At 70.3% G+C, this 113465-nt stretch carries 100 protein-coding genes, 1 tRNA gene and 12 pseudogenes (2 of these 113 running past the window's edge); 48 read left to right on the forward strand and 65 right to left on the reverse strand.

Annotated elements, in window-relative coordinates:
* Nucleotides 1-1246: the 3' portion of a DEAD/DEAH box helicase gene (locus tag NAMU_RS29190; RefSeq protein ID WP_015747253.1), read on the forward strand. Its footprint begins 4097 nt before the window's first position; the window shows 1246 of its 5343 coding nt (coding positions 4098-5343); its start codon lies beyond the left edge, outside the window; it ends in the stop codon at nucleotides 1244-1246.
* A 24-nt stretch (nucleotides 1247-1270) separates the two neighbouring features.
* Here the strand turns inward: NAMU_RS29190 and NAMU_RS28170 are convergent, their stop codons facing one another.
* The 4 genes and pseudogenes from NAMU_RS28170 to NAMU_RS29845 form a co-directional block, all read right to left on the reverse strand.
* A complete protein-coding gene (locus tag NAMU_RS28170) occupies nucleotides 1271-1597 on the reverse strand; it encodes an NUDIX hydrolase (protein ID WP_217180802.1) in 327 nt (108 codons plus the stop codon).
* Between the two features lie 75 nt (nucleotides 1598-1672).
* Nucleotides 1673-3054 (reverse strand): annotated as a pseudogene (locus NAMU_RS09805) (ISL3 family transposase).
* A 203-nt stretch (nucleotides 3055-3257) separates the two neighbouring features.
* Nucleotides 3258-4022 (reverse strand): protein phosphatase 2C domain-containing protein, encoded by a 765-nt coding sequence (locus tag NAMU_RS28175; RefSeq protein ID WP_015747254.1) that lies wholly within the window; start codon nucleotides 4020-4022, stop codon nucleotides 3258-3260.
* On the reverse strand, nucleotides 4015-4164 hold the full coding sequence (locus tag NAMU_RS29845) for a hypothetical protein (RefSeq protein WP_015747255.1): 150 nt from the start codon (nucleotides 4162-4164) through the stop codon (nucleotides 4015-4017). The genes NAMU_RS28175 and NAMU_RS29845 overlap by 8 nt, the downstream gene beginning before the upstream one ends.
* A gap of 67 nt (nucleotides 4165-4231) precedes the next feature.
* Here NAMU_RS29845 and NAMU_RS30410 point away from each other — a divergent pair, with 67 nt between their 5' ends.
* Nucleotides 4232-4498, forward strand: a complete 267-nt coding sequence (locus NAMU_RS30410) for a tyrosine-type recombinase/integrase (RefSeq protein ID WP_245544877.1) — start codon at nucleotides 4232-4234, stop codon at nucleotides 4496-4498.
* A 206-nt stretch (nucleotides 4499-4704) separates the two neighbouring features.
* Here NAMU_RS30410 and NAMU_RS09815 read toward each other — a convergent pair whose 3' ends face one another.
* From NAMU_RS09815 to NAMU_RS27230, 5 genes and pseudogenes are all read right to left on the reverse strand, one after another.
* The gene (locus tag NAMU_RS09815) at nucleotides 4705-4938 is read right to left on the reverse strand and encodes a hypothetical protein (RefSeq protein ID WP_015747256.1); all 234 of its coding nucleotides are present in this window, start codon (nucleotides 4936-4938) and stop codon (nucleotides 4705-4707) included.
* A 53-nt stretch (nucleotides 4939-4991) separates the two neighbouring features.
* Nucleotides 4992-6782 carry a GmrSD restriction endonuclease domain-containing protein gene (locus tag NAMU_RS09820; RefSeq protein ID WP_015747257.1) on the reverse strand — a complete coding sequence of 597 codons (1791 nt, stop codon included), beginning with the start codon at nucleotides 6780-6782 and terminating at the stop codon, nucleotides 4992-4994.
* A 4-nt stretch (nucleotides 6783-6786) separates the two neighbouring features.
* A complete protein-coding gene (locus tag NAMU_RS31730; RefSeq protein WP_407669232.1) occupies nucleotides 6787-7122 on the reverse strand; it encodes a 3'-5' exonuclease in 336 nt (111 codons plus the stop codon).
* Between the two features lie 102 nt (nucleotides 7123-7224).
* Nucleotides 7225-8768: pseudogene (locus NAMU_RS31735) on the reverse strand (SNF2-related protein); the annotation flags it as partial.
* A gap of 706 nt (nucleotides 8769-9474) precedes the next feature.
* The gene (locus NAMU_RS27230; RefSeq protein ID WP_052307882.1) at nucleotides 9475-10803 is read right to left on the reverse strand and encodes a tyrosine-type recombinase/integrase; all 1329 of its coding nucleotides are present in this window, start codon (nucleotides 10801-10803) and stop codon (nucleotides 9475-9477) included.
* A 382-nt stretch (nucleotides 10804-11185) separates the two neighbouring features.
* Between NAMU_RS27230 and NAMU_RS09835 the strand changes: the two genes are divergently transcribed.
* The 3 genes from NAMU_RS09835 (at nucleotide 11186) to NAMU_RS27235 (ending at nucleotide 13250) form a co-directional block, all read left to right on the forward strand.
* Nucleotides 11186-12208: a lactonase family protein gene (locus NAMU_RS09835; RefSeq protein WP_015747259.1), complete on the forward strand. Its 1023-nt coding sequence runs from the start codon at nucleotides 11186-11188 to the stop codon at nucleotides 12206-12208.
* A 101-nt stretch (nucleotides 12209-12309) separates the two neighbouring features.
* Complete coding sequence (locus tag NAMU_RS29860; RefSeq protein ID WP_015747260.1) at nucleotides 12310-12486, forward strand: hypothetical protein; 177 nt, start codon at nucleotides 12310-12312, stop codon at nucleotides 12484-12486.
* Between the two features lie 89 nt (nucleotides 12487-12575).
* Nucleotides 12576-13250, forward strand: a complete 675-nt coding sequence (locus NAMU_RS27235) for an alpha/beta hydrolase (protein ID WP_015747261.1) — start codon at nucleotides 12576-12578, stop codon at nucleotides 13248-13250.
* A gap of 13 nt (nucleotides 13251-13263) precedes the next feature.
* Here NAMU_RS27235 and NAMU_RS28875 read toward each other — a convergent pair whose 3' ends face one another.
* Nucleotides 13264-13767, reverse strand: coding sequence for a hypothetical protein (locus NAMU_RS28875; RefSeq protein WP_015747262.1), 504 nt, complete (start codon nucleotides 13765-13767; stop codon nucleotides 13264-13266).
* A 303-nt stretch (nucleotides 13768-14070) separates the two neighbouring features.
* Complete coding sequence (locus tag NAMU_RS09850; protein WP_015747263.1) at nucleotides 14071-15180, reverse strand: protein kinase family protein; 1110 nt, start codon at nucleotides 15178-15180, stop codon at nucleotides 14071-14073.
* A 130-nt stretch (nucleotides 15181-15310) separates the two neighbouring features.
* On the opposite strand from NAMU_RS09850, the gene NAMU_RS09855 reads away from it, so the two are divergent.
* From NAMU_RS09855 to NAMU_RS09865, 3 genes are all read left to right on the forward strand, one after another.
* Nucleotides 15311-16240 carry a hypothetical protein gene (locus tag NAMU_RS09855; RefSeq protein WP_015747264.1) on the forward strand — a complete coding sequence of 310 codons (930 nt, stop codon included), beginning with the start codon at nucleotides 15311-15313 and terminating at the stop codon, nucleotides 16238-16240.
* Nucleotides 16241-16344: 104 nt separating this feature from the next.
* Nucleotides 16345-17898 (forward strand): IS1182-like element ISNml3 family transposase, encoded by a 1554-nt coding sequence (locus tag NAMU_RS09860; RefSeq protein ID WP_012814020.1) that lies wholly within the window; start codon nucleotides 16345-16347, stop codon nucleotides 17896-17898.
* Nucleotides 17899-18452: 554 nt separating this feature from the next.
* Entirely contained in the window at nucleotides 18453-19568 is a 1116-nt protein-coding gene (locus tag NAMU_RS09865) for a YihY/virulence factor BrkB family protein (RefSeq protein WP_015747265.1), read from the forward strand.
* A 12-nt stretch (nucleotides 19569-19580) separates the two neighbouring features.
* Here the strand turns inward: NAMU_RS09865 and NAMU_RS09870 are convergent, their stop codons facing one another.
* Nucleotides 19581-21371 carry a thiamine pyrophosphate-requiring protein gene (locus NAMU_RS09870; protein WP_015747266.1) on the reverse strand — a complete coding sequence of 597 codons (1791 nt, stop codon included), beginning with the start codon at nucleotides 21369-21371 and terminating at the stop codon, nucleotides 19581-19583.
* A gap of 265 nt (nucleotides 21372-21636) precedes the next feature.
* Here NAMU_RS09870 and NAMU_RS09875 point away from each other — a divergent pair, with 265 nt between their 5' ends.
* Nucleotides 21637-22320 (forward strand): CPBP family intramembrane glutamic endopeptidase, encoded by a 684-nt coding sequence (locus tag NAMU_RS09875; protein WP_015747267.1) that lies wholly within the window; start codon nucleotides 21637-21639, stop codon nucleotides 22318-22320.
* Nucleotides 22321-22327: 7 nt separating this feature from the next.
* Here NAMU_RS09875 and NAMU_RS09880 read toward each other — a convergent pair whose 3' ends face one another.
* The gene (locus tag NAMU_RS09880; protein WP_015747268.1) at nucleotides 22328-23341 is read right to left on the reverse strand and encodes an extracellular catalytic domain type 1 short-chain-length polyhydroxyalkanoate depolymerase; all 1014 of its coding nucleotides are present in this window, start codon (nucleotides 23339-23341) and stop codon (nucleotides 22328-22330) included.
* 832 nt (nucleotides 23342-24173) lie between these two features.
* Here NAMU_RS09880 and NAMU_RS09885 point away from each other — a divergent pair.
* Nucleotides 24174-24746, forward strand: coding sequence for an SAP domain-containing protein (locus NAMU_RS09885; protein ID WP_015747270.1), 573 nt, complete (start codon nucleotides 24174-24176; stop codon nucleotides 24744-24746).
* Between the two features lie 30 nt (nucleotides 24747-24776).
* Here the strand turns inward: NAMU_RS09885 and NAMU_RS31390 are convergent, their stop codons facing one another.
* On the reverse strand, nucleotides 24777-25286 hold the full coding sequence (locus NAMU_RS31390; RefSeq protein WP_217180807.1) for an ANTAR domain-containing protein: 510 nt from the start codon (nucleotides 25284-25286) through the stop codon (nucleotides 24777-24779).
* A gap of 262 nt (nucleotides 25287-25548) precedes the next feature.
* Between NAMU_RS31390 and NAMU_RS09895 the strand changes: the two genes are divergently transcribed.
* Both NAMU_RS09895 and NAMU_RS09900 read left to right on the forward strand, forming a co-directional pair.
* Nucleotides 25549-26355 carry a GAF and ANTAR domain-containing protein gene (locus tag NAMU_RS09895; protein WP_015747272.1) on the forward strand — a complete coding sequence of 269 codons (807 nt, stop codon included), beginning with the start codon at nucleotides 25549-25551 and terminating at the stop codon, nucleotides 26353-26355.
* 302 nt (nucleotides 26356-26657) lie between these two features.
* Nucleotides 26658-27134: a hypothetical protein gene (locus NAMU_RS09900; protein WP_138180065.1), complete on the forward strand. Its 477-nt coding sequence runs from the start codon at nucleotides 26658-26660 to the stop codon at nucleotides 27132-27134.
* 301 nt (nucleotides 27135-27435) lie between these two features.
* On the opposite strand, the gene NAMU_RS09905 is transcribed toward NAMU_RS09900, so the two are convergent.
* Nucleotides 27436-28656, reverse strand: a complete 1221-nt coding sequence (locus tag NAMU_RS09905; RefSeq protein WP_015747274.1) for an extracellular catalytic domain type 1 short-chain-length polyhydroxyalkanoate depolymerase — start codon at nucleotides 28654-28656, stop codon at nucleotides 27436-27438.
* Nucleotides 28657-28749: 93 nt separating this feature from the next.
* Entirely contained in the window at nucleotides 28750-29145 is a 396-nt protein-coding gene (locus tag NAMU_RS09910; protein WP_015747275.1) for a CopG family transcriptional regulator, read from the reverse strand.
* Nucleotides 29146-29673: 528 nt separating this feature from the next.
* Here NAMU_RS09910 and NAMU_RS09915 point away from each other — a divergent pair.
* Nucleotides 29674-30042 (forward strand): annotated as a pseudogene (locus tag NAMU_RS09915) (response regulator); the annotation flags it as partial.
* A 36-nt stretch (nucleotides 30043-30078) separates the two neighbouring features.
* On the opposite strand, the gene NAMU_RS09920 reads toward NAMU_RS09915, so the two are convergent.
* Complete coding sequence (locus tag NAMU_RS09920) at nucleotides 30079-30687, reverse strand: TetR/AcrR family transcriptional regulator (protein WP_015747277.1); 609 nt, start codon at nucleotides 30685-30687, stop codon at nucleotides 30079-30081.
* Nucleotides 30688-30803: 116 nt separating this feature from the next.
* Between NAMU_RS09920 and NAMU_RS09925 the strand changes: the two genes are divergently transcribed.
* Nucleotides 30804-31853, forward strand: coding sequence for an aldo/keto reductase (locus NAMU_RS09925; RefSeq protein WP_015747278.1), 1050 nt, complete (start codon nucleotides 30804-30806; stop codon nucleotides 31851-31853).
* Between the two features lie 21 nt (nucleotides 31854-31874).
* On the opposite strand, the gene NAMU_RS09930 is transcribed toward NAMU_RS09925, so the two are convergent.
* The gene (locus NAMU_RS09930; protein ID WP_015747279.1) at nucleotides 31875-32816 is read right to left on the reverse strand and encodes a helix-turn-helix transcriptional regulator; all 942 of its coding nucleotides are present in this window, start codon (nucleotides 32814-32816) and stop codon (nucleotides 31875-31877) included.
* A gap of 165 nt (nucleotides 32817-32981) precedes the next feature.
* Here NAMU_RS09930 and NAMU_RS09935 point away from each other — a divergent pair, with 165 nt between their 5' ends.
* Complete coding sequence (locus NAMU_RS09935) at nucleotides 32982-33821, forward strand: oxidoreductase (protein WP_015747280.1); 840 nt, start codon at nucleotides 32982-32984, stop codon at nucleotides 33819-33821.
* A 51-nt stretch (nucleotides 33822-33872) separates the two neighbouring features.
* Here the strand turns inward: NAMU_RS09935 and NAMU_RS27240 are convergent, their stop codons facing one another.
* The 4 genes from NAMU_RS27240 to NAMU_RS09955 form a co-directional block, all read right to left on the reverse strand.
* Nucleotides 33873-34475 (reverse strand): Rv1733c family protein, encoded by a 603-nt coding sequence (locus NAMU_RS27240; RefSeq protein ID WP_015747281.1) that lies wholly within the window; start codon nucleotides 34473-34475, stop codon nucleotides 33873-33875.
* Nucleotides 34476-34608: 133 nt separating this feature from the next.
* Nucleotides 34609-35298, reverse strand: coding sequence for a hypothetical protein (locus NAMU_RS09945; RefSeq protein WP_138180067.1), 690 nt, complete (start codon nucleotides 35296-35298; stop codon nucleotides 34609-34611).
* 142 nt (nucleotides 35299-35440) lie between these two features.
* Nucleotides 35441-36715, reverse strand: coding sequence for an alpha/beta hydrolase (locus NAMU_RS27245; RefSeq protein WP_015747283.1), 1275 nt, complete (start codon nucleotides 36713-36715; stop codon nucleotides 35441-35443).
* 22 nt (nucleotides 36716-36737) lie between these two features.
* Nucleotides 36738-37646, reverse strand: coding sequence for a universal stress protein (locus tag NAMU_RS09955; protein WP_015747284.1), 909 nt, complete (start codon nucleotides 37644-37646; stop codon nucleotides 36738-36740).
* 353 nt (nucleotides 37647-37999) lie between these two features.
* On the opposite strand from NAMU_RS09955, the gene NAMU_RS27250 reads away from it, so the two are divergent.
* From NAMU_RS27250 to NAMU_RS09970, 3 genes are all read left to right on the forward strand, one after another.
* Complete coding sequence (locus tag NAMU_RS27250) at nucleotides 38000-39256, forward strand: ATP-binding cassette domain-containing protein (protein WP_015747285.1); 1257 nt, start codon at nucleotides 38000-38002, stop codon at nucleotides 39254-39256.
* The gene (locus tag NAMU_RS09965; RefSeq protein WP_015747286.1) at nucleotides 39243-40034 is read left to right on the forward strand and encodes a hypothetical protein; all 792 of its coding nucleotides are present in this window, start codon (nucleotides 39243-39245) and stop codon (nucleotides 40032-40034) included. Before NAMU_RS27250 ends, NAMU_RS09965 begins: the two co-directional genes overlap by 14 nt.
* Before the next feature lie 105 nt (nucleotides 40035-40139).
* Complete coding sequence (locus NAMU_RS09970; protein WP_015747287.1) at nucleotides 40140-40799, forward strand: response regulator; 660 nt, start codon at nucleotides 40140-40142, stop codon at nucleotides 40797-40799.
* A 49-nt stretch (nucleotides 40800-40848) separates the two neighbouring features.
* Here the strand turns inward: NAMU_RS09970 and NAMU_RS09975 are convergent, their stop codons facing one another.
* The gene (locus tag NAMU_RS09975) at nucleotides 40849-41580 is read right to left on the reverse strand and encodes a hypothetical protein (RefSeq protein ID WP_015747288.1); all 732 of its coding nucleotides are present in this window, start codon (nucleotides 41578-41580) and stop codon (nucleotides 40849-40851) included.
* Nucleotides 41581-41718: 138 nt separating this feature from the next.
* Here NAMU_RS09975 and NAMU_RS09980 point away from each other — a divergent pair, with 138 nt between their 5' ends.
* From NAMU_RS09980 to NAMU_RS09995, 4 genes are all read left to right on the forward strand, one after another.
* Entirely contained in the window at nucleotides 41719-43506 is a 1788-nt protein-coding gene (locus NAMU_RS09980; protein WP_015747289.1) for a GAF domain-containing sensor histidine kinase, read from the forward strand.
* Between the two features lie 234 nt (nucleotides 43507-43740).
* Nucleotides 43741-44835 carry an IS110 family RNA-guided transposase gene (locus NAMU_RS09985; protein WP_052307725.1) on the forward strand — a complete coding sequence of 365 codons (1095 nt, stop codon included), beginning with the start codon at nucleotides 43741-43743 and terminating at the stop codon, nucleotides 44833-44835.
* A 147-nt stretch (nucleotides 44836-44982) separates the two neighbouring features.
* Nucleotides 44983-45423 (forward strand): hypothetical protein, encoded by a 441-nt coding sequence (locus tag NAMU_RS29205; protein ID WP_015747290.1) that lies wholly within the window; start codon nucleotides 44983-44985, stop codon nucleotides 45421-45423.
* On the forward strand, nucleotides 45420-46382 hold the full coding sequence (locus NAMU_RS09995) for an alpha/beta hydrolase (RefSeq protein ID WP_015747291.1): 963 nt from the start codon (nucleotides 45420-45422) through the stop codon (nucleotides 46380-46382). Before NAMU_RS29205 ends, NAMU_RS09995 begins: the two co-directional genes overlap by 4 nt.
* A gap of 20 nt (nucleotides 46383-46402) precedes the next feature.
* Here the strand turns inward: NAMU_RS09995 and NAMU_RS10000 are convergent, their stop codons facing one another.
* Nucleotides 46403-47083 carry a hypothetical protein gene (locus NAMU_RS10000; RefSeq protein WP_015747292.1) on the reverse strand — a complete coding sequence of 227 codons (681 nt, stop codon included), beginning with the start codon at nucleotides 47081-47083 and terminating at the stop codon, nucleotides 46403-46405.
* 160 nt (nucleotides 47084-47243) lie between these two features.
* On the opposite strand from NAMU_RS10000, the gene NAMU_RS10005 reads away from it, so the two are divergent.
* From NAMU_RS10005 to NAMU_RS10015, 4 genes are all read left to right on the forward strand, one after another.
* Complete coding sequence (locus tag NAMU_RS10005) at nucleotides 47244-47810, forward strand: NAD(P)-dependent oxidoreductase (protein ID WP_052307883.1); 567 nt, start codon at nucleotides 47244-47246, stop codon at nucleotides 47808-47810.
* Entirely contained in the window at nucleotides 47773-47973 is a 201-nt protein-coding gene (locus tag NAMU_RS29210; protein ID WP_407669233.1) for a hypothetical protein, read from the forward strand. Before NAMU_RS10005 ends, NAMU_RS29210 begins: the two co-directional genes overlap by 38 nt.
* A complete protein-coding gene (locus tag NAMU_RS10010) occupies nucleotides 47966-50809 on the forward strand; it encodes an FAD-binding and (Fe-S)-binding domain-containing protein (protein ID WP_015747293.1) in 2844 nt (947 codons plus the stop codon). The genes NAMU_RS29210 and NAMU_RS10010 overlap by 8 nt, the downstream gene beginning before the upstream one ends.
* Nucleotides 50810-50932: 123 nt before the next feature.
* Entirely contained in the window at nucleotides 50933-51958 is a 1026-nt protein-coding gene (locus NAMU_RS10015; RefSeq protein WP_083786017.1) for a ribokinase, read from the forward strand.
* 79 nt (nucleotides 51959-52037) lie between these two features.
* Here NAMU_RS10015 and NAMU_RS10020 read toward each other — a convergent pair whose 3' ends face one another.
* Together NAMU_RS10020 and NAMU_RS10025 are read right to left on the reverse strand one after the other, a co-directional pair.
* A complete protein-coding gene (locus tag NAMU_RS10020) occupies nucleotides 52038-52271 on the reverse strand; it encodes a hypothetical protein (protein ID WP_052307884.1) in 234 nt (77 codons plus the stop codon).
* 132 nt (nucleotides 52272-52403) lie between these two features.
* Nucleotides 52404-53084 (reverse strand): response regulator, encoded by a 681-nt coding sequence (locus NAMU_RS10025; RefSeq protein WP_083785783.1) that lies wholly within the window; start codon nucleotides 53082-53084, stop codon nucleotides 52404-52406.
* Nucleotides 53085-53144: 60 nt separating this feature from the next.
* Between NAMU_RS10025 and NAMU_RS27255 the strand changes: the two genes are divergently transcribed.
* Complete coding sequence (locus NAMU_RS27255; RefSeq protein ID WP_015747296.1) at nucleotides 53145-55769, forward strand: ATP-binding protein; 2625 nt, start codon at nucleotides 53145-53147, stop codon at nucleotides 55767-55769.
* On the opposite strand, the gene NAMU_RS10035 is transcribed toward NAMU_RS27255, so the two are convergent.
* Entirely contained in the window at nucleotides 55732-56124 is a 393-nt protein-coding gene (locus NAMU_RS10035; protein WP_015747297.1) for a response regulator, read from the reverse strand. The two genes, NAMU_RS27255 and NAMU_RS10035, sit on opposite strands and share 38 nt — an antisense overlap.
* 192 nt (nucleotides 56125-56316) lie before the next feature.
* Here NAMU_RS10035 and NAMU_RS10040 point away from each other — a divergent pair, with 192 nt between their 5' ends.
* Nucleotides 56317-57309: an LLM class flavin-dependent oxidoreductase gene (locus NAMU_RS10040; RefSeq protein ID WP_015747298.1), complete on the forward strand. Its 993-nt coding sequence runs from the start codon at nucleotides 56317-56319 to the stop codon at nucleotides 57307-57309.
* Here the strand turns inward: NAMU_RS10040 and NAMU_RS10045 are convergent.
* On the reverse strand, nucleotides 57306-57755 hold the full coding sequence (locus NAMU_RS10045) for a TIGR03668 family PPOX class F420-dependent oxidoreductase (protein ID WP_015747299.1): 450 nt from the start codon (nucleotides 57753-57755) through the stop codon (nucleotides 57306-57308). The genes NAMU_RS10040 and NAMU_RS10045 overlap by 4 nt on opposite strands.
* A 66-nt stretch (nucleotides 57756-57821) precedes the next feature.
* Between NAMU_RS10045 and NAMU_RS10050 the strand changes: the two genes are divergently transcribed.
* On the forward strand, nucleotides 57822-59816 hold the full coding sequence (locus tag NAMU_RS10050; protein WP_041368690.1) for an acetoacetate--CoA ligase: 1995 nt from the start codon (nucleotides 57822-57824) through the stop codon (nucleotides 59814-59816).
* Nucleotides 59817-59821: 5 nt separating this feature from the next.
* Complete coding sequence (locus NAMU_RS10055) at nucleotides 59822-60583, forward strand: LLM class flavin-dependent oxidoreductase (RefSeq protein WP_041370250.1); 762 nt, start codon at nucleotides 59822-59824, stop codon at nucleotides 60581-60583.
* Between the two features lie 16 nt (nucleotides 60584-60599).
* Here NAMU_RS10055 and NAMU_RS10060 read toward each other — a convergent pair whose 3' ends face one another.
* The 4 genes from NAMU_RS10060 to NAMU_RS10075 form a co-directional block, all read right to left on the reverse strand.
* Nucleotides 60600-62120: a carboxylesterase/lipase family protein gene (locus tag NAMU_RS10060; RefSeq protein WP_015747302.1), complete on the reverse strand. Its 1521-nt coding sequence runs from the start codon at nucleotides 62118-62120 to the stop codon at nucleotides 60600-60602.
* 337 nt (nucleotides 62121-62457) lie between these two features.
* On the reverse strand, nucleotides 62458-62754 hold the full coding sequence (locus NAMU_RS10065; protein WP_015747303.1) for a hypothetical protein: 297 nt from the start codon (nucleotides 62752-62754) through the stop codon (nucleotides 62458-62460).
* A 462-nt stretch (nucleotides 62755-63216) separates the two neighbouring features.
* Nucleotides 63217-63990: an anti-sigma factor gene (locus NAMU_RS10070; protein WP_015747304.1), complete on the reverse strand. Its 774-nt coding sequence runs from the start codon at nucleotides 63988-63990 to the stop codon at nucleotides 63217-63219.
* Nucleotides 63991-64069: 79 nt separating this feature from the next.
* Nucleotides 64070-64618: an RNA polymerase sigma factor gene (locus tag NAMU_RS10075; protein ID WP_138180072.1), complete on the reverse strand. Its 549-nt coding sequence runs from the start codon at nucleotides 64616-64618 to the stop codon at nucleotides 64070-64072.
* A 252-nt stretch (nucleotides 64619-64870) separates the two neighbouring features.
* On the opposite strand from NAMU_RS10075, the gene NAMU_RS10080 reads away from it, so the two are divergent.
* From NAMU_RS10080 to idi, 5 genes are all read left to right on the forward strand, one after another.
* A complete protein-coding gene (locus NAMU_RS10080; protein ID WP_015747306.1) occupies nucleotides 64871-65569 on the forward strand; it encodes a GntR family transcriptional regulator in 699 nt (232 codons plus the stop codon).
* A gap of 97 nt (nucleotides 65570-65666) precedes the next feature.
* Nucleotides 65667-67451 (forward strand): allophanate hydrolase, encoded by a 1785-nt coding sequence (atzF, locus tag NAMU_RS10085; protein WP_041368693.1) that lies wholly within the window; start codon nucleotides 65667-65669, stop codon nucleotides 67449-67451.
* Nucleotides 67452-67531: 80 nt separating this feature from the next.
* The gene (locus NAMU_RS10090) at nucleotides 67532-68254 is read left to right on the forward strand and encodes a cysteine hydrolase family protein (RefSeq protein ID WP_015747308.1); all 723 of its coding nucleotides are present in this window, start codon (nucleotides 67532-67534) and stop codon (nucleotides 68252-68254) included.
* Nucleotides 68255-68289: 35 nt separating this feature from the next.
* A complete protein-coding gene (locus tag NAMU_RS10095) occupies nucleotides 68290-69876 on the forward strand; it encodes a SulP family inorganic anion transporter (protein WP_015747309.1) in 1587 nt (528 codons plus the stop codon).
* A 106-nt stretch (nucleotides 69877-69982) separates the two neighbouring features.
* Nucleotides 69983-70615, forward strand: a complete 633-nt coding sequence (gene idi, locus NAMU_RS10100; RefSeq protein WP_015747310.1) for an isopentenyl-diphosphate Delta-isomerase — start codon at nucleotides 69983-69985, stop codon at nucleotides 70613-70615.
* On the opposite strand, the gene NAMU_RS10105 is transcribed toward idi, so the two are convergent.
* Entirely contained in the window at nucleotides 70612-71160 is a 549-nt protein-coding gene (locus NAMU_RS10105) for a DUF1697 domain-containing protein (RefSeq protein WP_015747311.1), read from the reverse strand. The two genes, idi and NAMU_RS10105, sit on opposite strands and share 4 nt — an antisense overlap.
* A gap of 1 nt (nucleotide 71161) precedes the next feature.
* Nucleotides 71162-72145 (reverse strand): LysR family transcriptional regulator, encoded by a 984-nt coding sequence (locus NAMU_RS10110; protein WP_083786018.1) that lies wholly within the window; start codon nucleotides 72143-72145, stop codon nucleotides 71162-71164.
* 72 nt (nucleotides 72146-72217) lie between these two features.
* Between NAMU_RS10110 and NAMU_RS29865 the strand changes: the two genes are divergently transcribed.
* From NAMU_RS29865 to NAMU_RS10125, 4 genes are all read left to right on the forward strand, one after another.
* Nucleotides 72218-72370: a hypothetical protein gene (locus NAMU_RS29865; RefSeq protein WP_169312480.1), complete on the forward strand. Its 153-nt coding sequence runs from the start codon at nucleotides 72218-72220 to the stop codon at nucleotides 72368-72370.
* Between the two features lie 154 nt (nucleotides 72371-72524).
* The gene (locus NAMU_RS10115) at nucleotides 72525-73013 is read left to right on the forward strand and encodes a DUF3145 domain-containing protein (protein WP_015747314.1); all 489 of its coding nucleotides are present in this window, start codon (nucleotides 72525-72527) and stop codon (nucleotides 73011-73013) included.
* Between the two features lie 108 nt (nucleotides 73014-73121).
* A complete protein-coding gene (locus NAMU_RS27260; RefSeq protein ID WP_015747315.1) occupies nucleotides 73122-73688 on the forward strand; it encodes a hypothetical protein in 567 nt (188 codons plus the stop codon).
* Nucleotides 73689-73699: 11 nt separating this feature from the next.
* A complete protein-coding gene (locus NAMU_RS10125; protein ID WP_015747316.1) occupies nucleotides 73700-75172 on the forward strand; it encodes a glycoside hydrolase family 3 N-terminal domain-containing protein in 1473 nt (490 codons plus the stop codon).
* 58 nt (nucleotides 75173-75230) lie between these two features.
* Here the strand turns inward: NAMU_RS10125 and NAMU_RS10130 are convergent, their stop codons facing one another.
* The 8 genes and pseudogenes from NAMU_RS10130 to NAMU_RS10165 form a co-directional block, all read right to left on the reverse strand.
* Nucleotides 75231-75992 carry a type 1 glutamine amidotransferase family protein gene (locus tag NAMU_RS10130; protein ID WP_015747317.1) on the reverse strand — a complete coding sequence of 254 codons (762 nt, stop codon included), beginning with the start codon at nucleotides 75990-75992 and terminating at the stop codon, nucleotides 75231-75233.
* Nucleotides 75993-76026: 34 nt separating this feature from the next.
* Nucleotides 76027-77508 carry an acyl-CoA carboxylase subunit beta gene (locus NAMU_RS10135; protein WP_015747318.1) on the reverse strand — a complete coding sequence of 494 codons (1482 nt, stop codon included), beginning with the start codon at nucleotides 77506-77508 and terminating at the stop codon, nucleotides 76027-76029.
* A gap of 187 nt (nucleotides 77509-77695) precedes the next feature.
* Nucleotides 77696-78919, reverse strand: coding sequence for a beta-ketoacyl-[acyl-carrier-protein] synthase family protein (locus NAMU_RS10140; protein ID WP_015747319.1), 1224 nt, complete (start codon nucleotides 78917-78919; stop codon nucleotides 77696-77698).
* Nucleotides 78920-79007: 88 nt separating this feature from the next.
* Entirely contained in the window at nucleotides 79008-79250 is a 243-nt protein-coding gene (locus NAMU_RS10145) for an acyl carrier protein (RefSeq protein ID WP_015747320.1), read from the reverse strand.
* Between the two features lie 91 nt (nucleotides 79251-79341).
* Nucleotides 79342-80322, reverse strand: coding sequence for a beta-ketoacyl-ACP synthase III (locus NAMU_RS10150; protein ID WP_015747321.1), 981 nt, complete (start codon nucleotides 80320-80322; stop codon nucleotides 79342-79344).
* The gene (locus NAMU_RS10155; protein ID WP_015747322.1) at nucleotides 80319-81242 is read right to left on the reverse strand and encodes an ACP S-malonyltransferase; all 924 of its coding nucleotides are present in this window, start codon (nucleotides 81240-81242) and stop codon (nucleotides 80319-80321) included. The genes NAMU_RS10150 and NAMU_RS10155 overlap by 4 nt, the downstream gene beginning before the upstream one ends.
* Nucleotides 81243-81711: 469 nt before the next feature.
* Entirely contained in the window at nucleotides 81712-83109 is a 1398-nt protein-coding gene (locus NAMU_RS10160; protein ID WP_041368276.1) for an IS110 family RNA-guided transposase, read from the reverse strand.
* A gap of 513 nt (nucleotides 83110-83622) precedes the next feature.
* Nucleotides 83623-84093 (reverse strand): annotated as a pseudogene (locus tag NAMU_RS10165) (DDE-type integrase/transposase/recombinase); the annotation flags it as partial.
* A gap of 72 nt (nucleotides 84094-84165) precedes the next feature.
* Between NAMU_RS10165 and NAMU_RS10170 the strand changes: the two are divergent.
* Nucleotides 84166-85545 (forward strand): IS256 family transposase, encoded by a 1380-nt coding sequence (locus NAMU_RS10170; protein ID WP_015747323.1) that lies wholly within the window; start codon nucleotides 84166-84168, stop codon nucleotides 85543-85545.
* Between the two features lie 58 nt (nucleotides 85546-85603).
* Here the strand turns inward: NAMU_RS10170 and NAMU_RS30915 are convergent.
* Together NAMU_RS30915 and NAMU_RS28190 are read right to left on the reverse strand one after the other, a co-directional pair.
* Nucleotides 85604-86415, reverse strand: a pseudogene (locus NAMU_RS30915) (IS3 family transposase); the annotation flags it as partial.
* Between the two features lie 52 nt (nucleotides 86416-86467).
* Nucleotides 86468-86755, reverse strand: a pseudogene (locus NAMU_RS28190) (transposase); the annotation flags it as partial.
* 228 nt (nucleotides 86756-86983) lie between these two features.
* Here NAMU_RS28190 and NAMU_RS27265 point away from each other — a divergent pair.
* Nucleotides 86984-87292: pseudogene (locus NAMU_RS27265) on the forward strand (transposase); the annotation flags it as partial.
* Between the two features lie 135 nt (nucleotides 87293-87427).
* Here NAMU_RS27265 and NAMU_RS10195 read toward each other — a convergent pair.
* Together NAMU_RS10195 and NAMU_RS10200 are read right to left on the reverse strand one after the other, a co-directional pair.
* The gene (locus NAMU_RS10195; protein WP_015746597.1) at nucleotides 87428-88243 is read right to left on the reverse strand and encodes an ExeA family protein; all 816 of its coding nucleotides are present in this window, start codon (nucleotides 88241-88243) and stop codon (nucleotides 87428-87430) included.
* Nucleotides 88240-88821, reverse strand: a pseudogene (locus tag NAMU_RS10200) (Mu transposase C-terminal domain-containing protein); the annotation flags it as partial. The pseudogene NAMU_RS10200 and the gene NAMU_RS10195, both read right to left, overlap by 4 nt.
* A 73-nt stretch (nucleotides 88822-88894) precedes the next feature.
* Between NAMU_RS10200 and NAMU_RS10205 the strand changes: the two are divergent.
* Nucleotides 88895-90274 (forward strand): IS256 family transposase, encoded by a 1380-nt coding sequence (locus NAMU_RS10205; RefSeq protein WP_015747326.1) that lies wholly within the window; start codon nucleotides 88895-88897, stop codon nucleotides 90272-90274.
* A gap of 54 nt (nucleotides 90275-90328) precedes the next feature.
* Here the strand turns inward: NAMU_RS10205 and NAMU_RS10210 are convergent.
* A pseudogene (locus tag NAMU_RS10210) lies at nucleotides 90329-91234 on the reverse strand (DDE-type integrase/transposase/recombinase); the annotation flags it as partial.
* A gap of 111 nt (nucleotides 91235-91345) precedes the next feature.
* The gene (locus NAMU_RS10215; protein ID WP_245544824.1) at nucleotides 91346-91759 is read right to left on the reverse strand and encodes a hypothetical protein; all 414 of its coding nucleotides are present in this window, start codon (nucleotides 91757-91759) and stop codon (nucleotides 91346-91348) included.
* A gap of 387 nt (nucleotides 91760-92146) precedes the next feature.
* Here NAMU_RS10215 and NAMU_RS10220 point away from each other — a divergent pair.
* Both NAMU_RS10220 and NAMU_RS10225 read left to right on the forward strand, forming a co-directional pair.
* A pseudogene (locus NAMU_RS10220) lies at nucleotides 92147-93085 on the forward strand (IS256 family transposase); the annotation flags it as partial.
* Nucleotides 93086-93138: 53 nt separating this feature from the next.
* Nucleotides 93139-93348: a hypothetical protein gene (locus NAMU_RS10225; RefSeq protein ID WP_041368704.1), complete on the forward strand. Its 210-nt coding sequence runs from the start codon at nucleotides 93139-93141 to the stop codon at nucleotides 93346-93348.
* A 317-nt stretch (nucleotides 93349-93665) separates the two neighbouring features.
* On the opposite strand, the gene NAMU_RS10230 is transcribed toward NAMU_RS10225, so the two are convergent.
* From NAMU_RS10230 to aceE, 3 genes are all read right to left on the reverse strand, one after another.
* Nucleotides 93666-94955, reverse strand: coding sequence for a PucR family transcriptional regulator (locus tag NAMU_RS10230; protein ID WP_015747327.1), 1290 nt, complete (start codon nucleotides 94953-94955; stop codon nucleotides 93666-93668).
* A 99-nt stretch (nucleotides 94956-95054) separates the two neighbouring features.
* Complete coding sequence (locus NAMU_RS10235) at nucleotides 95055-95258, reverse strand: cold-shock protein (RefSeq protein WP_015747328.1); 204 nt, start codon at nucleotides 95256-95258, stop codon at nucleotides 95055-95057.
* Nucleotides 95259-95458: 200 nt separating this feature from the next.
* Entirely contained in the window at nucleotides 95459-98194 is a 2736-nt protein-coding gene (gene aceE / locus NAMU_RS10240; protein WP_407669237.1) for a pyruvate dehydrogenase (acetyl-transferring), homodimeric type, read from the reverse strand.
* A gap of 293 nt (nucleotides 98195-98487) precedes the next feature.
* On the opposite strand from aceE, the gene NAMU_RS10245 reads away from it, so the two are divergent.
* From NAMU_RS10245 to NAMU_RS10255, 3 genes are all read left to right on the forward strand, one after another.
* Nucleotides 98488-98916, forward strand: coding sequence for a DUF3052 domain-containing protein (locus NAMU_RS10245; RefSeq protein WP_015747330.1), 429 nt, complete (start codon nucleotides 98488-98490; stop codon nucleotides 98914-98916).
* On the forward strand, nucleotides 98916-99398 hold the full coding sequence (locus tag NAMU_RS10250; RefSeq protein WP_015747331.1) for a peroxiredoxin: 483 nt from the start codon (nucleotides 98916-98918) through the stop codon (nucleotides 99396-99398). Before NAMU_RS10245 ends, NAMU_RS10250 begins: the two co-directional genes overlap by 1 nt.
* A gap of 103 nt (nucleotides 99399-99501) precedes the next feature.
* Nucleotides 99502-99576: transfer RNA gene (locus NAMU_RS10255), tRNA-Val, on the forward strand.
* Here NAMU_RS10255 and NAMU_RS31740 read toward each other — a convergent pair.
* The 8 genes and pseudogenes from NAMU_RS31740 to NAMU_RS28210 form a co-directional block, all read right to left on the reverse strand.
* Complete coding sequence (locus NAMU_RS31740) at nucleotides 99533-101212, reverse strand: recombinase family protein (protein ID WP_407669238.1); 1680 nt, start codon at nucleotides 101210-101212, stop codon at nucleotides 99533-99535. The genes NAMU_RS10255 and NAMU_RS31740 overlap by 44 nt on opposite strands.
* Nucleotides 101213-101277: 65 nt before the next feature.
* Nucleotides 101278-101961, reverse strand: coding sequence for an ImmA/IrrE family metallo-endopeptidase (locus tag NAMU_RS10270; RefSeq protein WP_015747333.1), 684 nt, complete (start codon nucleotides 101959-101961; stop codon nucleotides 101278-101280).
* A 31-nt stretch (nucleotides 101962-101992) separates the two neighbouring features.
* Nucleotides 101993-102370 carry a helix-turn-helix domain-containing protein gene (locus NAMU_RS28205; RefSeq protein ID WP_083785789.1) on the reverse strand — a complete coding sequence of 126 codons (378 nt, stop codon included), beginning with the start codon at nucleotides 102368-102370 and terminating at the stop codon, nucleotides 101993-101995.
* A gap of 349 nt (nucleotides 102371-102719) precedes the next feature.
* Entirely contained in the window at nucleotides 102720-103814 is a 1095-nt protein-coding gene (locus NAMU_RS10275; RefSeq protein ID WP_052307725.1) for an IS110 family RNA-guided transposase, read from the reverse strand.
* 234 nt (nucleotides 103815-104048) lie between these two features.
* Nucleotides 104049-105446, reverse strand: coding sequence for an IS1380-like element ISNml2 family transposase (locus tag NAMU_RS10280; protein ID WP_015747335.1), 1398 nt, complete (start codon nucleotides 105444-105446; stop codon nucleotides 104049-104051).
* 167 nt (nucleotides 105447-105613) lie between these two features.
* Nucleotides 105614-105901: a ribbon-helix-helix domain-containing protein gene (locus NAMU_RS10285; RefSeq protein ID WP_217180810.1), complete on the reverse strand. Its 288-nt coding sequence runs from the start codon at nucleotides 105899-105901 to the stop codon at nucleotides 105614-105616.
* Nucleotides 105902-106045: 144 nt separating this feature from the next.
* Nucleotides 106046-106471, reverse strand: coding sequence for a hypothetical protein (locus NAMU_RS10290; protein WP_015747337.1), 426 nt, complete (start codon nucleotides 106469-106471; stop codon nucleotides 106046-106048).
* Between the two features lie 10 nt (nucleotides 106472-106481).
* Nucleotides 106482-106820: pseudogene (locus NAMU_RS28210) on the reverse strand (MT-A70 family methyltransferase); the annotation flags it as partial.
* A 72-nt stretch (nucleotides 106821-106892) separates the two neighbouring features.
* Between NAMU_RS28210 and NAMU_RS10300 the strand changes: the two are divergent.
* A protein-coding gene (locus NAMU_RS10300) for an IS3 family transposase (RefSeq protein ID WP_086008617.1) occupies nucleotides 106893-108082 on the forward strand; the annotation gives its coding sequence in 2 pieces (ribosomal slippage) (nucleotides 106893-107171 and nucleotides 107174-108082; 1188 coding nt in all).
* Between the two features lie 19 nt (nucleotides 108083-108101).
* On the opposite strand, the gene NAMU_RS10305 is transcribed toward NAMU_RS10300, so the two are convergent.
* From NAMU_RS10305 to NAMU_RS10325, 6 genes and pseudogenes are all read right to left on the reverse strand, one after another.
* Complete coding sequence (locus tag NAMU_RS10305; protein WP_015747339.1) at nucleotides 108102-108767, reverse strand: replication-relaxation family protein; 666 nt, start codon at nucleotides 108765-108767, stop codon at nucleotides 108102-108104.
* Between the two features lie 170 nt (nucleotides 108768-108937).
* Entirely contained in the window at nucleotides 108938-111262 is a 2325-nt protein-coding gene (locus NAMU_RS10310) for a type IV secretory system conjugative DNA transfer family protein (RefSeq protein ID WP_138180074.1), read from the reverse strand.
* 373 nt (nucleotides 111263-111635) lie between these two features.
* Nucleotides 111636-111758, reverse strand: coding sequence for a hypothetical protein (locus NAMU_RS31395; protein ID WP_281023799.1), 123 nt, complete (start codon nucleotides 111756-111758; stop codon nucleotides 111636-111638).
* A gap of 410 nt (nucleotides 111759-112168) precedes the next feature.
* Nucleotides 112169-112408: a hypothetical protein gene (locus NAMU_RS10315; RefSeq protein ID WP_015747342.1), complete on the reverse strand. Its 240-nt coding sequence runs from the start codon at nucleotides 112406-112408 to the stop codon at nucleotides 112169-112171.
* On the reverse strand, nucleotides 112405-112608 hold the full coding sequence (locus NAMU_RS10320; protein WP_015747343.1) for a hypothetical protein: 204 nt from the start codon (nucleotides 112606-112608) through the stop codon (nucleotides 112405-112407). Before NAMU_RS10320 ends, NAMU_RS10315 begins: the two co-directional genes overlap by 4 nt.
* A 443-nt stretch (nucleotides 112609-113051) precedes the next feature.
* Nucleotides 113052-113465, reverse strand: a pseudogene (locus NAMU_RS10325) (IS256 family transposase) (it continues 832 nt past the right edge of the window).

Here is a 113465-nt window from a genome sequence, read left to right on the forward strand (position 1 = left end):
TGGAGCGAGCGCAAGGGCCCGGGACCCGCTAGGGCAGGCGCTCATGGTACAGCGGTGCGACGATTGCGGGAGCCTGAATACTGATTCAAATGCTGCTGCTGTGCATTGCTCGGTATGCCAGGGAGACCTTCGGTCGTTCTCCGTTTTTCAACCCGAAGGGTACCGTACAATTTATAGCAGTCCAGACTATGACGATTCTCACATTACGCCGATGTTCTCGGGCTATACCGAACTGTCCGCGAATACGGCTCTGAGTCGTGAGGAGCGGCTCGGCGGCATGTCCCTTCGGTTGCTCGAGCAGACCGAGGTTGTGACGGTCAATGACAACAATCGGAGGCTGTTTTCTCTGAGGCGCCTCCATGATGGATCGATCATCGCGACGAATCCAGGACTTTATCGTCGACCGTTGCCGGCCTGGATGCAAACGGGCGGGAGCGAGTTGGACCCTGCGGCCATCGGGGAGGTGCGTCGCACGGATGTTCTACTCATGGGTCTCGATAGTCTAAAGGTGGCGGACGGCGCAATTGCCACGCGACATTGGGATTGTCCCGCGGGATTCGGTGCCCTTGTGTCCTTTGCGGAACTGGTGCGCAATGCAGCCAAAGACTATCTAGACATCGACCAATCGGAACTTGACGTAGGCTTGCAGCCAACGCTTCACAATGGGACTGTCTCGGCGCGTGTCTTCCTGGCGGACGCTTTGGACAATGGTGCGGGGTACGCTCTGGAGCTTGGGCAGATGCCTACGCTGAGGCGTTTGCTTGAGTCCATTCGCGAACAAACTGGCGGCCGCCTTCGAGGTGATCCGCACGGAAGTGCCTGCACATCGTCCTGTCCAGGCTGCCTGAGAAACTATGAAAACCGATTCTTGCACTGGGCCCTTGACTGGCGATTGGGGCTAGACGTCGTCGACCTTGTGCTGGGTCGCGACTTGGATCTTAGTTCTTGGGCGGTACGCACTGCGGAGGTCGTCGCGAGCTTTCTTGGTGGGTATGGCGCCTACCTGAATGTCGTTGTGGAGGAACGGAATTCCATCCCAGTGCTTGTGACCCGCGAGGGTCGAGGTAGAGCGGTGTTGGTGGGACATCCGCTTTGGCGGCACGACCGTGCATATTGGAATTCGGTGGTGCGGGACACGGTCAGCCTGGTAGAGGCGGACGGTATTGCAGGTGTTTCGGTATCCGATACGTTCGTGCTGGACAGAACTCCCTCCCGTGTGTTTACAGCACTTATTGACGGTATTTGAGCGACCGTCCGGCGGCGGAGGTAATCACCCGCGGTTGCTGCGGTCCCTGGTCATCGTCACTCCGTCATGCGTGCGCTGCGCCGCGCCGGGCAAGGTGTCAAGGGCGTTCTCGATCCGGGCTGAGAAGGGCGGGGAAACAAGCGCTATCGCCTCCTGGGGCTCGACCCAACGGAGTCCCTTCGTTTCGTCGCCGCTCTGCAGTGTTCCCTGAGGCTCGCTGCATCGGGCCACGAGCGCTACGACACGGAGGGGCAGGTTCTTGTAGACGCCAGTGATTCGTCCAACGCGAACTTCAAGCCCGGTTTCCTCGCGGATCTCCCGGCGAAGACCGGTTTCGATCGCTTCTTCCAATTCCAGGATGCCACCTGGCGGCGTCCATTAACCATTATCGCGGCGCCTAACGAGCAGTATGCGGGCTCTTCAGAGTTAGCAGGGCTTCGCGTGGCTGGTTGACGCCCGGGATTTCCGGGTGCAGGCGTAGCGTACCCGGCGCTTCTGGTTGTCCTGGTTGCGGAAGCCGAAGGCGATCCGGCCGATGTGTTTGACGATCCGGTTGTAGCCCTCGGTGCGGCCGTTGCTGATCCCGGTGTGCAGCCCGGCGATGATCGAGTTCTGCCAGGCATGCACCGTCCACGCCAGCCGCCGCAGCTGCGCGACCCCGGAGTCGGCGCAATGCAGATAGAACGCGGTCAGCGCGTTGAAGATCCGTCCGCGGTCCGGGTTCGTGCCAGCCAGCTTGAGCAGCTTGCGGAGCAGTTCCTTGCCCTGCCAGCACTTCTCAAGGCCGCCGGACGGGTCCGCCCGACGCATCGCATCCTGCACCTTGGCCAGCTCGTCGTCGGTCAGGGACTCCGCGGCCCGCAGCAGCCGGTTCCGTTGCGCCCACTCCGGGTCGCTCTTGCGGCCCCGCCGGCCACGCAGCGCCCAGGCCAACTCCCGCCGGTAGTCGGTGACCGCCTTGTTGGCCAGGGCGGACAGATGGAACCGGTCCACGACCACGACAGCATCGGGCAGGGCCAGCCGGGCGGCCCGGGCGTAGGTCGCGCTGGTGTCCATCGAGATGTGGGTGATGTTGGCGAGCCAGTCCGGGTCCTGCGCCTGCAGCCACTCGATGAGGACCTTGCTGGTGCGGCCGTTGACCTGCGCGAACAGCCCGCCGTTGCCGCTCAGATCGACCAGGCCGGTGTCGAAGCGGTCCACCCAGGTCTTCGCCCCGGTGGTGGGGTCGGTCTCGTAGTGGGCCTTGCCGCGGCGGGTCTCGTCGACGCCCAGCACGGTCACCGGCGGCGGCTGCTCGGGCAACACCTGCGCGGCGTGCGCGACGAACGCGTCGTGCGCAACGCGCCAGTCCATGCCGAATTCGGCCGCCACACCGGACACCGGCCGGGTGTGGTCGCCGATCGCCTCGGCCGCCAGTCGGCGGGCCCGGGTGGTGATCCGGGCCCGGGCGGGGATCTGCTCGGGCAGGCACTCGGTGAACACCTTCCGCTCGCAGCCGTCGACCTGGCAGCGCCATTTGCGTTTGCGCCACAACAGGATCGGCCGATCCTCGCCCAGCCGGACGTCCCGCGGGCGGGTCGTCACCCACGCCTTCGGCGACCTCGACTGCTCACCGCACTCCGGGCACCAGCCGGCCAGCTGCGGGTCGGTCGAGCAGTGCACGACCCGTCGGCCGACGTCGTCGCGGACGACCTGGTCGACGACCAGCCCGTCGATGTCCAACAGCAGCGAACTACTCTGGTCCATGCTCGTGGTCCTTCGGCAGGTTGCGTAGAGAACAACCAGTTTCGAAGGCCACGAGCCCTCATCTCACCCGACACGCCGCCGCAGGTCGGAGGCCCGGAGCCCTATCAAGTCCGAAGACCCAGTATGCGGCCCTCTTGGTCAACAATGATGCCAGCTACAGATACCGAGTGTCGCGGCCCTTCAGTCATTTGCAGGCCCGTAGGAGTGAACAATGACGGTTGCGTCGTCGCGAAGCTTCACCCGAGGTTAGCGGGATGCGATCCGATCAGAAGCCTCGGCATGCCTGAGTTGCTTGAGCAATTCCGCGGGTCCGGTTGAGTCTATCGTCTCGAGTGCTGACGGCCAGGTATGGATGCCATAGAGATCGACGGTTCGGCTGGCCCCATCGGTCAACAATGCGATCCGCGTGTTGGAACTTCCGCTGATCGTCATCGACCCTCCTAATGATTCGAATCCTGCCTCTGGGGCAACTGGACGCGGCCCAGAAACCTCCTGAGCGGTTGCGGTTTGACCGCTGCGCGAGAACCAAGGCGTCGCGCCGCCCGTACTCGACGGGATCCGACGCAACGCCTGGTTCCTTGACCGCTGCGCGTTCGGAATGACTCGTGTTCGCGAGGCGGTCGTCCGACACTACTAGCAGGTCTGGACCTGCGTCGGCGACGAATGTGCAGTCGCCAAGGACCAGCCATCGGGCAATCCCTTCGGTGGAGACTGTCAGCATGGCGACCGTTGCCGAAGGGGAGCCGGGATGACCGACGTCGCAGGTCCCGGAATGCGCCTGTGTCGTTCGCTCGATCGCCTCGACCAAGAGGTCGGCGGGCTCGGCAACTGGCCGCGACAGATGAGCGGAAGCGACAAAGCCAACCAGGGTTCGTGCATACCAGGCTGGCCCATGGATGCAGCCGTCGCCGAGATGCGGGGGAGAGGTGGCGCCGTCGGCGACGACGGCCAGCCTCGGGAGGATGGCGAAAGCGTCCTCGTTGGGCTTGTCCGGGCTGCCCGGGTCGGTGGCGACGCGGAACTCAAGCATCGGCCCGCTCCGGCTCGTTGGTCCACTCGTAGTTCAGCTTCCATTGGTGGCCGGCCATCACGTGCTGGGTGACGGAGACGGGGATGTGGTCGCGGTCGGATGCGATCAGCAGGACCTCCAGGACGGGCTGTTGCGGTTCCATCTCCAGCAGCGTGGCCTAGCTGCCGACCAAGACTCGACGCTCGACGTGGACGGTGCCGCTCCCGGCCATGGTCCACCAGGCGCTGTCTGCGCATCGCGCCGCCACGAAGCCCGCCAGCCAGTACTCTCCCGAGCCGGCCTACGTGTTCGGCACCAAGATCGGCACCCCGTTGGAGCCGCGGAACCTGACCCGCAAGTGGGTCACCCTCGCCGAGCGGCAGGGGATTCGCAAGGTGCCTCTGCACGGGCTGCGCCACGCATGCGTGTCCCTCCTGCTGGCCCAAGGCGTCCACCCGCGGACCGTCATGGAGATCGTCGGACACAGCGCGATCTAGATGACCATGAACGTCTACGGCCACGTCAACATGGAGACCCAACCGAGGCGCTTGATGATCTTGACGAGTCGCTTCAACGGCGAGCTACTGCTATCAAATCCAGCTATCAAACCGGATCGGAGAGTGATCATGGTCAGTAAGACCAGCCTGAACTGCATAAACACTGCGCGCCCGGAGGGATTCGAACCCCCAACCTTCGATCCGAATCAGAGGCCCGGAAAGGTCTGGCGGATGATCGCTACCAGTTCGGCAGCGGTGTCACGGTCAAACTGGAGCGTCTGACTGACCTTCTTCTCCGATTTGCGCAGATCCGAGCCGTAGGTGCTGAGTTGCAGCAGCGTCTCCCCTCCCGCGCGAACTGTCTGGTAACCGCAGTCCACCTCGGTTGGGTGTGCCTTGGCTGCCGACGCAATATGCTCGAACTGTCGAACACGAGCCATCCCGAACCCCTCGGTCGCAAATCGGAAACGAAACTGCGGAAAAGCGTGCCAGGCTATAGTCCGTCGTAGTACCGACCGATGGTCTGTGCCATCATGACCCGTCGTCGGACCAGAAAGTCGAAGTACGAGCCGGCGGTGACGGTGTCGAGATCGTGCGGCACGGCGTTCTCGGCGAAGTTTCGACGGAGGTCCTGATCATCGGTGATCTCACCGAGAGTGAGCTTTCCGGTGTCGACCTGGGTGCGGATCTCGTCCATGTAGGCGCCGGGGGCGCGGTTGCTGATGCGGATGTTGATCGATGTCTCGGTGAGAACGTAGTTCGCTACCTGGTTGTAGTCGGACCGGTCGGTGACGCCTTCCTTTTTGAGGTAGTCCTTGGGCACGATGTGGTGGATGTCGCCGATCTGCTCGTGCATCGCCTGGACTGTGATCGATTTCGACAGGAAGCCGCGCGCTCCGGTCTTCACCTGAGCGGCGAGGAACGTTTGGAAGTAGGGGCTGCGGACGCTGGACGTCTCGAGGTTCCCGGGTAGAGTCACCTGCCAGAAGGCATCCGACAGCTCCGCCTCTTCGATCTGTTTGAGGTGGGCCGCCGCGCCGTACTGACTGATCCGCCGAACGTCAAGTTCCCACTGGGTCTCTACGCTCCCCGAGTTGCGCCCGGTCAGCATCGACATGACGAACCACCTTCGGACGATGCTCTTCCGCTCGCCCTCGGACATTGTGGGGTCGTGCCGCAGACGTAGGTACAGGGCGTAGGCGAAGTTCAGCGCGTTCTTGGAGCTGATCATCGCCGTCGTAATGAAGCCGGCCGACTTGATTGTCATGATGAAGTTCTGGAAGTCGTACTTGTTGACGATCCGAAGCAGCGCGTCTTCGAGTCGGTCGTAAGCGACCGGAATCCTCGATTCGTCGACCTTTCGGGTCTCCGGGTCACGCCCGGACAACTCGCTGACGAATGCTGATGCGACGCCGCGGTTGAATCCGATGAGGTTGGCGATCCGGATGACGTCGCTGTAATTCGGGTCGTACAGGTCCTCGGCATCGTCCTTGAGCCAGGCGATCTTCGGCAGGAACGGCGTGGCCACGAACTCGTGGTCGTTGTCGACGATGTCCTGGTAGACGTGCGGAGCGACTGACAGGTGGCAGAAGTAGTCGATTAGCTTGCGCAGATTACGCCCGCGGTCACCGTAGGTGGCGATCTTGCTCATCGCGAAGTCGGCGCTGGACAGCGGCACGCCCTTGGAGTTGATCCGGATGAAGATCTCAGAGACCGTCTCAACCTCGAGGTCGTCGGCCAGCGCGATGATCCCGATCTGCGCGCTCCTGATCGTCAGCAAACGGTCGATCGACTCCTCCACGAGGGCAACGTCGACATCCGGATTGCGAGCCACATACTTCGAGAAGAACGCGAAAGTGGACGTCGCGCCGAACAATTCCGAGACGTCGGGGATCCACTGCGGAGTCTTGCGGATCACCGGGGTGACGGTCTCGAAGTCACCGGTGAGTGGATTGAACGCGATGGTGATCTTCTGTTTCTTGTAGTGATTGTCGACTACGGGCAGTCCGGCGACGGCCGCCCGAAGGGCGGTCACCCGTTGCTGACCGTCGATGAGGATCTGCTGGTGCTGCGCAATCTGGCCGTCCTTCAGCGCTGCACCCACCGACTGCCAGGTGATCAGGTATCCCACCGGGTAGCCCTTGTAGAGCGAGTCAAGGAGATCCCGGACCTTGGTCGAGTTCCACACGAACGGACGTTGCAGTTCCGGTATCGCGATCTTGCCGCCCTTGACGAGGGTGAGAAGCCCGTCGACAGACTCCTGCTGCACCGAGTACTTCGCCATCGGATCAGTTCCCTCCCATTGCCGGTTCGACGCCGTGGACACCATGCAGGTCGGACTGCTCGCCGACCCACGTCACGACAAGTTCGCCCCGGGCTCGGCTGGAGGCGACGTTCAAAAGCGAGCGTTCGCGCTGCAATGCGTCGGCCTTCTCCTCCTCGGGTACGGACTTGACGCTGGCCGCCGAGGGAATCGAACTCTTGCCGATCCCGGCGAGCACGACCCGAGAGAACTCCGTGCCCTTCGCGCAGTGCATGGTCAGCACGGCGACCAAGCCGATAGCGATGACGAAGTCGTCCAGTGCTCCCGCCTCGACTCGTCGTTCGGTAAGCGCCCGAACCATGCGGTTCCGCGCGTCGACGCCGCGGGTAAGGACGGCAATCGTGTATGGATCGGCCGCGTCGTCGATCCTCCCTTTGATGGTCGCGGCGAAGACGTCGGCGGCCAGTACCCGAATCCTCGAGGTGGACTGCTTGAAGCCGGCGACGATCTCCTGCTGTTCGATGTCGGACAGTCCGCCGTGCATGATGCGCACCGGGATGTCGGCCAGGTCGAGTTCCTCGGGCAGCCGCCCGGTCAGCCATTCCAGGGTTTTGATGCGCTCGGCGAACACGACCGCCCGCATGTCCGACCGCGCACCAACACCGATCTGATTGAGCCGCGCGACCAGGGCGTCGAACTTGCCCGCGGTGGGACCCGCGGCATAGTTGAGCTTCGCAAGGGTGTCCAACGCGGTGATCTCGGCGTGCTGCTCGACGGTGAGAGCTGCCCGGCGCGCTGGAGTCTCGGTGCCACCGAGGACGGTGCGTCGACGCTGCGCGATGGATTCGGCCAGCGCCGGTGGCGAGGAGAGAAACGCCTTGGCCAAGGTCCACGGGAACAGAGTCGCGTTCTCGCCGGAATATGATGACCGGCCGCCCCTCGGGTGCAGCCAAATTTCCGACAGCTCGGTGGCGACCGCGTCCTCCTTAGGTGACGGGTCCACGCGGACGTTGATCGGTTCCGCGCGGTCGGCCCAGTCGCCGCCTACCTCGGCATGGTGGCGATGCCGACGGATCAGCAGGGTGGCGACGTCATCGTGCCTGAACGAGCCGTCCGGCCAGACGACGGTCGGGTCCAACAGCCGCAACAACTCGGCGAACGACTCCTTGCGGCCATTGTGCGGGGTCGCCGACACCAGGATCAGCGCCGCGGTGTTCGGTGCAAGCAGCCGGGCCAACGCGTTGTTCTGCGTTCCGACGTTCGTAAGGTTGTGGGACTCGTCGATCGCCACCGCGTCCCACCGGTGCTTGCGCAGGATCTTGTCGTACTTCTCCTGCTTGAGGGTGTCGATTGCGATGATAGCGCGCCTGTAATAGGTGAACGGGTTGCGGGTAGCCGGCAGCTTCTGACGGACCTTCTGAATGCCCGCGGAGTCGAGCCTGACGGACGGCAGCGCGAACCGGCACCACAGCTCGTACTGCATCTGCTCCAGCACGTGCCGCGGCGTGACGATCAGGATCCGCTCGCCCCTGCCCCGGCGAACCAGCTCGGACAGGATCATGCCGACTCGATGGTCTTGCCCAGTCCCACGGAGTCGGCGAGCAGGATCCGCGGGCGGATGTGGGACGGGTCGAGCGCCTTCGCCACCGCGGCGCGCTGGTAGGCCAGCGAATCCGACAGCATGCGGGTGGACACGGTCAACGACTGCTGGCCATAGGGGATCGAGGTCTTGCGCAGCATCGACTCCAGCCACAGCCGGCTGTCTCGGTAGCCGGAGGAGCCGTCGGACCGAATCTGTGCGTCGGCGGGGTCGAGCACCTCGACGTCGTCCAAGCTGGTGTAGAACGCGGCCGTGGTGTCGGTGACCAGCTCGGACAGCCCCCGAACCCGGATTAGCCAGCCGCCCGATCCGCGTTCGGCGGAGGTGACCAGCCATTCCTCGTCGCGGACGACCACGATCGACCCCGGCGCAACGTTCAGTTCTGGACCTACTGCGACCCCCGTCACCGTGCTGAACCCCCTTGCTCCCACACCCGCCTTGACCCCTAGCTTTCACCATGCGTACCGCTATCTCCACCCGAAGTGCCGGCTCAACCTAGCTCCGCGTTCATAAGCTGTCGTCAGCATGGGGTCAGCGAACGAAGTGAAGGGCATGGTTATACGGCGGCCGCCACTCGCCGCTTTCCCCGCCCGACGAAGGCATATCTCCTGGTCAGTGGCGACCGCAATCGCTCGGCCGGTCACGGACCGTGTCCCGGACGCAGCATTCCCAGCCTAATCAAGCGGAGGTCATGACCCTCAACACGGGCGGCCGGAACTGCTACCTCAATACCGCTCCCAGATGCTTCAAGGGCCGCCGCCCACGAGAGGGTCGAGTGATCGGCACGGGTACCCGCCTCATCGGCCGTTGCACCGTTGGTCGGACTACCCTCGTCGTTGGGGCCGGACCGTCCCGGTGGGCCCGAGCCGCTCTTGGGGGCCAATCGTGCCGGTGCATCCGGGGGTCGGGCGCACGGGGGCCCCCGTCGCACCTCCCTGGACGTATGTGGCAGCCAGCGCAGATCGTCGGTCGGACTGCCAGATCGATTCGCCGAGGCCCAACAAAGGGGATTTTTCGTTGGACCTTCCTCGCCGTTGTAATCTTGCAGATCACGAAGAATTGCCGAATTGCTTCGGCTGTATTGCTTCTCCGTTTTGAGGCGAGCCTGAAGCGTCAGAGAATTTCTCGGACCAAGGCCGGGCCACGCGCTTCGCGGTTCTGATAGACATCCATCGTCACGGACGGCCGAGAGTGGCCTAGTTGATCCGCGATCTGTCGTGGCGTGAATCCGACCTTGTCGAGTTCGGTGGCGACCATCTTCCGGAAGGACCGGCCTGTCACCCCTACGTGCCCGAGTCGATCCAGTTCAGTCCGGATCACGCCGGTGATGTTGCTGATCCAGTAGGGGGTCTCCGCCCGATCGCTCTTCGGTAGACGTGCTGACGGAAAGACGAGGTTCGAGTCTGTACGTGCCTTGGCCAGCCTCCCCTGCAGCATCGTCACCACGGCCGGCGGAAGCGCCAGTCGGCGGACCCCGGCGCGAGTCTTTGTCTGGAGCTGGCGGCGGCCGGCGCCGTTGACCGTGGCGTTGATCAGTGCCGTTGGTTCTTCGCTGTCGAGGTCCAGCTGAGCCCAAGTCAGAGCGATCGCCTCGCCGGTTCGGCAACCGGTGCCAGCCATGAACGTCAGGATGTCGGGCAAGTCCGTCTTGCTGGTCTTCTCGTCGGCCTTGAGGTCGGCGATGATCTGCGCGGCCTGGGCCTTGGTGATGGGCACTGTGGGCGCGGTCGGCGACTTCGTTCCGCGCTCGACCCGCTGGGAGAGGATCGCGAACGTGCCGTTGGTCGTCGGCGCGCTCGCCCCGTTGGCGACCGCGTACGTCAGAGCTTGGCGCAGGATTCCGCGGCAGGTCTTGGCGACGGCCGGCGTCAGGGATGCCAGGAACAGGGTGACGACCCTTGGAGTGACGCGATCGAGCGACACGGACCCGAGTGAAGCGGTGCCCACCTGGCGGCCCTTGATCGTCTTGTCGATCGCGTGTCGGTAGCGAAGGACGGTGCCGACGGCCCGGGCGTCCGTGGTGACAGGATCGGCAATCCAGGCGTTTAGAACCTCGCCGAGGGTGGAGTCGTTGGTGAACGCGGTGACCCGACCACTCTCGGTGGCCAGCGCCTCCGCGAGCCGATCACCGGTCGACGGGCTCATCCTCTGGGAGAGCCGCTCGATCGCCTCGTCCTTGGTCTTGCCCCGTGACTGGAACCGGGTGCGGCCCTGATCGGTGCGGACGTACGCCTCGGCCGTCCAGAACGCCACGGCCGTGCGTTTGCTGTCCGCCTTGTGGTCCGCGGTCGCCTTGAGCCGCCGGCGACGCTCCTTGCCGGTCACGCGGTCGATCACCCAGGCCGTGGTCGTGATCTCGCCGTGCGTCCCCGCCTGGAGCGGGTTGCGCCCGCGGTTCCACCGGCGGCGATCGGTCGACTCAGCGGCCGCCTTGTTCGCCACTTGACTCGCCACTTGATTCGCCATTTGGTCCCTGACTTCCGATGATGATCGCTGACCCGGTCTGAGGCCCCTTGTGAAAAGAGTGCCTCTGACCTGCATGAACGATACTCATCGACCTTCACGGCAGGCAACCCGATATACTGCGGTTCGAGCGCAACTCGCAAACCGTCAGGTCGAGGGTTCGAGCCCCTCTCGCCCTACGTCTGATCCGCCAAGTAATCGCGTCAATCGAAGCGGCCGCTAATTTGCCGGTGCAGGCCTATGCCGTCGCAGCCCCACCACAGCGACGGACAGCTGGACCGCTCCCACCCCGATCGCTGTTGGACTAAAACTTCGGGAGAAGTCCTGAACCACTGCCGCCTGCGGCACTAGTGTCATTTTCATGAGCTGTCTCGCGTTCGTCGCGAATGCCACCGATGGCACGGTGACCACATTTTCGCTGGACGACGACGCCGTCCTTCGGCGGCTGGCGGTCAGCGAGATCGGGCCGGGTTGTTCCTCCCTGGTCGTGAACGCCGAGCGGCGGCAGCTCCATGCGTCGGTGAAGGGCGATCCGCCGGCCATCGTGACGTGCCGGATCGGCGACGACGGCCGCCTGGTGCCGGTCTCGCGGGGTCAGGTCGAATCGTCAGTGAGCTACCTCGCGCTGAGTCCCGACGGGGGCACGATGCTGGCGGCCTCCTATGGGGGCGGATTCGGCATCTCGATGCCGGTCCACGACTCGGGTGTCGGTGAGGTGGTGTCCCGGATCGACCTTCCCCACATGCACTCGTGCGCGGTCGGGCCCGAGGGAAGGACCGCCTACTTCGTCTCCCTCGGAGCGGACCTGATCGCGCAGTGTGCCCTGGACGGTGCAACCCTGACCCCGCTCGATCCGCCGACCGCGGCGGCCCCGACCGGATCCGGGCCGCGGCACCTCGTCCTGACCCGCGACGGGGCGCATGTCTATGTGATGACCGAGTTCTCGGGCGACGTGCTGCACTACTCGCGCTCGGACCAGGGCGTTCTCGCTCTGGTCGGGCAGGCGGCGGCGTTCGCTCCGGATCGCGGGCTCCGGCACAGCCGCTTGGGCGCGGACCCGATCGCCGACCACCTCATCTGGGGCGCCGATCTGCATCTGTCGCTCGACGAACGCACGTGTTGGGCCAGCGAGCGGTCGGAGTCGACACTGGCCACGCTCAGGATCGACGCCGACGGTACCCCGCATCCGGCCGAGCGGTTCACCCCCGCCGAGAAGCAGCCTCGGGGATTCGCGGTCTCACCGGATGGCCGGTATCTGCTGTGCGCCGGCGAGAAGTCGACCACCGTCTCGCTTTTCCGGATCACTCCCGACGGCGGCCTGGCCGCCAGTGGGCAGTTCGAGACCGGCCGCGGCGCCAACTGGGTGCGGTTCCTGTCCGCCTGAAACCGGCCCGCTCGGGTCAGGCTGGCCCGGACGCGTTTGATCGTCCACCGGACCGGGGACCCGGAGAACGACTCAGCCGACCACCAGAATGGGATCACCCGATGACCACTGCGACCCCCGAGCCGGATCCGGCCACCAACCAGACCGAGCCAGCGGCCTCCGAGGCGGTGGACCAGGAGCGCTTCACCGAACGCGGCGAGGAGGCCGAAACCGCGGCCTTCGAGGACGAGGGTGCTTACAGCGGCGGAGATTTCGCCGGCGGCTCGGCAGCAACCTGAACCCGAGCCTGAGGCGACCGCCAGCGGGCCGCCGGCCGCGGGGAACGAGACCGGGCCCGCCCCACGACGCGATCATTACCCTGGCTGGCATGCCCACCGCCGCTGAGCTGCCCCGACACGAGGTCCGGTGGTTGGGCGCTCCCCGGCCGGACGACCCCACGGTGCCCACGCTGGTCCTGCTGCACGGCTACGGATCTAGCGAGGCGGATCTGATCGCGCTGGTGCCCGCGCTCGGCCTGTTCCTGCCCTCGGTGTCGGCCCGGTTGCTGTCCATCCGCGGCTCCCACCCGGCCCCGGGGCGGCGCGGCTACGCCTGGTTTCCCGGCCCGCTGATGTCCCAGCCGCCGCTGGCCGACATCGGGCGCACGGGCGACGGTATCGCCGCCGTCATCCGGCGTTACACCACCTCGGCCCTGCTCGTGGGGTTCTCCCAGGGCATGGCGGCCGCGATCACCACCATGCGGCGACACCCCGACCTGGTCCGCGGGCTCGTCGGGCTCAGCGGCTACCTGTACGACGACGCCCATCCGGGCGATCACCAGCTCGGTGTGATGGCGTCGTCGGGCCACGGCATCCCGGCCTTCGTCGGCTATGACCCGGCCGACCCGCGGGTTCCGGCCGTCGCGCTCCAGCACGCCGTGAGCTTCCTGCGGGCGCACACGGCGCTGGAGGAACGCACCTACCCGGGGATGGGACACAGCATCTCGATGCCCGAGATCACCGACGTGGCGGCATTTCTGCGCCGTCAGCTCACCCCGGGCTGACCTCGGGTGGCGATCAGCGATCCTCCAGCGCCCGCTCCAGATGCCCGCGCAGGACGGTGATCGACCCGCCGATCCGCTGCGCGATGTCGATCACCTCCGCGGACCGACGTCGGTCCGGGGCCACCGCGAGCCGCTGGACGGCCTCGGCCAGCCGGTCGCAGGCCTCACTCAGGCGGGTGGCCGCGACGGCGTTCCAGGCCGCCGCCACCGCATGCTCGGCGGGTGCCGCCGAGGTGGGTGGGCCGACGGCCACCACCGGCATCGACAGGGTGTGCGCGAGCAGGCCGGGTGTCCCGGCCCGGGTGGCCCGGCGGACCATCAGCGTCATGCCCGCCGGCTCCAGCGGCGGGATGCCGAACTGGCGGGCGTGCCGGTCGATCGTCGGCCCCAGCGCCCACAGGATCGCCGTGAGCGCGTCGACCGCGTGGTCGCAGATGGGCACGAACACGCCCACCGGCTGGCCGTCCTGGGGTTCGACCGGTTCGATCACCGAGGCGGACAGGACCAGGGCCAGCACGTCGAACGAATACCCCCACGCCGCCCCGGGGGGTGGCGGAGGTGGCGGCGGTGGACCGCACCACGCGGCGGGCGCCGGACCGCCGACCGCCGCCGGCAGGGTGGCGGGCCAGGGTCCCGGCGGCCCGGTCGGGCCGCCGGCCGGTGGCGCGGCGACGTTCCCGGGGAACGGCGGCAGCGACCACCCCGGTGGCGGCAGGAGGGCCGGCCCGTCGAGGTCGCGACGCAGTTCGGTCAGCGCCGCGCGGTGAGAGTGGACCCACGCGGGAGGCGCCGGCTGGTCGAGAACGGCGGCGCACCAGCGTCATCCCGGGTGACCGGCCTCGGCGGCGGTCGGCAGGTAGCGAAGGATCGTCGCGCACGCGGCCACGTCGGCCGCCGGTCCCCGCCAGGCCCGCGGGTTGTAGGCGGGGGTCAGTCCGAACAGCTGCGGGTCGGGGAAACGAGGGGCCGGGTCGCACATCCGCACGACGCCGTCGGCCAGGAACACGTGCTCGGGTTTGACATCGCCGTGCGCGTCGAACGTTTCGCGGTCGACCGCGTCGGCCAGCGCCGTCAGGACGGCCAGCACGTCGGCGGGGGAGCGCGGCGGCTGACCGGCCAGGCGTTCCATGACCAGGACGTCCAGACCGGACGGATCGTGCGGCCACAGCCCCAGCGAGCGCGGCAGCAGGCGCCCGCCGTCGCGCTCCAGGATCTGCGCCTCCTGCCGCAGCACCGATGCGGTCAGCTCGGGACCGATCTCGATCGATCGGGACCCGCCGGGATCGGCGCGGAACACCTGGGCCGCCAGATGGGCCGGGCGCCGCCCGGCCGGTGTGTCCAGCCACATCTCGGTCCGGTTCCCCCCGCCCCGGGGCAGCGGCGCCTTGGCCACCAGTGGCCGTCCGTCCAGGTCGGTGGCCGCCATCACCTGGCCGAATCCACCCCCGGACAGCCCGGGCAGCAGCGGCTCGTGCAGCCGGTAGGGGCCGGCGCTGCCCATCGCCGAGGGCGGCGCCAGGCTCCGCCGGGATCCCACCTGCCCCCGCTCGACCTCAAGCAGGAGCTCGTCCTCCCAGACACTGTCGAAGCCAGAATGCACGTGCCGCACCTGGTTGCCGCGGGCCAGCCGGAGGCGGCCGGTGACGAAGTCCGCCGCCAGCGGCAGCTCCATCCCGCGGAGCACGGCCGACCCGTGGATCGTCTGGGTGCCCGAACCCAACCCCCGCACCGTCGCGGTGACGGCGTCCAGGAAGAGCCGGCCGTCCGGGTCGACCCGCCAGGTCGCCAGGTACCCGCGCACGTTCGCGGTGTCCGGCGCCACGAACCGCCTGGCCAGCCCGTTCCTGGCCAGCAGCGCGTCCAGCGGCGTGCCCAGCAGCAGCCACCCCTGGCCGTCGAGCAGGATCGTGTCCGGGGTCTGCGCGGTCATCGTCCCGACCTCCGGCCGGCCGACCGACCCGACCACGCCACCGGCCCGCCGGCCGTCCGGTTGAGCATGGGCCGCATCTTCGCAAAGGTGACGGGGGAGCGCAGCCCGACCGCCGACCCAGGGAGATCCGATGGCGCACGACGAGACCGAGTGGGACCGGTACCTGCCCGATCCGGCCGTCGACTACCGCGCGGTGGCCGGGACCCCCGTCCGGGTCGGACCCGAGGCGGACAACCAGATTCCGCTGCAGCTGGCCGGCGGTCCCACCCTGTTCGTCGGCGTCGACCGGACCGAGGACCCCCGGGCGCCCGGCACCGTGGTGGAGTTGCAGCTGGACTGGACCCGGCTGCCGGGGCCACCGGCGGCCGGCATCACCCCGCTGCTTGTCGCGTGGACCCCGGGCGGCGGCGTCCTGCAGCTGGCGCCGGAGGAACCCGACGCGCTGGAGGTCGCGCCGGGGATGCGGATCCTCGGCGGGCCGGAGCTGGTGCTGCGGGTGCCCCCAGCGCAGGCCCGCACGTGGATCGCGCGCCTGCTGGCCCTGCCGCGACGGGACGTGCTCGACCGCCGCGCCGAGCAGCTGGTCTGGCTCGGCGACCTGGATCATGCGGGGCGCCTGGTGCTGCAGCGGATCACCCGCACCGGTCGCGGCCTCGTCGTCGAACCCGCCGGGACCGCCGAGGCCGACCGGCTGGCCCCGCCCTCCGCATTCGCCGGCCTCGACCCGCTGCTGCGGGCCCGGTTCGCCGGCTCCACCCGGGTCTACGGCCCGCAGGGGCACCTGTCGGCCGAGCTCTACGCGGTCGAGCGCGAGCGTGGCCCGGACGGCACTGAGCAGGCGATCGATCGGGTGCGGGCCATGGCCGGTCGGTGGGGCCGGCCGGACTTCACCGCCGGCAGCCCGACCTGGCGGAACGGCGTCGGCGCGAGCCGGTGGTGGATGACGGTGCACGAGTCGCCGGCCGGCTGCCCGATCCCCCTGGAGGTGCCCGAACTGGCCGGAGCCGCCTGCTGGGTGGAAAGCGGCCGTCTGCTCCCGTCCCCACCCGGGGCCGGGTAGGCCGGCCCGCCGGGGGCCGGGATCGGGCGCCGGCCCGCTAGGACGCTCCTGAATTATCCGTATGTCGGCCCCTGTTGATCTTGTGGGTTCGGGATGATCTTGGTGTGCAGGGTCGGTCGCGGGATCAGCGTGAGTTGTTGGATGCCGAGTCGGTAGTCGGTGGGCTGCTCAAGCCGGGCAGCGTGTTCGCGTTTCTGGCCGCGCACCGTCGGGAGGTGTTCCCGGACGGCATGTTCGCGGATCTGTTTCCGTCGGGTCGGGGCCGCCCGTCAGTGCCGGCCGACGTGATGGCGTCGGTGATTGTGCTGCAGGCTCTGCACGGCCTGTCCGACGCGGACACGGTGGACTCGGTGACGTTCGATCTGCGGTGGAAGGCAGCGTGCGGGTTACCGGTGACCGCTGCGGCGTTCCATGCCACGACATTGACGTACTGGCGGCGTCGGCTGGCCGCTTCGCAGTCGCCGAACCGGATCTTCGACGCGGTCCGCCAGGTCGTGGACCAGACCGGGGTGCTGGCTGGAAAGAGCAGGCGAGCGTTGGATTCCACGATCCTGGACGACGCGGTCGCCACCCAGGACACGGTCACCCAGTTGATCGCGGCGATCCGCCGGGTCCGCCGCGAGGTACCCGGCGCCGCCGAGGTCGTCGGCGAGCACTGCTCGGCTCACGACTATGACGACCCGGGCAAACCGGCGATCGCCTGGAACGATCAGCAGGCCCGCGAGGCCCTTGTCGATGCGCTGGTCACCGACGCGCATCGGGTGCTGGGACACCTGCCCGACCAGGAGCTCGGACCGAAGGCGGCGGACGCGGTCGCCCTCTTGGCGTTGGTCGCCGGGCAGGACGTGGAACCGGTCGAGGGCTCGGACGGCACCGACGGACGGTGGCGGATCGCGCAGCGGGTCGCCCCGGACCGGGTGATCTCCACCGTGGACCCGGAGGCGCGGCACGCCCACAAGACCGTCCACCGGCGGCAGGACGGGTTCAAGGCACACATCGCGGTCGAACCCGACACCGGTCTGGTCACCGCCTGCGCGGTGACCATGGCCAGCGGACGCGGCAACAGCGACGCCGAGGTTGGACCCACCTTGCTGGCACAGGAGACCGAAAAGCTGCACGTGCTGGCCGATTCGGCGTACGGATCGGGATCCGCGCGGGCCGAACTGGACCATGCCGGGCACATCGCGTTGATCAAGCCGTTCCCGCTGCGGTCGGCCGTGCCGGGCGGGTTCACCCTGGACGACTTCACCGTCGACCCCGAGGCCAGGACGGCCACCTGCCCGAACGGGGTGACCCGGTCGATCACCGCGCAATGGTCCGTCACCTTCGGAGCGGCTTGCCGCGGCTGCCCGCTCCGGGCCCAATGCACGACCAGCGACGCCGGTCGATCGCTGAAGCTGACCGAGTACGAAAGCCTGCTCAGGGCGGCCCGTCGACAAGCGGAAACCGAGGACTTCCAACAGGTCTACCGACGGCACCGGCCGATGGTCGAACGATCGATCTCCTGGCTGGTCCGCGGCAACCGCAAAGTCCGCTACCGCGGCGTCGCCAAGAACGACCACTGGTGGCACCACCGCGCCGCTGCGATCAACCTCAGGCGAATGCTCACCCTCGGGCTGACGCGGGTGAGCGGGACGTGGACCATTGCACCGGCCTGACCGGCCGGCACGAGACCTCACCGGGCCGTGAGCAACGGCCCGTCCCTCCGATCAGTCAGGAGAATCATCCAGGGCCGGGCGACGACTCAGGACCACGCCTGACAGCCCGATCACGCGCGAACGCTCCCACTGTCCCAAAGCGAACTCCCGAACCCACAAGTGACCGTTATTCAGGAGCGTCCTAGAACCCGGACGGGGCCGGTTTGGCCCGGGACAGGGCGGGAACGTGACCAGAGGCGCACCACCCACCCGCCGGTGCTGGACGGGACGGATCCGGACGCAGCCGGACAGCGGACGCCGGTGCGTCACCGCCCGCCACCGACGGATTCGGCGATCGAGAGGGGAGGATCGGCGCCCGCATTCTGGAGCTGAAGAAGCAGGCACCGACCGGTTCGGCGACGCCCAGCGCGCTGCAAAAGGCCATCGACGCGGTCATTCCCTGACCCTGCGCCACACCGAGATCGACCGTCACCCCGGGCCCGGGGTGACGACCCCGGCGGGGGCCGGGTGACCGGGCGCCGCCGCGAGCACCCACCATTGGGAAGCCGACCACCATGGCAGACGAACGACACACCACCACCCACCCGGCCCACCCGGACCGGCCCGGTCAGGATCCGGAGGCGACGAACCAGCCGCCCGGGGCCGCGCCGGATCCGGAGGCGGCCGGCAAGCCCGAGTCGCCGGCCCAGCTGACCAAGCTGTCCTGGAAGTACATCGCCCGGCGCACGTTCCGTGAGTTCTCCGACGACCAGTGCACGGATCTGGCCGCGGCCCTGACCTATTACGCGGTGCTGGCCCTGTTCCCGGCGTTGCTGGCCCTGGTGTCGCTGCTCGGCCTGGTCGGCCAGCAGGGCCAGACCGACCAGCTCATCGGGGTGCTCACGGACATGGGCGCCGGGACGGTCGCCGACACGCTCCGGGGGCCGTTGCAGCAGCTGACGGAGAATTCCTCCACCGGACTGGCTCTGGTGATCGGTGTGGCCGGGGCCCTGTGGTCCGCATCGGCCTACGTCGGTGCCTTCGGCCGGGCCATGAATCGCATCTACGAGATCCGCGAGGGCCGCCCGTTCTACAAGCTGCGCCCGTTGATGATGGTGATCACCCTGGCCGCAGTCATTCTCGCCGGACTCGTCGCCATCGGCCTGGTGGTGTCCGGCCCGGTTGCCCGGGCGGTCGGTGACGCGCTGGGATTGGGCGAGACCGCTGTCACCGCCTGGGGTATCGCCAAGTGGCCGGTGCTGTTGGGGCTGGCTGCGCTGGTGGTGGCCATCCTGTACTACGCCACGCCCAACGTGAAGCAGCCCACGTTCCGTTGGATCAGCGTCGGGGCCGGGATCGCGATCGTGACCTGGGTGATCGCGTCCGCGTTGTTCGGGTTGTACGTCTCGCAGTTCGCCAACTACAACAAGACCTACGGTTCGCTCGCCGGGGTGATCGTCTTCCTGCTGTGGCTGTGGATCACCAACCTCGCGCTGCTGTTCGGCGCGGAGCTGGACGCCGAGATGGAACGGGGCCGCCAGTTGCAGGCCGGCATCGCCGCCGAACACGAGATCCAGTTGCCCCCGCGGGACACCCGGGTGATCGACAAGTCCGACGCGAAGGATGCCCGCGACCTGGAGCAGGCCGGGCACCTGCGCCGCAGCCAGGGGGAGACCAGCGGGCCGAACTGATCGGGACGGGCCCTACGGGGCCCGCCACCCCTCCTGCGCGGCGTAGACGTTCAGCAGCGCCGCGGCCGGCCGGCCGGCGTCACCTTCCGCCGCGATGCCCTGATGCATCTTCTCGAGCGTGGCGGCGCCGGCCGGGAACGGGGCGAGCAGCGGCACGGCCCGGTCGGTGATCACCTCGATGACGGTCGGCCGGTCGGCGGCCAGCGCCTCGTCCCAGGCCGCTCCCAGGCGCTCCGGGTCGTCGACGCGGATGCCGCGCAGACCGAGCAACTCGGCGTAACGGGCGTACGGGACGTCCGGCAGGTCCTGGCTGTCCGGGAACAGCGGCTCGCCCTCCATTTCCCTTTGCTCCCAAGACACCTCGGCCAGATCGCCGTTGTGCAGCACGCAGACCACGAATCGCGGGTCGGACCAGCGCGGCCACATCCGGGACACGGTGACCAGTTCGGACAGCCCGGCCATCTGCATCGCCCCGTCCCCGGTCAGCGCGACCAGGGGTCGATCGGGATGCAGCAGCTTGGCGGCGATGCCGTACGGGATCGAGCAGCCCATGCTGGCCAGCGTGCCGGACAGGTGCGCCGGCACCCCGACCGGCAACCGCAACTGCCGGGCGTACCAGTACACGCAGCTGCCCACGTCGATCGCGACCTGGGCATCGGCCGGCAGCCGGGAATCGAGTTCGAAGACCACCCGTTCCGGGTTCACCGGATCGGCCGGGGTGTGGGCGCGCTCGCGGGACAGGCGGCGCCAGCCGTCCACCGCGCCGGCCACGTCCCGAGACCACGTGTCGGGCTGGCGAGGACGCAGCCGCGGCAGCAGCTCGGCCAGGGTGCCGGCGGCGTCCCCGACCAGGCTCACCTCGATGGGGTAACGGTTGCCGACGTTGCGCCCGTCGATGTCGATCTGCACGGCCCGGGCCTGGCCGGGCGGCGGGTAGAACTCGGTCCACGGGTCGTTGGACCCGACGATGAGCAGCGTGTCGCAGGTGCTCATCAGGAACGCGCTGGCCGTCGTGCCGAGGTGGCCCATGGTGCCCACGACGAACGGCAGCGTCTCGTCGACGTACGGCTTGCCCAGCAGGCTGGTGGTGATTCCGGCGCCCAGCGCCCGGGCCACCGCCAGCACCTCGTCCCGGGCGTGCCGGGACCCCTGACCGACCAGCAGGGCGACCCGGGAGCCGGCGTTGAGCAGCTCCGCCGCGGCCGCCAGATCGTCCTCGGCGGGCAGGATCCGGGGCCGGGCCCAGGTGGGCGCGGTCACCACGATGCCGTGCTCCTGCCCGAGGTCGGGCGCCGGCTGCTTCTGCACGTCGTGCGGGACGATCACGACCGCCGGCCCGCGCTCGGTCAGGGCGGCGCGGAAGGCCCGGTCGAGCACCATCGGCAGCTGCTCGGCCGCGGCGACCTGCTGCGCGAACGCCGGCGCGACGTCCTTGACCAGCGCCGGCAGGTCGATCTCCTGCATGTAGGCCGAGCCCAGCACGCTGGTGCTCTGCTGGCCGATGATCGCCACCACCGGCACCCCGTCGAGCTTGGCGTCATAGAGCCCGTTGAGCAGGTGGACCGCCCCCGGACCCTGGGTCGAGGTGACCACACCGACGTCCCCGGAGTACTTGGCGTGGCCGACGGCCATGAACGCGGCATTCTCCTCATGCCGGGCCTGGACGAACTCCACCCGGTCCTGCGCCCGGCGCAATGCGCCCATGAACGCGTTGATGCCGTCCCCGCTGTAGCCGAAAATTCGCCGTACACCCCACGTTTGCAGGCGATCGACGATCAGATCAGCGACCGTGCGCTCCACCATGGGCCGGCTCCCTCCGCCAAGCCCACCGTTGCCCGTTCGCCCGGCCACCCAAACCGGACCGGTCGAGGCCGGGCGGGGACGAGCGGACGGATCGAGGCGACGGGGCGCGACCTGATCGGTCACCGGAGGACGCACGAGGGGAGCGCGACCGGCCCGCGGCGCCCGCGGGCGGGCATCCGGGACGATGGTCACCGGCGGGCACCAGGCCAGCGCCATCGGGGGATCGGATCGGGGTCGGTCAGGTGAGTGCTCGGGCACGACAGGGATGGCGCACGTGAGATTTCGAGCCACCCTGGGGGGCACGTTGGCCGCGCTGGCCGCCGCGAACGTGCTCGCGCATCGGGTGCCGGCGGCCAGCGTGCTGATCGGGGTGGGCCTGACCGGCACGCTGGCCGCGGTCGCCCGGGCCGGCCGGCTGACCGCCGCCGACCTGGGCCTGGCCCGGCGGAGCTGGCCGTCGGGGGTGCGCTGGGGTGGGGCGTGCGCGGCGGTGGTGGCCACCGGCTACGGCGTGGCGATGCTCGTCCCGGCGGCCCGCGGCCTGGTCACCGGCGCCGGCCCCGGCTGGGGGCCGACCCTGCTCGCGGCGCTGGTGGTGATCCCCCTGGGCACGGTGATCCCGGAGGAGTTCGCCTTCCGGGGGGTGCTGTGGGGGCTGCTGCGGCGTCGCTGCGGGCCGCGGGTCGCGACGCTCGTCTCGTCCGGACTGTTCGGCCTCTGGCATGTGGCTCCGGCGTTGGCTGCGGGCCCGGCCAACGACGCGATGAGCGCGGTGGTCGGCAGCGGCCCGCTCGGCGTGGCCGTGCGAGTGATCGCCACGGTCGTGTTCACCGGCGCTGCCGGAGTGCTGTTGTGCGAGGTGCGAGCCCGCAGCAACAGCCTCCTGGCCCCGCTCGCCCTGCACGGGGCGGTCAACGGCATCGGCCAGATCGTCGTGCAGCTGGCCTGATCGCGTCCTACGCGGCGCGGCGATGGTCGCCGAAGAACCGGACCATCTCGGCGGAGGCGTCCGGCCCCTGGGGGTCGACGTAGCTGCCGCCCGCACGCCCGCCGGACCAGGCGTGGCCGGTCCCCTCGAGCAGCCAGGATTCGGCGATGGTGCCATCGGTTCCGGCGTGCACGGTTCGGGTGTAGGAGCGCCCGCCCTCGTCGCCCTGGCTGCTGACCGGTTCAGGCTGGTCGGCGACCGGCTCGGGCTCGGCGGAAAGCCGCACGTTGATGATCTTCTCGGCGTTGCTGTGGGCCACGCTGGAGTCCCGATCGCCGTGAAAGACGATGACCGGCAAGGTGTTTCCGGTGCCGTTGGTCGCGCCTGCCTGCATCGCCAGGAATGCGCCCATGAAGTGCGATGCGGCGCCGTGCGCCAGCCCGGAATGGATGCCGACGGCGGCGTAGAGCTCGGGGTACCCGCCGGCCATGACGGCGGCCATCGCCCCGCCGGCCGAGAATCCCGCGATGTAAACCTGATCCGGGTCGACGGCATGGTCGGCCATGACCTGGCGGGTGATCCCGGCCAGGATCGCGGGCTCACCGGCGCCGGCGCGCTGGTCCTCGGGCCGGAACCAGTTCCAGTAGCCGCTGCTGTTGGCGGCCGTGGGCTGCTCGGGATAGGCGACCAGGAAGGTGTGCTCCTCGGCCAGGGCGTTCATGCCGGTGCCGGCGGCGAAGTCGGCCGCATCCTGAGATCCACCGTGCAGCATGACGATCAGCGGGACCGGTTGGCCGGTATAACCGCTCGGCAGGAACAGGTCGTAGGAGCGGGTGCCGGCCGGTTCGGTGTGGGTCAGGTGCAGGGTCTGCCATGCGGGTTCGGTCGCCGGGGATGGCGGTGTGGATTCACTATCGACCGGGACGGTCGGGACCGCCGGGGGCGCCGGCGCGGTCGTCAGCACAGGGGCGGCCCAGTCGAACAGGGACGCCAGGATGGCGGCGGGGTGGATGGACGCGCCGGAGCGCGGGGCGGCAGTCATGGGATTCCTTGGGTGACGGGCGTGCGTGAGCGATTCGGGAGGCCCGGCCCGCTGCCGGTCGTCGACGCCGAGAACGGCGGACCGACCAGGCAAGGGGCGGTGGGGAACGACCTACAGCACGGTCAGGTAGCCCAGGCCCATCACGGCACCGGTGGCCAGCACGGCGGTGGCGGTCAGCACGACGACGGGGATCACGGTGCAGATGTCTTTGACGAGGTTCATGGTGGGTCCTTCGATCAGGTTGCGACGCCGGCCCGGTCGATTGGACCGAGGGTGCCGAGGCGGGGAGCGCGGACGAGAGTTGTTCGCGCGGAACAGGAGCGACGATGGTGGCGCACCAGGCGTGCTGTCCCGTGGTCGTGGTCGGACCCGGGACGGTCGCGATGCTGCCGGCACGAAAGGTGGGCGCTTGATTGGACCCAAATGCCGGTTGGCTGCGCTCAGACGTGGCGTCATCGACGGTCACCCGCGTAGCTGATCTCCTTCAGTGTAGGCGATCGGCCGCCGCCGCGGGTGGTGCCCTTGGCCACATCCATGACGGTGCATGTAGTTTGTGGGGACGGTGAACGGTGCTCGGCGCTCGCCCTGGGGCGCGCGGTGAGACCCTTCCCGGCGTCGGGGAAACGAAACCGCTGATGCCCCAAGAATTCGTCACCTCGATCGGTTAGCGGTTTAACCCAGATTCCAGCTAACCTGCTAATAGGGCGTTCCGGCAGCTCCATCGCCGACCGGCCCGCGGGCGTGTCCCGGCCTCCGACAGACGTCGGGCGGCTTCCGCGCCGCAATCAACCGGACGACCGAGTGCTGCTCGGTGGTCCGACGAAGGAGTGCAATGACGAACAGCACCGAGCAGTTCACCGCCGCCACCACCCAGGCCCGTGAGGTCACCGAGCGCGGGGTCGAGGCCTTCAAGAAGGGCGCCAAGACCTTCACCGATCAGGCGACCGCGATGGCCACCCTGCCCTCGATCGATCTGACCGAGCCGGTCGCGCGCTACTTCGACCTGGTCCAGAAGTCGGTCGACATGAACCGCGAGCTGGCCACCCGCTGGGCCGAGCACGTCTCCTCCCTCTCCGGTCTGCTGCGTGAGCAGGCCGAGAAGGCCGGCACCGTCGTCGACGAGGCCACCGAGGCGGTCTCCGACCAGGTCGTGGACCAGGCCGCGAAGGCCGACGAGCTGGCCCAGGAGCAGGCCGAGCAGGTCGAGCAGGCCAAGCGCGACGAGGAGAAGGCGGCCAAGGCCGCCGAGCGCGCCGAGGCCAAGAAGGCCAAGGAGCAGGCTCGTGAGCAGTACGAGGGTCTGACCAAGGCCGAGCTGTCCGAGAAGCTGGCCGAGCGCGAGCTGCCCAAGACCGGCACCGTCGAGGAGCTCATCGAGCGCCTCGTCAGCGCCGACAGCAAGTAATCGCCAGCCGGTAGCTGCGCTGCCGCTGGATCACGACGCCGGTCCCGATCGCCTCGCGCGGTCGGGGCCGGCGTCGTCTTCGTCGGGCCCGGTGGGGGAGTCGGACCCATTGGGATTCGCGGGCGCGCCGAGGGCCGCGGTGCTGGGGTGGGCACCGGCTTCGGCCGACCTCAGAAAATCGTCGGTGACCGCGTTCAGCAACCGGTTCAGGTCGCCGTGCGCGCGGGCGCCGAACGGGTGATGCGGCGCGGTGCCGACCAGTTCGGCGGCCAGATCACGGATCTTGATGTTCCGGTCCTGCGAGTGCGCCCGCAGCGCCGCAAACGCCGCGTCGGCGGTCAGACCGTAGGTCATCATCAGCGCGCCCTTGGCCTGCTCGATCACCGGCAGCGTGGCCAGCCGGCCCTGCAGGGCGGCCATCAGGTCCATCACCTCGTCGGTGGACCGGTCGCTGGGCACGGCGTGCAGGCCCGCGGGGCCGGGCGCGCAGGCGCGATCGTCCGGCTCGCCCCAGTCGTCGGCGGAGGAAGAACGGGTCATCATTCATTTCCGTTCCAGCACGGATTTACCCCGGGTGCGCTCTGAGCGGTGGACTTTCCCCCACATCCGGTGCGCGGCGGCACGCGACGAACCAGGACTCAGAAAGGCTGTGTTTCCAGCAATGGTGATCTTACCCTCGCGTACGACCCCGGGTCCTGCGCCGAGCATTTACTCTGGGGGCACCTGAACCTGACACGGCAACCGATTCCGGAACTCGCTCCCTCCTGATCGGTGTGTCGGCCCGAGCCCAAGGACCTCGCCAGTGGACGCCGACCGCTCCGACCAACCCATCCCGCGCTCACCCGACGACCGGGCGGCTCCGGACGAGGTCGGAGCCGTCGACGACCCGGACCTGGCCGACAGCCTGGCCGCGCTGGCCGGGCTGTCCACCGCCCGGCTGGGCCTGGAGGACCTGTTGACGCAGGTGGCGACGTTCGCCGTGCAGGCGATCCCCGGCGCCGACGGCGCCGGGTTGACGCTCATCGAATCCGATCGCGGCGACACCATCGTCAAGAGCGCGCCGTTCGTCAAGGAGATCGACGACATCCAGTACGGGCTGGGCGAGGGCCCCTGCATCAGCGCCGCCGCCACCGGGCTGACCGTGCGGTCCGGATCCCTGGGCGGCGATCCCCGCTGGCCCCGGTTCGGTCCGCGGATCGGCCGGCTGGGCGTGCACAGCGTGCTGTCGCTGCCGTTGCTGACGCCGGACGGGGTGCTGGGCGCGATGAACGTCTACGCCCACCCCAAGGACGCGTTCGACGAACGGGCCGAGAACATCGGACGGCTGTTCGCGGTGCCGGCCGCGATCGCCGTGCAGAACGCGCAGATCCTGGCCCAGGCCCAACGCGTGACCTCCCACCTGCAGGCCGCCCTGACCAACCGCGCGGTGATCGACCAGGCCATCGGCATCATCATCAGCCGCACCGGCGTCACCCCGGACGGCGCGTTCGCCCGGCTGCGCGCCCTGAGCCAGACCGAGCACGTGAAGTTGTCCGTGGTGGCCTCCCGCATCGTTCAGGAGGCCGCCCGGCGCGCCCGGGCCCGGCACGAGAACCCCCCTCGTCCCTGATCGGACCGGCTCGTCGGCAGCGCCGCCGGCAGGATCAGTTGCGCAACGGGGCGCCGCGGCGGTCCTCGACGGCGTACCGTCATCTTTGCGTGCTCCACGCGAAATCTCGGCCCCGACCGGTTTCGGTCCACGCACCGGATGACGCGCCACTGCGTCGCCTGGCTCACCGCACCGCCGTCGGCGATCGGGCCGCCTCGTGGAGACGTTCTCATGTGAGCACGCCCGATGCACTACGCCAGCACCTGGACATCCTGACCGCCTATTTGGACACTCCGGGCGTCGACCTGAACGCCATCCTGGACGTGCTGCTGGACGACATCACCGAAGCCGTCCCGTCGTTTCTCGGCCTCGAATTGACCATCACAGTGGCCGGCTTCAGCACCACGCTGACCACCATGCCGGCCCATCTGGCGCCGGAGGCAAGAGCGTCGCTGATGCTGCCGCTGACCCACCTGACCGAAGGTGCGGCACCTGATGACAGCCTGATCCTGTTCGCAGAGCACCCGCGATCGTTCCTCGACATGGCCAGGGTCGTCCGGACCAAGCTGAACCTGGACGATGCGGGCCTGGTCGATCGCCATCTGCCTCCGTCTGTCATCGACGACGGCGGAACCACGGCCGACGACTTCCAGGACGACCGGATGATCAACATCGGCCTCGGGGTCCTGCTCGACCGAGGTTTTCCGCCCGAACAGGCAGCGGCGGAGCTGGCCCGCCGGGCCCGGCGGCACGGCGGCAACCTGGCCGCGGCGGCCGCCGAGCTGCTCGACTCGCTCTGATCGTCCCCGCCGCCGTCCCCTTTCGCCACCTGCACACCGCCGTACTCGATCGGAGAGTCGCTGCCGCCGGGGTCGTCTCATCGATGCGCCGCTCCCGGTCCCCGAGAGGATCAGTCATGACACTCGAATCGTCCGCTCCGGCGCCCGTCCACGGCCGCCGGGACGGTGTCCCGGCGGCCCGTCGCGGGCAGTGTGAATGCTGCCGGACGCTCTACGCCGCAGTCACTCTCGTGGTCTGGGACTCGGTCGGCCTGGTGCTCGCAGCGCATCGCAGCGTGAGCTCACGGCTAGGACGCCCGGATCAGCCGGTCGTGCCGACGGCGCTGTGGGCCAGGAAGAACCGGGTCATCGCCGCCGACGCGCTCGGCCCCTGGGGGTCGGTGTAGCTGCCGGCCGAGTGACCGCCGAACCAGGCGTGGCCGCCCCCGTCGACGATCCACGACTCGGCCACCACGATCCCGTCGGCGTCGGTGTGCACCGTCCGGGTGTGCGGGCGGCCTCCGCCGTCGGCCACCCGGGTGCTGACCGACCGCACCCGGCCGGTGCCGGGAGCCGCCAACCGGGCCCCGATGATCTTCTCGGCGTTGACCGGAGCAACGGTGCCGTCCCCGGCCCCATGGAACACGATCACCGGAACCGGCCCGCTGCTGACCGGGGAGCCCCCGGACTGCATGGCACCGAATGCCCCGGGGATGTCGGTCGCGGCCCGGTAGCCGAGCCCGGAATGGATGCCGGCCGCCGCGAACAGGGTGGGATAGGTGGCGGCCATCACCGAGGCCATCGCGCCGCCGGCGGACAACCCGGCGACGTAGACCCGCCCCCGGTCGACGCCGTGCTCGGCGATGATCTGCTCGGTGAGGCCGGCGATGATCGCCGGCTCGCCCGAACCGGCCTGCTGATCCTCGGGGCGGAACCAGTTCCAGTACCCGCTGTGGTTGGCCGCGCGGGACTGCTCCGGGTAGGCAACCAGGAAGGTGTGCTCCTCGGCCTGGTGGTTCATGCCGGTGCCGGCCGCGAAATCGGTCGCATTCTGGGTGCCGCCGTGCAGCATCACGACCAACGGGACCGACTGGCCGGTGTAACCGGTGGGGATGTACAGGTCGTAGTTCCGCGCACCGGCCGGACCGGTGTAGGTCAGGTGCCGGATCTCGCCGCCGGCCGCGGACGCGGCGGCCGCTGCGGCCGGATTGGCGCCCGACCCGGGCAGGGACCCCAGGCCACCGGGCAGGGAGCTGAGCCCGCCGGGCAGCTGCCCGGACAGGTTCAGGTTGAGCCCGGCCGGCAAGGACGAGAGCAATTCGGTCACGTCCAGCGGCGGCCCGGTCGGCAACGTGCCGGTTCCCGATTCCGACCTCGGCAGCCCGGACCCCGAGCTAATGCCCATCCGAGCCAGGATGCCGGTCGGATCGGGCAGCGACGGCGCGCTCCCGCCTTCGGGCGGACGGTGGGCGGAGACGGTGGCGGCGTTGTCCCGGATGAGGCGCATGGCGCGGTCCAGGGTGGCGGTCATGTTTTTGGGCATGGCAGTAGAACTCCTGTCGTGATGGTGAATCGGTCGACCCCGATGGTCGGCCGGACGTGGTGATCCGTGCGGGCGAACGCCGCGAACTGATGCTCAGACGGTGCGGGAAGCCAAGGCGGCCTTGACTTCCCGGGACGCGCGGAACGCGCCCAGGACTTCCACGGATTCGATGGTGGCCAGGGCCAGTTCGGGGGAGACATCGTTGGCGATGCTGCCCAGACCCAGCACCCGCAGGTGCACGGTCTTTCCCTGCGCGCGGAGCTGTTCGAGCTGGGCGCGGGTGTATTGCACCGACCCCAGTTCGAGCGTGCGCCGGGCGACGGTGTCCTTGACCGCACCCGACCGGGTTTCCAGTTGCCGGCGAATGGCCGATCGGATGAAATCGGTGCGGTTGGCGTAAAACCCTTCGCCCACCAGCAGGTCGATCTCGCCGAGATCGACCAACCCCAGATTGATGGTGATCTTTTCCGTCTTTTCGATCTCGGCCATCCGAGCACCTCTCCTTCGCCGGTCCCACCATCCTAGCACCATCTCAGAGGATGGTGTCTGGATGGTGGGAGAAAGATGGCCACGGGGAGTGGTGCGGGTCCGGCCCGTCACCCTTGACGGCATCGTCATCTGGGTGTTGAGTCGGGGCTGCTGGACTCAACAGCCGGTTGGGACCGGTGGAGCCGCCACGAAAGCCGCCCATCGAGAGATCTGTTCTCACCGCCCAGAAATCCGCGCAGTGTCAATGTCCCGCCGGACGCGACCAGGTGCCCTCACCGGTGTCGGGGTCCGTGCGTCCGGTGGTGATCGCCAGACCCAGGCTTCACGACCGCTCGCGTTGCGGGTCGCTGTGGCCGTCCGCGTCCCGGAGTCTCGTCGGGGGATTCCGGTGGTGGTCGGGAGCTGTGGGCCGCCGGCGACATGGAACGGCGATGGGTCGTAGGGGTGACGACTGCGTGGGGGGGGCCGCCCGTGCGTCCCGTTGGGTCGGGGGGATTGGCGGCGCGTTCGCGCGCGAGGGAGAGTGTGGTGCTCACAGTGTTTCTGGTCGACGTCCACGAGGCCGTCCGGCGCGCCGTCGCCGAGCTGCTGGACGAGGAAGAGGACCTGAGGGTGGTCGGTGAGGCCGGGTCGGTGGCCGAGGCCTTGACCCGGATCCCGGTGCTCGAACCGGATATCGCCGTGCTCGACCTGCGGTTGCCCGACGGCAACGGCATCGAGCTGTGTCGCGAACTCCGGTCCCGAATGCCGCACCTCGCCTGCGTGATGCTGACCTCCTGCGCCGATCAGCAGGCGATCCGCGAGGCGACCCTGGCCGGGGCCGACGGGTACGTCATCAAGGACGTCCGTGGGGTGGAGTTGGCATGGTCCCTGCGCATGGTGGCCGCCGGACGGACCCGGCCGGCGCCCGCCGGGGTGCTGGCCGAGCGATCGTCATGACCGCCGGCGGGTGCCCGAGCGGTCGTCGTCGCCGGGTTGGTCGGGGGACAGTCCGTCGAAAACGACGGCGATGAGCCGGCGGCTCTGCTCGGCGCGACCCGGACCCGGTGGGATCCGCCACAGGAATCCCATCAGCAGCAGGACGTCCCCGGGGTCCAGCCCTGCGCGCACCTCGCCGCTGCGCTCGGCGGCCCGCAGGAGTTGGCCGATCGCCGCGGTGACCGGCTCGTAGGTCTCGTTGATCGCTTCCTGGGCGGCCGCGGTGTGCAGGGCCTCGCCGAGGCCGTGCTTGACCCGGATGTAACCGGCCAGGTCCTCGAACCAGCGCTCGAAGGCCTGCCGGGGCGGCAGGGTGGCCAGCCGGTCGGCGACCGAATCCACCAACCGCTGCACGTCGTGCCGGTAGGCGGCCAGTAGCAGGTCCTCCCGGGTGGGGAAGTGCCGGTACAGGGTGCCGGCGCCGACGCCGGCCCGCTTGGCGATCTCGTTCATCGACGCGTTCGGGTTGTCCGCCAGCAGGTCGTGGGCGGCGTCCAGGATCACCGCTCGGTTACGCGCCGCCGCGGCTCGCTGGGTGCCGTACCGCACCTCGTCCTGGGTCACCGCGACCTCCCTCGGCCCTCGACTGTTCCGGGCGCGTTGACGTCCGGAGAGTTCTCCGCTAGTTTCGGCGATGGCGGAGAGTTCTCCGCAATTCGGAGCCTAGCAGGGAGACGGCCATGGACTACGTCAAGCTCGGAACCACCGGATTGGACGTCTCGCCGATTGCGATCGGTGCGATGACCTACGGCGACCCCGGCCGTGGGCACCCGGTCTGGTCGCTGGACGAGGAACGCAGCCGCCCACTGATCAAGCACGCGCTGGAAGCCGGCATCACGTTCTTCGACACGGCCAACATGTACTCCCAGGGTTCGAGCGAGGAGATCCTCGGGCGCGCGCTGCGCGATTTCGCCGACCGCGACGAGGTGGTCATCGCGACCAAACTGCGGCACCCGATGCGCTCGGGGCCGAACGGAAAGGGACTGTCCCGCAAGGCGATCATGATCGAGGTCGAGCACTCGCTGCGCCGGCTGGGCACCGACTACATCGACCTGTACCAGATCCACCGCAACGATCACCGCACGCCGCTGACCGAAACCCTGGAAGCCCTGCACGATCTGGTGAAGGCGGGCAAGGTCCGGTACCTGGGCGCCTCCTCGATGCCGGCCTGGGAGTTCGCCAAGGCGTTGCACACGCAACAGGCGCACGGCTGGGCGCGGTTCGTCACCATGCAGGACCACTACAACCTGCTGCATCGCGAGGAGGAACGGGAGATGATCCCGCTCTGCCTGGACGAGGGGGTCGGCACCATCGTGTGGAGCCCGCTGGCCCGGGGGCGGCTGGCCCGGCCGTGGGCGCAGGCCAAGTCCACCGACCGCGGTCGCAGCGACCCGTTCGCCGACCTGCTCTACCTTCCCCAGAACGAGGCCTCCGACCGGGCCACCATCGACGCCGTCGGCCGGGTCGCGCAGGCCCGTGGGATCAGCCGGGCCCAGGTCGCGCTCGCCTGGCTGCACGCCCAACCGGTGGTCACCGCACCGCTGGTCGGGGCCAGCAGCATCGGCCAGATCGACGAGGCCGTCGCCTCCCTGCAGATCGAGCTGGAGGCCGGCGAGCTGCGGGAACTGCAGGCGCACTACACGCCTCGGCACGACTTCCAGGGCATCTCCGAGGACGCCGAGCTGCAGGCCATCATGGAGCGGATGCCTCAGTTCACCACCGCGCGCTGATCCCCGTCGGCCGGTCCCGGCCTACTCCGGGACGGCGGTGTCGGAAACTGCGGTGTCGGAAACTGCGGTGTCGGAAACTTCGGTGTCGGAAACTGCGGTGTCGGGGAGCACGGTGCTGGCGTCCCAGCTGAGCAGGATCCGCAGCTTCTCGTCGGCCGGGGAACCGGCGGCCGCCGTGTACAGGGTGAGGGTCTGGCCGCCGGACCGCGGGATGTCCAGCGACTCGTAGCGAAGGTCCAGCACACCGACCGCCTCATGGAAGATCCGTTTGGGTCCGTGGCTGTGCTGGTGCAGCCGGTAGTCCGCCCACCAGGCCGCGAACTGCGGTGAGGCGACCGACAATTCGCCGACCAGCCGCTCGAGTTGCTCGTCCGGCCGGCCCGGCTCCCGGGCCGCTCGCAGCGATGCCACCGTCATCGAGGCCACCTCTTCCCAATCGGGATACCGGGTACGGGTGCTGAGATCCAGGAACAGCCAGCGCAGGATGTTGCGATCCCGTGCGGGCATCGCGGGGAAATCGGCCAGCAGCACCGAACCGGCGCGGTTGATGGCCAGCACGTCCATCCGCCGGTTCTGGACCATGGCCGGGATCGGGTCCAGCGCGGCGACCAGCTCGCGCAGCCCCGCGCGGAGACCGGGTCGGGACGAGGGCTGGCCGGCGGGAGCGGTCGTCGGGCGGCGGGCCTGCCCGGCCACCAGGGCCCGCAGGTGCCGACGTTCCAGTTCGTCCAGCCGCAGTGCGCCCTCGATGGCGGACAGGACCTGATCGGACACGGCGCCGACTCGTCCCTGCTCCAGTCGGGCGTAGTAGTCCACGCTCACCCCGGCCAGCGCGGCCACCTCCTCCCGGCGCAGGCCGCGCCGGCGGCGGGTGGTGGAGGAGGGCGGCAGGCCCAGCTCGGCCGGGTCGAGGCGGGCCCGCCGCGACACCAGGAACTCGCGCAGGTTGCCGTCCGTGGTCACCGGTCCATTGTCCGGCGCAACCGGCCCGCCGCGGCGCGGCCCCCGCGGTGCTCTCATGGAGCTCGATCGAGCGTCGGCGCGCACCGCGGCGGCCGGCCCGGTCGAGGCCCCTGCCTGTCCGACCACCCAGCCATCCCCGATAACACTCACCGACGAAGGAAGATCATGAGCAAAACGTGGTTCATCACCGGCGCCAACCGCGGTTTCGGCCAGGAGATCGCGCGCACCGCCCTGCAGGCCGGCGACCGCGTGGTGGCCACCGCCCGGCAGCCGGAGCAGATTCGGGCCGCTCTGTCCGGGGACGAGGACCAGTTGCTGGCCGTCCACCTCGACGTGACCGACCCGGCCAGCATCCAGGCCGCGGTCGGGGCGGCGGTCGACCGCTTCGGGCGGATCGACGTGCTGATCAACAACGCCGGCTACGGGCAGCTCGGGGTGTTCGAGGAGATCACGCCCGAGCAGATCGAGCGGCAGTTCGCGACCAACGTGTTCGGCGTCTTCGACGTCACCCGGGCGGTGCTGCCGACCCTGCGCCGGCAACGTTCCGGGCACATCGTCACCATCGCCTCCATCTCCGGCATCGTCGGCGGCGCCGGGTCGACCATCTACGGGGCCAGCAAGTTCGCGGTGACCGGCTGGTCCGAGGGCCTCGCCGAGGAACTCCAGCCGTTCGGGATCAGGGTGACCGTGGTGCACCCGGGCATGTTCCGCACGGACTTCCTGGACCCCAGCTCGGTCAGCCACGGCGCGCAGTCCATCGAGGACTACCGCGCCGGGGCCGACGACCGGCGGGCGTGGCTGGATCGGATGAATCACGCCCAACTGGGCGATCCGGCCAGGTTCGGGCCGGCGATCGCGCACCTGGTCGCCCTGGCCGATCCGCCCGTGCGGGTGGGTCTGGGCAGCGATGCGATTGCCGCCTTCACCGAACGGGCCGACCAGCTCACCGGCAGCGTGACCGAGTACGGCGAGCTGACCCGGTCCACCGACCTGGCCCCGGCCTGACCGGATCACCGGGTCCGGTCGAGATCGATCCGCAGCCGGCCGATGTCGCCGTCACTGCGGGCTGAGGCCGGCCTCCAAGTTCGTCCAGCCCTGCTCCCAGAGCTGGGCCCGGTGGCGGTTCAACACCACCCGGGCGGTCCACCACACCCCGGCGAACACCACGCCCAGGCCGACCCAGCCACCCAGCGCGGCCAGCACCACGAGCCCGGCCGCCACCTGCGTGGTCATCGGCCGATCGACCACGGCGCCGGCCGGGTCCAGCCAGATCGTGACGCGCTGACCGGCCCGAGCCCCGGCCGGCACGGTCACCATCCCGTGAGCCGACTGCCCGTCCCGCCCGAGCCAGATCGCCGGCGCCGTGGGCGATGTGAGGGACGGGGCGTGGGCGTCGCCGGCGGTCAGCGGCGGCGCGTCGGCCTGGAGCACGGCAACGACGGCCACGTCGGCGGACTGGTCGGCGGCCACCCGGGCGTCGACGCTGGTCCACTCCGCGCTGGCCACCGTCGCGATGACCGGCACGCTGAGCAACCAGATCAGGGTCAGTCCGATGATCAACAGGGCCTCGGCCCGGTCGGCGCCGCGGGCCACCGGGTTGCCCCAGACCCGCAGCGCCAGCGGCCACCGATTGGCCGGACGACCCGCACGATCACCCATGACCACTCCCAGGATGTGTTCCGGCCAACCCCGACGCGCGCTCGCTTCGCGATACCGCCTCATCAGCAACGACTCTCGTCGTCGCCGGGGATGGGAACCAGGGGCGAAGGTCCCGCCGGTGCGGCACCGACGATCAGGCCGACACCGTCACCTGCAGCACCGTGGTGGTAGGCCGCCGGCTCGTGTCGATCAGCATCACGGTCGGGGCCGCCACCAGCCAGATCACCGGCACCAGGTAGAAGACGTAGCTGAGCCAGCCCTGCGGGGCCAGCGCGCCGGTCGGGTCGATCAGGGCCAGCACCAGACCCACGGTGCACCCCGCCGACACGGCCGCCACCCAGCCCAGCCATGCGGGAAATGCGCTGTCCCGCAACGACACCACGGCCACCGCCGCGTACATCACGGCCATCGGCAGGCCGGCCACCGTGAGCGTCACGTAGCCCAGGTCGACGGCCATCGCCGCAGTGGCCGGCTCGATCCAGCTCCGATCGGGCAGGGTCAGCGCGAGCTGCGGCCCCAGAGCCAGCAGGGTGAGCCCGCAGCCCACCATGCCGGCCGTGAAGGCGATCATGCTGACCCGGCCGCCGACCTCGGCCCGCAGCAGCCAGGTGCGCAAGCTGCCCAGGAACCACAGCAGGAATCCGGAACTGATGGCGAACAGCAGGGACTGACCCAGGACGGCCGCATGATTTTCGGTCAGGAACGTGGGCAGGTCGGCCGGGTTCGCAGGCCAGGGTCTCTCCAGCAGCGCCGCGCCCAGGCCGCACAGCACGGCCGCGTAACCGGTTGCGATGGCGAGTCGTTGATGCAGCAGAGCAGTCACGGCGATCACCTCATCAGGCCAGGGTGCCGCGAGGCCGGCGCCGGCCACCGCGGCCAGGGACCCTTCCACTGAACGCCCACCGGCGCGGTCCGGTCAGAGGCCAAGGTCCCCGATCCGGCCGTCCGTGGTCGCCTCTCATCAGTTACGACAGTGCGTCCCCGAGGAATCCGATGACCCGGGACTCCCACTCGACCGGGGCGACGGCCAGGCCGGCGGTGTGTGCCGCGCCGGGGACCACCCAAAGCTGCACGGTGTCCGGGGACCGGGCCCGGATGGCGGTGTCGGCGGCGACCTCGTCCTCGGTGCCACCACCGGCGATCAACAGGACGGCGCGCGGTGCCGCGGCCGCCACGGCATCACCGAGCGAGATCGGCTGCGGGGCGTCGGTCATCACATCGGCCAAACCGTAGGTGACCCCATCGACGGCGAGCTGCACGTGCCCGCGTAGGCCGTAGGCATCAGCCAGCCAGGCTTTGTCGGCGGCGACGCGGTTGGTCGCGCCTTCGGCGACGACGGCCTGGATGCGCGGATCGGCGGCCAGGGCGCCGATCGCCTCTTCGCCGCCCATGGACAGCCCGACCGCGGCGATCCGGCCCGGCTCTACCCCGGGTTGCCGCTGCAGGAAGCCGACGGCCGCCGCGACGTCCGACTCGCCGAACCACCCGAATTCCATGGCCTGGCCCTCGCTGGTGCCCTGACCCCGCGGATCGACCATCAGCACCCCGTATCCGTGACGGGCCAGCACGACGGCGTGATCGAGCACCGCGGTGCGGGTCGACCCGGAGCCGGGTAGTAGCACGACGGCGGCGCGGTTGGTCGCCGGGATGTACCAGCCGGACAGGCTCACCCCGTCGGCGGAGGTGAACGACGCCTCTTGATAGGTCAGGTCCCGGTCCGCGGGGGAGACCGACGCGAGCGCCGTGCGCGGCGCGTGGGTGGCGTACACCGCCAGCCCCAGCGGGAGGCACAGGCCGTACCCGACCGCGATCACGATCGGGACCAGTAGCAGTCGCCGCCAACCCGGCACCGCCCGGACGAAGACGACTGCCGCGCAGCCGACGGCGAGCAGCCCGCCGCTCGCGGCAACCGACGCGGCGACCGCGGTCGACGATGCTCCCGTGATCACCAGGTGCGGCACCGCCACTGCGGTGGCGGAGACCGCCACCGTCGTGCCGAATCCGGCCAGGACCAGCGTCCCCGCGGCGGTGGGCATCCGCCGAAGCACCCACGCCAGTCCCAGGCCGGCGGTGACGATGACCGCGCACCAATCCAGCCCGCGGCCGATGTCCGGTCCGGTCAGTGACAGCGCGCCCATCCCGACCGTCATCAGGCCGATGGCCAGGTCCTGGATCCGCCGCAGGTGCGGCGGCCGGGATTCCCGCGTCGCCGTCCGGGCGGTCGATGGGTGACCGGTCATGGCTGATCCTGTCCGGCGTTCCTCACCCCGGTTCCGGGCGGACCACGATCACCGGCACCGTGGCCTGGGTGACCAGCCGCTGGCTGGTGGAGCCGAGCAGCAGACCGGCCATGCCGCCGCGCCCCCGGCTGCCGACCACCAGCAGGCGCGGCCGCTGCGCCGCCGGACTGCCGGCCGCGTAGTGCAGCAGGGTCTGCGCGGGCTGCCCACGCAGCACCAGCTGCCGAACCGGGACGTCCGGGTACTTCTCGGCCCATCCGGCCAGCTCCCGCGCCAGCACGGCCCGTTCCTCATCGTCCTCCAGGTGACCGATCTGGCTGCCGCCCTTGGCGAATCCGCGGTAGGCCAGCTCGTCGAAGACCAGGACCGCGACCAGTTCCGTGTGGTGCACGGCGGCCTCGTCGAAGGCGAAGCCGATGGCCGAGATGCTGTCCGGGCGGCCGTCCACCGCGACCACCACCGGGCCGCCGGGTCCGGCTGCCGTCAGGTCGGCGGCCGGCGGCACGACCGCGACGGGCGAGTGCGCGTGGGCGGCCACGTACAGGGCGACGGAGCCGACGAGAACCTCCGGCAGCCGGCCGTGCCCGCGGGTGCCGACGACCGTCATCGACGTGTGCCGGGACCGGGTGACCAGGGCCCGCCGCGGGTCGACGAAATCCAGGCTGGTCCGCACCTGAAGGTCCGGGTGTTCGCGCCGGACGACGGCGGCGACGTCGGCCAGGCGTTCCCGGTTCGCCGAGCGCACCGCCTCGATCACCGGGGCGGGAAACACGTACCCGGAATGGTTCTCCAGCGGTTCGTTGATGGACAGCAGCAGCTCCAGTGTCATCCGCCGCCGCGCGGCCTCCTGGGCCGCCCATGTCGCGGCCACCATCGACTCGGGTGAGCCGTCCACGCCCACGGTGATCGTGGCCTGCCGTTCGATGCCCACGTCGAGCTCCTCCGCGCCGAGAACCGAGACCTGTCGTGGACGAGTATCGCCAGCTCGGGCGGGTTCTTCCCGGGGCGAAAGTCCCCTCTGCCGATCACCGTCCCGGCCCGGCCCACAGGGGGACCTTCGGTCCAGCAGGGCACGTCCAAAGCCTGCTGACCCGGCCGGCTCCGCGGGATTGACTGGACCTCGTACCCGCCGGTGGAGGGTCGGCGGGAACGGCAGCACGGTCGCCGATGCCCGGTGACCGAGCACGACCCGACGCAGACCGAGGCCACCCGTCACGGCAGTCGATGCCCGATTGCTGCGGTGCCCGGCCCGCGTGATCCGTTCTCACTGAAGGGACGAGCGCCATGAGCGGCCGAGTCCTCGGGGCCGAGCTGGGCGAGGTGAACCTGCCGTCCGGGCCGGCCCTGCTGGTGCTCGGGCCGGTGCTGCTGGCGGTGCTCGGGCTGGTGATCTACAGCCTGGTCGACCTGGTGCGGGCGCCGCAGGTCAAGTACCTGCCCAAGCTGGCCTGGGGGTTGATCATCGTCATCGGATCGGCCCCGTTGGGCGCGATCGCCTACCTGCTGTTCGGCCGCGGTCACGCCGCGACGCCCGAGCGGCCCGGCCCTCCGGCCCCGGTCCCGGCCCCCGTCCCCGGTCCCACCTCAGCCCTTGCCCGCGTCGCGGTCGAGCCCGCCCTCCGCGACCCGATCCTGATCGAAACCGCCGCGCTGACCAAGGATTACGGCGGCACCGGGCTGTTCGACGTCGGGCTGGCCATTCCCCGTGGCTGCGTCTACGGGCTGGTCGGCCCGAACGGCTCGGGCAAGACCACCCTGTTGTCCATCCTGGCCGGGACGCGGCACGCCGATCGCGGTACGGTCCGGATCGCCCTGCCGCGAACGGCGATCGCGGTCTGCCCGGACGTCCCCGAATTCGACGGCTGGCTGACGGCCACGGAGGCGGTGAACCTGGCCCGGACGATGATCGGGATGCCCCCGCACGGCGACGATCTCGCCGCCGCCCTGCACACCGCCGGGCTGGCCGACGTGGCCGACCGGCCGGTCGGCGGCTTCTCCCGTGGGATGACCCAACGCCTCGGGCTGGCCTGCGCGCTGGTCGGAGACCCGCAGCTGCTGATCCTGGACGAACCGACGTCGGCGCTGGACCCGGCCGGCCGGGCCGACATGCTCGATCTCATCGCCAGCATGCGCGGCCGGCGCACGGTCGTGCTGTCCACCCACATCCTGGCCGACGTGCAACGGGTGGCCGACGAGGTCGGCGTCCTGCGCGCCGGGCGGCTGCTCTACCAGGGCCCGACGCGCACCCTGATCGATACCCACCTGCAGCCGCGATGGCAGATCCGGATCGCCGGGGACACCACGGCGTTGCGGGCCGAGCTCGGCCGCCAGCCGTGGGTCACCGCGGTGCAGCCGGTCGGCCCGGACGCGCTGCGCGTCGAGGCCGTCTCGATCGAGGCCGGCGAGCGGGGCATCCCGGTCGCGTTGGCCGCCGGCCGGGAGCGGCTCATCTCCTGCGAGCCGGTGGCCGCGGATCTGGAGGCCGCGTTCCTGGCCTTGACCACGACCGCGAAAGAGGTGATCAGCGGTGTCCACAGCTGACCCGGCCCTGATGGCCGCCACGCCGCGGGCGATGAGCCTGTGGCGGCTGGAGATCCTGCGGTTGTTCCGCACGCACCGGTGGATCGCGCTGTTCGGGGTCTACCTGGCCTTCGGGCTGCTGGGCCCGGTGACGGCCACGTACCTGCCCGACATCCTCACCCGGGTCCAGTCGGAGATGACCATCATCGTGCCGCCGCCGCAGCCCAAGGACGGGATGACCAACTACATCAACCAGGTCGGCCAGACCGGGGTGATCGTGGTGGTGGCGATTGCGGCCGGCGCGCTGGCCTTCGACGCCCACCCGGGCGTGTCGATCTTCCTGCGGACCCGGGCCACCGGCATGTGGAGCCTGATCCGGCCCCGGCTCACGGTGACGCTGGCGGCGGCCATCGCCGCCTACGCGCTGGGCACCCTGGCCGTCTGGTACGGCACGGCCGTGCTGCTGGGCCCGCTCCCGGCCGGATCGATGGCCGCCGGGCTGCTGTGCGCCGCGCTCTACCTGACGTTCGTCATCGCGGTGGTCGCCGCCGCCGCATCCCTGACCCGGGGGACCCTGGGCACCGTCGGGCTCGCCCTGATCACCTTGCTGCTGCTGGCGATCGCCGGCAGCGTGGCCCCGCTGCACGACTGGCTGCCGTCGAGCCTGGTCGCCGCGCCGGCCGATCTGCTGACCGGCGCCACACTGGTCGACTTCCTGCCGGCGATGGCGGTGGCGGTCGTGGCCAGCGCCGGGCTGGTCGCCGGGGCCGTCTGGAGGTTGGGCCGGCGCGAGATCTGAACCGGCGGCCGGCCGCGTGGTCCCCGGTCCGGTCTGGCCGTAGGGTGGGTCCCGGTTGTCTCCATCGGGCGTGGTCGGGGTGCCCGTCATCCGAAGGAGAATGCTGTGCTCACCGTGTTTCTGGTCGACGATCACGAGGTCGTCCGCCGCGGCGTCGGCGACATGCTGGACGAGGAAGAGGACCTGACCGTCGTCGGGCAGGCCGGGTCCGTGGCCGAGGCTCTGGCCCGCATACCCGCCCTGCGCCCGGACATCGCGGTGCTGGACATGCGGCTGCCCGATGGCAATGGCGTCGAGCTGTGTCGGGAACTGCGGTCGCGGATGCCCACGCTGAACTGTCTGATCCTGACCTCCTACACCGACGAGCAGGCGATGCTCGACGCGATCCTGGCCGGGGCCGGCGGGTACGTCATCAAGGACATCAAAGGCATGGAGCTGGTGTCCGCGGTGCGGACGGTCGGATCGGGTCGCTCGCTGCTGGACACCCGGGCGGCGGCCGCGTTGATGTCGAAAATCCGCGCCGAGGCACAGGATCCGGGGCCGCTGGCCGGCCTGACCGAGCAGGAACGGGTCGTGCTCGACCTGATCGGGCAGGGCATGACCAACCGGCAGATCGGCGAGCGGATGTTCCTGGCCGAGAAGACGGTCAAGAACTACGTGTCCAGCGTGCTGGCCAAGCTCGGCATGCAGCGCCGGACCCAGGTCGCCGTGCTGGCCACCGAACTGCGCGATCAGCGGCAGCGCGGTCGTGACGGCCTGTCCTGACCGGGGCGCGCTCATCGGCCCGAGCCGCCCCGCAACGCCGCCACGGGGGTCAGGTGGGGGCGCCCACCCGGAGCAGGGCCTGCGGCCACAGGCCCCCGCCGATGATCCGGCGCACCTGCGCTCGCCCGCCGGGCGCACGCAGCGGCTCGGGATCGACCCGGCTGAGGACCCCGTTAAGGGACGCGGTGAGCAGCACCCGTTGCAGCGCCTGCCCGGACTGCAACCGAGCCGTGGCGCCGTCCAGCACGGTCCCGATCACCAGGGGCGACGGTGCATCGGGGTTCCCGGCCGGGGCCTCGGCCGCGGCCGAACCGGGCAGGCGGGCCAGCCAGGTGCGCTCGACCCGGGCGGCCTGCTGCAGCTGGCCGACCACGCTCGCCCCGACCGGCGCAGCCGGCGCCGGCCGACGGTCGCGGGAGTGCAGGACGGCCCGGAGCAGGGCCCGGTCGGCTGGGGTGACCCGCGCGGTGCCCTCGGGCCGAAGCACGGCGATCAGATCGGGCCGGCCCGGATCGGGCAGGGTGCGCACGGTGACGAAGGTCCCCGAGCCGCGGATCAGCAGCCGCAGGTTCAGCAGCAGGGCGCCGCCGATCAGCATCAGCTCCCGGTGCCGGGGGTCCGCCACCGGCGGCAGGTCGGCGCGCAGCGAGATGGTTCCGGCCGCGCAGTGCCACGACCACGGCGCGGAATCGGCGGGAGGAAGGTCGGTCACCGACTCGGCCAGGGCCGCGTCGACCTGCGACCAGCTGAGGGCGCCGAAGTCCCTGGTCCTGGTATTCACATGTCCGGTCCCCGTCTACTCTGGACATTTGGTGCATATGGCGCTCACTCAACAGTCATTCCCACCACTATTCAGTCCGGCCGGACCCGACTACAGGGTCGAACGTCCCGCCTGGCCGACCCGGGAGTGTGCAGCTAGATGACGACGCCGGATGGACCGGATTTCGAACGGGCCGGGCCGCCGCCCGCGGCCGGTCAGCCGACCGCGCGCCGGGGCCGGTCCAGGCCCTGGCGGGAGGACCTGCCGCAGGTGGGTCAGCGGCTGTCCCAGGAGCGGCTGCGGGAGCTGCTGGACGAGGTCGGCGACCGCGTCGAAGGCATCGTGTCCGACACCCGGGAGCGGATGGACGCGCTGCTGGACGCCGTGCTGGCGGTGTCCTCCGGCCTGGACCAGGACGTCACCCTGCGCCAGATCGTGCAGGCGGCGATCGAGCTGGTCGACGCCCGATTCGGCGCGCTGGGGGTGCTCGGCGAGGGCGGCATGCTCAGCAAGTTCGTCCACGTCGGCATCGACGATCAGACCCGCGAGCTGATCGGACCGCTGCCCACCGGGCACGGGGTGCTCGGGGTGGTGATCGAGGAGAACAAGCCGCTGCGGCTGGCGGACCTGTCGCAGCATCCGATGTCGATCGGCTTCCCGCCGCACCATCCGCCGATGCGAACCTTCCTCGGCGTGCCGGTCCGGGCCCGGGGGGAGACGTTCGGCCGGCTCTACCTGACCGAGAAGCGCAACGGCGAGGAGTTCACCTTCGACGACGAGGTCGTGGTCTCGGCCCTGGCCGGTGCGGCCGGGATCGCCATCGACAACGCCCGGCTGTACGAAGCGGCCCGGCAGCGGCAGGCCTGGCTGGAGGCCACCGGCGAGGTCACCGCCCAGCTGCTCGGCGGCTCGGACACCGAGGAGGCCCTGCGCCTGATCGCCAGCCGGGCCCGCGAGCTCACCAAGGCCGATCACACCATGATCGCGTTGCCGGTCGAGCCGGCCGACGGCGCAGCCGAGCCGGGCGAGCTGGTGATCGCGGTCAGCGTCGGGCTGGACTCGGTCGAGCTGACCGGCCGGCGGGTCCCGGTCGCCGGATCGACCATGGGCACGGTGTTCCTGGACCGGCTGCCGCGCAACGTGCTGCGGCTGGACTTCGACCTGACCGGGCAGTTCGGTCCGGCGATGGTGCTGCCGTTGGGCACCGGCGAGCAGATCAGCGGGGTGCTGCTGACAGTGCGGCGGCCCGGGTCCGACCAGTTCGACGAGCAGGAGCTCAACCTGGTCTCCACCTTCGCCGACCAGGCCGCGCTGGCCCTGGATCGGGCGGAGAGCCAGCTGGCCCGGCGGGAGATGGAGGTCCTGGAGGACCGCGACCGGATCGCCCGGGACCTGCACGACCACGTCATCCAGCGGCTGTTCGCGATCGGGCTGGGCATGCAGAGCACCCACCGTCGGGAGAAGTCCCCCCACCAGGCGGCCCGGCTGGCCGACCACATCGACCAGTTGCACGACGTCATCCAGGAGATCCGGACGGCGATCTTCGACCTGCAGGCGGGCCCGGCCCAGGAGCCCGGGTTGCGGTCCGCGCTCAATCAGGTGATCTCCGACCTCACCGGGGACGCGGCGCTGCGCACGACCGTACGGATGTCCGGCCCGCTGGACGTGATCCCGCCCGACCTGGCCCAGGACGTGCAGGCGGCCCTGCGCGAGGCGGTCAGCAACGCGGTCCGGCACGCCCAGGCCACCGAACTGATCATCACGGTCTCGGTCGAGGACGATCTGGTCATGGACGTGACCGACAACGGGGTCGGGCTGCCCGAAACGGTCGCCCGCAGCGGTCTGCACAACCTGGGCCGGCGGGCCGCGGCGGCCGGCGGCGCCCTGTCGGTCACCCGCCCACCGGCCGGCGGCACCCGGCTGATCTGGACCGCGCCGCTGCCCTGACAGTGAGGATGTAGGGGTGGATCGCCGTCGAGCTTCGGCTTGACTCGTGCCCTGACTGACCGTGGTGTCCTGAACGGGATGTGTCGGCCGGGGTTCGGCGGCGATCTCGGCACCTGCCGGACGGGCGTCGTGACCTTATAGGAGCCTGGCCAGAGGCCCCGTCACTGTCTTGTCCGCCCGCCCGACCGGCGCGTGCCGCCCTTCCCGGTTCAGCGACAGGACGGCAGGTCAACGATGACAGCAGTACAAGCGGAGCGACAAGCAGACTCATCGGCGGTCGAGGTGGTCGGCGGTGTGGACACCCATAAGGACACCCACACCGCGGCAGCGGTGGACACCGCGGGGCGGGTGTTGGGGTCGGCCCAGTTCCCCACCGACGCCGCCGGCTACCGGGCGTTGCTACGGTGGCTGCGCGGGTTCGGGACGCTGCTGCTGGTCGGTGTCGAGGGCACCGGTGTCTACGGGGCCGGCCTGGCCCGATTGCTGGCCGCCCAGGGCGTGGCCATGGTCGAGGTCGACCGGCCCGACCGCAAGGCCCGCCGGTGGCAGGGCAAATCCGATCCCGTCGATGCCGAGGCTGCGGCCCGGGCCGCGTTGGCCCGGGTGCGCACCGGGCTGCCCAAGCAGCGAGACGGTCGTGTCGAGGCGCTGCGGGCATTGCGGGTGGCGCGCCGTTCGGCCGTCGGGCACCGCGCTGACGTGCAGCGACAGATCAAGGCGCTGATCGTCACCGCACCGGAATCGCTGCGCGCCCAGCTGCGGGCGTTGCCCGACCGAGAACTGATCAAGGTCTGCGCCGACCAGCGGCCGGACCGTGCCGGTGCCGGCGATCCGGGCACGGCCACCAAGATCGCGCTGCGCTCTCTTGCTCGGCGCCACCGGGCGCTCAGCGTCGAGATCGCCGATCTCGACGAGCTGCTCGGTCCGCTCGTGGCCCAGATCAACCCCGGGCTGCTCGCACTCAAAGGCATCGGTCCCGACGTGGCCGGGCAGATGCTCGTCACGGCCGGCGAGAATGCCGACCGCCTCACCAACGAGGCCGCCTTCGCGATGCTGTGCGGCGTGGCGCCCTTGCCTGCTTCGTCGGGCAGGACGACCCGGCACCGGCTCAACCGCGGCGGAGACCGAGCCGCCAATAGCGCACTCTGGCGCATCGTCATCACCCGCATGGCCACCGACCAGAGAACCAAGAACTACATCGCCCGACGCACCGCCCAGGGGCTGACCAAGCCCGAGATCATCCGCTGCCTCAAGCGATATGTCGCCCGAGAAGTCTTCCTCGCGCTTACGTCCGCGTCCGCAGAAAAACGACCCGCCAAAGCAGCTTGACAACCATAGGAGCATCCCGGACGGCTCGCTGGGGGCGGCCGGTGCGATCGGCAGGACCTTCGGCCCGCCCGCGGGCGACCTCGGACGCTGTCCCGGTGCCGGCGACCGCACTTGGATGAGGGGTGCACCGATCTCGAGGAGGACCCCATGAACGCGCCGACCACCTCTGCCGCCCGCTTTGCCGGTCATCGGGTCGCCGGGGTCGCCCTGGTCGCCGTCGAGTGCTTCGTCGCCGTGGGGGCGGTCTTCGGCGGCGTCGGCCTGATCGCCGACAACGCGATCGGGATGCTGCCGGAATGGTTGGCGGGCACCCCGTTCACGTCCTGGTTCTGGCCCGGCGTGTTCCTGCTGCTCGTGGTGGCGGCGCCGATGATCGTGGCCGCCGTCGCCGAGCTGTCCGGCCGGGCCTGGGCCTACGCTGCGTCGCTGGTCGCCGGGGCGGCCCAGATCGGCTGGATCGTCGCGCAGTGGCTCATCTTCCAGCGGTACTTCTTCCTCCAGCCGATCATGCTGGCGGCCGGGCTGGCCGTCCTCGGGTTGGCCTGGTGGGTGCACCGCGGCGAGCCGATCCGGCTGCCGGGTCGATGAGCAGGCCGGCGGGACCGCACGCGCGGCCGCGACGCGGCGCCGCCGCGCTGGGGCTGCTGGCCCTCGGCCTGGCCACCGGTCTGGCCACTGCGGCCTGCGCCGGCAACCCGGCGACGTCACCGGCACCGGCGACCGCCGCGGCGCCCACGACGTTCTCGGCTCTGCCCGCCGGCCCCTGCGGGGACGACCAGGCCGGCCGCTACACCAGCGAGATCTTCGACGTCGCGCCGGTGCGCACGGTGACGTATTCCGGTGCACTGGCCGCTGACCTCTACACGCCGGCCAATGACCCGGCCACCTGCCGGGTCGGCGTCGTCTGGGTGCACGGCGGGGGATTCACCCAGTTCACCCGGGACAGCCCGGCCGAGCAGGCGTGGGGGGCGGCCCTGGCCCGGCGCGGCTACACCGTCGCCTCGATCGACTACCGGCTGGGCACCGGGGAGCCGTTCGGGCTGGACGACGCGACGACCCCGGAGCGGCAGGCGGTGGTGGCCGACGCGATCACCGATGCGCAGGCGGCCGTCGACTGGCTGCGCGGCTCGGCGACCGACCCCGGCAGTGCTGCGGGCGTCGATACCGGGGTCGATCCAGGACGGGTGGCCATCGGCGGCACCTCGGCCGGCGCGATGACCGCGCTCGGGGCCGGGCTCAGCGCCGGCCACGGGGACGCCGCGGACAGCCGGCCGCCCTGCGGGATCGTCGCCATCGCCGGTGATCTCGACCCCGACTGGATCGCCGGCCGGCCGCCGTCGGTGCTGTTCGTGCACGGCGACGCCGACCAGCTGGTGCCCTACCAGTCGGCGGTGGACGGGGCCCGGCTGGTCGAGCGGGCCGGGGGCCAGGCCGAGGTGGTGACGGTGCCCGGCGCCGGCCACGAGATCACCGGGGAGCCCGACGCCGAACTGGTCGCCACGGTCAGCGGGTGGCTCCGCGGGCACGTCGCCGGCGGTTGCGACTGATCGGCGTCTCCGCTGGCCGATCACCGCGCCGGCGGGCGGAGCAGGCGGACCAGGGCCCACCCGGTGAGGGCGGCGACGGTGCCGGCCATGGCCAGACCGCCGAGCACTCCGATCGCCGCGATCAGCGCGGCCGGCTGACCGGGCGCCCACAGCGGGGTGGTGATCGCGGTGAAGACCAGCAGGCCCACCGCCCAGGCGCCGGCCGTCGCGCCGATCCACCGGGCCGATCCGGGGACCAGCTGCCGCAGCACGAGCCACTGGGCGGTGCCGATCGAGCCGAGCAGCGCCGCCCCCAGCAGCAGGCCGCCGACGACCAGGATCGGGACCGGCAGCGCGAACAGGGCACCGTCGGCCAGCATCGGCAGCAATCCGATGCTCCAGGCGAGCACCGCGCCGGCGGCCGTGGCCAGTACCCAGCGCCCGGCCACCAGGGCCGGCAGCGCCCGGTGCAGCACGTGAGCCTGGGCCAGGCCCAGTGCCGCGCCCTCCGCCGCCCCGGCCAGCACGAGCAGCGGGGCCGCGGCCCAGGCCGGCCAGGACGAGACGACGGCAGCGGTGAGCGCCGGGACCGCGAAACCGAGGAACTCACCCAGGGTGGCCCACCGCACCCAGGGCCACCACCACCCCGGTCCGGCGGCGAGCGCCGGGGGCACCGGGAACGGCGGACCCGCTGAGGGGCCGGAGATGTCAGTCGCGCCCATGAGCCCACGATGGCCGGGCGCCGGGCCGGGCGGCAGAGCCGAAGGTCACGGCGGTCCGGGGGTTCGGCGTGTCGCGCACCGGCGGGTGCCGCCACCTTGTCGAAGCGTTCGGGGGCCCCGGCCGTCATGGACTGGGATCACTACCCGCGTCTGTGGTCAGTTGATCATCTGGGCGGCCGGCGCAGGCGCGCTGACCGTGCCGTCCGCCCCGCCGCCGCCGGCCGCGGCGACCGTCCCGCGCATCGTCGTCCACCCGGCGGGGCCGCCCGGGTGTGGGCGGAACCTGCCGCAGCACCGTGACGACCAGCGAGCCGGCCGGTGGACGCCGCGCGTCGGCCAGGAACTGGGAGGCGCGACGCTCGGGGTGGTGGGGCTGGGCGCCGTCGGGCAGCAGGTCGCGCGACTCGGTGCGGCCCTGGGCATGACGGTGCTCGGGATGCGACGAACCGCCGGTCCGGTCCCCTTCGTCTCCGAGGTCCTCGGCCCGGACCGGCTGGCCGAACTGCGTGCGCGCGCCGACGCGCTGATCCTGTGCTTGCCGCAGACCCCGAGCACCCGGGGCCCGATCGGGGCGAACGAGCTGGCCGACCTGGGACCCGGGTGGTTGGACAACGTCGGGCGCGGCTCCGCGGTCGACGAGTCCGCGCTGCTCCACGCGCTCCGTCGGGGGGCCCCTGCGTGGCGCGGCGCTGGATGTCGTCGATCCGGAGCCGCCCCCGGGGGATAGTGAGCTGTGGACCGAACCGCGCGTGCTGCTGACCGGCCACAGCGCGGTGCTGAGCCCACGGTGGGGCCAGGCCTGGACGCAGGTGCTGGCGGTCAACCTCCGGGCGGCCCGGGACGGGTCGGGCTGGACGAATCTGGTCACGGGGTCGGGGACCGATGACTGACCCGGCGGTGTCGGCGATGTCGTGGCCACGCGAACCGGACCCGGACGCCGGGGCCGTCGCGCAGGAGCTGCGGCGGGCCGGGGTCCCGGTCGAGACCGGCACCCGGCGGCGGGCGGAGTACAGCTCGGACGCCGGCAACTACCGCGTCGTCGCCGGGGCGATCGCCTTCCCCCGGCACGTCGACGAGGTCCAGCTGGCGGTCGCGGCCTGCCACCGGACCGGCACCCCGCTGGTCGTGCGCGGCGCGGGCACCTCCATCGCCGGCAACGCCATCGGATCCGGACTGGTCCTGGATCTGTCCCGTCATCTGCACCGGGTCCGGTCGATCGACCCGGACGCGGCGACCGCGGTCGTCGACCCCGGGGCCGTGCTGGACACCATCTCGGCCGCCGCCCGGCCCTACGGGCTGACGTTCGGGCCGGACCCGTCGACGCATTCCCGGGCCACCATCGGCGGGTCGATCGGCAACAACGCCTGTGGTGCGCACGCGATGTCGGCCGGCCGCACCGGCGATCAGGTCGTCGACCTGGATGTCGTGGGCATCGACGGCGAGCGGTTCACCGCCGGTGCGGGATTGGCGGGGCCGTTCACCGAGCCGCTGCGGGCGCTGGTGGGTGGCGATCTCGCGACCGTCCGCACCGAGTTCGGCCGGTTCCGGCGGCAGGTGTCCGGGTACGCCTTGGAGCACCTGTTGCCCGAGAACGGCCTGCACGTCGGACGTTTCCTCGCCGGCACCGAAGGAACCCTGGCGGTGATCCTGGGCGCGACGGTGTCGCTGGTCCCGGTGCCGGCCGCGACCGCGCTCGTCGTGCTCGGCTACCCGGACATGCCGGCCGCCGCCGACGCAGTGCCCGCGTTGCTCCCGTTCGCGCCCCGGGCGATCGAGGGCATCGACGCGCGCATGGTCGACGTGGTCCGCCGTCGCCGGGGGCGGGCCGCCGTCCCCGTCCTGCCGCGCGGAGCCGGCTGGCTGTTCGTGGAGGTGCAGGGGGAGTCCGCCGCGGCCGCGGTCGCCGCCGCGACCTCGCTGGTCCGGGCCGCCCGGGCGGTCGATCACGTCGTCGTCAGCGGTCCGGCCGCCGCGGCGCTCTGGCGCATCCGTGAGGACGGCGCCGGACTGGGTGGACGCACCCCTGGTGGCGCCCCGGCGTGGCCGGGCTGGGAGGACGCCGCCGTCCCGCCGGGCCGGCTGGGCGACTACCTCCGTGCCTTCGAGTCCCTGCTCGCCGACCACCGGCTGGACGCACTGGTCTACGGGCATTTCGGTGACGGCTGCGTCCACGCCCGGATCGACTTCCCGTTCGGCGCCCGGCCCGGGATCTTCCGGGAGTTCGTCGAGGCCGCGGCCGACGTCGTGGTCTCCTTCGGTGGGTCGCTGTCGGGTGAGCACGGCGACGGACGGGCGCGCAGCGAGTTGCTGCCCCGGATGTACTCGACGCGGGCCATCGAACTGTTCGGTGCGGTCAAACACCTCTTCGATCCGCAGTCGCTGCTCAACCCCGGCGTGCTGGTCGACCCCGCCCCGTTGGACGCCGATCTTCGCGTGCCCCGGGCCGGTCCGCTGCCGGCCCGGATGTTCGCACTGCCGGCGGACCGCAACGATCTGGGTATCGCCGCGCACCGCTGTGTCGGGGTCGGCAAGTGCCGCGCCGACACGACGGCGACGGGTGGCGTGATGTGCCCGTCCTACCTGGCCACCCGCGACGAGAAGGACTCGACGCGGGCCCGCGCCCGGGTGCTGCAGGAGGCGGCCAACGGCGGCCTGGTCGCCGGACTCGCGGCGCCGGAGGTCCTCGAGTCACTGGATCTGTGCCTGTCGTGCAAGGGCTGCTCGGTGGACTGCCCGGCCGGGGTGGACATGGCCACCTACAAGGCCGAGGTGCTGCACCAGCGGTACCGAGGCCGGCTCCGGCCGGCCTCCCACTACGCGCTCGGGTGGCTGCCGCGGACCGCCCGGATCGTGGCGCGCTTTCCGCGACTGACCAACGGCCTGCTGGGCTTTCGTCCGCTGGCCCGCGCGATCAAGGCCGCCGGGGGAATCGACCAGCGCCGCCCGTTGCCCCGCTTCGCCGACCGCACCTTCCGGTCCTGGTTCGCCGCCCGCCCGCTCGCGCCGGGCGACCCCGTCCTGCTGTTCGTCGACACCTTCACCGACCATTTCGCGCCCGAGGTCGGGCAGGCGGCGGTGGCAGTCCTGGAGGATGCCGGGGTCAGCGTCCGGGTCACGGACAAGCCGGTCTGCTGCGGGTTGACCTGGATCTCGACCGGCCAGCTCGACGGGGCCCGGCGGCAGCTGGGACGCGCGCTGCAGGCGCTCGATGCCACCGGCGACATACCGATCATCGGGCTCGAACCCTCCTGCACTGCCGTGCTGCGCGCCGATGCCGTCGAGCTGATGGCCCCGGCCGACGTCGCCCGCGCCGAACGGATCGCCGCCCGCACCCGCACGCTCGCCGAGTTCCTGGGGTCGCTGCCGAGCTGGACGCCACCGGACCTGAGCGGGGTGGTCGGGGTGGCGCAGACCCACTGCCACCACCACGCCGTCATGGGCTGGGACGCCGACCGGGAACTGCTCGACCGGGCCGGCGCCCAGGTGCGGTCGGTCGGCGGCTGCTGCGGGCTCGCCGGGAACTTCGGCGTCGAACGCGGCCACTACGAGGTCTCGGTCGCAGTCGCGCAGACGGCGTTGCTGCCGGCCCTGCAGGCCGCCGGCGACGATGCGGCGGTGCTCGCCGACGGGTTCTCCTGCCGACTGCAGCTGGATCAGGTGGCCGGGCGGCGGGGGCGTCATCTGGCCGAGGTGCTCGCCCACGGTCACGACGGCCGTCACTTCTAGAGTCAGGAAACCGGGGTGGGCGCCGCCGCTCGAACGGCTGCGCCGCGCCCGATCGGAACGGAGCGCGAATCACATGAGGACGACGACAGCCGAACGGGGCACGCGATGAACGAACGACACCGGATGACCGCACCGGCCGCGGTGACCGCGTCGTCCCCACCGGCCGGCCGATCGGACCCGGCCGACGTGATCGTCGTGGTCGGCTCGCTCAACGCCGACCTGGTCGTGACCACCGAGCGCCACCCGCAACCGGGGGAGACGGTCCGGGGCGGCAACCTTTCCGTCATCCCCGGGGGTAAGAGCGCCAACCAGGCCGTCGCGGCCAGCCGGCTCGGCGGACGGGTGAGGTTGATCGGCGCGGTCGGTGATGACGCCAACGGCGACCTGCTGCGTACGGCTGCCGCCGCGGCCGGCGTCGATGTCGCCGGCGTGCAGGTCCGTCCCGGGACGGTCACCGGAACCGCCGTCATCACCGTCGATGCCGCGGGTGAGAACACCATCGTCATCTCGCCAGGAGCCAACGCATTGGTCAACGCCGACCAGATTGGCGCCCGGACATTCGACGGGGCCGCAGCCCTGGTCCTGTGCCTGGAGATCCCGATCGATGTCGTCCTGACCGCAGCCCGCACTGCCGCCGCGGCGGGAGTCACGGTCGTCACCAATCTCTCGCCCTACCAACGGGTGCCGCGGGAACTGCTGACCCTGACCGATGTGCTGCTGCTCAACGACCACGAAGCGCAGCACCTGGTCGGCGCGACCGGTGCCACCTCGACTTCCGAGCTGCGCGACGCGCTGGCCGCACACCACATTCAGCGCGCCATCGTCACCCGCGGCGTTGATGGCTGCCTTGTCTTCGACGGTCCCGCCCCTGTCGTCCACGTCCCCACCGTGCAAGTGACGGCCGTCGACACCACCGGATGCGGCGACGCCTTCACCGGAGCCCTGGCCTTTCGCCTGGCTTGCGGGGACACCGTCGTCGCCGCCGCTCAATTCGCGACCAAGGTCGGCGCCTACGCAGCCACCAAACCAGGGGCGCAAAGCTCGTTCCCCACTGCTGCCGAACTGTGTCAGTTCCTGTCCGGCCGCGAGCCGGCGAGGCAGAACTCGATCCCTCCGGGAACGACGGTCGGTCATGGATCAGGGCAATGAGGTGCTCCTTGAACAGGTCACGGGTTTCAGCCTTGAGAGATCGACGAGCACGTGAGCGGGCGTCGAAAACGGCCGTGCGTCAGGGCTGACCGGGCGTCACCGGCGTCTGCGCCCGGAACACGAGGCGGGACCCCACCCGCACCTGGGCGTCGGCGAAACCCGCGGCGCGGAGCCGGTCGCCCAGGGTCTCGGCCGGTACCACGGTCTTGGTGTCGCCCAGGTGGATCAGCTGGAAGCGCAGCCCGACGCCCCGGTTGTCCGACCCGCAGAACACCCCGCCCGGCCGCAGGACCCGGGCGGCCTCGGCGAACAACCGGTTCTGGGCCGCCGGATCCGGCAGGTGGCCCGGGTTTGGCCGGCCGGCTCACCACCCTCTCGCCGACCGGCTGATCGCTCCGGACCGCGCCGCCGGCCACCGGTCGGTGGGCCCGGTGAGCGGGGCCGGTCAGTGGGCCGGCGGGCGGGTGCCGTCGCTGCCCGAGCGCAGCAGCCCCAGCCGGGAGGCGATCGCCACCGCCTCCAGCTGGGAGTGGGCGCCGAGCTTGTCCAGGATGTGCTGGACGTGATTGCGCACGGTGTGCACGCTGATGCCCAGCTCGCGGGCGGTCTGCTGGTTGGACCGCCCGGCGCCGACGAGTTGCAGCACCTCGGACTCGCGGGGCGTCAGGTCGCCGCCGGGTGGGCGGGGCCGGCTGGCGATCAGCGCACCGACCATGTCCGGCGAGATCGGCGTGTCGCCGCGCAGCACCGCGGTCACCGCGGCCAGTACCTCGCCGATGTGCTGGCGCTTGGTCACGAAGCCGTCGCAGCCGGCGTCCATCGCCTCCAGCAGCACCGACCGCTCGTCGGCAGCGGTCAGCATGAGGATCCGGGTCCGGGGTGAGCGGCTCTTCAGCGCCCGGACGCTGCCGGCCCCGGTGTCCCCGGGCAGCCGGTGGTCCAGCACCACCAGATCGGGTTGGACGGTGCCTACCGCGGCCATCCCGTCGGCCAGCGTGCTGTGGATGCCGACCAGCTCCAGCCCCCGGTCGACGAGCACCTCGCCGAGCAGTTCGGCGAACACCTGGTGGTCATCGATGATCATCACCGTGGCCCGGCCCGGTGCTACCGTTCGATGCATCGTCATCGAGGACGACCCGTCGGGGCACGCCGGGACGTCAGTCCTGTCCGAGCGGGGTGTACCGGCATGCACAAGCTCCTCGCACCAGGTGTAGACGCCCAGCGTGGCGACACCGACGGTGTCGAACCCGATGGTGTCACCGTCGATGGTGACACCGACGGTGGTGACACCGACGGCGCCGTCCTGGTAGTGCGGGCCGGCGACGTCGCCGCCGTGCGCCGATCGTCGCCCGATAGTGCCATTGTGGCCCTCGTCCGGTCGACCGAGCCGGCCGCGGCGATCGCCGCCCAGTTGGCCGGCGCTGACCTCGTGCTGCCCTGGACCGACGAAACCCCGCCCCGCGAAGCCGATCTCGCTGCGGCTCGGGTGGCCGCGCGGCTGCTCGCCGGGCGGGCGCGGGGGGTCCGCAGGCAGACCCGGGAAGCCGCGCACGAGGTCGCCGGCCAGGCCGGCGCGCTCACCCTGCTGGCCGAGCTGCTCGGCCCCGATCAGCCGCCCACCCGCGCCGAGCAGCTGCGCCGGCTCGCCGCCCGCGGCGCGCAGCTGGCCTGGCAGGCCGGCCGGGTGGCCCGCACGGCCGGGGCCGTGGTCGAGCGGGTGGACGTCGCGGCCGTGGTCCACGCGCTCGCCCGCACTGGGCCGGCCGAGCTCGACCTGCACGTCGACGCGCCCGCTCCGGTGGTCGCGCTGGTCGATCAGGCGCGGCTGATCCGCTCGCTCGAGCAGTTGATCGACAACGCCCGCCGGGCCGGGGCCCGGCAGCTCACGCTCCGGGTGAGCGGCCGGCCCGGGCCGGCCGGGGTGCGTGTGCTGGTCGTGGACGACGGGCCCGGGCTTCCGGCGGGCTGGACGTCGCAGACGGCGACGACGCCGTTCGTCAGTGGCTGGGCCGAACCGGCGGACGGGCTGGGGCTGGCCGAGGTCGCGGATTTCGCCGCCGACCACGGCGGCACGCTGCGGGTGACGCCGCGGCCGGACGCGGCCGGAGTCCGGGTGGAGCTGCGGCTGCCCGCGGCGGCCGACACCGGGCCACACCCGGGCGAGGTGGTCCCGCCGCCGGCCGATGCCGATGGGGCGCTGGCCGGCATCCTGGAAGGGATCGCCCGCCGGGCCCCGCTGGCCGAGAGCCTCGAGGACCTGGTCGCCACCATGGAGCGGCACCTGCCGGACAGCCGCTGCTCGATCCTGGTGCTGGACCAGGACACCCGAACCCTGCACCACGGGGCCGGGGCGCGGCTGCCGGCGGCCTACCGGGCGGCCATCGACGGGTTGTCGATCGGCCCGCAGGCCGGGTCCTGCGGCACGGCCGCGTTCACCCGGCAGGAGGTCGTCGTCGCCGACATCGCCACCGACCGACGCTGGGCGGACTACCGCGCGCAGGCCCTGCCGCACGGCCTGCGCTCGTGCTGGTCGCGGCCGATCCTGGCGGTCGAACAAGGCGTGGTGCTCGGCACTTTCGCGGTGTATCACGCCGAGCCGTGGGTGCCCGATGAGTCGGCGATCGAGCTGGTGCAGCGCCTGACCCACGTGGCCGCCGTCGCCATCGGCACCGCCGCGTTGTACGGGCAACTCGTGGAAAGCGAGGCCCGGTTCCGCAGCACCTTCGAGGCCGCCGGGCTGGGCATCGCCCTGGTCGGACCGTCCGGCACCATCCAGGACGCCAACGCCGCGCTCACCGCGATGGCCGGACGCGATGTCGTCGGCCAGCGGCTGGTCGAGCTGCTCGACCCGCGGGACGCGGCCGGCACCGCCGACGCGCTGGCCGCGCTGCTGCGGCAGCCGGAGACCGAGCAGCGGCTGGCCCCGGCCGAGGTCCGGGTGCGCCGGGCCGGAGAGCCGGAGCCGCTGTGGGCGGCCCTGAGTGGCTCGCTCATCCGCGGGTCGCAGAGCGAGCCCCGGCACTTCTGCATCGAGCTGTTCGACCTCACCGAACGGCGCCGGGTCGCCCAGGCCCGCCGGGCGCAGGCGGTCGCCCAGGCCGCCGACCGGGCCAAGAGCGAGCTGCTGGCCCTGGTCAGCCACGAGGTCCGCACCCCGCTCAACGCCGTCATCGGGTTCGCCCAGGTGCTGCGCGGCCTGCCGCTCACCCCCGAGCGGCAGTCGGCGGCGGTCGAGCACATCCTGGGCGCCGGCCGGCACCTGCTCCAGCTGATTAACGATCTGATCGACCTGACCGGAGCCGAAACCCGACAATTGCAGCTGACTTTCGAGCCGCTACCGGCCGGCCCGGTGGTCGCCGAGGCGATGCAGATCGTCGCCGGAATGGCCGAGGAACGCTCGATCGCGCTGAGCTCGCGCGCGGTCGGCGCCGGGCCGGCGGTGTGGGCCGACCGGCACCGGCTGCGGCAGGTGCTGCTGAACCTGCTGGGCAACGCGATCAAGTTCACCCCGGCCGGCGGCCGGGTCGAGGTGATCGTGGGCGACGGCGAGATCCTGGTCCGGGACACCGGCGAGGGCATCGCGCCGGATCAGGTGCCGTTGCTGTTCACGCCGTTCCATCGGGCCGGGACCAGCAGCGCCGAGGGATCGGGGCTGGGATTGGCGCTCTCGCAACGGCTGATGCGGGCCATGGGCGGCGAGCTGACCCTGCTGAGCACCGGCGCCGGGGGCAGCACGTTCATGGTGGTGCTGCCGGCGGCCGCGCCGGCCGCGGTCAGCGACCGGCCCCGCTCGCCGGTGCCGGCGTCGTGACCTCGCGCAGCACCCGCAGGAATTCGGCGACGTCGATCGGCTTGGCCAGGCAGCGGTCGGCGCCGGCGGCGCGGGCGCGGGCCAGGTCCTGGGCGCTGGTCACCCCGGTCAGCGCCACCACCGGCAGCCCGTCCAGCTGCGGGCGGCGCCGCACCTGGTCGATCAGCCGGTAGCCGCCCTGGCGATCGGCGCCCATCATCAGGTCGGTGATCAGCACGCTGGGCGCCGCGGCCAGCAGCAGCTCCAGCGCGGCCGCGGCCGTCCCGGCCGTGCGCACCGTGTGCCCGTCGGCCTCCAGCACCATCCGCAGCAGCTCCACGCCCGTGCGATCGTCGTCCACCGCCACCACGTCCATGCGCACCGTCCGCGATCGATCACCACCCGGAGTCGGGGCCCGACTGTAGTCCGCGGCGGGGCTCGCCGGGATGGTTCATCTGCACTAGATGCCGCTGATGTACTGGGCGCTTTCGCCGCCCGGTCCCGCGTGTGAGGATCGGGACCCGGTCAGCCGATCGGTCCGCAACGATGCGCAGGAGGCCGCAGGCACATGAAACTCGCGCTGTACCTTCCCAATTTCCGCGACAAGGTGACGGTCAAGGAACTGGAGGACCTCACCGCATTGGCCGAGGAGCTCGACTTCGACTCGGTCTGGGCCCTGGACCGGGTGGTGGTGCCCGAGGCCTCCGACCGCGGCGAACTGCAGTATCCGTTCGGCATGATGACCGAGTTCCCGAACGGCATGCCAGTCAACTCGCGCGGGCAGTGGTTCCAGGGCATGACGCTGATCCCGTGGCTGGCGGCCAAGACCACCAAGGTCCGCATCGGGATGAGCATCATCGACACCCCCTACCGCGCGCCGGGCGTGCTGGCCGCCGAACTGGCCACCCAGGACCATCTTTCCGGTGGCCGGCTGAACGTGGGCATCGGCGCCGGCTGGATGCCCGAGGAGTTCGCCGCGGCCAGCGCGACGGCCATCTTCCCGCGCCGGCACGCGCATGTGCGCGAGACGATGGAGATCATGCAGGGCATCTGGACCAACGAGGTGTTCGAATACCACGGCGAGTTCGCCGATTTCGGGCCAAGCGGGTTCGGGCACAAGCCGCTGCAGAAGCCCTATCCACCAATTTATTTCAGCGGGACCCGGGATCCCCGGCGGTCGGCTCGGCGCATTGCCAAGTACGGCCTGTCCGGCTGGATCGGCATCCAGGACTCGCCGGAGGAGATCACCCGATGGCGCTCGGAGATCGACCGGGAACTCGGCGAGCTGGGACGTGAACTGCCCGAGGGTTTCGACATGTGCAGCATGATCTGGTTCGTCATCACCGACACCGACGTCGACCAGACACCGGCCGGGAAGGCGTCCAACCTGCTGGTCGGATCGGCGCAGCAGGTCGAGGACATCCTCAAGCGCTACCAGGAAGCGGGCATGACGATGCCGCTGCTGTGGCCGCCGTTCCGGGACGTCCCGACGGCCAAGACGATGGACGACCTCAAGCGACTGACCGAGGAGATCCTGCCCAAGGTCAACGCGCAGGCCTAACCGGATTCGGCCGCCGCCCAGCCGGTCCACCGGGTCACCGCGATCGCGACGACCGGACCGGGCGGGCGGCGTTGCCGGTACGCCGGGTACCGAGCGGCCAGGGCGTCGATGGCCCGGTCGGTGTCAATGGCCGCGCCGGTGTCGATGGCCGTGCCGGTGTCGTGCACCGTGGCCCGGCCGTCCGCGCGAACCCACCACAACCGGCTCCAGTCGTCGTCGTAGACGTCGACCAGCACGCAGACCGCCGGCTGGGCGGCGATGTTGTCCATCCGGCGCAGGCGCGTGGTGCGCTTGGGTTTGTCGTCGACCACGAAGACGATCTGATCGTCGAGGAGGGCGAAGGTGATCGGAACCAGATGGGGCACGCCGGCCGCCGACACGGTGGCCAACCGCGCCACCCGGGCCGCGGCGAACCGGGCGCGGGCCTGGTCGGTGCTCAGCCGCATGCGGGTTCCCTTCGACGGGCCGGGTCGGTGCTCCGGGGATCTCCAGTCTCCGGTAGACCGGTCGCCATGGCGAGCGAACCCGCGATGAGTGAGATCCTCTGGGCCCCGTCGGCCGACCGCATCGCCCACTCCCGGTTGCGCGCGTACCTGGACTGGTTGCAGGAGCGGAAATCTCGTCCGTTCCCGGACCACGACGCGCTGTGGGCGTGGTCGGTGCAGGAACTGGACCGGTTCTGGCTCTCGATCGTCGACTACTTCGACGTCGACCTGCAGCGGGCCGACGGCACGGTGCGCACCGCCGATCCGATGCCGTTCACCCGCTGGTTCCCCGGGGCGCGGTTGAACTGGGCCCAGCACCTGCTGCGCGCGGGCGCCGAGGATGCCACCGCGCTGGTCTGCCTGCAGGAGGGCGGCGGCCCGGCCCGGCAGATCACCTTCGGCCGGCTGCGGGCGGCGGTAGCGTCGGCCGCCGGCTGGCTGCGCCGGGCCGGCGTCGTGCCCGGCGATCGGGTGGCCGCCTACCTGCCCAACACCGAGCACGCCGTGATCGCGGCCCTGGCCGCCGCCGCGGTCGGCGCGGTCTGGGCGTGCTGCTCGCCGGACTTCGGGGCCGAGGGCACGCTCGGCCGGCTGGCCCAACTCGAACCCACCGTGCTGCTGGCCGCCGACGGGTACCACTGGAACGGCAAGGACATCGACCGCGCCGAGGTCGTCGCCCAGTTGCGGGCCGGACTGCCGACGGTGCGCCGGTTCGTGCACGTCCCGTACGTGTTCGACCGTCCCGACCCGGCCGGTTCGACCCCGTGGAGCGACCTGCTGGCCGGCGACGAGCCGCTGACGTTCGAGCCGGTCGAATTCTCCCATCCGCTGTGGGTGCTGTTCACCTCCGGCACCACCGGCCTGCCCAAAGGCCTGGTGCACGGGCACGGCGGCATCACCCTGGAGGGGTTCAAGTGGTCCGGGCTCTACGCCGGGCTGCGGCCCGGCGAACGGATCTTCACCCACACCTCGACCGGGTGGGCGCTGTGGAACATCCAGATCAACGCGCTGATGCAGGGCGCCAGCCTGGTGCTCTACGAGGGCAGCCCCAATCACCCGCCGGGGGCGGTCTGGCAGGTCGCTGCCCGCACCGGCGCCGACGTCATGCTGCTGGGTGCCGCCGTCATCACCGCCACCGCGGCCGCCGGGGTCGACCCACGCGGGGCCGGGCTGGACCTGAGCCGGCTGCGGCACCTGCTGGTCAGCGGCTCCGCGCTGCCCTCGGCCGGCTACCACTGGGTGATGGAGCACCTGAGCCCCGACCTGCGCATCGATTCGACCAGTGGCGGCACCGACATCTCCGGCTCGTTCGTCGGTGCCAACGAGTACGCCCCGGTCCGGGTCGGCCGGATCGCCGGCCGGCTGGCCGGCGTCGACTGCGCGGCCTGGGACGAGGACGGTCACCCGGTGGTCGACGCCGTCGGCGACCTGGTGATCACCCAGCCGATGCCGTCGATGCCGGTGCACCTGTGGAACGACCCGCAGGCCCGGCGCTACCTGGAGTCCTACTTCGACACCTGGCCGGGGGTGTGGCGGCACGGGGACTGGGTGACGATGTACGCCGACGGCAGCATCGCCATCCATGGCCGTTCCGACTCGACGCTCAACCGGCAGGGCGTGCGGCTGGGCAGCGCCGACTTCTACGACGTGCTGGAGACCATGCCGGAGATCTCCGAAACCCTGGTGGTCGGACTGGATCTGCCTGACGACGGCTACTGGCTGGGCCTGTTCGTGGCCCCGGCCCCGGGCTACCAGCTCGACGACGACCTGCGGCAGAAGATCGTCACCACCCTGCGCAGCCGGCTCACCCCCCGGCATGTGCCGGACGAGATCATCGCCGCGCCCGCCGTCCCGCACACGCTGACCGGCAAGCGGCTCGAGGTGCCGATCAAGAAACTGCTGGCCGGCAAGCCGTTGGAGAAGGCGGCCAACCTGGCCACCGTCGACAACCCGGACGCCCTGCGCTGGTACGCGCGCTTCGCCACCGATCGCTGGGCCGAGCGCCGGTCCACCGCCGGGTGACGCGGATGCGGCTGGGGGCGATGCTGGCCCACCTGTCGGTCGCCGAGCCCCGGCCGGTCGTCGACTGGGCCCGGCGGCTGGCGGACGCGGGTTTCCAGAGCCTGTGGATCCCGCAGCTGATCGGCCGCGGCATGTTCGTGCCCGATCCGTTCGTCACCCTGGCCGCCGCGGCCGTGGCCACCCGGACGATTCCCGGGGTAGAGCTGGGGACGGCCACCGTGCAGGTGCCGTTGCACCACCCGGTCGACCTGGCCCACCGGATCCGCTCGGTGCAGCTGATCTGCGGGGACCGCCTCAGCATCGGCCTGAGTCCCGGATCGACGGCCACCGACTTCGCCGCGCTCGACCAGGATTTCCCCTCCCGCTTTCGTACCTTCGGGCAGCGGGTGGGCCGGCTGCGCGGATTGCTCACCGAAGGCCATGACGACGGCGCGGATCTGGGCGTCACCGACCCGGTCCGCGGCTGCCCGCCGTTGCTGCTGGGGTCCTGGGGCGCCAACGTCGAGCGGGCCGCCCGCGAGTTCGACGGCTGGCTGGCCTCGGGCTACCGGCGAACGCCGGAACAGATTGTCGCCGCCCATCAGCGGTTCCGGGCCGCCGGCGGCCGGCGGGCCATCGTCACCGCGGTGCCGGTCGCCGGACCGGGCGACCTGCCGCGGGTGGGACAGGAGCTGCACCGCTACGCCGACGCCGGGTTCGACGACGCGGTGGTGCTGATCGAACCGGCCGGGCCCACCCCGGAGCTGGTCAGAGCGCTGTTCCCGTAACGACTTTCGCGCCGGGTCAGCGCCCGAGCAGCGGCAGGGCCGCGAAGGAGTGCTCGCGCCACAACTCGGCGGAGACCCGCTCGGGATACCCGGTGACGGTGGGGTCGGTGTCCAGCAGCTGGGTGAGCCACCGTTCGGTGTCGAAGGCCGGCCACCCCGGGTCACCGTCGGCGGCGAACGCCGTCCAGGCCCGGCGGATCCAGCCGGACAGGTCGCGCGCGGCGGCCGGGGGAGGGTCGCCGATGAGCATGGCCGGTTGACCGCGGTCCAGCGTGCCGAAGACCAACGGCACGTCCAATCCGTGGCAGGCGCCCAGCGCTCCGCCCAGGCCCGGAGCCGGCCAGGTCAGCTCGTATAGGTAGGTGCGCCCGCCGGCGGCCGCGTGCGCCTGGGCCAGCTGCAGCGAGGGCATGCGGAACAGCCAGTCGCCGTTGACGAGCTCGTACAGCTGCTCCGGGCCGGCGCCGGGGTAGGCCTCGCGGTAGCGGCGGGCACCGTCCGGGCCCGGCGCCAGCGCGCGCAGGGCGGCGTCGGCCCCCTCCGGGGTCACGCTGCCCAGAACCCCGTCGAGCAGGCTGAACAGCCGATGCTCGTCGCGGGTGTGACCGGTGAGCAGGTCCACGTCGCGACCGGCCCCACCGGCCACGGCCGCCCACGGGGCGGCCGGCAGGACGTCGCCGTCGACGACCGGCGCGATCGGGATGGGCCGGAAACAGATCGGTCCCCATCGGTCGGCCCACCGCCCGATGGCGGAGGAGACGGCCTCGCCGGCGGCCGGCAGGCGGCCGGGGTCGATCGCGGCCAGCTCGGTGACCGTGGGCCGGACCCCCAGTTCGGCGGCCCAGGCGGTGGCGATGTCGGCGGCCAGCTCGACCGAGAAGAACGGGCCGGGCACGCTCTGGGCGATCGCCCGGCGGAACAGCCCGGCCGCCCGCGGCATGGCCAGCAGGGCGGCCACCGACCCGCCGCCGGCCGATTCGCCGACGACGCACACCCGGCCCGGGTCGCCGCCGAACGCCCGGATGTGCTCGTGCACCCACTGCAACGCCGCCACCTGGTCCAGCAGACCCCGGTTGGCGGGGGCGCCGTCCAGGAGCCCGAAACCCTCCAGGCCCAGCCGGTAGTTCACCGTCACCACGACCATCCCGCCGGTAGCCAGGACGGCGCCGTCGAACTCCGGTTGGCTGCCCGAGCCGATCAGGTACCCGCCGCCGGGAATCCAGACCAGCACCGGCAGGCCGGCGGCCGGCGCCGGGTCGGGCGAGAAGATGTTCAGGGTGAGCCAGTCCGTTCCCGGCGCGGCGGTACCGGGTTGCGGTGGCGGCGGGCCGAACGCCACCGCCGGCCGCACGCCCGCCCACGGACGGGCCGGATGCGGGGCGGCGAAGCGGAGCGTGCCCACCGGTGGCTCGGCGTACCGGACGCCCAGGAAGACAGCCACGCCGGCGTCCCACCGGCCCCGGAGCACCCCGGCGCCGGTGCGGACCTGGGGCCCGGACCCGGGCTCGGCGTCGGTTCCGGCGGTCACGGTCACCACGGGCCCTCCGGCGATACGGGCGATCGGGCGGCGGCGGCCGCCCGGGTGCGGATCATGCCGCCGCGCGCGGCCGTCAGCCAGTCAATTTCCGGAGGTGAAACGCGTGAACACCGCGATCGAGCGCGTCGGTGCACCCCGGGCGGCCATCGGAGGCGGCAGAACGCGGAGGCGGAGGCGGACGCGGCGTCGGCACCGGCAGCGGGCGAACCGGGTGGACGGACGAGGAAGGGGACCGGGCGACCCGGGACGCGGTCGAGAGGTCAGGCGCACTCGACCGGTGCGGAGTTCAGGTGCTGGTGGATCGTTGGTTCAGACGCTGAAGGTCAGACGCTGTAGGTCAGGCGCTGTAGGTCAGGCGGGCGGGGGCAAGCACCAGCGGATCCGGGACCGCGGTCGGCACGATCGCATCGGCCGGGTAACGGTGGATCTGGCCGAGCTGATCGGTGATGGTCACGCTGTTGCCGCGGTTGCGAATCTCGGTCACCACGTGCGGCGGGCGCTCGGCCGCGGGCCGCCACAGGTCACCGGGGGCCAGGTGCCCCACATGGTGCAGCGTCTCGGTGTACCCGCCGCGGGGCGTGGAGCGCGCGCGGTGTTGGTGGACGGCCGCGGCGTTGCCGAGGGTCAGACACATGGCGCCTCCATTGGGTCGTGCGCGTGGTTCCTCGTCCTCGCCCGACGACGGAATGTCGGTGCAAGGCAATCTCCGAATGCTGAACGACCGGGGACGAGAAATCCACCTGAACGGGGGTGTGTGCCACGTGGCCAACGTCACGTTTCCGCCGGGCCGGGATCGGCCGAAAAGTCCCGCCCGGGGCCGACGTTCGGGCGCTACCGGCCGGTGCGTCGGCTCCGGCGCCCGGAGCTGCGACAACGCTGTCGCCGAGGCCGCGCGGCCGGCGCCCTTTCGGGGCTGGCCGGGCCCGCAGCTGCTGGGTGCGGCCGACCGGTGCGCGCCGCCGGCACTGTGATTCGTGTCGCAGGGGTGATGGACGTCACGACAAGGGTGTTCATGGTGGTCGCCATGTGGCGGTGTCGGGCCATCGGCACTTCCCGGGCGCAACCGCCCTGATTCACCTCTGCTCTTTCACGTCGGCTACTTCACCTCGACGGCCGTGCCGACCAGCACCCGCTGGCCGGAGGAGGCCTGATCGCCGTCGGCCTGTTCCTGGGTCACGGTCATGGTCGGGAACGCCTCGGGTGAAACCCCCGACCAGAGCACGACGTCGGTGCCGTCGTTGAAGGTGCCGATCGGCACCAGCACGCCGTCGGCGTTGCGCAGCCAGCCCTGATAGAAGCGTCCGTTGTCCAGCCGCGGCAGCCCGGTTGCGGTCAGGGTGATCTCCCAGCCGGAGTCCTTCCGGACCATCACGGCCTGGCCGGACGCGGTCGGGGCCAGGTCGGTGGCGGCCAGGGCCACGTCGAACGTCCGCTCGCCGGCCGGGCGCAGCACCAGCACCCCGCCGGCCACCACCGCGACGATGGCGGCCGCGACCCCCACCCAGACCGCCGGGCGGCGCCAGCCGGACCGGGAGGCCCGGCGGCGGCGGGCGGCGGCCAGCTGGTCCGCGGGTGGAGCGCTCTGGGGCCGGTCGCCGATCTGGTCGCCGATCTGGTCGCGGGCCCGGGCGCCCGACTCCGCGGCGATGGCGGCGACCACCGCGTCCTCCAGCTCGGCCGGCGGTTCGGCCCACAGCGTCGGGTCGGCCAGCAGGTCGCGCAGCTCGTCGAGTTCGGCCTGATCGGCTGCGGTCAGCCGGACGTCGCGGTCACCGGTCAGGTAGTCGATCCGGGCGCGGTCGGTCGCGCTGCCGGCCGCCCCGTCCGGGGGTCGGCGATCGTCGTCGGTGGAACCGGGGTCGGGAGCCACAGGGTGCTCACCTCCTCTCGCAGGGTAGTGGCGCAGCGCGCCGGACGGGTCGGGTCAGGTCGGGTCGGGTCGGGTCGGGTCAATCGAATCCTTCCCGCAGGTGGCCGAGCCGGCCGGCCAGCTTCTTGTGGGCCCGGAACGATCGGGACTTCACCGTGCCCACCGGAACGCCCAGCCGCTGCGCGACCGCGGTCTGGCTCAGGCCTTCCAGGTGCTGCAGCTGGATGATCTGGCGTTCGTCCGCGGGCAGCTCGTCCAGCGCCTGGCGCACCTGCCAGGCGTCGTAGGTCCGTTCGATGGCGACCGGTTCCTGCACCAGGGCCGGATGCGCGGCCGGCACGTCGTCCAGGTCGGAACTGGCCTGGCGGTGCTCCTGCCGGTAGACGTCGATGGCCGTGCGCCGGGCGATGGTGGCCAGCCAGGGCGCCAGGTCCCGACCGGGGTCGACGGTGTGCGCGGACCGCCAGGCCTTGAGGAACGTCTGCTGGGCGGCGTCCTCGGCCAGTTGCGGGTCGCCGAGCTGATTGCGGCACACCGCATAGACCAGGCGGCCGTACTCCCGGTAGACCGCCCGGACCGCGTCGGACTCGCCCGCGCGGAACCGCGCGTGCTCCGCCTGGGTCAGCACCTGACCAAGGGTAGGCCAGTTTGTCCTGTTCGCCGCGATGGTCGGCACCGGTATCCGACCCGGCTGCGGCACCCGCGCGGGTGGTCATGCCCGCTGATACGAGCAACCGGGTGAAATCGGTTCTCGACCGGGCCACCCCGGCCGCGCGGGTGAACACACCGACCGACCGACCCGAACGCGACTGTCCTTCTACACTGGACCAGCGGCTGGTCACGGGTGGTCCGGTCGGTGGGTTGGGGAGGAGACGCGACGATGAGCGCCGATCCGACCCCTGGCGACGACCTGTTCGCGCCGAGCCTGGTGGAGGCGACCACCCGCCGGTTGCGCAACGAGATTCTCTCCGGCGCGTTGGCTCCCGGCGAGCGGATCATCGAAGAGCAGATCTGCCAACGCTTCTCGATCAGCCGGGCGCCGGTACGCGAATCCCTGCGGCTGCTGGTCCAGCAGGGACTGGTCGAACACCTGCCGCGGCGGGGGGCCCGGGTGGCCACCTGGTCGGAGGAGGACATCCGGCAGCTGTTCGAGATCCGCGCGGTGCTCGAGCGGCACGCCATCATCACGGCCATGCCGCTGGTCTTCGACGGTGGGGACGACCCGCTGGCGCCGGTGCGAGCGCGGCTGGAGCAGATGCGGGCGGCCGAGGAATCGGACGACGAGCTCGAACGCGACGACGCGCACCGCGCCTTCCACGCGGCCATCGTCGCGCTGGCCGGCAACCGGCAGCTGGATCTGACCCTGGAACCCATTTTGATCAAGTTGCAGCGCCCGATGGCGATCAACCTGCGGCTGGAGGCCAACCTGGTCGGCCCGGGGGAGGGCATCCGGCGGCACGCGGCCCTGGTCACCGCGCTGGAGAGCAACGACACCGACGTGGTGCTGGCCGCCCTGGCCGAGCACGGCGGTCAGCGGTATCTGAAGTACCGGCGGGACGCTGCCGCCGTCGCCGGCTGATCGCGCCGGACCGCGCGGCATGGCCACCGATGACGGCGCAATGCAGTGTTTACACACGGAGCGGTTTCGGGATACATCGATTGTCGACAATCGACGCATGTCGAAGCGCCCGGCTCCGGGACCGGCCGACGGTCCCACGATCGACGACCTGACCACCGCCTACCGAACTGCCGCCACCACCGTCTCCGATGTCGTGGACGGGGTCCTGGCCAGCATCGCCGACCGCGGTGACGACGGCACCTGGATCAGCGTGGCCGAACGCAGCGAGCTGCTGCTGCGGGCCAAGCAGCTCGAGGCCGCCGACCCGACAAGCCTTCCGCTGTACGGCATCCCGTTCGGGGTCAAGGACAGCATCGATGTCGCCGGGGTAGCGACCACGCTGGCCTGCCCGGACTATGCCTACCGGGCGACGCAGACCGCGCCGGTGGTGGAGCGGCTTATCGAGGCCGGCGCGATCTACGTCGGCAAGACCAATCTCGACCAGTTCGCCACCGGGCTCAACGGCACCCGCACGCCCTACCCGGTGCCGCGCAGCGTGTTCGGCGGCGAGCTGATCTCCGGCGGGTCCAGCTCGGGGTCCGCGCTGGCGGTGGCCTCCGGTCAGGTGCCGTTCGCGGTGGCCACCGACACGGCCGGCTCCGGGCGGGTGCCGCCGGCCCTCAACGGCATCGTCGGCCTCAAACCGTCCCGCGGCCTGATCAGCACCGTCGGCCTGGTGCCGGCCTGCCGTTCGCTGGACTGCATCAGCCTGATGGCCCGGAACGTGCCGGACATCGCGACGGTGCTCGACGTCGTCGCCGCCCCGGACGACCGGGATCCCTTCACCCGGTTGCGCCGTCGCGAGGCCCCGGACCCCGGCACCCTGCGGATCGGCCTGCCCGACCCCGGTCAGCTGGAGTTCTTCGGGGACGCGCCGATGCGGGATGCCCACCTGGCCGCCCGGGCCCGGATCGGCCGCGACTTCGAGCGGGTGGTGACCGCGCCGTTCGGACCGTTCCTGGCCGCGGGGGAGTTGCTCTACCAGGGTCCCTGGGTGGCCGAGCGGCTCACCGAGTTCGGCGAGTTCCTGTCCAGCCACCCGGATTCGGTGCTCCCGGTGATCAGCACGATCATGCAGAGCGGCGACCGGTACTCCGCGGTCGACGTCTTTGCCGCCGAGCATCGGCTCGGCGAACTCAAGACCGAGGTCCGGCAGCTGTGGCGGGCCATGGACGTGCTGATCCTGCCGGCGATCGGCACCACCTTCACCGTCGATCAGGTGCTGGCCGACCCCATCGCGACCAACACCATGCTGGGCCACTACACCCACTTCGGGAATCTGCTGGACCTGTGCGCGGCGGTCGTGCCCGCCGGGCTGACCGCCGACGGCCGGCCGGCCGCGCTGATGGTGCTGGGTCCGGCCCTGGCCGACGACCGGGTCCTGGCCGTCGCCGCGGCCCTGTCCGGCGACCTCGTCCCGCCGGCGGCGCCGCCGCCGGGCCGGTCCCGCCCGGGCGAGGTCACCCTGGCCGTGGTCGGGCACCATCTGTCCGGCCAGCCCCGGTGCGCCGACCTGCTCGACCGGGGCGGCCGGCTGCTGGCCACCACGACGACCGCCGAGAGCTACCGGTTGCTGCGGACCGGCGGGCCCACGCCCGTCCCGGTCCTGGTGACCACCCCGGATTCCGGGGCCGCCATCGAGGTCGAGCTCTGGGGACTACCGGCGGCCGCCCTCCCCGAGATCCTGGCCCGCTCCAGCCCGTCGGTGTGTCTGGGCCGGGTCGCGCTGGCCGACGGCCGCACCGAGATCGGTTTCGTCGCCGACACCAGTGCCCTGGACGACGAGGATCTCGCCGACATCACCGCTTTCGGCGGGTGGCGGGCCTATCTGGCCGCCCGCTAGCCCGTACCCGAGCACATCACGACCCCGCGCAGCGCAGCGCACCGAACCACCCCCGCCCGCCCATCATCCTGGGAGCGCCCGTGTCCGACCCCATCACCATCCCGGCCCAGCCCGGCCCCTTCCCGTTCGACGTCGCGAGCACCGCGTTGGTCGTCATCGACATGCAGCGAGACTTCCTGCTGCCCGGCGGTTTCGGTGAGACTCTGGGCAACGACGTCGCCTTGTTGCGCCAGGTCGTCCCCCCACTGGTCGAGCTGCTGGCCGCCGCCCGGGCGGCCGGGATGCTGGTCATCCACACCAGAGAGGGCCACGAACCGGATCTCTCGGACTGCCCACCGGCAAAGTTGCGACGAGGCAAGCCGTCCGCCCGGATCGGGGACCCGGGGGCGCTGGGCCGCATCCTCATCCGGGGTGCGTACGGCCACGACATCATCGACGAGCTCGCCCCGATCGCGGGCGAGATCGTCATCGACAAGCCGGGCAAGGGGGCGTTCTACGCCACCAGCTTCGGGGACGTGCTTGTCGAGCACGGCATCACCCACCTGATCGTCACCGGGGTGACGACCGAGGTGTGCGTGCACACCACCGTCCGGGAGGCCAACGACCGCGGGTACGACGCCCTGGTGGTGTCCGACTGCGTCGGTTCCTACTTCCCGGAGTTCCAGCAGATAGGCCTGCAGATGATCGCCGCGCAGGGCGGAATCTTCGGCTGGGTGGCCGATTCCGCGGCCGTCATCGCCGGGCTGAGCGCCGGAACCGCACTGGAGACCGCCGGCGCCCCGCACACCGCGCTGGCCGGCTGACCACCCCGCGTCACCCCCATCTCGAGGGAGAACCCATGAACCTCACCGGCTTCAAATCGTCGGCGTCCTCGGACGGCTCACTCAAACTGCCCTACTGGACCAAGGGCGAGACCAACGCGTTCTTCGGCCTTGGCTTCAACATCCTGGTCAACGTGCTGACGCTGACCGCGCTGCTGCTGTTCGTGGTGCAGATGCCGGCCGCCTCGGTGCTCGGCACCGTGCTGCCCGCCCTGGGCATCGCCATGCTGGTCGGCAACGTCTACTACACGTTCCTGGCCCGCCGGCTGGCCCGCAAGGAGAACCGGACCGACGTCACCGCGCTGCCCTACGGGCCCAGCGTGCCGCACATGTTCATCGTCGTGTTCGTCATCATGCTGCCGATCTTCCTGTCCACCGGAGATCCGGTCCGGGCCTGGGAGGCCGGCCTGGCCTGGGCGTTCATCATCGGCGTGATCGTGCTGATCGGTGCCTTCATCGGACCGTTCATCCGCAAGATCACCCCGCGGGCGGCGATGCTGGGCACCCTGGCCGGCATCTCGATCACCTTCATCTCGATGCGGCCGGCCGCCCAGATCTGGGACGCCGCCTGGATCGGGCTGCCCGTGCTGGGCATCATCCTGGTCGGCTTCTTCACCAACATGCGGCTGCCCGGTGGCATCCCGGTCGGCCTGGCCGCGCTGCTGGTCGGCACCGCGATCGGCTGGATCGGCGGCTACATGTCGGTGCCGGACGTGCAGGCGGCGGTCAGCCAGATCGCCTTCGCCGTGCCCAGCCTGCACTTCGACCTGCTGTTCACCGGTCTGGGCAACCTGGCCCCGCTGCTGGCCACCGCCATCCCGCTGGGCGTCTACAACTTCGCCGAGGCGATGAGCAACGTGGAAAGCGCCGCGGCGGCCGGGGACAGCTACAACCTGCGCAGCGTGCTGCTGGCCGACGGGGCCGGCGCCATCGTCGGGTCCGCGCTGGGCTCGCCGTTCCCGCCGGCGGTCTACATCGGCCACCCGGGCTGGAAGGCGGCCGGTGGGCGCGGTTCGTACTCGATGGCCAGCGGCATCCTGATCGCGGTGCTGTGCTTCCTGGGCCTGTTCGGAGTGCTCAACACCCTGCTGCCGATCCCGGCGATCGTGCCGATCCTGCTCTACATCGGCCTGCTGATCGGCGCCCAAGCCTTCCAGTCGGTGCCCAAGATCCAGGCCGCCGCGGTGGTCGCCGCCATCCTGCCCAACCTGGCCCAATGGGGGACCGGCCTGATCGACAACGCGCTGGCCGCGGCCGGTACCTCGGCCGACCAGGTCGGCGAGGCCGCCCTGACCAACGCCGGGCTGGTCTACCACGGGCTCAAGGTGTTCGGCGAGGGTGCGGTGCTGGCCGGCATGGTGCTGGGCTCCATCGTGGCGTTCCTGCTGATGCGCAACTTCTACGCCTCGGCGGCCGCCGCCGGGGTCGGCGCGGCGCTGTCCTGGATCGGGCTGATCCACGCCGAGCAGGTGCAGTGGGCGGCGCGCCCGCAGGTCGCGCTGGGCTACGCGATGCTGGCCATCGTGCTGCTGGCCTTCGCCGTGCACAAACGGAACGAGCCGGCGTCGGCCGAACTCGACCCGGAGGTGCCGGCCGAGGCCTGATGCCAACCCCACCCGACTGACCCGTCCCGGCCGCAGACCCCGACTGCGGCCGGGACGCCGTGCGCTCCGGTCGGGCCCGGACGGCGGCATCGGTAGGCTCGCCTTCGTGCCGCCCATCCGTCATCCCCTGTTCGACCCGATGCATCCGGGCCGGCTGCACCGGCCGCCCTTCCCGCTCTCGCCGCTGGACGAGAACGAGCAGGTGGTGCTGGTCGACGAGGCCGGCACGGCGATCGGAACGGCCGACAAGGCCACCGTGCACGGCGCCCACACGCCGCGGCACCTGGCGTTCTCCTGCTACGGGTTCCGCGCCGACGGGCGGCTGCTGGTCACCCGCCGGGCCCACGACAAGGCGACCTTCCCCTCGGTCTGGACCAACACGGCGTGCGGCCACCCGGCGCCGGGGGAGAGCCCGGCGCAGGCCGCGACCCGCCGCCTGCGCTACGAGCTGGGGGTGCAGCCGCGCGAGCTGACCATGGCCCTGCCGGACTTCTCCTACCGCGCGTTCGACGGGACGGTCGAGGAGAACGAGCTGTGCCCGGTGCTGGTCTGCCGGATCGACGACGACCCGCAGCCCCGCGCCGACGAGGTCGGCGAGTGGGCCTGGTGGAGCTGGGCGCAGTTCCTGGCCGCCGCGGCCGACCCGGAGAGCGGATTGTCGCCCTGGTCCCGGGAGCAGGCCCCGCTGCTGGATGCGGTGCTGGGCCGGATCGGGGACGACGGCGGCTCCGGCCGCTAGCCGGCCAGTTCGGCCAGCTTGGTCGCGGTGTTCCAGTTCCGCAGCGTGACCGCGGTGCCCAACGCCTTGTCCCAGTTGACCTTCCACAGCGTCGATTTGGAGATGCCGTTCGGGCACCACAGGTACAGGTGACCCGCGGCGAAACGGGCCTCGTCGGGCGCGGTGTCGGCATCGTCGGCCAGCTCGGGCACCGCCGCCACGGTTCCCTGGCTCGGCGTGTCGTCCAGGAACCCGAGGAAGTGCTTGGACCCGTCGGTGGCCCGCGGGCCGAACGGGTCGGCCTCGATCGCCGCGGCCAGCTGGGTGGGGGTGCGGACCAGCACCCGCGCGGTGACCTTGAGCTGCTCGGTCATGGCCTGCTCGATGGCCGTGGCCAGCGCGGCGCTCGATCCGGGCGCGCTGAACACGGCGTTGCCGCTCTGCAGCAGGGTGCGGACGTCGCCGTAGCCCAGGTCGGTCAGCAGCGCGCGCAGGTCGGCCATCGCCACCCGCTTGTTGCGCCCGACGTTGATCCCGCGGATCAGGGCGATGTGCAGGCCGGCCACGTCAGCTCACCAACGCCGGGGCCGGATCGGCGATCGGGGCCGGGCCCCGGGTCACGCTGCGACAGGCCAGCGGGCCCCGGGCCACGCCGGCGGCGACCCGGCGCAGGGACTCCAGGGCGGGCGCGATGTGCGGCTGGTCGGCGGTGCCGGCCCGGGTCTGCACGCTGATCCGGCGAACCGGGCTGACCCCGGCGACGGGTCGCAGCACGATCGGTTCGTGCACGGCCTCGGGTTGGGCGAGCCGGGGGAGCAGGCTGACCCCGTGGCCGGCCGCGACCAGCCCGACCACGCCGACGAATTCGTCGGCGTAGTGGCGGGCGCGCGGGGAGAACCCGGCCCGTTCGCAGGCGTCCCGGCTCAGCTGCCAGCACGGCACCCCGGGGTTGGCCAGGATCCAGTCCTCGTCGGCCAAATCGGCCAGCTCGATCTCGGCGCGATCGGCCAGCGGGTGATCGAACGGCAGGGCGACGTCCATCACGTCGTCGAGCAGGTGCTCGGAGTGGACCCGTTTGTCGTCCGAGCCGGGCAACAATTCGGTGGTGGCCAGGTTCATGCAGATGTCCACCCGCCGCCCCAGCAGGGCGTCCAGCGCATCCTCCGGCTGCACCTCGCGCAGTTCCACCCGGATTCGGGTCCGGGTGGACAGGTCGGACACCAGCGGCACCGCCAGGGCTTTCACCGCGGAGCTGAACGTGCCCACCCGGACCGTGCCGGCGTCCCCCCGCCGGAAGGCGGCCAGGTCCGACTCGGCGTGTTCCAGGTGGGTGAAGATCTGGTGCGCGTGCTGCAGCAGCAGTTGGGCGGCCTCGGTAAGCCGGACCCGGCGCCCGTCCGGTTCCAGCATGGCCGTGCCGGCCTCCTTGGACAACGCGGCCAGCTGTTGGGACACCGCGGACGGGGTGAGGTGGACGGCGGCGGCGGTGGCGGCGATGGTGCCGCACCGATCGAGCTCCCGCAGGATCTCCAGCTTGCGGACATCAATCATGCAGTGCATCTTACGCATTCGCGGAAGAAGAAACAGATGGACGGGGGGTTTTTTTGGGACCACGCTGAAGCCATGACCGCCGCCCTGATCGTCCTGGCCCTGTTCCTCCTGCTGGCCGTCGCCGGCCCCCGGTTCGGCACCGACAGTCGTCGGCCCCGAGGCTGGGCCGAGCGCGACCCCGACACCGCCCTGTGGTCCGATCCCGGGGTGGCGCACCTGCGCTGAGTGCGGTGGCCGGGCAGCGCGGCTCGGCCACCCGGGGGTGGCGTCACACCCACCCCACAGTGCACAATGTCAACAAGCGACACGCAGACCGCCGCCGAATCGTCACGTCCACGTTGGGGAAGAACGTTGGAAGTGCGAGCGGAGGTGGACGGTAGTGACTCGTGGAGTGGTGTATGTGCACTCGGCGCCCGCGGCGATCTGCCCGCACGTCGAGTGGGCGATGGCCAGCGTCACCGGGGGACGGGTGACGTTGTCGTGGACGGCGCAGCCGGCGTCGCCGGGGTCGCTGCGGGCCGACGCATCCTGGTCCGGCGCTCCGGGCACCGCCGGGAAGCTGGCCAAGGCGCTCAAGGCGTGGCCGATGCTGCGGTTCGAGATCACCGAGGAAGCCAGCCCGGGTGTCGATGGCGAACGGATCTGCCATCTCCCGGGCCGGGGGATCTGGCGGGCGGCCATGTCGGCCAACGGCGACGTGGTGCTCGGTGAGGATCAGGTCCGTTCCGTGCTGGCCGGGGCCACCAACCTGGAAGCCGTCCACCACAAATTGGCCGAACTGCTCGGCGCCCATGTCGACGCCGAGCTCGAGCCCTACCGCCGGGCCGGCGAGGGCACCGCGGTCACCTGGTTGCATCAGGTCGGCTGAGGGCAAGGTTGCGCGCCGCCGGCGAAGAGTGCGATACACCACGTCGGCGCGTCGTTTGCGTGCGCCCGACAACCCATCCCGTCGTGGGACGTCGCTTGAGGTGACGTAATGACGACGGAAGGTACTGCCCGCATGCGGCTGCGCGGACGACGACTCACGATGGTGCTCACCATCGCTCTCGTTGTCGTTCTCGGCGGGTGCGCCTCGGCCGCCTGGGCCCTGGGCCGGACCCGGGCCGTGCCCATGCCGACCGGCTACTCCGCCGGCCCGAGCAGCGATTCCACCGTGCAGCTGTCCGCGGCGGCGTCCGAGCATCCTCGGGCCGACCAGGTGCGACAGACCCTGCAGCGCTACTTCCAGGCGATCAACGGCCGCGATTTCGACGGCTGGCTGGCCGTCGTGGCCACCGACCAGTCGGCCAACCAGACTGCCGACGACTGGTTGCACCGGTACAGCACCACGGTCGACTCGAACCTGGTCGTGGTCGACGTCGAGGACGATCCGCTGCGCGCGCGGCTGATGTTCACCTCCGTGCAGGACGTGGCCTTCGCCCCCAAGAGCCTGCCGGTCACCTGCATCAACTGGGACCTGACCTACCTGCTGACCGACCACGACGGCACCCTGGTGCTCAGCGGGATCGATCCGTCGGCCCAATCCATGACCGCATGTCAGTAACGTCAGGGTCCATGCGATCCCGACGCGGCTGCGGTCTGCCCGGTTCGAACCGCGCCCGGCTGGTCGGCGCGCTGGCCGCCGGTGGCCTGGTGCTGGCCGCGTGCTCGTCCGCACCCGACCCGTCCGCCGGTTCCGCCTCCGGCGCGGCGGTGTCCAGCAGCCCGGTGTCCAGCCCCGTGTCCAGCCCGGCGTTGAGTGCTGCGTTGAGTTCGGCGGCGCCGACCCCATCGAGCACCGAACCGACACCGTCGGCCACCGCACCGGCCAGTCCGAGTGCCCCGCCGCCGGAGGCCGCCGCGCCGGCGCCGGCCGTCCCGGCCGGTGGGTTGGTGACCGGCGCCGACATGACGGCCGCGTCCGCCGCGGTGGCCGCGATGAGCACCGCCGACCGCGCCGGCCTGGTCGTCATGGCCAGCTCGGCCGACGCCGTGGACACCGATCTGGTCGCGCAGCTGCACCTGGGCGGGGTGATCCTGATGGGGTCGCAGGGGTCGATCGACGGCACCTCGACCGGTACGCCCGAGCAGGTCGCCGCGGTCACCGCCCAGCTGCAGAGTCAGGTGCCGGCCGCCCAGGCGGGCGCGCCGCTGCTGATCGCCACCGACCAGGAATCCGGCCTGGTCACCCGGCTGGTCAACGGTTTCAACGACTTCCCCGGCAACCAGGAACTGTCCGGCATCGCCGACACCGCCGCGGCGGCCGCGGCCACTGAGGCGGTCACCGCGGCCAGCGGGGCCGAGATGCGCGCGGTCGGCATCAACGTCGACTTCGCGCCGGACGCCGACGTGCTGCCGCAGTCCGGGGATTCCGGGGTCGACGGCCGGACCTTCGGCGCCGATCCCGACCGGTCGGCGACCCTGGTCGCCGCCGCCGTCCGCGGGTACCAGAGCGGCGGGGTGGCCGCGACGGTCAAGCACTTCCCGGGGATCGGCCGGCTGGCTACCGACACGCACAAGGCGCTGCCGTCGCTGGACGTGGACTGCGCGGAGTGGAACGCGGTCGAGGCGGTGCCGATGCAGGCCGGAGTGGACGCCGGCGCCGCGCTGGTGATGACCGGACACATCGAATTGCCGGCGGTCGGCGCGGTGGGCGAGTCGTCGGCGCTGAGCTCCGCGGTGGTCACCGACCTGCTCAAGGGCTCGGGGGCGGGCGGCTGCACCGGGCTGAACTTCGCCGGCGTCGCGGTCTCCGACTCGTTCGAGATGGCGCCGGTGGTGGACAACTTCTCGCCGAGCGAGGCCGCCTGGCGGGGCATCGCGGCCGGTCAGGACCTGGTGCTGATGCCGGTCGACCCGACGGCCGCGGTGACCGGCATCGCCGCCGCGGCCGACAGCGGGCAGCTGCCGGCGACGCGGCTGGCCGAGGCGGCCACCCGGGTCTACGCGCTGCGGCTGGCGCTGGGTCGGATCCCGGCCCCCGGCCTGGAGGTGGTCGGCTCGGCCGAGCACGAGGCGGTCGCGGCGAACGCACGGGCCCAGGGCTGACCGCTCGATCACGGCCTCAGGGGCCGCCGGACAGGACGCGGGCCGCAGGTCCGGGCGGTCAGATCCGGGCGCCGGCCCGGAAGGGCCGGACCTGAACGTCGCTGCCGGTCCCGTCGGGACTGCCGGCCCGGTGCACCAACCAGACCTGCCCGGCCCCGGCGACGGTGCAGCGGCCGTCCGCGGCGAAGGTGACCAGGGTGTTCTCGTCGATGCCCAACCCGTTGCCGGCGGCCAGCTCCCCACGCACCGCCTCGATCAGCCGCGGCAGCGTGCCCCACTGGGCGCAGTGCACGTCCACGCTCCACGGGGTGAGCCCGAGACCGGGGACCACGGTGATCTCCTCCAGGTCCTCCCCGGCGTCGTCCGGGCAGACGGGGACGCCACCGGAGAGCCAGCCACCGACCACCGCCCGGGTCGCGGCCATCGCCGCACCGGCCGAAAAGCCCAGGTAGGGCCGATCCCCGTCGGCCAGCCAGGCCCGCACCTCGGCGGCCACCGGCACCAGCGCCCCCGCGTACCCGGGGGTGAGCCCGCCGGCGACCAGCAGCCCGTCGGCCGGCGTCAGGTCAGCCACCGCGAGCCGGCCGCCGAGCGGGACGAACACCGGGCGCGGTACGCAGTCGCCGACCGTACGAAGCAGCTGCGACCACCGCTCGAAGTGTTCGGCCGCGGTGCCGTCGCCGGGGTCCTCGTCGAGGACGACGCAGGCGATCTGCGGCGGCCGGCCGGCCACCGCCCCCGCCTCCAGCAGGAACGGCCGGTAGAGCGCCTCGGCCGCGGCGGCATCCCAACCGCCACCGACCAGATGGACGCTGCTCATCGGCGACCCACGGGCCCCCGCGGTTCGGCGGGCGTCACAGCGGGATGTTGCTGTGGCTGCCGCGGCCGGCCGGGGCCGCGGCCAGGGTCTCGGCCAACCGGCGCCGGGTCTGCGCCGGGGTGATGACCTCGTCGACCACGCCCAGCTCGATCGCCCGGTGCACCCCGCCGGCCAGCTTCTCGTGCTCGGCCGCCAGCTGGGTGTGCAGCGCCTCGCGCTGCTCCACCGGGGCGGCGGCCAGCTTGCGCCGGTGCAGGATGCCGACGGCCGCCTTGGCGCCCATCACCGCGATCTCGGCGTTGGGCCAGGCGAAGACCGCCGTCGCGCCCAGGGCCCGCGAGTTCATCGCGATGTACGCGCCGCCGTAGGCCTTGCGGGTCACCAGGGTCACCCGGGGCACGACGGCCTCGGAGAATGCGTGCAGCAGCTTGGCCCCGCGGCGGACCACCCCGTCCCACTCCTGGCCGACGCCCGGCAGGTACCCGGGCACGTCCACCACGACCAGCAGCGGGATGCCGAACGCGTCGCACATCCGGACGAACCGGGACGCCTTCTCGGCCGACTGCGAATCCAGGCAGCCGCCCAGGCGCAGCGGGTTGTTGGCGACCACGCCGAGCGAGCGGCCGGCCAGCCGGCCCAGGCCGATGACGATGTTGGGCGACCACTTGGCCTGCAGTTCCTCGATGGGCCCGTCCAGGATGCGGTCGAGCAGCGGGCGCACCGGGTAGGCCCGGTTGGCCTGCTCGGGCAGCACGGAGGCCAGGTCGGGGTCGTCGGGAATGCCCGAGACGCCGGCGATGCCGGGCTGGGTGAAGATGCCGGTGATCCGGCGGGCCCGGGCGTAGGCGTCGGCCTCGGAATCGGCCACGACGTGCACCACCCCGGACTTGCGGTGGTGCGCGGCCGGCCCGCCCAGGGCCTCCTGGTCGACGTCCTCGCCGGTCACCGAGCGCACCACGTCCGGACCGGTGACGAACACCCGGCCGTCCGGCGCCATGATTACGATGTCGGTCAGGGCCGGCCCGTAGGCGGCACCACCGGCGGCCGCGCCGAGCACGACGGAGATCTGCGGGACCCGGCCGGAGGCGCGGACCATCGCGGCGAACACCTGGCCGACCCCGTCGAGGGCTTCGACGCCCTCGGCCAGCCGGGCGCCACCGGAGTGCCACAGCCCGATCACCGGCGCCCGCTCACGCAGGGCGATGTCGATGGCGTCGACGATGTGCCGGCAGCCCTCGTGGCCCATCGCCCCGCCCATGCGGGTGCCGTCGGTGCAGTACGCGATGACCTTGGAGCCGTCGATGCGGCCGCGGACGGCCAGCACGCCGGAGGTGTCGTGCCCGTGCAGGGGCACGACGGTGCCCGGGTCCATCAGGGCGGAGAGCCGGACCAGCGGCTCCCGCGGGTCCAACGCGCGGGGCGCCGGCTTGGGCGCGGACGGCGCCGGCTCGGCCGTGCCCGGGTCGGCCGGTCCGTGCTGCTCCGGCAACTCGGTGTGGGGTAGGACTGCGGTCATGGTCCACTCCTGACGCGCCGCCTGCGCGGCGCCGATGCCGATGCTGGTGCGGTGCTGCTCATTCAGATGCGGGCGGGTGCGCCTGAATGCGGGTACGCCGCAACGACGGCGTGTCCTGGGGGTGGTGCGACCCGGCCGTGCGGCCGGGTCCGGATGCTGGCGCGCCTGGTCAGGCGGTTCGCGCGGGTCAGGCGGTGAAGACCAGGGCGACGTTGTGGCCACCGAAGCCGAACGAATCGTTCAGCGCGGCAGTCAGTTTCACTTCGCGGTTCTCCGTCGCCACGTCGACCTTGATCTCCGGGTCGAGCGTGGTGATGTTGCGGGTGCCGGGCACGATGCCGTCGCGCACCGAGAGCAGGGTGGCGATGGCTTCGACCGCGCCGGCGGCGCCGAGCATGTGCCCGGTCATCGACTTGGTCGCGGTGACCACGGCGTGGTCGCCGACCGAGCGCAGGATCGTGTTGGACTCGGCGATGTCGCCGACCGGGGTCGAGGTGGCGTGCGCGTTGACGTGTCCGATGTCCAGCGGGGACAGGTCCGCGGTGCGCAGCGCCTTGGCGATCGCGCGGCCCGAGCCCTCGCCGTCCGGCTCCGGGGCGGTGATGTGGTACGCGTCGTTGGACATGCCGATGCCGGCCAGCCGGCCGTAGATCTTGGCGCCGCGGGCGCGGGCGTGGTCCTCGCGCTCGAGCACCATGATGCCGGCGCCCTCGCCCAGAACGAAGCCGTCCCGCTCGATGTCGAACGGCCGGGACGCGCCCTGGGGGTCGTCGTTGCGGGTGCTCATGGCCCGCATCTGGGAGAAGCCGGCCATCGGCAGCGGGTGCACGCAGGCCTCCGCGCCGCCGGCGATGGCCACGTCGAGCTCGCCGGACTTGATCATCCGGTAGGCCCAGGCCATCCCCTCGGCGCCGGAGGCGCAGGCCGACACCGGGGCGTGCACGCCGCCGCGGGCCTTGGCCCACAGGCCGACGGCCGCGGCCGGGCCGTTGGGCATGAGCATGGGCACGGTCAGCACCGCGACCTTGCGGACGCCGTCCTGTTCCAGGATGTCGTCCTGGCCCAGCAGCGTCAGCGCGCCGCCGATGCCGGTGCCGATGACCACGCCGAGCCGTTCCAGGTCCATCTCGGGGGCGCCGGCGTCGGCCCAGGCTTCACGGGCGGCCACCAGGGCGACCTGCTGGCACCGGTCGAGCCGACGGGCCTCGACCCGGGACAGCACCTCACTCGGGTCGACCACCAGCGGCGCGTAGATGCGCACCGGCAGGTCGTACTTCTCGGCCCACGGCTCGGTGAGCGGCTTGACGCCGATCGTGCCGTCGAGCATGGCCTGCCAGGTTTCGGGCGCGGTGCCGCCGATCGGCGTGGTCGCGCCGATACCGGTGACGACAACGTCGTGATCGGAGCTCATCGCTTGGTCCCCTTCGAGTGGGTGGGTGTGGGTGGTGCGGCCCCGACCGCGCCGGCGGTGGTCCCGCCGGCCGCGGCCGGGGGCGGGATCAGGACTTGTTGGCCTCGATGTAGGCGACGGCGTCGCCCACGGTGCGCAGGTTGGCCAGCTCGTCGTCCGGGATCTTGACCCCGAACTTGTCCTCGGCCTGCACCGCGATCTCGACCATGGACAGCGAATCGATGTCCAGGTCGTCGGTGAAGGACTTGTCGGCGGTGACGTCGGCCGCACTGACGCCGGCGACCTCTTCGACGATCTCGCCGAGACCGGCGATGATGTCCTCGTTGCTCACGGTGGTTCCTTTCGGGGTTTCGGCCGATCCCGGGGGTGGGTCTTGACACGGCCGCGGATAGAAGGGCAACTGGGGATTCTGCCCCATGTGGTCAGGGGCAGACGAACACCTGGCTGGCGTAGGTGAGTCCCGCGCCGAAGGCGACCGAGAGCACGACCTGGCCCGAGGAGACCTCGCCGGCGGCGCGCATCCGGTCCAGCGCGATCGGGATGGACGCCGAGGAGGTGTTGCCGGTGGTGACGATGTCCCGGCCGACCTTGAGATCCTGGCGCGCGCCTTCCCTGATGATCTTCTTGGCGATGCCGTCGATGATCCGCAGGTTCGCCTGATGGGTGACCAGCACGTCGATCTCGTCCAGTGCGACGCCGGCCGCCGCCGCCGCGCGGATCGCCACCGGGGCGATCGCGGAGGTGGCCCAGCGGAAGACCGTCTGGCCCTCCTGGATGAAATGGCCGTTGCGGCCCTCGATCCGGATGGTCTGGGTGTGGTCCTCGTCGCAACCCCAAACGACCGGGCCGATGCCCGGCTCGTCGGCGGCCGAAACCACCACGGCGCCGGCCCCGTCGGCAAAGATGATCGCCGTCGCCCGGTCGTCCCGCTTGGTCCAGTCGGTCAGCTTCTCCGAGCCGACCACCAGCACGTTGCGCGAGGCACCGGTGCGCACCGCCTGGTCGGCGGCCGCGATCGCGTAGCAGAAGCCGGCGCAGGCCGCGTTGAGGTCGAACGAACCCGGCGCGTGAATGCCCAGCAGGCTGGCGATCTGGGTCGAGGCGTGCGGGACGGGGGAGTCCAGGCTGCAGGTCGCGGTGATCACGGTGTCGATCTGCTCGGGCTGCAGGCCCGCCTCGGCCAGGGCCTTGGCGCCGGCCTGGGCGCCCATCGAGGCCACCGACTCGTCGGCGGCGGCGAACCGGCGCTCGGCGATGCCGACCCGGGCCTGGATCCACTCGTCGTTGGTGTCCATGATCTGGGCGAGATCGTCGTTGGTGACCACCCGGTCGGGCCGGTAGTGACCCAGACCGACGATCTTGGACCCGGGGGAGCCGGCAGCGGTGCGAATGGTGGCGCTCATGCCTGCTTCACCCCCGCGTGCTCGGCGGCGAACGCCGCGGCGGCGTCCAGATCGGCGGGAGTCTTCAGTGCCATGGTGGCCACGCCCTTCAGGTCGCGCTTGACGAGTCCGACCAGCGTCCCAGCCGGCGGCAGTTCCAGCACGCCGGTGACGCCGAGATCGGCCAACGTCTGCATGCACCGGTCCCAGCGGACCGGGTGCGTGACCTGGGTGACGAGCAGCTGCAGGTAACCGCGCCCGCCGGCGACGACCGAGCCGTCCGAGTTGGTCAGCAGCACGTGCGTGGGATCGCTGGGGCTCAACGCGGCGACGTGCTCGCGCAGCGCGTGCTCGGCCCCGCCCATGTACGACGTGTGGAACGCGCCGGCCACCGGCAGCGGGATGATCCGCACCCCGGCCGGCGGGTTGGCCTTGAGCTGATCCAGAGCCTCGAGCGGTCCGGCGGCCACGATCTGCCCGCCGCCGTTGACGTTGGCGCCGACCAGGTCCAGCTCCTCCAGCGCGGCCAGCACGTCCTCGGTCGCCCCACCCATGACGGCGGACATGCCGGTCGGGGTCAGCGCGCACGCGGCGCTCATCGCCTGCCCGCGGACGGCGGCCAGGCCGACGGCGTCCAGGTCGGGCAGCACACCGGCCACGGCGGCCGCCGCCAGCTCGCCGACGGAATGCCCGGCGACGACCGCGGTGGAGGGAATCTGCAGGTAGCGCGCGGCGAGCAGGGCCGCGGCGACGACCAGCGGCTGGGTGACCGCGGTGTCCTTGATCTCCTCGGCCGTGGCCTGCGTGCCCAACCGGGTCAGGTCCAGGTGCGCCCGGTCCGACATCTGGGCAAGCGTGTCCGCTGCTCCGTCCAGTTCAAGCCAACTGGAGAGCATTCCGGGTTTCTGGGCTCCCTGACCGGGAGCAACGATGGCCAGCACGTTTCTACCGTGACACGATCGGGTGTCGGTTGGTGGTGACGGTCGGCACCAAGTCCTTGGGAGTGTTTTGTAGAGTTCCTACAGTCAACCCAGCGGGACTCACCAAACCTGATCATGGCCGCGATCCCGATCGGGCCCGCTGCCCGCACTTTCTCCCACCTTCGGTGGCCTTCGGCTCGGCCCGTCTCGACGCGCTCGCTCGGTGGTGGTGGTTCGCTGACCGGAAAATAGGTACGCATGAGGCTGGTGGTGCTGCTGGTGCACATTTTCACGCCTCTGTGGCGTCACCGGAAGGGACAGGGTGACTGATCAAAGCCGCGTCTGGGTGGTGGGTGTGTCCGGTTGGGCGCGGGATTGATCAGCGAAGCGCGCCCCCGCCCGGGTGGTTCGCTGACCGGAAAATCAACGTGCCGTTGGGCAGCCAAGGGTGACCCGTGGTGGTGACCATCGGGTTGGGTGGGTGTCGGGTTTAGGCGGCCGCGGTCAGGGTGACGTTGAAGCCGAGGGCTTCGAGTTGCCGGACGTGGTTACGGGTTCGGCGTCCGATGTCGATGCGGTGGTCGTTGAAATCGACGCCGAGGTCGTGGAAGGTCGTGCCGGGGTTGGCGAGCAGGTGCCAGATGATGACAAGGATGGATCGGGCGATGGCGACGATCGTTTTGAGTTTGCCGCGGCGTTTGATCAGGCGTCGATAGCGTTCTCCCAGGAAGGTTTGGGTCTTGCCGCCGGTCGCGGCCGCTTCACCAAGCACGGCGCGCAGGTAACGGTTGCCCTTGCCGGTCTTACCGGTTGTTGATCGTTTCCCGGACTGGATCGTGCGGGGGCACAGCCGGGTCCAGGACACCAGATGGCCAGCGGTCGGGAACCGGCTCATGTCCAGCCCGATCTCGGCGATGATGACCTGTGCGTTGCTTGGGCCGATCCCGGGTATCTGGTCCAGGATCTTGATCATGTCTGCGGCCGTCGGCGGTGTCCGGCGCTGGGCCGCCTCGTCGGCGGGTGCGTTAGCCCTCGTACCGGGCCGAGTTTGGCCATCCGGTGCGGGGCGGTCCGGATCGGGGGTGTTACCGGCCGGCAAGCTGGCCAGGAGTGCCTCGATGCGTGCGGTCAGGACGTCGATCTGATCGGTCAGCGTGTCGATCTGATGCAGCAGCATCCGGGCCAGCTCGGCGTGATGATCGTCGAACTGACCGGTCAGCGACTCGACCAGGTCGGCGTACTTGAGCCGCATCCGGCCGCGGGCCATGCCGGCCAGAACCCGCGGGTCCCGCTGGCCCGCGATCAGGGCCTCAATCATGTCCCGGACGGACAGGGTGTCGATCCTGCTCGCCACGGAGGTGACCTTGATCAGGGCGTCCTCCAGCAGCTTCTCCAGCCGTTGCCAGTACCTGGTCCGGTCGCCGGTCAGATCGGCCCGCATCCGGGTGTAGTCGCGCAACTGCCGGACCTGCGCTGATGGCACGAACGATGGACGCAACAGCCCCTTCTCGGTGAGCTTGGCCAACCACACACTGTCCAGCTTGTCCGTTTTGGGGCGACCGGGGACGTTCTTGACATCGCGGGCATTGACCAACTGCACGTCCAGGCCATGAGCTTCCAGCAGATAGAACCAGATCCGCCAGTAGTCCGAGGTCGATTCCAGGGTCACCTTCTCGATGCCCTGGTCTGACAGCTGTGCGGCCAGGCCCAGGACCGCTCTGGTTCGGGCCGGGACGTCCCAGACTTTGCTCACTCGCCGACCCGTCCCGGACGCGGCTGGTACGCGAACGCAGACTGTGCCCGAGTCCTTGCCCACGTCGATCGCGCAGACCCGCTGCACGATCTGTTCATGGGGTTCGTCGAGGATCTCCTCGACCTGTTTGGTCATCACACCGCGTCGCTCCTTCCCTGAGGTGCACCACCGCCACGGCGGGCTGCCCGGGGGCCTCGGTCGGGAACCGAAAATCTGACCGGCGTGCTCGAAGCAACAGTGCGTGACCCGTCAAGGTCGGGCCCCGGCGCCAGACTGATCAACGGGCTCGAAGCTCAAGCGAACGAATCGGCGTCGACAGGCAACCCACCTCCCATTTTCACGCCGTCGTGGCGTCACCGGAAGGGACAGGGTGACTGATCAAAGCCGCGTGTGGGCGGCGGTGCGTCCACTTTGGCGCGGGAATGATCAGCGGGGCACGGTTCGGCCCGGTGGTTCGCTGATCAAAGCCGCGTGTGGGTGGTGGCTGTGTCCGGTTGGGCGCGGGAATGATCAGCGGGGCACGGTTCGGCCCGGTGGTTCGCTGATCAAAGCCGCGTGTGGGTGGTGGCTGTGTCCGGTTGGGCGCGGGATTGATCAGCGAAGCGCACCCCGGCCTGGTGAATCCCCCCGGCGTGTCCGGAGGCTGTCTCAAACGGTGAGTCCGGCGGTTTGCTGGGCTCGGTGGTGAGCGTAGAACGCGTCCTCGAGTTCGGCTGGTGGGATGTCGCCGCAGTACTCGTGCAGGCGTCGGTGGTTGTACCAGTCGATCCATTCGGCGGTGGCGAATTCGACGGAGTCGATGCTGCGCCAGGGGCCGCGGTGACGGATCACTTCGGCCTTGTACAGGCCGTTGATTGTTTCGGCCAGGGCGTTGTCGTAGGAGTCGCCGACGCTGCCGACCGATGCTGCGATGCCGACCTCGGCGAGGCGTTCGGAGTACCGGATGGATGTGTACTGGGACCCGCGGTCGCTGTGCGCCACGACGTGTTCCACAGTCCGGTCGGCCCGTTGACGGGTCCAGATGGCCTGCTCCAACGCGTCCAGGACGAGCTGTGTGGTCATCGTGGTCGCGACCCGCCAGCCCAGGATGCGGCGGGCGTAGGCATCGGTCACCAACGCCGGGCGTGTCAGATGGTCTGTGTAGGAGCCGCGATCGGATGCTGAGGCGGGTGCCTCGCGAAGGAGCGGATCATGACCATGACCGAGCATTCCTCGTCGTTGCCGGCGGATGATGCGGTGCCGGGGCCGGGGCGGGTGAGTGGCCGGCAGCTGCGGGAGTTGCTGGCCGACGACGTGTGGCTCGACGAGTTGATCGACCGCGCCGAGGCCGGCGGTGTCCGGCTGACCGGCGAGGGCGGGTTCCTGCCGGAGATGATCAAGGCGGTGCTCGAGCGGGGCCTGGCTGCGGAACTGACCTCGCATCTGGGATACGAGGTGGGCGACCCGGCTGGTCGGGGCTCGCCGAACAGCCGGAACGGGCACACCCCGAAAACGGTGGCGACCGAGGTCGGGCCGGTCCCGTTGAGCGTGCCGCGGGACCGGACGTCGACGTTCGAGCCGCGTCTGGTGCCCAAGGGTCAACGCCGCCTGGGCGGGTTGGACGAGCAGATCATCAGCTTGTACGCGGGCGGCATGACCGTCCGCGATATCCAGGCTCATCTGGCCCGCACGTTGGGCACCGAGCTGTCCCACGACACGATCAGCAAGATCACCGACGCGGTGCTGGACGAGGTCAAGGCCTGGCAGTCCCGGCCGTTGGAAGAGCTCTACCCGATCATGTACCTGGACGCGATCGTGGTGAAGGTCCGCGACGGGCACCAGGTTCGGAACAAGAGCGCGTACATCGCCGTCGGCGTCGATATGGCCGGGATCAAGCACGTGCTGGGGATCTGGGTGCAGTCCACCGAGGGCGCCAAGTTCTGGGCCGGGGTCTGCGCCGAGCTGGCCAACCGGGGCGTCAAGGACGTGCTGATCGTGTGTTGCGACGGGCTGACCGGGCTACCCGAGGCGATCGAGGCGACCTGGCCGCGGACGACCGTCCAAACGTGTGTGGTCCACCTGATCCGGGCCTCGATGCGGTTCGTGTCCTACACCGACCGGCGGGCTGTCGTGGCCCAGCTCAAGACGATCTACACCGCCCCGACCGTGGACGCCGCCGAGACGGCGCTGTTGACGTTCGCCGAGACCGATCTGGCCCGCCGCTACCCGGCCTGCCTGCGGACCTGGCAGGACGCCTGGGACCGGTTCATCCCGTTCCTGGCGTTCCCATGGCCGGTCCGCAAGATCATCTACACCACGAACGCGATCGAGTCGTTGAACTACCAGCTCCGCAAGATCATCAAGAACCGCGGGCACTTCCCCAACGACGACGCAGTGGTCAAGCTGCTGTGGCTGGCCATCCGCGATATCGAGGACAAACGCGCCCGGGACCGGACCTCGGAGAAGGGCAAACGAGTCGGACGCACCGCCGAGGGCCGGCTCGTCGAGGGCCAGGTCACCACCGGTTGGAAACCCGCGCTCGGTGCACTGGCCATCCAATACCCCGACCGCATCACCCCCAGGATCAGCTGACCAACCCCAACCCAAGATCAACATCGCGACTTACACAGAAACCTTGACAGCCTCCCAACGCCACGTACACCCATCCCGACCAGGTACTCACGTAGGTGATGTCGGCCACCCACAAGCGATCCGGCACGAGCGCGCCGAACCGTCGTTGCACCAGGTCAGCGGGCCGCTGCGCACCCGGATCGGCGACCGTCGTCCGCTTGATCTTGCCCCGGCGGACACCGACCAGGCCGGCGGAGCGCATCAGCCGTTCCACGGTGCACCGGGCCACCGAGACGCCTTCCCGGTTCAGCTGCAGCCACACCTTCCGGGCACCATAGGTGCCGTGGTTGTTCTCTGTGTGGACCCGGCGGATCTGCTCGAGCAGGGCCGCATCCCGCACCGCGGCCGGCCGCGTCTGGGCGGGCCGGGCGGCGTGCTCGTAGTAGGTGGACGGGGCGATCCGCAGACCCAGGTGCTCGGTCAACACCTGGCAGATCGGCTCGACTCCCCACCGCAGACCGCCGGCCTCCCGGCGGCCTGCGTGGCAGCGGATGAACTCCGCGATCAGTGGGAAGGCCGGTCGAGCTCGGCCGCGAAGAAAGCCGAAGCTGCCTTCAGAATGGCGTTGGCGCGCTTGAGTTCTGCGTTCTCCCGACGCAGCCGGCGCAGCTCGGCCGACTCCTCCGAGGAGGTGCCGACCCGGGTCCCGGTGTCGACCTCGGCCTGCCGCACCCACTTACGGACCGTCTCGGCAGTACCGACGCCGAGCAGCTCAGCCACGCGGCTCATCGCCGCCCATTCGGACTCGTGCTCACCCGCGATCTCCGCGACCATCCGTACAGCCCGCTGCTTCAGCTCCAGCGGGTACCGCCTCGTTGAATCTCCCGGCATGACTCCAACCTTCCCAAGCTCTGGAGTCTCCGGACACGCCGGGGGGATTCATCTTGGCGTAGTGACCGTTGCGGGAATTGTCGTACTCGGCCGCGTCCAGGGCGCCCTTGTCGTAGCCGACGTGGTCGGTCAGCTCCGCTTCCAGACCGCGTTCCAACGCAGCCTTGAGCATCCCGCCCAGCACCCCGCTGTCGCCGGTCAGCGGCTCCCCGGCATCGATGCGGGCGAACACCCCGTCCAGCGCACCCGAGGCCTTCAGATCCGCAGCCAACTCAGCCTGCACCCGACGACGCTCGGCCCGCTCCTGCGGGGTCAATCTCGGCATGCCATCAATCGTCACAGCTACTCCTCAGACGCTAGATGCCACACCCCTTACACAGTCCATCTGACAGGTCCGTCGGTCGCGGCCTCGACGCCCGAAGTTGAGTCCACCAGAGTGGTGTACGACCACTGATCGACCTTGACCCCCTGACCAGGCAGGTCGGGGCGTGTCGGTCCCGGGACGAGGACGGCCACCGCGTGAGGCTTCGAAGGACCTCTCACAGTCTGTCGAAGGAGACATCACGCGATGACCACTGCCCAGCCTAACGACCCGACGACCGCCGTCGGTGACATGCTCGCGTCGGCGAGCCCGGACCTGCTCCGCTCGATGCTGTCCACGTTCATTCAGACGCTGATGGGCGCCGAGGCCGACGCCCTGTGCGGCGCCGGCTACGGCGAACGCAGCCCGGACCGGGTCAACTCCCGCAACGGGTACCGGCACCGGGACTTCGACACCCGGGTCGGCACCCTGGACGTCGCGGTGCCGAAACTGCGGTCCGGGTCGTACTTCCCGGACTGGCTGCTGGAACGGCGGACCCGCGCCGAACGCGCCCTGGTGTTGACCGGCGCTCTACATGGCGATGTTGGCATCGTCGTTGTTGACGATGGTCTGGGTGTTGAAAGGCCCCGCCCGGTGGTGGTGGGCGGGGCCTTGGTGGTCATGGCGGCGGGGTCGTCGTCAATGTGAGGGTCATTCGCCTCCTGTTTCGGCGATCGCGGCCCGGGCTGATTTCTCGTCGACGATGGCCTGGTTGCGGGCGAACGCCGCGGTCAGGGCGTTGATCGCGAGGTTGTTGATGGCGCGGGGGTAGCCGCGGGCGGCGTTGTGGATCAGGGTGGTGGCGTCGCCGCTGAACAGGGTGTCGCTGCGGCCGGCGATCTTGAGGTGGTGGGTGAGGTAGTCCGCGGTTTCCTGGTCGGTCATCCCGGTCAGGGTGCAGCGCACCGAGATCCGTTGGTCCAGCGCGGCGAGCACGCCGAGGCGCAGCCGGTGCCGCAGGGTGGGTTGCCCGACGAGCAGCGCGGCGAACGGGCTGCCGGAGTCCATGTCGTGGTTGGACAGCATGCGCAGTGCTTCGAGTTGCTGGTTGTCCAACAGGTGCGCCTCATCGATCACGACCACGGGGGTGCGGCCGCGTTCGGCGTGTTCGGCCGCGAGGGCGTCGGCGGCTTGCGGGGCCAGGATCGAGGTGTAGAACGACGGGGTCCGGCCCAGGGCGGCGACGATGTGGTGGAGCATGCCGCGGACCCCGACGGACGGGTTGGGCAGGTAGATGACGACGTGCCGGCTGCTGTCCAGGGCGGCGGTGGCGGCGCGGACGGCGACGGTCTTGCCGGCGCCGACCTCGCCGGTGATCACGCCGAGGGCGTGTTGGTCGACGCACCAGCTGATCCGGGCGATCGCTTCGCCCAGTCCGCGGTGCCGATGCAGCATGCCCGGGGCCAGGTTCCGGCCGAACGGCATCCGGGTGAAGCCGTAGTGGGCCTGAAGGCGTTGCACGCTCACCGGGCCACCGCCTGACCATCGTCGTTGCCGTCGTTGCCGTCGTTGCCGTCGTTGCCGTTGAGGTCGGCCAGGGCGTCGTCGATGCTGAGCTGCCCGGGCAGCTCACCTGGGTAGAGGGCGTGATAGTTGATCTTCTGGTCGGCACTGATCTGTTGCTGGTGGTCCTGCGCGACCAGCGCCAGGTAGTCGATCCCCGTCCGCGGTGTCGTTGCCGGTTCAGGGGTCTCGGGTCTGGCCTTGGGATGGGTGTGCCGGGTGATCCGATGCGGCACCGCCGGCCCGTGGTCCCGGCCGTCGTAGCGGACCCGCAGGGTTTCCAGATCGAACGGGGAGAACACCAACTCGACTTTCCGACCGACCAGCCCCGCCTGAACCTGGTAGGTGTTGCCGTGCAGCGACACCGTCGCGGTCCTGGTGACCACGCGTTGTTCGGACCACAGGAACGCCTCGGTCAGATCCGCGGGGGTCGGCATCGCCGGAGACCGGCCGGCCCGCTGCCACCCGTCGGTCCAGCGTTGCAAGGGGCTCTGCCCGGTCTCGGAATGCACGTGGTGGTGATAGGACGCCTCGACCCAGGCGGGGGCGTGTCAGATGGTCTGTGTAGGAGCCGCGATCGGATGCTGAGGCGGGTGCCTCGCGAAGGAGCGGATCATGACCATGACCGAGCATTCCTCGTCGTTGCCGGCGGATGATGCGGTGCCGGGGCCGGGGCGGGTGAGTGGCCGGCAGCTGCGGGAGTTGCTGGCCGACGACGTGTGGCTCGACGAGTTGATCGACCGCGCCGAGGCCGGCGGTGTCCGGCTGACCGGCGAGGGCGGGTTCCTGCCGGAGATGATCAAGGCGGTGCTCGAGCGGGGCCTGGCTGCGGAACTGACCTCGCATCTGGGATACGAGGTGGGCGACCCGGCTGGTCGGGGCTCGCCGAACAGCCGGAACGGGCACACCCCGAAAACGGTGGCGACCGAGGTCGGGCCGGTCCCGTTGAGCGTGCCGCGGGACCGGACGTCGACGTTCGAGCCGCGGCTGGTGCCCAAGGGCCAACGCCGCCTGGGCGGGTTGGACGAGCAGATCATCAGCTTGTACGCCGGCGGCATGACCGTCCGCGATATCCAGGCCCATCTGGCCCGGACACTGGGCACCGAGCTGTCCCACGACACGATCAGCAAGATCACCGACGCGGTCCTGGAAGAGGTCAAGGCCTGGCAGTCCCGGCCGTTGGAAGAGCTCTACCCGATCATGTACCTGGACGCGATCGTGGTGAAGGTCCGCGACGGGCACCAGGTTCGGAACAAGAGCGCGTACATCGCAGTCGGCGTCGATATGGCCGGGATCAAGCACGTGCTGGGGATCTGGGTGCAGTCCACCGAGGGCGCCAAGTTCTGGGCCGGGGTCTGCGCCGAGCTGGCCAACCGGGGCGTCAAGGACGTGCTGATCGTGTGTTGCGACGGGCTGACCGGGCTACCCGAGGCGATCGAGGCGACCTGGCCGCGGACGACCGTCCAAACGTGTGTGGTCCACCTGATCCGGGCCTCGATGCGGTTCGTGTCCTACACCGACCGGCGGGCTGTCGTGGCCCAGCTCAAGACGATCTACACCGCCCCGACCGTGGACGCCGCCGAGACGGCGCTGTTGACGTTCGCCGAGACCGATCTGGCCCGCCGCTACCCGGCCTGCCTGCGGACCTGGCAGGACGCCTGGGACCGGTTCATCCCGTTCCTGGCGTTCCCATGGCCGGTCCGCAAGATCATCTACACCACGAACGCGATCGAGTCGTTGAACTACCAGCTCCGCAAGATCATCAAGAACCGCGGGCACTTCCCCAACGACGACGCAGTGGTCAAGCTGCTGTGGCTGGCCATCCGCGATATCGAGGACAAACGCGCCCGGGACCGGACCGCGGAGAAGGGCAAACGAGTCGGACGCACCGCCGAGGGCCGGCTCGTCGAGGGCCAGGTCACCACCGGTTGGAAACCCGCGCTCGGTGCACTGGCCATCCAATACCCCGACCGCATCACCCCCAGGATCAGCTGACCAACCCCAACCCAAGATCAACATCGCGACTTACACAGAAACCTTGACAGCCTCCCAGGCGGTGAACAACCCGTTGAGTTCCAGCAGGGCGCCGGCGGGGGTCATCCCGGTATCCCGGATCTGGTCGGCGGTGCTGTCATCGATCTCGACCAGGAACTGGTCGCGCACGCTGCGGAACCAGCGTTCGATCTTGCCCCGCCCCTGCGGCTGCCCCGGACGGCTGTGGACGAGCCGGATCCCGAGCACCGCGCAGGCCCGCAGCAGCCAGTTGTCGACGAACGCGGACCCGTTGTCGACGTAGACCGAGCCGGGGACGCCGCGGCTGCCCAACGCGGGTTGCAGGGCCGCGGCCAGCCGGACGGTGTCCTCGGCGAACCCGAACCGATACCCCACGGCCACCCGGCTGTGGTCGTCCAGGAACGCGAACAAGTACGTTTTCCGGCCGGCGACCCTGGGCCCGTGCAGGGCGTCGCCGACCCACCGTTCGTTGCAATCGGCCGCTTCGAACCGGCCGAACACGGCCGGCCCGGCGCCGCCGGGCACCATCAGGTCCAGCCGGTGGAAATGCCGCAGCAGCGTCGTTTCCGACGGTGACCAGCCGGTCGAGGATCGCAGGATCCGGGCGACCTGGGCGACCGTGCGGGCCGGGTTCTCCCGTTTCAGACCGGCGGCCAGCTCGAACACGCCGGTGTCGATCCGGGTGCCGGGTTCCCGGGGCGACGGGCACAGACCTTCGAACCCGCCGGCCCGGTACCGGCGGATCCACCGGTCCAACGACTCCCGCGAGTATCGGACCCGGCCGCCGAACGGGCCGTCGTGTTCCCGGTCGGCGATCGCCCGAACGACCCGTCCGCGTTGCTTGGTCGACAGGCCCGGTTCCAGCGCCGGGCAGATCAACTGATATCGGAACAACGCGATCTGCTGCGCCCGTTCCCGCTGCTTGACCGTGTCCACACTCATCAACCACACCCGTCCTCGTCGTCGCTTCACCGCCCGGCAGGTGTTGCCGGGCAACGGCCTTCGCGACGATCCCGGACCAACACCGGTGACGTCAGGGGCAACTCGTGTTGATCAACACGGTGTCGAGAGCCGGGGCCAACCCGGGGACAGGAGCCGGCCGCCCGAGGACGCACAGGCGACCTGTCCGGCCGTCACTGTGCCGACCAAACCGGCCGACCCGAACCGGGACGCGATCGCCACCCAGGCCGCGGCGACCGCGGCCACCACGTCCCGCCAGGCGTCGCCAGTCGCGTCCGGGGCCGGCTGGTCCACCCCGGCCCGCCGGGCAGCGACGGTGAAGTGCACCCGCACCGGCTCCAACCGGGTGCTCATCCGTCGCAACCAGCCCCGGACCGTCGGCGCCGGCGCCCCGACCAGGACGGCGACCGCCCGGTGCCCGTGGCCGGCCGACCGGGCGACCAGCGCCGCCCAGATCACCGCGGCCGCGTCGGCCCGCCGCAGCAGCACCGTGACCGGCAGCAGCACGTGCGTGATCAGGCACGACGAACACCTGGCTCGGCGGGGCCGCAGTAACCCGACGCCTCGGACGTCACGCCGGCGAGCCCACCCCCAAGGGGCCAGCACACCTGGGCAGACCGGGCACGGCACGCCGCCGCCCGTCAGCCGGGACTCGACCAGATCCTGATTCGCCTCTACCGTGACCAACGGGTGCCTCCGTGCATCCGAGCACGGCCCTCCCGCACAGGTCTTCCCGGACACGTCGGCGGGAGGGCCGTTGTCCATTTCCGATGCTGGTCACACTGACGGTGACGACGACCGGACTCAACCCGCCAGCACACCCGCGCACGTTCGTCGGCAGCACCCATGACGAAAGACAGGTCAGCGGCCGTCATCCAGAGCGGTGGTCAACACCTGGTCTCCGTCGTCGCGACCTCGTACCTGCTCGGGGTGTCGACCCGGCGGGTGGAGAAGCTGGTCCAAGCATTGGGCGTGACGTCGCTGTCCAAGTCGCAGGTGTCGGTGATGGCCCGCGACCTGGACGAGCAGGTCGAGGCGTTCCGCACCCGGCCGCTGGACCAGGGCCCGTACACGTTCCTCGCGGCCGACGCGCTGGTCCTCAAGGTCCGCGAGGGCGGCCGGGTCGTGCAGGTCCACGCCCTGCTCGCGACCGGGGTCAACGGTGACGGGCATCGCGAGATCCTGGGCCTGGACGTGACCAGCCGCGAGGACGGCGCCGGCTGGTTGGCGTTCCTGCGTGGCCTGGTCGCCCGGCGCTTGTCCGGGGTCCGGCTGGTCACCAGCGACGCGCACAGCGGCCTGGTCGCCGCGATCGGCGCGACCCTGCCGGGTGCCTCGTGGCAGCGATGCCGCACGCATTACGCGGTGAACCTGATGTCGATCACCCCGAAGAGCAGCTGGCCGTGGGTGCGGACCATGCTGCACTCGATCTACGACCAGGTCGACGCGAAAGCCGTGGCTGCCCAGTTCGACCGGGTGATCGACACGCTCGCCGAGAAGCTGCCCGCGGTCGCCGATCACCTCGACCAGGCCCGGGCCGACCTGCTCGCGTTCACCCCGTTCCCGAAGGAGATCTGGCGGCAGATCTGGTCCAACAACCCGCAGGAACGGCTCAACAAAGAGATCCGCCGCCGGACCGACGTCGTCGGGATCTTCCCCGACCGGGGCGCTCTGATCCGCCTCGTCGGCGCCGTCCTGGCCGAGCAACACGACGAATGGACCGAGGGCCGCCGCTACCTTGGCATCGACGTCCTGGCCCGCTCCCAGACCGCCAACGGACCCGACGCGAAGGAGGACACCAGCACCACGCCCGCGATCACCACCGCCGCCTGACCAACGAAGATCACCGGCGGCCGGACCTCGTCACGTACACCACTCAGCTGGGCTTGACCACGCCCGATGCCCTGGCCGAGCGGTGCGCCGTCTTGATGCGGGCCGACCCGTTGCCGGCCAGCCGCCCGGTTACGACCTGGCCCCGCCTGGTCGGCTACCAGCTGCGGGGCATGACGCCGGCCACCAGCCGGTGGTCCGCCGGCGCGGAATCTTCCGCCGTGCCGCGCTCGGCATGGCCGTCCGCACACACCCGGATTCGCTGATCAAAGCCGTGTCGTGGGGGTCGGTGTGCCTACTTTGGCGCGGGAATGATCAGCGGAGCTGGCTGGGTCGTGGTGGTTCGCTGACCGGAAAATAGGTACGCATGAGGCTGGTGGTGCTGCTGGTGCACATTTTCACGCCTCTGTGGCGTCACCGGAAGGGACAGGGTGACTGATCAAAGCCGCGTCGTGGGGGTCGGTGCGCCCACTTTGGCGCGGGAATGACCAGCGGAGCACGCCGCAGCCGGGCGGAACCGACCGCGCGACGCGGCCGCACGAGCCGGCCAAGCACGCAGGAACCCAGCCGGATGGAGCAGGTGTCAGGGGGCGGCGGCCAGCCGGCCGAGGATGACCGCGGTCTGCAGGACCAGCAGGTCCCGGGGCTCCCAGGGGTCGCGTCCGGTCAGGTCGGCGACGCGGTGCAGGCGGTAGCGGACGGTGTTGGGGTGGACGAACAGGTTGCGGGCGGTGGGCTCCAGGGCGCCGCCGGTGGCCAGGTAGGCGTCCACCGTCGAGAGCAGGTGCGGGGAGGCGGCCAGGGGGGCGTAGACGGCGGCGCGCAACCGGGCCGCGGCCTGGGCGTCGCCGGCCAGCACCCGCTCGACCAGCAGGTCGTCGGCGTCGATCATCCGCGGGGCGTCCGGCCAGGCGGCGACCACGTCCAGGCCGGCCAGGGCGTCGGCGGCGGAGTTGATCGCGGCGCGCAGGCCGCTGCCGGGGCGGCCACGGACCACCGGACCCTCGCCGAACAGCTGGGCGACGGTGTCCGCCGGCGGCTCGGCCCCAGCCAGCACCAGCACCAGGCGATCGCCGTGCACACCGGCCATCGCCGGCCGTCCGCTGACGGCGGCCCAGTCGGTGACCGCGGCCACCGCGTCGGCCCGGTCGCCGGTCGGGGCGGCCCCGGCGACGACGACCGTGTCGGCGGTGGGATCCCAGTTCAGCGCGGCGGCCCGGGAGGACAGGGTGCCGATGTCCTCGCCGCGGACCACCCCGTCGACGACCGCCGCCTCTACCCGCGCGTCCCACGCGCCACGGGTCTCGGCCGCCGCCGCGTACACCTCGGCCGCGGCGAAGGCGATCTCCCGGCTGTAGCGCAGCAGCGAGTCGCGCAGCGCGATCCGCTCGGCGTCATCCGCGGCCAGCGCGGGCAGGTCCTGCTCGGCGACGGTGATGGCCACCCGGACCAGCTCCACCGTGCGGCGCAGGGACACCGCGCGGACCAGCTCACGGGGGGCGGTGCCGAACACCTCCCCGGTGATCCGGTACTCGTCGCTGCTGGCCTGTGCCCAGACGACGTAGCCGGAGATGCCGGCCTGGGCGACCAGGGTGACCCAGGACCGCTGCTCGGCCGGCAACGAGCGGAACCAGGGCAGTCGCTGGTCCATCAGCGACAGGGCCCGCCGGGCGAGTTGCCCACCGGCCCGCTCGACCCGGTGCAGCGTCTCCTCGCTGACCCCGTGCACCGCGGCCGGCGGGCCGCCGAGCGCGGAGTAGACCGCCCGCAGCACCGACGAGGGCGTCGGGCCGGGCAGGCGAGCGGGGTCGATGGCCGGGCCGGGGCCGGGGTCGGCCGCGGCCGGGCTGTCCAGCGAACCCTCGGCCGTCATGCCCGACAGCCTGCCAGAACTCGGACACCGACCCGTACGAATGCGAAAAGGGCCCGCATCGGAGAAATCCGATGCGGGCCCTTCTCGTGGAACTCGGGATCAGGCGGCGCTGACCCCGGTGGCCTGCGGGCCCTTGGGCGACTGCTCGACCTCGAAGTTGACCCGCTGTCCTTCCTCGAGCGACTTGTAGCCGGTGCCGCTGATCGCCGAGTAGTGGACGAACACGTCACCCGACCCGTCGTCCGGGGAGATGAAGCCGTAGCCCTTCTCCGCGTTGAACCACTTCACAGTTCCCTGCGCCATGCTTGCTCTCCTCGAGCGTTTGTCCGCGGTTGCCCGCTGATCGAACACCCCAGCCGATTCCTTCTCCGACCGGGCGATTGCGCTTTACCCCGTGCATGCCGTGCGGACACCAGGAGAAGAGCAACAACGAGCGAACAGTACCGCCTTCGCCGTGAGGATATCCAGCAGGTCAGGGGATAGATTTAGCTAAGCCGACCCGGTCAGGAGTCGCCACCGGTGCTGCCCGAACGTCCGGCCCGGACGTCGTGCAGTTCGTACTTCTCCGCGGCTTCGGCAGCTGCTCCGGCCCGGTACTGACCGCGCCGTTCCAGGGCCGACAGGGTGGCCACCACCATCGACGGACCGTCGATGAGGAAATGCCGCCGAGCCGCCGCGCGGGTGTCGGAGAATCCGAATCCGTCGGCGCCGAGAGCGACGAAATCGCCCGGCACCCACGGTGCGATCAGGTTCTGAATCGCCCGCTGCCAATCGCTGGTGGCAATGACCGGTCCCTCGGTCTCGGCCAGCACCTTGGAGATGTACGGCACGCCGACCTCGGCGGCCGGATCCAGCAAGCGGGCCCGTTCGACCCGCTCGGCGTCCCGGCTCAGCTCGGTCCAGCTGGTGACCGACCAGACGTCGGCGGCCACCCCCCAGTCCTGGGCCAGCAGCTGCTGGGCTTCCAGGGCCCAGCGCACCCCGACGCCGGAGGCCAGGAGCTGCGCGCGCGCCTTGCCCTCGGTCTCGGCGGCCGGCGAGAGCTTGTAGATGCCCTTGAGCAGGCCGTCGACATCGAGGTCGTCCGGCTGCTTGGGCTGCTGGTACGGCTCGTTGTACAGGGTGATGTAGTACATGATGTTCTCGCCGTGCGGGAACTCCTCGCTCCCGCCGTACATCCGCCGCAGGCCGTCCTTGACGATGTGCGCGATCTCGTAGCCGTACGCCGGGTCGTAGGAGACGAAGTGCGGCTGCGTGGCGGCCAGCAGGTGCGAGTGCCCGTCACCGTGCTGCAGGCCCTCACCGGTCAGCGTGGTCCGGCCGGCGGTGGCGCCGAGCACGAAGCCGCGGCCCATCTGGTCGCCGATGGCCCACATGCCGTCGCCCGTGCGCTGGAACCCGAACATCGAATAGAAGATGTACATCGGGATCATCGGCTCGCCGTGGGTGGCGTACGCGGTGGACACCGCGGTCAGCGTGGCCACCGAACCGGCCTCGTCGATGCCCTCGTGCAGGATCATGCCCTGCTCGGACTCGCGGTAGGCCAGCATCAGCTGGGCGTCGACCGCGGTGTAAAGCTGACCCGAGGGGTTGTAGATCTTCTGCGTCGGGAAGAACGAGTCCATGCCGAAGGTGCGGGCCTCGTCCGGGATGATCGGCACCACGCGGTTGCCGATCTCCGGGTCCTTGAACAGGTCGCGGACGAGCCGGACGAACGCCATGGTGGTGGCGATCTCCTGCTTGCCGGAGCCCTTCTTCAGCACGTCGTAGACCTTGTCGCCCGGCAGCACCAGCGGCTTGGCGGCGACCCGACGCTCGGGCACGAAGCCGCCGAGGCGCTTGCGGCGATCGAGCATGTACTGGATCTCTTCGGAGTCCTGTCCGGGGTGGAAGTACGGCGGCCGGTAGACGTCCTCGAGCTGGCTGTCCGGGATGGGCAGCTGCAGGCTGTCGCGGAACTCGTGCAGGTTCTGCGAGGTCATCTTCTTCATCTGGTGGGTCGCGTTGCGGCCCTGGAACGACGGGCCGAGCCCGAAGCCCTTGATCGTCTTGACCAGGATGACGGTCGGCTGCCCGGTGTGCTGGGTCGCCGCGTTGTAGGCCGCGTAGACCTTGCGGTAGTCGTGGCCGCCGCGCCGCAGCCGCCAGATGTCCTCGTCGGACAGGTCGGTGACCATCTGCTTGGTCCGCGGGTCGCGGCCGAAGAAGTGCTCCCGGATGTACGCGCCGTCGTTGGCCCGGTAGGTCTGGAAGTCGCCGTCGGCGGTGGTGTTCATCAGGTGGACCAGGGCGCCGTCCTTGTCCTTCTCGAGCAGGCGGTCCCACTCGCGGCCCCAGATGACCTTGATGACGTTCCAACCGGCGCCCCGGAAGAAGGCCTCCAGCTCCTGCACGATCTTGCCGTTGCCGCGGACCGGGCCGTCCAGGCGCTGCAGGTTGCAGTTGATGACGTAGGTCAGGTTGTCCAGGCCGTCGATCGCGGCGATGTGGATCAGACCGCGGGACTCGACCTCGTCGAGCTCGCCGTCGCCCAGGAACGCCCAGACGTGCTGGTCGGAGGTGTCCTTGATGCCGCGGTGGTGCAGGAAGCGGTTGACCCGGGCCTGCTGGATCGCGTTCATCGGGCCCAGGCCCATGGACACGGTCGGGAATTCCCAGAAGTCCGGCATCAGCCGCGGGTGCGGGTACGACGGAATGCCGCCACCCGGGTGCGACTTCTCCTGGCGGAAGCCGTCCAGGTCGTTCTCGGACAGCCGGCCCTCGAGGAAGGCGCGGGCGTACATGCCGGGGGAGGCGTGGCCCTGGAAGAAGACCTGGTCGCCGCCGCCGGGGTGGTCCTTGCCGCGCCAGAAGTGGTTGAAGCCGACCTCGTACAACGTCGCCGAGGAGGCGTAGGTGGAGATGTGGCCGCCGACGCCGATGCCGGGCCGCTGCGCGCGGTGCACCAGCATCGCGGCGTTCCAGCGGATGAACCGGCGGTAGCGGCGCTCGATCGCCTCATCACCGGGGAAGAACGGCTCCGACTCGGTCGGGATGGTGTTGATGTAGTCCGTGGTGGTCAGCGCCGGCAGCGCGATGTGCTGCTGCTTGGCCCGGTCCAGCATCCGCAGCATCAGGTACCGGGCCCGCTGGCTGCCGCCCGCCTCGAGCATGGCGTCGAAGGAGGCGAGCCACTCGCTCGTCTCTTCCGGGTCGATGTCGTGCAATTGGGCGGCGATGCCGTCCTTGATCAGCGTCATCTTCGGCGCCGGTTCGTTCACTGTCGTCAACGCAACTCCTCTGGCATTCGGCGGCGACGAGCCGCATGGTGCGCCGGGGCGTCGGATACCCCGACGGGCCGGCACGGTCAAGCGCCTCCCATCCTCTCGCATCAACCGGTGTCGTCGCTCGTCAGAACGAGGGCAATTCTGCGGGTGGAGGTGGTGCCGCTGTCGGCGCGGCGCAGGTATCGAATTAAGGTATGCGGCCAGGGAAAGAACCGGTCTGCCAAGATCGGCGCACCCGTCAGGAACCGTGAAGGGATGCGATACGCGTGAGTGACGTCGCAGGGTACGCGGTAAGCGCCGCTGCCCGGCTCGGCCTGCAGGCCGGCAACAAGGTGGGGGAGTCCGGGTACGACGATGATGTCGACCACGACCTGCGGGACGCGATCGCCGACGCCATCGACGCGGACCTGCTCGATGACGAGTCGGACGAGGTCCTGGACGCCGTCGTGCTGTGGTGGCGGGACGGGGACGGCGATCTCACCGATGCGCTGATCAACGCCGTGCCGTTGCTGGCCGACGACGGGGTGATCTGGTTGTCCACACCGAAGACGGGCCTGGACGGCTACGTCGAACCCAGCGAGATCGCGGAGGCGACCCGGACCGCGGGCCTGGCCCAGACGACCTCGGTCAACGGCGGCCCGGGCTGGATGCTGGCCCGGCTGGCCCGACCGAAAACCGGAAAGGTGCGCCGCTGATGGCCGGCGAAGGATTGTCCGTCGGCGCCGTCGCGCCGGATTTCACGCTCCCGGACGCCAACAAGGCGCCGGTGGCGCTGTCGTCCTTCCGGGGCCGGCAACCGGTACTGCTGGTGTTTTACCCGTTCGCGTTCTCCAGCGTGTGCACCGGCGAGCTGTGCCAGCTGCGGGACGAGCTGGCCGCGTTCGTCGACGCCGGCGTGCAGGTGCTGGCGATCTCCACCGACACCTCGCAGTCGCTCAAGGCGTGGGGGACCGAGCAGGGCTTCCAGTTCCCGCTGCTGTCGGACTTCTGGCCGCACGGCGAGGTGGCCAAGGCCTACGACGTGTTCTTCGACAAGGCCGGCATGGCGCTGCGCGGCACGTTCCTGGTCGATGTCGACGGCGTGATCCGCTTCGCCGAGGTCAACGGTCCGGGACAGGCCCGCGATCAGGTGGCCTGGCAGCGGGCGGTCACGGCGCTGGTGCTGAGCCGGTCCTGATCGGTCGGCCGGGCGTCCGCCCGCGGGCCGCGATCCGGGGTTTTCTGTCCTGCGGGATGGGATACTGGCTCGCGGCCGGCCGGCAGCAACGGCCGGCGCAACGGGGCGCGTAGCTCAGCGGGAGAGCACCCGGTTTACACCCGGGCGGTCGGCGGTTCGAACCCGTCCGCGCCCACCAAGTACCCCGTACTCGAACCACCGACCAGTTGGATGCCGGTCAGTGCCGATACAAGTCGATGATCCCCTGCCTCGTGGCAGGGGATCGTTCGTTTCGGTGGCTCCATGTCAGGGTGGCCCGCTGCGGATCGCTGGGCGTGGGCGGTGGCGGCTTCGAACACGTCATTGAACGGTGCCTTGAGCTGATGTCCGGAGACGGTGATGTCGTAGTCACCCTCGTCAACCTCAAGCCTGTCGAACAGGGCGCGAGTGAGCTTGTGCTTGCCGTCATCGGGGAGCGCCAGGAATAGGTGGTCGAGGTGCCGGGCGAGCTCCAGTGCTTCCCTGAGCCGGGTTGCGCCGATCTGGAGGTCTGCGCGGGTCTCGGTGAGGCGCGCTTCGATCCGAGCGCGTTCCTGGGCAATCTGGTTGGCCCTGGTCGTGATCTTGCTGCGGTCGAGCGCTCCGTCCGCGGCCAGGTCGATAAGCCGTTCCTCGCGGGTGGCGAGCCTGGACAGTTGGGCACGGAGAGCTGCTTGCAGCTCCTCGGTGACGGCTTGCTCTTCGCGCAGGGCGTCGGTGATGGCCCTCTCGGCACCGGTCACGAAGCTGTCGGCGATCGGCAGGGATTGGTAGTGCTCGGCGACGGCGTCCTCGACGTTGGCCACCGGCAGATGTCGGAGGTCGCAGGTCTTCTTCTGCCGTCCTCGGCATAGGTAGTAGCCGTGGTACTCACCGGAGCGCCCTTTGACCTGGGTGTAGATGAGCCGGTTTGCCCGACCCGCCTGGGCACAGCGGCCGCAGACCAGCAGGCCCTTGAGGTAGTGATAGAGCACGCGGTCGCGGTTGCTGTTGCGGGAGCGCGCCTCAAGGACGTCCTGGACGCGGTCGAAGAGGGCTTGGCTGATGATCGCCTCATGACGCCCCTTGATGAGGCGTCCGTCGACTTGAACCCAGCCTGCGAAGAACGGGTCGCTGAGAATGTTCTCGATAGTGGTGCTGCCGACCGGTCGGGGGTACGGCATCTGCGGCGTGGGCCGCTGGGTGAGGCCGAGGTCGACCGCAGCCAGATGGAGTTCTTGCTGGGTGTAGTCCCCGGTCGCGTAGAGCTCGAAGACCTGCCTGACGAGCGGTGCTCGCTCCGGGTCGAGCGCGATGGTGTTGAACAACTTGCCGTTGTGGCTCTCCCGGACATTGAGATAGCCGACCTTCGCGCGACCGTTGTAGCCGCCGGCCAGCATCTTGTAGCGCATCTTGGCTTTGACGTCCTCGCCGTTGCGGCGGGATTCAAGCTCGTTGAAAATGTCGGTGACGGCTTCCATGGCGTCAGCCATGTAGCCTTCGCCGAAGTTTTCACGGGCGCTGACAAGTTTGATGCCGAGCTTGGCCAAGTGTCGTTTGGTGATAACCGCATCGCCCAGGTTGCGGAAGGCTCGCGAGCGCATATAGATGATGACGTAGTCAATGCCCGGCGTCGCCATCACGTGCTTCAGCAGCTCTTTGAACTTCGGACGCTTGTCGATCGAGAGCGCAGAGTTTCCAGGCTCGATAAATTCCTTGTCGATAATCGCTCCGAGGTCCCGTGCTTTCCGGGCCGTGAACTCACGCTGGGTGGCGATGGACAGTCCATCGGCGTCGATATCCGTGGCGGTGTCCATTTGTCGAGATGTCGACACGCGCAGATAAGCGACAGCTCGCGAGGCTGCCACTTGGGGGTTTTCGGTCACACGTAGCTCCTTTTGACGTAGGCATGCATTGCTGGGCGGAATCGTTGCGGCTGCCCGAAACTAGTCCGGACTAGTCGAGCGCATCGTGCTCGTGGGGGTTGTGGTTCAGGGTCGAAGGCGCGAGAGAGGCCTGTCTCATCGAGGCGGATCTCCATCGCCGCTTGGCTGACGCCGAAGTGGTCGGCCAGTTGGTCGGTGCGCTGCAGGCCATTGCCCCAGGCGCGCTTGAGATCGCGACGTGGGATGAGCGTGCAGGCGGCGAAGTAGTCGGCCAGGTGCTCGGCCTGCTGGTCGGCCGTCATGGTCTTCCCGCCGATGCGTATGTCGTGGTAGAGCTGCCCGGTGGCACCGTGGTCGATGATGTACTTGAACTCATGGAGCAGCGTGAAGCGTTGTCTAGCTTCGCTGTCACTGTCGTTGAGAGCGATGACCCACGCTTGGCCGTTCCAGTGGCTCAGGCCGCTGACGGGCAGCCGGTCGTAGGCGATTCGGATGCGTGGCAGTGCGCCGATGTGGCGAGCGGTGATGCCTTCCATCCCGGGGTCGATGCCTCGGACGGCCTCGATGAGCCGGTTGGCCTGGGCCTCGGCGACCACGCGAAGCTCGTGTTCGTCAATCTCCCGGTTGGGGATGAGACGGCGGAGGCTCGTCAGGATGGATGGATGTTGGTGTTGGTGCATGGATGAGCCTCCTTTCGTTATGTATTTCTTGTCAGGATTCGTCTTCACCGGGCGCCGGACCGCGACCGTTCGGGTCGATGCCGTAGCGTCTGGTGATGGCCGCAATCTCTTTGTGTGCGGCCGCAGGCAAATGCGGGTATCTGGATCTCAGGTACGGCCGCATCGGTGGGAGGGTGGCGATCGGGTCGTAGCCGGCTAGTTCGGCCAGCTTGACCGGGTCAAGGTCGAGCAGCACGGCCAACTTCTGAAGTTTGGCAAGGTCTGGCGACTCGACGTGATCTTGTTCCCAGCTGTCCAGTGCCGCTTTCGACATGCCGACGGCGTTTGAAGCGGGCCTGAGTCCGAGTCCGGCCTTGATTCGGGCAGCTTTGAGTCGGCTGCCAAATGTCTCAATGTGTGGAATTTCCATATTCCTAGAATAGCTCAACTGTCCGGCAAAGTGGACACCTTTCTCGCTTTCTACAACGTTTATTTCACCCTATTTCCGGATTCTCGATCCTTGCCAGGGTATTCGGGATCTCCGGGGATTGCTTGGTTTATGGTGTGTGTGGGTGGAAGCCAGCCGGGGCTTACCTCGATCTTTCTTCCGGTGGTCGGGCGGCCTCGTAGCCGTTCCTCATGATCATTTTTGTCCTCCTCTGTTGATCATGGGTTGGCTGCTGAACCCGTGGTCGCCTGGGTGGGCGCCGGGTTCCACTGCCCGGTTCGGGTCCTTGGTCGGAGATGGTGGTCGGGTCGGTGGGATGCTCCTATGGTTGTCAAGCTGCTTTGGCGGGTCGTTTTTCTGCGGACGCGGACGTAAGCGCGAGGAAGACTTCTCGGGCGACATATCGCTTGAGGCAGCGGATGATCTCGGGCTTGGTCAGCCCCTGGGCGGTGCGTCGGGCGATGTAGTTCTTGGTTCTCTGGTCGGTGGCCATGCGGGTGATGACGATGCGCCAGAGTGCGCTATTGGCGGCTCGGTCTCCGCCGCGGTTGAGCCGGTGCCGGGTCGTCCTGCCCGACGAAGCAGGCAAGGGCGCCACGCCGCACAGCATCGCGAAGGCGGCCTCGTTGGTGAGGCGGTCGGCATTCTCGCCGGCCGTGACGAGCATCTGCCCGGCCACGTCGGGACCGATGCCTTTGAGTGCGAGCAGCCCGGGGTTGATCTGGGCCACGAGCGGACCGAGCAGCTCGTCGAGATCGGCGATCTCGACGCTGAGCGCCCGGTGGCGCCGAGCAAGAGAGCGCAGCGCGATCTTGGTGGCCGTGCCCGGATCGCCGGCACCGGCACGGTCCGGCCGCTGGTCGGCGCAGACCTTGATCAGTTCTCGGTCGGGCAACGCCCGCAGCTGGGCGCGCAGCGATTCCGGTGCGGTGACGATCAGCGCCTTGATCTGTCGCTGCACGTCAGCGCGGTGCCCGACGGCCGAACGGCGCGCCACCCGCAATGCCCGCAGCGCCTCGACACGACCGTCTCGCTGCTTGGGCAGCCCGGTGCGCACCCGGGCCAACGCGGCCCGGGCCGCAGCCTCGGCATCGACGGGATCGGATTTGCCCTGCCACCGGCGGGCCTTGCGGTCGGGCCGGTCGACCTCGACCATGGCCACGCCCTGGGCGGCCAGCAATCGGGCCAGGCCGGCCCCGTAGACACCGGTGCCCTCGACACCGACCAGCAGCAGCGTCCCGAACCCGCGCAGCCACCGTAGCAACGCCCGGTAGCCGGCGGCGTCGGTGGGGAACTGGGCCGACCCCAACACCCGCCCCGCGGTGTCCACCGCTGCCGCGGTGTGGGTGTCCTTATGGGTGTCCACACCGCCGACCACCTCGACCGCCGATGAGTCTGCTTGTCGCTCCGCTTGTACTGCTGTCATCGTTGACCTGCCGTCCTGTCGCTGAACCGGGAAGGGCGGCACGCGCCGGTCGGGCGGGCGGACAAGACAGTGACGGGGCCTCTGGCCAGGCTCCTATAAGGTCACGACGCCCGTCCGGCAGGTGCCGAGATCGCCGCCGAACCCCGGCCGACACATCCCGTTCAGGACACCACGGTCAGTCAGGGCACGAGTCAAGCCGAAGCTCGACGGCGATCCACCCCTACATCCTCACTGTCAGGTCAGTTGCGGCAGGTTCCGCAGCCGGGCCAGGCCGTGCAGGAGGAGGTCGCGGTGGGGTGCGTGCGCGGACAGGCGGAGCCAGGTACGGCGGGCTTTGCGGCCGATCCGGGCGGCGACGCTGAACAGTCGGTGCCGCAGCTTCTTGGGCTCCCAGGTCCGCGCCGGGGTGCCGGTGAAGGCGAGCATCTGCATCCATGCGGTCAGTTCGGTGGCCAGTTGCACGACCGCGATCCACACTTGATTCTGGGCAAAGTCGTTGAGGGGCAGGTTGTTCAGGCCGGTGTCCTTGGCGTTGCGGATCCGGTCCTCGCAGCGGGCGCGGCGCCGATGCCGCAGTTCCAGATCCGCGAGCTGTCCGCCTTTGGTGTTCGTGGCGAACGCGGTGAGCCGGTTGCCGTTCGAGTCGGTGAACTTGAGCTGAGCGCCGGGATGGGGTCGTTCGGCGCGGACGATGACCCGCATGTCCTTGGGCCAGCCCTTGAGCTTGAGGACCCCGGTCAGTTCGGCCACCCAGGCCCCGTCCCGGGGCTCCTGGTCGGCGTTGTACGCGGGTGTCCACGCCGCCTCCGGCAGGGCGTCGACCTTGGCGGTGATGTCGGTGGTCAGGGTGAACCCGACCGAGTACTGGACCCGTTGCCGGGCCATCCAGTCCACGAACTCGTGGGTTCCGCCGGCCCCGTCGGTGCGGACCAGCACACCGCGGCCGGGCCGTCGGTCCGCCGTGGTGCAGGGCAGTTGCGCGAGCGCGGCCTTGACCACGCTGATGTGGTCGGCTGCGGTGTTGGAGCCGGCGTTGCCCGGCCTCAGCAGCATCGCCAGGGGTTCACCGGTGCCGTCCGGGCCGTGGTCGGCCCACGCGCCGATCGGGTGGAACCCGAAGCCCTTCTTGAATGTTGCTGCTGCCAGCTGCTTTTCGGAGTGCGCGGTGACCAGGGTGGCGTCCACGTCGACGACCAGCGGCGCCTTCGCCGACCGGTCATGGTTCGGTGCGGCGGGTCCGGCCAGCTTCCACGCCCGGGCGCGGGCTGCCGCCCGCGCGGTGTCGATCGCCTTCAGCGCTGCCGTCGCGTCCGGGGCGAGGGTGTCGATCAGCCGGGACACAGTCGGGTCGGACGCCACATGACCGAACACGGCGGGCTCGGCCCGCAGTTGGGCGATGTCGGCCAGGCAGTCACCGCCGATCGCCAGCGAGATCGCCAGGTCGAGCAGGATCTTGCCCGGGTCGTGCACCGCCATCGGCTTGCGCCACGGCCTCAACGCCGCCGACAACCCACGACCCAAACCGACCCTGTCCGCGGCCAAGGCCAGCAGCACCGACCCGCCGTGGGACACCACCCGCTTGCCGGTGGCATCGACTCGGAGCGACGGGTACAGCCCGGTAGACTTCCGCATCGGAAAGGTGCTCCTGGTTCTGGTTCGATTGGTCCCTCAGCAAGACCTATCTTCCCAGGTCAGAGCACCTTTCCTCATGATCAACACTCTGCCGATCAGAATTACGATGAAAGCGGCAGGCTTATGCCCTGCAGCTGGCTTCCACCGGGTTAGGAGGCGGGTCGCGGCTACTTGCTACCGCTTGGCCGACCGGTCTTTGGCGGTTGTGGCGTGCCAAAGAGCGCCTGGATCGCGGCTTGCTGCTCATCGGCGTCGCGGGCGATTTGCTCGCGCAGTGCCGCCGCCTTGGCCGCGATAGTCGGGTCGGCGGCCAGCACGTCAACGTGCGCACGAAGCGCATCGCGGATCGCGTCGGTCACCGATTGACCGCCGAGGCGCGCCAGGATGGTGATCCGGGCGTGCAGATCGTCATCCAGCCGGATGGCCAGTGTCTTCTGGGACATGACCTTGCTCATCCTTCCTGAGGGTGTTCTTCCGCGCACTCGGTTGACCGGGTGCAGGCCACCGTCCTCGGGGTGGTGCGACCGCCGGGCATCTTGGTGATGTCGGCTGGCCGCAGGCTCCCGATGAGGGGCTCGCGGTGGGTCTTGTGGCGGCGGTCAGCCAGGGTCGGCGGCGCTGCTGATGAAGTCGAACCAGGCCGGCGAGAGTAGGAGGACGTACTCCGGAGCACCGCCGGCTCGGACCGACAGGCCACCGTTCTGCGACAGAGTGTCGTCGATGACGAGGTCGATCGGCAGCGCGCCCTCATGGACGAGCTGGCACCGCAGCCAGGTGTAGATCAGGTTGTCGATCGACCATTGCTTTCCTCGGTACTCGATCTCGATGCGCCAGCCGTGCTGGGCCTTGAGGTAGGTCACGAAGGCATCGCGGTCACCTTTGACCTCCGGTAGCGCCAGGCGGCTTCGGGCACCGAGTGCCGTGAGAGCGAGCAGGAACGCCGATTCCCTCCGGCCGAGCTGCCACAAGAGGTCGGCGTCGGCCAGCCGCGCTTGTATACCGGCTTCGGCCCGAGCGATGTCCACGACCCGAGTGTCACGGAACGATCCTCGTTTGTCCGTATCTCCGGGCCGGATTGTCGCTCGGCACCCCATACCCCGCCACCACCACATCGCTCTCGACCTCATTCCCCCAGACGTGCCAGCGAGCTCGTCCCGGGGTGTGCGGTGGGTGCCGCCGGGCGAACAGCTCCAAGTACGGTCCAGGTGAGATGCGTTCGATGAGGGCGTACTGCTCTTCCGGCTTGTGCGAGTGGTCTTGGACGGGGGCTTGAATCCAGGTCGGCTGTGCCCGGTACTGAACCGGTGCTCTGCCGCGGGTGGCGAACAGTAGATGCTCCGTCGAGTTGCGCAGGTAGTTGCCGAGGCCGAGCCGGAACGGGTCTGCCCCGAGTTCAGTTGACACCTGACCTCTGAGGTTTCGGCCTCAGACGGAAGGATGTCTTTCGTGGCTAAGCCCTATCCCAAGGAGTTCCGCGACGACGTCGTGGCCGTGGCCCGCAAGGGCCAGGCGACGCTGACGCAGATCGCGAAGGACTTCGGCATCTCCGAAGGCTCGCTCGCGAACTGGATGAAGCAGGCCGACATCGAGGACGGTCGCCGTCCCGGTCTCACCGACGTCGACCGTGCTGAGCTTCGCGAGTTGAAGAAGCGCAACCGCCTCCTCGAGCAGGAGAACGAGGTCCTGCGTAGGGCAGCGGCCTACCTGTCGCAGGCGAACCTGCCGGGAAAATAGTCTTCCCGCTCGTCCGAGAGATGGCTGCGACCGGCGCCCCGATCAGGGTGCCGGTCGCGGTGACGTTGCGGGTGCTCGGCCTTTCGCGGGCCGGGTACTACAAGTGGCTCAGCGACCCCGTATGCCAGCGGGACTACGACGACGCCCACCTCATCGACAAGCTCTACGACCTCCATGGCGACGATGCGACGTTGGGCTACAGGTTCCTCACCGACGAACTCGAAGACGAGCACGGCATCCAGGTCGGGGAGAACCGGGTGCACCGCCTGTGCCGCATCGCCGGCATCACTGCCAGCCACCACAAGAAGCGCTCCAAGACCGGCTCGACCGGCCCCGCGCCACACGACGACCTCCTCGCGGTCGTCGACGAGCACGGCGTCGTACGTCACGAGTTCCTCGCCGACGCCCCGAACAAGGTGTGGCTGTGGGACATTTCCGAGCACCCCACCCGCGAAGGCAAGCTCTACATCTGCGCGATCAAGGACGTGTGGTCGAACAAGATCGTGGGCTACTCCATCGACTCCCGGATGAAGTCGTCCCTGGCGCGGGCCGCGATGCGCAACGCGATCGCGCTCCGCAGCCCGGCCGGGACAGTCTGTCACTCCGACCGAGGCGGTCAGTTTCGTGCCAAGCGGACCCAGCGGCTGCTGGCGAACAACGACCTGGTGGGGTCGATGGGCCGCTCCCACGGCGCCGGCGACAACGCCAGCATGGAGAGCTTCTTTTCCCTGCTGCAGAAGAACGTCCTGAACACCCGCCGTTGGGACACCCGCGACGACCTCCGCCTCGCGATCGTCACCTGGATCGAAACCAAGTACAACCGACGACGCCGCCAGCGGGCCCTCGGCAAGCTCACCCCGGTCGAGTTTGAGATGATCTACAAGGCCGCAGAAGCGGCCTGACTACTGCAAACCCCGAGTGTCAACCAGACCGGGGGCAGACCCTGCCGCTGCGCCGGTAGGTCTCGTACTGCTCGCACTTGCGGAGCAGCGTGGGCAGAGACTCGGTGCCGCAGTCGACCTCGATGAACCAGGCATCCTCGAACTGACCGCTGTCGTCGGCAGCGCGGACGACGGCGAACAGGTCCGGTGTCAGCGTGGTGTGGCTGCCGCCAACCATCGGGATGCGTCGGGCGGCCTCCCGTTCGAGCTGGATGTCGACCGCGCCGCCAAGGCTGGCGGTTGCCCGGCTGAGCCCGATCGCTGTCTCCGCGATCGCCAGCGTGTGCGTCAGGAATCTGGTCGACGGGTAGCTGCTGGTTCGTCCTGGGGTGCCACCGGTCAGGACGGCTTTGCCGGCGGCGGTGAGCTGCCAGATGTGGGGGTCGGCACCACCATGCAGACCGCCGACCCGGCGGGCAACGACCGGGCGGATGAGCCGCCAGCGAGCCAGCCGCAACAGTTGACGACGGACCGCCCGGGCCTGGGAGGCGCCACCACTACTACTCGGCAGGTGCAATTCGCTGACCTGGTAGGTGTGCAGGAAGCGGTACCGCGCCAGGCCGGTGAGCATCGACCAGTCTTGGTCGGACAGCTGGTTGGCCAGGGTGCGCCGCCTGGCTCGGCCGACGCGGTGACGGCTCGGCATGGTGGGCTCGCTCGGGGTTGCGGCTGACGTCGCCCCTGTCAGGGGCGACTGTTTCGGCGTCGCTAACGGGCCGGAAACGGCTGGGACCGACCGCAATGCCGCATCGGATTCTGTAGCGGCTGGTCGGGCGAGCGGACCGCCTGAGATCGGTGGATTGGTTGGGGTATTCGTCATATCCGACCTCTTTTCTGGGTAACGGGGTGGGGTTCGGCGGACGGCCGGGATGGTGCGCTGGGCCGGCGGCGGCCGAAGCCGGTGCGTGGTGTGGCTTCGTCCGGGTGCTCGGTGCTGCCCTCTCGGGCCGTGGCGTCGGCCAGGCTGAGCAGGTCGGCTTCGACGTCGTCAAGGGCGCGGCCGTAGTGGGCTTCGCTGCGGGCTTGGACCTGGGCCGGGTCATGCAGTGGTGGCGGCAGAGGCTGGGTGGCGACGGAGACCCAGGGCAGCAGTCGGCCGTTGACCAGCAGCCGGGCGTAGAGCTGGTGGTCGGGTTGGAGGGTGAAGTCGTCGGCGGTCAGCTGCCCGGCACCGACGGCGCTGGCCAGGTGTCTGCCGTCGCCCGGACTGAGCCGGAAGAACAGCTTGGTGGCGGTGTTGGCTTCCAGATCGGCGTCGAGTCGGCCGAGCTGTCCCAGGTGCTGGTGGGCTGCCGTGACGGATACCCCGAGGCCGCGGGCCTGGGCCAGCGCGTCGGCCAGGCTGCCCGGCAGCCGCAGGTAGTCCTGGACTTCGTCGATGTAGACCATGAACGGGTGGCGCTGCTCGGCCGGCAGACTCAGCCGACCGAGGATGGCCCGCCACAGGTGGGCGACCACGTGTGACCCGATAAGCCCGGCGGCCTCGGGACCGATCTGGTCCTTGCGCAGTTCGACCAGCAGGATTTTTCGCTCGGCCAGGATCTGCTCGACGGAGATCGCCGGACGCCGTTGTCCGAACACGCCGCGCAGGGATGGCCGCAGCATGATCGGCCGCAGTTTGTTGAGCAGGGGCCGGGTGACCATGTCCTGTTCGCCACTGCTCAGGCTGTCGAACCAGGCCCAGAAGCTGCCGACACCGAGCGGGTCTTCCTTATGGGCACGGCCGACCAGCGAACGGCGGAAACCGGGGTTGGTCAGTAGCAGCGGCACCATCGCCAGCGAGGCATCACCCCGCCGGGCCAGTGTCAACACGGCGGCATGGAGGATGTCGGTCGAGCGGGGTCCGAGCCCGTCGCCGTACAGGGAGTGGAAGACGGCGACGATCGAGTCCGCTGCCAGGTCAGGGTCGGCACCGGCCAAGGGGTTGACCCCCAGCGGGGTGCGGCTGGCCGGGTCGAGCACCACGACGTCGTCCAACCGGTCGGCCGGGATACGGGCCAGCAGTTCGGTGACCAGATCGCGCTTCGGGTCGATGACCACGACACACCGGCCGGCCAGGATGTCTTGCAGGGCCGCATAGCCGACCCACGTCGAGTTGCCCACCCCGGACGGCCCCAGTACGTGCCGGTGCTGCAGAGTGTCGCCGACCGGTTGCGCGATACGCCGCTCCATACTGACGGCAACGGCCCTGCCGATGTCGAGCCCCTCCGTGGGGTGGGCGGCCGTGGGCGGCAGCAGCTTCGGGTGCCGCGGCGGCAAGCCGGCCAGCTCGGCCTTCGGGTCGTCAGCCACCGGCCAGGCCGTCAGTGGCACCAGATCGCTGGCGGAGATCCACAATGGCCACCAGAGCGGCAGCGATACCCGAGCCAGTGCCGTCACTGCGCACCGGCGGACGGTGACCGCTACCCCAGGGGCTTCCAGGCCTTTCAAGCTCGCGGCAACCTGTCGCACCAAGATGCGGGCGCGTCCATCGTGCGCGGCGGTGGCGGCCAGGCGCACCAGGCAGCCGAAGCCCGGTTGCTCGAGCCGCTCGGTGGCACCGCGAGGCAGCGGTTTGGCTGCTTCGGGTGGCCGAGTTGGGCGGATACGGGCACCGAGTAGCAGCTGGTAGTGCAGGGATTCACCTTGGCCGGCCAAAGCCAGCGCCCCGAGCAGCCCGCGAGTCACCGCATCCGGATCCAGGTCACCCAGCGGCAGCAGCCTGGTCCTGCTGATCCGTACCTGCGCCCCGATTTGGGCGGTCTCGACCGGTGGCCACGTGCCCTCGACCGGGCTGACGATGGTGCCCGGCAGATGCAGGGTCACCTGTTGGCAGGCTTGCCGGACGCTCAGGCTTGACGGGGCACCGATGCGCCAGCGCAGCCGGCCGCCGGTGGCGACCGCTTCGAGGATGAGCAGCGGGTTACCGGGCAGGCCGCCGCAGCCGACCAGACAGGCGCGCACGGCGTCGGGTGGGATTGGGCCGGGGAATCTGAGCTCGCGCCAAGTCACCTGCCTACTCATCTGGCGACTCCTGGCTCGGGCCGTCGGCGTCGGCTCGGGGTTGGTTCTGTTGCTCGGCGTCGGCCTCGGCCTGAGCCATGGCCAGCGAGATGACGACCCGGGCAATCTTGCGGAGGTCCGGGTTGGCACGTAGTTCACCGCGCACGCTCAGGCGACGGTCTGCCCGGCGAACACGGCGCGACGATTGCCTTCGATCCCACGACTTCTGCTGCTGGGACGACCTCCTCGATTGATTGTTTCTTGGCATGACAGATACACCCTCCCTTCTGTGTGGATTTACAAGTTTGTTTTGGCGCGAGTCGTCCAATTTGGTGGACGGTTTGGCTGCCTTTCACTATGCGTCCAGCAAACTGGACGGTCAAGACCGTTTGTCTATTCCACAACGGCGAATGGCCACACCGAAAACAGAGGTACCGGGCGGGATTTCGGCTGCTGCATCGGCGCTATGTGGAGGGTCAAACCTGTCGTTTAAACCACAGCAAGTCGGTACGCCATCCCGTCGGCCGGTGCTTTACAGGCGGCCGTGCGAGCGGCGATACAGCCAGCGGGCCACGACTCCCAGGGCCACCAGCACCCCGGCCGTGATGAGCCAGGGCAGAATCTCCCGTACGAGTTCGATCGCCAAACTGAGCATGACGGCCGCCAAGAGCGCACCGAACGCTATGCTTACCAATCTTTGACCGGCTGACGGGCCAACTTGCCAGGGATTCACGGCAGATGCCTCCTTTCGGAAACGGCGCTACTTCCTCGGCCATCGGATTGCCCGAGCGTGCCGGGTGTGGGCCCGAGCCTCGGACACGGTCAGGTAGCGGAAACAGACTGTGCAAAACGGCATGGGGCGCAACAGATCACGGGAAATTGACATGACGGATCGTCTCCAAATCTGGGATGTAGGCATATGCGTCTTCGAAAGGGCGACGCAACCCGAGTCAGCCGAGGAGAGCTTTTGGTTTAGAGATCGTGCCCTTTTGCAAACCCGAACCTGCGTCTGTGATTTACGAGGACGTTGCTAGAGAAGATTTAGACAGTATTGCTGGTCGGGATTCATAACTCGTACTTGTCCATGAGCCGGCGCAACTGTTCCCTGGCCCTCGCGTCCCGTTCGATCCAACCGAGTTCCCGGACCCGTTCCATGTCGGCCAGGGTGCGCTGGCGGATCCGAGCCACTCGCTGGCGGCTGCGTTCGATTCGGAGCTCATCCCTGGTCGGCGCGTAGTGCCACCACCCAAGCGACCAAATGCCGACGACGACCAACAGGAGGCACACGATAACGACGATGGTCATGGCAGGATCACCTCCCGCTCGTCGTTGAGCAGGCGATTCTGGACACTGGCGACGAGACGAGCGCAGTTGATCTCCAGAGCTGCCAGAAGCTCGTTAACCTCCGGCAGCTCTTCAGCAATGGCCTGCCGCCGCCGGTCAACGGCAGCGACCGTGTCGAGGCCGTACTCGGTGACTCCACGAAGCGCATGAACGTTGGCCATGGCGACGTAGATGTCTCCAACCGCTTCCTCCGGGGTGCGGCTACGACGAGCCGTGGCTGGACGAGGCGGGATTGGTGGCATGGCGAGGGGGTGAGTAAGCCGGACTGGTTGGTTTGTCATCTGTGATGCTCCGTTCTTGATCTGCTAGGCGAGGTCGTCATCACAATCCATGTCATTGGGCCAGGGATCGAGAGCGGTTGTAGCTGCCCGAGCGAAGTCGCGCGGAGTGACGTCGTCCCACCGGTCGTACCTCGTGGAGGGCAATGTCCGTCCCGGGATCAAGTGCATCGACTCGCATGCAGCAGCTTGAAGAGGCATGGCCTACTTCCTCCTTCCTCACCCACACCTGCGGCCGGCAATTCGCGGTGGAGCGCTTCTTCAGTGGGTCAAGCCCAGCTGAGTGGTGTACGTGACGAGGTCCGGCCGCCGGTGATCTTCGTTGGTCAGGCGGCGGTGGTGATCGCGGGCGTGGTGCTGGTGTCCTCCTTCGCGTCGGGTCCGTTGGCGGTCTGGGAGCGGGCCAGGACGTCGATGCCAAGGTAGCGGCGGCCCTCGGTCCATTCGTCGTGTTGCTCGGCCAGGACGGCGCCGACGAGGCGGATCAGAGCGCCCCGGTCGGGGAAGATCCCGACGACGTCGGTCCGGCGGCGGATCTCTTTGTTGAGCCGTTCCTGCGGGTTGTTGGACCAGATCTGCCGCCAGATCTCCTTCGGGAACGGGGTGAACGCGAGCAGGTCGGCCCGGGCCTGGTCGAGGTGATCGGCGACCGCGGGCAGCTTCTCGGCGAGCGTGTCGATCACCCGGTCGAACTAGGCAGCCACGGCTTTCGCGTCGACCTGGTCGTAGATCGAGTGCAG

This window comes from Nakamurella multipartita DSM 44233, assembly GCF_000024365.1.
GTDB classification, from domain to species: domain Bacteria; phylum Actinomycetota; class Actinomycetes; order Mycobacteriales; family Nakamurellaceae; genus Nakamurella; species Nakamurella multipartita.

Bases quoted from the DNA above. Each gene is read 5' to 3' on its own strand.
- NAMU_RS10275 (WP_052307725.1), bottom strand. From the start codon at position 103,814: ATGACAGCAGTACAAGCGGAGCGACAAGCAGACTCATCGGCGGTCGAG.
- NAMU_RS10170 (WP_015747323.1), top strand. From the start codon at position 84,166: ATGACCATGACCGAGCATTCCTCGTCGTTGCCGGCGGATGATGCGGTG.
- NAMU_RS28205 (WP_083785789.1), bottom strand. From the start codon at position 102,370: ATGGAAATTCCACACATTGAGACATTTGGCAGCCGACTCAAAGCTGCC.
- NAMU_RS09925 (WP_015747278.1), top strand. From the start codon at position 30,804: ATGGACTACGTCAAGCTCGGAACCACCGGATTGGACGTCTCGCCGATT.
- NAMU_RS10250 (WP_015747331.1), top strand. From the start codon at position 98,916: ATGGCCGGCGAAGGATTGTCCGTCGGCGCCGTCGCGCCGGATTTCACG.
- NAMU_RS10160 (WP_041368276.1), bottom strand. From the start codon at position 83,109: ATGACCAAACAGGTCGAGGAGATCCTCGACGAACCCCATGAACAGATC.
- NAMU_RS10125 (WP_015747316.1), top strand. From the start codon at position 73,700: ATGCGATCCCGACGCGGCTGCGGTCTGCCCGGTTCGAACCGCGCCCGG.
- NAMU_RS10000 (WP_015747292.1), bottom strand. From the start codon at position 47,083: ATGGGCGCGACTGACATCTCCGGCCCCTCAGCGGGTCCGCCGTTCCCG.
- NAMU_RS10035 (WP_015747297.1), bottom strand. From the start codon at position 56,124: ATGGACGTGGTGGCGGTGGACGACGATCGCACGGGCGTGGAGCTGCTG.
- NAMU_RS29865 (WP_169312480.1), top strand. From the start codon at position 72,218: ATGACCGCCGCCCTGATCGTCCTGGCCCTGTTCCTCCTGCTGGCCGTC.
- NAMU_RS10135 (WP_015747318.1), bottom strand. From the start codon at position 77,508: ATGACCGCAGTCCTACCCCACACCGAGTTGCCGGAGCAGCACGGACCG.
- NAMU_RS27235 (WP_015747261.1), top strand. From the start codon at position 12,576: ATGCCCACCGCCGCTGAGCTGCCCCGACACGAGGTCCGGTGGTTGGGC.
- NAMU_RS10285 (WP_217180810.1), bottom strand. From the start codon at position 105,901: ATGAGCAAGGTCATGTCCCAGAAGACACTGGCCATCCGGCTGGATGAC.
- NAMU_RS10080 (WP_015747306.1), top strand. From the start codon at position 64,871: ATGAGCGCCGATCCGACCCCTGGCGACGACCTGTTCGCGCCGAGCCTG.
- NAMU_RS09880 (WP_015747268.1), bottom strand. From the start codon at position 23,341: ATGACTGCCGCCCCGCGCTCCGGCGCGTCCATCCACCCCGCCGCCATC.
- NAMU_RS09870 (WP_015747266.1), bottom strand. From the start codon at position 21,371: ATGGTGGAGCGCACGGTCGCTGATCTGATCGTCGATCGCCTGCAAACG.
- NAMU_RS31730 (WP_407669232.1), bottom strand. From the start codon at position 7,122: ATGGTTCGGGCGCTTACCGAACGACGAGTCGAGGCGGGAGCACTGGAC.
- NAMU_RS09820 (WP_015747257.1), bottom strand. From the start codon at position 6,782: ATGGCGAAGTACTCGGTGCAGCAGGAGTCTGTCGACGGGCTTCTCACC.
- NAMU_RS10140 (WP_015747319.1), bottom strand. From the start codon at position 78,919: ATGAGCTCCGATCACGACGTTGTCGTCACCGGTATCGGCGCGACCACG.
- NAMU_RS29845 (WP_015747255.1), bottom strand. From the start codon at position 4,164: ATGGAACCGCAACAGCCCGTCCTGGAGGTCCTGCTGATCGCATCCGAC.
- NAMU_RS31740 (WP_407669238.1), bottom strand. From the start codon at position 101,212: ATGGACACCGCCACGGATATCGACGCCGATGGACTGTCCATCGCCACC.
- NAMU_RS10095 (WP_015747309.1), top strand. From the start codon at position 68,290: ATGAACCTCACCGGCTTCAAATCGTCGGCGTCCTCGGACGGCTCACTC.
- NAMU_RS10025 (WP_083785783.1), bottom strand. From the start codon at position 53,084: ATGACGATGCATCGAACGGTAGCACCGGGCCGGGCCACGGTGATGATC.
- NAMU_RS30410 (WP_245544877.1), top strand. From the start codon at position 4,232: ATGGTCCACCAGGCGCTGTCTGCGCATCGCGCCGCCACGAAGCCCGCC.
- NAMU_RS10065 (WP_015747303.1), bottom strand. From the start codon at position 62,754: ATGTGTCTGACCCTCGGCAACGCCGCGGCCGTCCACCAACACCGCGCG.
- NAMU_RS10235 (WP_015747328.1), bottom strand. From the start codon at position 95,258: ATGGCGCAGGGAACTGTGAAGTGGTTCAACGCGGAGAAGGGCTACGGC.
- NAMU_RS10230 (WP_015747327.1), bottom strand. From the start codon at position 94,955: ATGACGGCCGAGGGTTCGCTGGACAGCCCGGCCGCGGCCGACCCCGGC.
- NAMU_RS09985 (WP_052307725.1), top strand. From the start codon at position 43,741: ATGACAGCAGTACAAGCGGAGCGACAAGCAGACTCATCGGCGGTCGAG.
- NAMU_RS10040 (WP_015747298.1), top strand. From the start codon at position 56,317: ATGAAACTCGCGCTGTACCTTCCCAATTTCCGCGACAAGGTGACGGTC.
- NAMU_RS10320 (WP_015747343.1), bottom strand. From the start codon at position 112,608: ATGGCCAACGTTCATGCGCTTCGTGGAGTCACCGAGTACGGCCTCGAC.
- NAMU_RS10270 (WP_015747333.1), bottom strand. From the start codon at position 101,961: ATGCACCAACACCAACATCCATCCATCCTGACGAGCCTCCGCCGTCTC.
- NAMU_RS31395 (WP_281023799.1), bottom strand. From the start codon at position 111,758: ATGCTCAGTTTGGCGATCGAACTCGTACGGGAGATTCTGCCCTGGCTC.
- NAMU_RS10305 (WP_015747339.1), bottom strand. From the start codon at position 108,767: ATGCCGAGCCGTCACCGCGTCGGCCGAGCCAGGCGGCGCACCCTGGCC.
- NAMU_RS10315 (WP_015747342.1), bottom strand. From the start codon at position 112,408: ATGACCATCGTCGTTATCGTGTGCCTCCTGTTGGTCGTCGTCGGCATT.
- NAMU_RS10150 (WP_015747321.1), bottom strand. From the start codon at position 80,322: ATGAGCGCCACCATTCGCACCGCTGCCGGCTCCCCCGGGTCCAAGATC.
- NAMU_RS10130 (WP_015747317.1), bottom strand. From the start codon at position 75,992: ATGAGCAGCGTCCATCTGGTCGGTGGCGGTTGGGATGCCGCCGCGGCC.
- NAMU_RS27260 (WP_015747315.1), top strand. From the start codon at position 73,122: ATGACGACGGAAGGTACTGCCCGCATGCGGCTGCGCGGACGACGACTC.
- NAMU_RS29860 (WP_015747260.1), top strand. From the start codon at position 12,310: ATGACCACTGCGACCCCCGAGCCGGATCCGGCCACCAACCAGACCGAG.
- NAMU_RS29205 (WP_015747290.1), top strand. From the start codon at position 44,983: ATGAACGCGCCGACCACCTCTGCCGCCCGCTTTGCCGGTCATCGGGTC.
- NAMU_RS09905 (WP_015747274.1), bottom strand. From the start codon at position 28,656: ATGCCCAAAAACATGACCGCCACCCTGGACCGCGCCATGCGCCTCATC.
- NAMU_RS09885 (WP_015747270.1), top strand. From the start codon at position 24,174: ATGACGAACAGCACCGAGCAGTTCACCGCCGCCACCACCCAGGCCCGT.
- NAMU_RS09815 (WP_015747256.1), bottom strand. From the start codon at position 4,938: ATGGCTCGTGTTCGACAGTTCGAGCATATTGCGTCGGCAGCCAAGGCA.
- NAMU_RS09935 (WP_015747280.1), top strand. From the start codon at position 32,982: ATGAGCAAAACGTGGTTCATCACCGGCGCCAACCGCGGTTTCGGCCAG.
- NAMU_RS27245 (WP_015747283.1), bottom strand. From the start codon at position 36,715: ATGACCGGTCACCCATCGACCGCCCGGACGGCGACGCGGGAATCCCGG.
- NAMU_RS10045 (WP_015747299.1), bottom strand. From the start codon at position 57,755: ATGCGGCTGAGCACCGACCAGGCCCGCGCCCGGTTCGCCGCGGCCCGG.
- NAMU_RS10010 (WP_015747293.1), top strand. From the start codon at position 47,966: ATGACTGACCCGGCGGTGTCGGCGATGTCGTGGCCACGCGAACCGGAC.
- NAMU_RS27255 (WP_015747296.1), top strand. From the start codon at position 53,145: ATGCACAAGCTCCTCGCACCAGGTGTAGACGCCCAGCGTGGCGACACC.
- NAMU_RS27240 (WP_015747281.1), bottom strand. From the start codon at position 34,475: ATGGGTGATCGTGCGGGTCGTCCGGCCAATCGGTGGCCGCTGGCGCTG.
- NAMU_RS09865 (WP_015747265.1), top strand. From the start codon at position 18,453: ATGGCAGACGAACGACACACCACCACCCACCCGGCCCACCCGGACCGG.
- NAMU_RS10050 (WP_041368690.1), top strand. From the start codon at position 57,822: ATGGCGAGCGAACCCGCGATGAGTGAGATCCTCTGGGCCCCGTCGGCC.
- NAMU_RS31390 (WP_217180807.1), bottom strand. From the start codon at position 25,286: ATGACCCGTTCTTCCTCCGCCGACGACTGGGGCGAGCCGGACGATCGC.
- NAMU_RS09855 (WP_015747264.1), top strand. From the start codon at position 15,311: ATGGCGCACGACGAGACCGAGTGGGACCGGTACCTGCCCGATCCGGCC.
- NAMU_RS10055 (WP_041370250.1), top strand. From the start codon at position 59,822: ATGCGGCTGGGGGCGATGCTGGCCCACCTGTCGGTCGCCGAGCCCCGG.
- NAMU_RS10280 (WP_015747335.1), bottom strand. From the start codon at position 105,446: ATGCGGAAGTCTACCGGGCTGTACCCGTCGCTCCGAGTCGATGCCACC.
- NAMU_RS09910 (WP_015747275.1), bottom strand. From the start codon at position 29,145: ATGGCCGAGATCGAAAAGACGGAAAAGATCACCATCAATCTGGGGTTG.
- NAMU_RS09835 (WP_015747259.1), top strand. From the start codon at position 11,186: ATGAGCTGTCTCGCGTTCGTCGCGAATGCCACCGATGGCACGGTGACC.
- NAMU_RS10015 (WP_083786017.1), top strand. From the start codon at position 50,933: ATGACCGCACCGGCCGCGGTGACCGCGTCGTCCCCACCGGCCGGCCGA.
- NAMU_RS27250 (WP_015747285.1), top strand. From the start codon at position 38,000: ATGAGCGGCCGAGTCCTCGGGGCCGAGCTGGGCGAGGTGAACCTGCCG.
- atzF (WP_041368693.1), top strand. From the start codon at position 65,667: ATGTCGAAGCGCCCGGCTCCGGGACCGGCCGACGGTCCCACGATCGAC.
- aceE (WP_407669237.1), bottom strand. From the start codon at position 98,194: ATGACGCTGATCAAGGACGGCATCGCCGCCCAATTGCACGACATCGAC.
- NAMU_RS28175 (WP_015747254.1), bottom strand. From the start codon at position 4,022: ATGCTTGAGTTCCGCGTCGCCACCGACCCGGGCAGCCCGGACAAGCCC.
- NAMU_RS09850 (WP_015747263.1), bottom strand. From the start codon at position 15,180: ATGACCGCGCAGACCCCGGACACGATCCTGCTCGACGGCCAGGGGTGG.
- NAMU_RS09875 (WP_015747267.1), top strand. From the start codon at position 21,637: ATGGCGCACGTGAGATTTCGAGCCACCCTGGGGGGCACGTTGGCCGCG.
- NAMU_RS10110 (WP_083786018.1), bottom strand. From the start codon at position 72,145: ATGATTGATGTCCGCAAGCTGGAGATCCTGCGGGAGCTCGATCGGTGC.
- NAMU_RS10205 (WP_015747326.1), top strand. From the start codon at position 88,895: ATGACCATGACCGAGCATTCCTCGTCGTTGCCGGCGGATGATGCGGTG.
- NAMU_RS09980 (WP_015747289.1), top strand. From the start codon at position 41,719: ATGACGACGCCGGATGGACCGGATTTCGAACGGGCCGGGCCGCCGCCC.
- NAMU_RS09995 (WP_015747291.1), top strand. From the start codon at position 45,420: ATGAGCAGGCCGGCGGGACCGCACGCGCGGCCGCGACGCGGCGCCGCC.